This window comes from Streptomyces sp. NPDC045022 (genome assembly GCF_056432605.1).
Window position 1 is genome coordinate 1 of sequence record NZ_JBWKIR010000010.1, and the last position, 114,019, is coordinate 114,019.

Genomic DNA, 114,019 nt, shown 5'->3' on the forward strand with positions numbered 1-114,019 from the left:
GGGCGTCATGGCGGAGCCATGGCAACCGACGACAACGCGGCGAGGTGCGGTGCCAGGCCCCGCGAGCCCGGCATGATCCAAACGAGAGGCCCTAGACCCGGAAGCCAGATGCGAAAGGAAGTTGCGCACATCCATTGGGTCACCGCGTCCTCGCCCCGCTGATGCCGGCCATCGCCCTCGGCGACCTCGGTTTCGTCGGCCCGCTCAACGTCGGTCTTACCCTGCTCGCCGACCGGCGCGGCTGGGGCGCCTCCGGAATGGGCTGGGTGCTCGCCGGTTTCGGCGTCGGCGCGGGCGCCGCCTCACTGCTGCTGACCGTGCGCGGCCGGGTGCTCCGCGCCGGACCGGTCACCGGGTGCGCCTGTGTCGCGGGCTCCGTGGCCCTCGGCGCCCTCGCCTTCGTCCCCGCGCTCGCCGCCGCCGTCGGGGTGGCCCTCGTCGTGGGCCTGCTCGCCGGGCTCAGCGGCGCCCTGTGCGGCGCCCTGCTGCAGACCCGGTCCGACCCGCCTGCCTCGGCCGGGTCACCGCCGTCGCCGGCCTGGTCAGCCTCGGCCTCGTCCCGCTGAGCATGCCGTTCGCGGCCGGCGCGATCGGGGCATGGGGACTCGGCCCCGTCTTCGTGGTCAGCGCCGTCGTCTGCGGCCTCGGCGGGGTCGTCGCCCTCGCCGTCCCGGGCCTGCGCCGCGCGGAACTGCCCGGCTGACCTCACCCCGTCGGCTGAACCAGCTGCACCAGATTGCCGACCGTGTCGTCGAACACCGCCGCGAGGACCGGCCCCTGCTCCCGCGGCTCGTGCGTGAACCGGACACCGAGGCCGCTCAGCCGCTCGTGCTCCGCCCGGAGGTCGTCCACGGAGAAGACGATGCACGGGATGCCCGCCTCGTACAGCGCTCCGCGGTACGGCTCCGCGATGGGGCCCTGCCCGGGCTCCAGCAGCAACTGGAGATCCGGCTGGGCCCCCTGAGCCCCGACGGTGACGAACAGCGTGCCGTCCCCGAGGTCCATGTGGATCCGCGTCTCGAAACCGAGGACCTGCGTGTAGAAGGCGTGCGCCTTCGCCACGTCGTCCACGTACACGCCGGTCATCGCCACCTTGATCATGGGGCGGCCCTCTCAGATGCCGAGCTGCCTGGACTCGTGCAGCGTGTCGATCGCGTCCGCGTCACCCTCCAGGTCCACCTTGGCCGCGTTCTGCCGGCCGTACGCGAACATCAGCAGCTCGGCCGGCTCGCCGGTCACCGTGACCACCGGAGTACCCCGGTGCGCCACCGCCGTCTGACCGTCCGGGCGGCGCAGCACCAGCCCCGTCGGCACGCCCCGGCCCACCAGCCGCGCGGTGCGCTCCAGCCGGGACCACAGCGTGTCCTGGAAGACCGGGTCCAGCTCCCGCGGGCTCCAGTCCGGCTGGGCGCGGCGGACGTCCTCGGTGTGGACGTAGAACTCGACGATGTTGGCCGCCTCGTCGATCTGTTTGAGCTGGAAGGGGGAGAAGCGCGGCGGGCCGGTACGGATCAGCTGGATCAGCTCCTCGTACGGCTTCGCGGTGTACTCGGCCATCACCTTCTCGAGGCGCGGCGCGAGCTGCTTGATCAGCGTGCCCCCGGCCGCGTCCGGGCGGCGTTCGCGCACGACGACGTGCGCGGCGAGGTCCCTGGTCCGCCAGCCCTCGCAGAGGGTCTCGGCGTCCGGCCCCACGGTTTCCAAGAGGTCGGCGAGCAGGAGCCGTTCACGCTTGGCGAAGGTCGACATGGGGTCAGCCTACGACCGCTCGGCGGGTCCGCACAGTGGACACGGACCGTGACCGCCGGTGCCGCGCGGCACAATGGCACCCATGACCAGTACGACCGGTACACCCCGGCCCAGCAGCCTCGACCCGGAGATCGCCGCGCGCCTCAAGCGCAGCACCGACGGACTCCTCCCGGCCATCGCCCAGCAGTACGACACCGGTGAGGTGCTCATGCTGGGCTGGATGGACGACGAGGCGCTGCACCGGACCCTGACCACCGGCCGCTGCACCTACTGGTCGCGCAGCCGCCAGGAGTACTGGGTCAAGGGCGACACCTCCGGCCACTTCCAGTGGGTGAAGTCGGTCGCCCTGGACTGCGACGCCGACACGGTGCTGGTCAAGGTCGACCAGGTGGGCGCCGCCTGCCACACCGGCGCGCGCACCTGCTTCGACGAGGACGTCCTCGTCAAGGACGCCGATTCCGGCGTGTCCCCCTCGGATCAGTAGGGTCAGCGGCCATGGACCTCGAGACCTTCCGCAAGCTGGCCACCGACCGGCGAGTCATCCCGGTCACACGCAAGCTCCTCGCCGACGGCGACACCCCGGTCGCGCTCTACCGCAAGCTCGCCGCCGAGCGCCCGGGCACCTTCCTGCTGGAGTCCGCGGAGAACGGCCGCTCCTGGTCCCGGTACTCGTTCGTGGGCGTCCGCAGCGCCGCCACGCTGACCGCGCGGGACGGACAGGCCCACTGGCTCGGCACCCCGCCCGTCGGCGTCCCCACCGACGGCGACCCGCTCCAGGCACTGCGCGCCACGATCCAGGCCCTGCACACCCCCCACCAGGAGGGCCTGCCGCCCTTCACCGGCGGCATGGTCGGCTATCTCGGCTACGACATCGTCCGCCGCCTGGAGAAGATCGGCCCCGGCGAGCGCGACGACCTCGGGCTGCCCGAGCTGACCATGCTCCTCACCAGCGATCTCGCGGTCATGGACCACTGGGAGGGCTCGGTCCTGCTGATCGCCAACGCGATCAACCACAACGACCTCGACACCGGCGTGGACGAGGCCCACGCCGACGCAGTGGCCCGCCTCGACGCGATGGAGGCCGACCTCACGCGTGCGGTGGCCCAGCCCCCGGCCGTCCTGCCGCCCTCCGAGCTGCCCGAGTACACCGCGCTGTGGGGCGGCCCGGACTTCCGGGCGGCCGTCGAGGACATCAAGGAGCGCATCCGCGCGGGCGAGGCCTTCCAGGTCGTGCCCTCGCAGCGTTTCGAGACCCCGTGCACGGCGAGCGCGCTGGACGTCTACCGGGTCCTCAGGGCGACCAACCCCTCGCCGTACATGTACCTCTTCCGCTTCGACGGGTTCGACGTCGTCGGCTCGTCGCCGGAAGCCCTGGTGAAGGTCGAGGACGGCCGCGCGATGGTGCACCCCATCGCCGGCACCCGGCACCGCGGGGCCACCCCGCGGGAGGACCAGGCCCTCGCCGAGGAACTGCTCGCCGACCCCAAGGAGCGCGCCGAGCACCTGATGCTGGTGGACCTCGGCCGCAACGACCTCGGCCGGGTCTGCGAGCCCGGCTCGGTCGAGGTGGTCGACTTCATGTCCATCGAGCGCTACTCGCACGTGATGCACATCGTCTCCACCGTCACCGGCAAGGTGGCCGCGGGCCGCACGGCCTTCGACGTGCTCACCGCGTGCTTCCCGGCCGGCACCCTCTCCGGCGCCCCCAAGCCGCGCGCGATGCGGATCATCGACGAACTGGAGCCGTCGCGGCGCGGGCTGTACGGCGGTTGCGTCGGCTATCTGGACTTCGCCGGCGACTCCGACACCGCGATCGCCATCCGTACCGCCCTGCTGCGGGACGGGACGGCGTACGTGCAGGCCGGAGCGGGCATCGTCGCCGACTCCGATCCGGTGGCGGAGGACCAGGAGTGCCGCAACAAGGCGGCCGCGGTCCTGCGCGCGGTGCACACCGCCAACCGGCTGGGCAAGTAGGGCGCTTCTCATACGAACCCCGGGTGCCGCTTCGCCCGGGGTTCAGGCGATAGTGGAGTACGTGACTGCTGCACCTGACCCTCGTTCCGAAGCCGCCGCCCCCGTCCGGTCCGGCCGGCGGAGCCTCGCCGTGGCTCTCCTGTGCGGTGCCCTCGGCGCGGCCGTGGCGCTGCTCGCGACCCGGCAGCGCTGGGCGGAGGGCACCGCGACGGTGGCCGGCGGCGCGTTCCCGCTGACCGTGAAGGGCAGCGACGTCACCGGCGTCCCCGCGGCCCTCGCCATAGTGGGCCTCGCCGCGCTCGTCGCCGTCTTCGCCGTCCGCAGGGCCGGCCGCCGTCTGGTCGCCGCCCTGCTCGCGCTCTCCGGGGCCGGCATCGCCGCCGCCGCCCTCGTGGCCGCCTCCGACAGCTCCGCGCTGGACGAGAAGGCGGCCCAGGCGAGCGGCGACACGTCCGCCACGGTCGGCGCGCTCAGCCACACCGGCTGGCCCTACGTCACGGCCGTCGGCGGCGCCCTGATCCTGCTCGCCGGTCTGCTCGCCCTGCGCTACGGCAGCCTGTGGCCCGCCATGTCCGGCCGCTACGAGCGCGGCACCGAGCGCCCGCGCCGCACGACCCGGCCGGCCGACCCGGAGCGCCCCGAGGAGATCTGGAAGGCCCTGGACCGGGGCGAGGACCCGACGGGGGCCTGAACGGAAGCGAACCGGAGCGAACCGGAGCGGGCGCGCCCCCGGCGGGCAGGTCCGGTGGCGCGCGGGCACGCGCCGGATGTGGTGAAACAGACGCCACCCCCGCGTCCGGCACCCGCACGCGTACGGGACAATGGACGGCGAGTGTCCGGCTCGGACAGTGACGGGCGGGCTCGGAACCGTACGGACACGTACTACGACACGTACCAGCAACGAGGAGCAAGTCATGGCGGGCAGCAGCCACGGTCACACCCCGGCCGCCTGGACCGGCGTCATCATCGCCTTCATCGGTTTCTGCGTCTCGGGCGCCTTCATGGTGATGGCCCAGCCGCTCGGCTTCTGGGCCGGCATGGTGATCGTGGTCCTCGGTGGCGTCGTCGGCGTCATCATGCGTGCCATGGGTCTCGGCCAGCCGAAGGAGGAGCGCGCCCTCCCGCACCGGGCCCCCGTCGCGACCCGCGAGCCGGCCGGCGTCGAGGGCTGACCCCCACGGCTTCCCGCGAGGGGCGGCCCGGCACCGGAAGGTGCGGGCCGCCCCTCGTCGTGTGTCCTCGTGCGTCGCCCGGCCGGCCGCTCACCGCGCGCGTGCCGGTCCGGCGAGGCAGAATGCCGCCGTGAACGCCGACAGCCGCACGGCCCCGCCCCCCGCGCCGCCCGCCTCCGTGTGGCGGCGGCTCGCCGTCCCGGCCGGGCTGTTCACGGCGGCCGCCGGAGCCTTCGCCTACGTCGGGGCCGTCGACCCCGGCGAACCCGGTCATTACCCCGTCTGCCCCCTGTACCGGCTCACCGGCCTGTACTGCCCCGGCTGCGGCGGACTGCGCAGCGCGCACGCGTTCGTCCACGGCGACCTCCTGACCGCACTGCAGGACAACGCCATGGCCGTGGCCGGCTACGTGACCTGCGCGGTGCTGTGGACCGTCTGGGTGATCCGCACGGTGCGCGGCAGGCCGGCGCGGTTCGACCCGGGACCGGCGCGGCTGTGGGCGATCGGCGCGCTGCTGCTGGTCTTCACCGTGGTCCGCAACCTTCCGCCCGGCAGCCGGCTGCGTCCTTGACCCGCCGCCGAAATGTCCAGGTAGTGGGACCGCCATCCACCGGATGCGAGGCCCGCGCGCTCCTGCGGATACCATCGCAGTGACTACGGGTTTGCAGAACCCGAGGGAATCACCGCCAGGAAGGGGGCCGCTCGCGTGAGTGTGCTCGACGAGATCATCGACGGAGTCCGTGCCGACCTCGCGGAGCGGCAGGCACGCGTCAGCCTCGACGAGCTCAAGGAGCGCGCGGCCAAGGCCCGGCCCGCCAAGGACGGGGTGGCCGCGCTCAAGGGCGACGGCGTCAAGGTGATCTGCGAGGTCAAGCGCTCCAGCCCCTCCAAGGGCGCGCTCGCCGCGATCGCCGATCCGGCGGGGCTCGCCGCGGACTACGAGGCGGGTGGCGCGGCCGTCATCTCCGTCCTCACCGAACAGCGCCGCTTCGGCGGCTCGCTGGCCGACCTGGAAGCCGTCCGCGCGCGGGTGGACATCCCCGTCCTGCGCAAGGACTTCATCGTCACGTCGTACCAGCTGTGGGAGGCCCGGGCCTACGGCGCCGATCTCGCGCTGCTGATCGTCGCCGCCCTGGACCAGCCGGCTCTGGAGTCGCTGATCGAGCGTGCCGTCTCCATCGGACTCACCCCGCTGGTCGAGGTGCACGACGAGGACGAGGCCGAGCGGGCCGTGGACGCGGGCGCCAAGGTCATCGGCGTCAACGCGCGCAACCTGAAGACGCTGGAGGTCGACCGCGGCACGTTCGAGCGGATCGCCCCGGAGATCCCGGGCAGCATCGTCAAGGTGGCCGAGTCCGGGGTGCGCGGACCGCACGATCTGATCGCCTACGCCAACGCCGGCGCCGACGCGGTGCTGGTCGGCGAGTCCCTCGTCACCGGGCGCGACCCGAAGGCCGCCGTCTCCGACCTGGTCGCCGCGGGCGAACACCCCGCACTGCGGCACGGGCGGAGCTGAGGCTCCCCGGCTGACCTGGCTCACGATGATGCTTCCGATCACCCCGGCGACGCGGGACCCGTATGCCCGCCTCGCCCGTGGCTGCCGGCCCCGTGGCTGCCGTGCCCCCGCGCGACGGGTGCACGGGCGGCGGGTCCGCTATGTGATCGGCGACGAGCCCGGCCAGGTGAACGGCATGCGATGGCGCGGCCCCGCGTGCGCCGGCTGAGCCGGCGTTCCGTTGCGAACGCCGCTTGATCCGAACCCCCGCCACCCACCGGCCGACTCGGTGGGAGAGCACCGTCGGGGGCAGCGCACGCGTACTCGTACCCCAAGTCCAGCGACCCCGGGGCGCACGCCCCTGCGAGGTATCCGTATGCCCAGCGAGTTCTTCATCCCCGACCCCAGCGGTCAAGTTCCCAGCGCCGAGGGCTACTTCGGCGCGTTCGGCGGCAAGTTCATCCCGGAGGCCCTGGTCGCCGCCGTGGACGAGGTCGCCGTCGAGTACGACAAGGCGAAGGCCGACCCCGAGTTCGCCCGCGAGCTCGACGACCTGCTCGTCCACTACACCGGCCGCCCCAGCGCCCTCACCGAGGTGCCGAGGTTCGCCGAACACGCCGGTGGCGCCCGGGTGTTCCTCAAGCGCGAGGACCTCAACCACACCGGCTCCCACAAGATCAACAACGTTCTCGGCCAGGCCCTGCTCACCAGGCGGATGGGCAAGACGCGGGTCATCGCCGAGACCGGCGCCGGCCAGCACGGTGTCGCCACGGCCACCGCCTGCGCGCTCTTCGGCCTCGAATGCACCATCTACATGGGCGAGATCGACACCCAGCGCCAGGCCCTCAACGTGGCCCGCATGCGCATGCTCGGCGCCGAGGTCGTCGCCGTGAAGTCCGGCAGCCGCACCCTGAAGGACGCCATCAACGAGGCGTTCCGCGACTGGGTCGCCAACGTCGACCGCACCCACTACCTGTTCGGCACGGTCGCCGGCCCGCACCCCTTCCCGGCCATGGTCCGCGACTTCCACCGGGTCATCGGCGTCGAGGCCCGCCGCCAGCTGCTGGAGCGCGCCGGCCGCCTCCCCGACGCGGCCGTCGCCTGCGTCGGCGGCGGCTCCAACGCCATCGGCCTCTTCCACGCCTTCATCCCCGACGAGGGCGTCCGGCTCATCGGCTGCGAGCCCGCCGGACACGGCATCGAGACGGGGGAGCACGCCGCGACCCTCACCGCGGGCGAGCCCGGCATCCTGCACGGCTCCCGGTCCTACGTCCTGCAGGACGAGGAGGGCCAGATCACCGAGCCGTACTCGATCTCGGCCGGTCTGGACTACCCGGGCATCGGCCCCGAGCACTCCTACCTGAAGGACTCCGGCCGCGGCGAGTACCGCGCGGTCACCGACGACGCGGCCATGCAGGCCCTGCGTCTGCTGTCGCGCACCGAGGGCATCATCCCGGCCATCGAGAGCGCCCACGCCCTCGCCGGCGCCCTGGAGGTCGGCAGGGAGCTGGGCAAGGACGGCCTGATCGTCGTCAACCTGTCCGGCCGCGGCGACAAGGACATGGACACCGCCGCCCGCTACTTCGGCCTCTACGACACCGACGCCGAGGTGGCCGCCAACGAAGCCGACACCGCCGAGATCGAGGGGGACGCCAAGTGAGCGGGGCTGCATCGACCGGAGGGAACGGCCGGCTGCTGTCGGACACCCTCGCCGCCGCCAAGGCCGAGGGCCGGTCCGCGCTCATCGCCTACCTCCCGGCCGGCTTCCCGACCGTGGACGGCGGCATCGAGGCGATCAAGGCCGTCTTCGACGGCGGGGCGGATGTCGTGGAGGTGGGGCTGCCGCACAGCGACCCCGTCCTGGACGGCCCCGTCATCCAGACCGCCGACGACATCGCCCTGCGCGGCGGCGTCAGGATCGCGGACGTCATGCGCACGGTGCGGGAGGCCCACGCGGCCACCGGCAAGCCCGTCCTGGTCATGACGTACTGGAATCCGGTCGACCGCTACGGCGTCGAGCGCTTCACCGCCGAGCTGGCCGAGGCGGGCGGCGCGGGCTGCATCCTGCCCGACCTGCCGGTCCAGGAGTCGGCCCTGTGGCGGGAGCACGCCGAGAAGCACGGCCTCGCGACCGTCTTCGTCGTGGCGCCGAGCAGCAAGGACGAGCGGCTCGCCCGGATCACCGCGGCGGGCAGCGGCTTCGTCTACGCCGCCTCGCTCATGGGCGTCACCGGCACCCGTGAGTCCGTCGGCGCGCAGGCCCAGGACCTGGTCGAGCGCACCCGCGCCACCGGCACCGAACTGCCCGTCTGTGTCGGGCTCGGCGTCTCCGACGCGCTCCAGGCCGCCGAGGTCGCCGGCTTCGCCGACGGCGTCATCGTGGGCTCGGCGTTCGTCAAGCGGATGCTGGACGCCCCGGACCACGCCCGGGGCCTCGACGCGGTCCGTGAGCTGGCCGGTGAGCTGGCGAAGGGCGTGCGCGGGCAGGCGTAGCCGCCGTAATCGTCCGTAGCCGTTCACAACGGAATATTCGGTCACTCGAACGGGTGGACCTCAGGCCGGGGAGGCGCGCTGCGCCTCCCCGGTTCGTTCTGGGGGTGTGAGCGAGAAGAACCGTGACGGAAAGCGCACGGCCCGGGAGCGGCTGACGGTCGAGCGCGAGAAGCAGAAGGCCGCGGAGAAGCGGCGGCGCACACTGATCGTGGGCGCGAGCGTCGTCTGCGTCCTCGGCCTCGCGGCGGTGATCGGCGTGGTCGCCGCGAACGCGGGCAAGGACAAGGGGAGCAGCGCGGGCCCGGTCGTGGCGCCCTCGGGCGCGCAGGGCAAGGACAGCCTCGCGATCCCGGTCGGCAAGGACGGCGCCAAGTCGACGCTCACCGTCTGGGAGGACTTCCGCTGCCCGGCCTGCCAGGCCTTCGAGACGGCGTACCGGCCGACGCTCCACGAACTGTCCGACGCCGGCAAGCTCAGGATCGAGTACCACCTCGTCCGGCTGATCGACGGCAACCTCGGCGGCAGCGGATCCCTGCACGCGGGCAACGCCGCGGCCTGCGCCCAGGACGCCGGGAAGTTCCGCGAGTACCACGACGTGCTGTACGCCAACCAGCCCAAGGAGACCGACGACGCCTACGCCGGCGACGCCAAGCTGATCGAGCTGGCCGGCAAGGTGAGCGGCCTGGACACGCCCGCCTTCCGGAAGTGCGTGAAGGACGGCACCCACAACACCTGGGTGACCAAGTCCCACAAGGCCTTCCAGTCCGGCGGCTACACCGGCACACCGACGGTCCTGCTGGGCGGCAAGAACCTCTACCAGGACCAGACGATGACCCCGGCCAAGCTCAAGCAGATGGTGGAGGCGCTGAACAAGGCCCCCGTTATGGACCCGTAGCCGGGCTGCTTGCCGTCCCCACGGTCCGGCACGGTAGCGTCGGACCTGCCATGGAACTTGCCTACATTCCCAGCCCGTCGCACGGGGTGCTGTATCTCGGCCCCATCCCGCTGCGCGGCTACGCCTTCTGCATCATCATCGGCGTCTTCGTTGCCGTCTGGCTCGGCAACAAGCGCTGGATCGGCCGCGGCGGACGGCCCGGCACGGTCGCCGACATCGCGGTCTGGGCCGTGCCGTTCGGCCTGGTCGGCGGCCGGCTCTACCACGTGATCACGGACTACGAGCTGTACTTCAGCGAGGGCCGTGACTGGGTCGACGCCTTCAAGGTGTGGGAGGGCGGCCTGGGCATCTGGGGCGCGATCGCGCTCGGTGCGCTGGGCGCGTGGATCGGCGCGCGGCGCCGGGGTATCCCGATGCCCGCGTACGCCGACGCCGTCGCGCCGGGCATCGCGTTCGCGCAGGCCATCGGCCGCTGGGGGAACTGGTTCAACCAGGAGCTGTACGGCCGCGAGACGCATGTTCCGTGGGCACTGCACATCACCTCCGGCGAGGGCGGCCGGGTGCCGGGCTACTACCACCCGACCTTCCTCTACGAGTCCCTGTGGTGCGTCGGCGTCGGCCTCCTCGTCATCTGGGCCGACCGTCGCTTCACGCTGGGCCACGGCCGGGCGTTCGCCCTGTACGTCGCCGCGTACTGCGTGGGCCGCGGCTGGATCGAGTACATGCGGGTGGACGACGCCCACCACATCCTGGGCCTGCGCCTCAACGACTGGACCGCGCTGGTCGTCTTCCTGCTGGCGGTGACGTACATCGTGGTGTCGTCGAAGAAGCGTCCGGGGCGGGAGGCCGTGGTCGAGCCGGTGGCCGCCGAGACGCCGGGTGCCTCCGGCGATGAGGCCGACGGCACGGCGGAGACCGAGGCCGAGGACAAGGCCGAGGCCCACGCCGAAAACCGCGCCGAGGCGGATGCCGTGGAAGCCGCCGAGGACGAGGCGAAGCCGGCGAAAAAGAGCTGACCGGTCGTGGTACGACGCCGAGGGCGCCCGGAATTTCCGGGCGCCCTCGGCGCGTGCGGGCGACTGGCCGGCGTGAGTCCGGCACCGCACGGGTCGCGGCCGTCATCCCCTGCGCGCCAGGGAGAGAGTCCGCTGGGCCATGGCCACCACCGCCGCGTCGATGAAACGGCCGTCGGGAAGGGCCTGGGCGCCCTGCTCCGTTGCCGCTGCCTTGATGATCGTCTCGGCCCGCTCGATCTCCGCCGGGGTGGGCAGATACGCCCGCTCGATGACCGGAAGCTGCCGCGGGTGGATCGCCGCACGGCCCAGGAAGCCGAGCGCGCGGCCGTGGGCGCTGGACGCGGCGAGGCCGTCCAGGTCACGGATGTCGGGGTGGACGGACTGGGGCGGCGGGGCGAGCCCTGCCGCGCGGGCGGCGACGACCACGCGGGAGCGGGGCCAGTCGAGGCCCGCGTCGGCGCGTACGCCCAGGTCGGCCCGGAGGTCGGCCTCGCCCAGGGAGATGCCCCGCAGGGACGGGTGCGCCCCGGCGATCGTGTAGGCGTGCTCGATGCCGAGGGCCGACTCCAGCAGGGCGTACAGGGGCAGGGGCGTGGCCACGGCGACCTGCCTGATCTGGTCGGGCGAGGTCACCTTCGGCAGCCGTAGCCCGGACACGCCCGGCAGCGCGGCCACTGCCGTGAGGTCCGCGGCCGCCCAGGGACCGTCCAGGGCGTTGACGCGGACGTGCACCGGGACCGGCTGGGGCGCGGAGAGGAGGTCGGCCGTGGCCGCGCGGGCGTACTCCTTGCGGTCCGGGGCGACCGCGTCCTCCAAGTCGACCACCACCACGTCGGCGCCCGCGGCCAGTGCCCTGGTCACGACGTGCGGGCGGTCGCCGGGGACGTAGAGCCAGGTCAGCGGGGTCCGGGTCACAGGGCGCCCTCCGCGCGCAGGGCGGCGATGTCGGCCGGGCCGAGGCCCAGCTCGGTGAGCACGGCGTCCGTGTCGGCGCCGTGCGGGCGGCCGGCCCAGCGGATCGCGCCGGGGGTCGAGGAGAGCCGGAAGAGGACGTTCTGCATCCGCAGCGGGCCCAGTTCGGGGTCGGCGAGGGTGGTGACCGTGTCCAGGGCCTGGTACTGGGGGTCCGCCAGGACGTCCCGGACGTCCTGGATCGGGGCCACCGCCGCCTCCGCCTTCTCGAAGGCGGCCAGGACTTCGGTGCGGGCGCGGGCGGCGATCCAGGAGCCGACCGCCTCGTCCAGCACGTCGGCGTGGGCGGCCCGGTCCGCGCCCGTGGCGAACCACGGTTCCTCGATCAGCTCCGGGCGGCCCACCAGGCGCATCACCCGTTCGGCGACCGACTGCGCGGAGGTGGAGACGGCGACCCAGGCACCGTCGGCGGTCCGGTAGATGTTGCGCGGGGCGTTGTTCGGGGACCGGTTGCCGGTGCGTTCCTGCACATAGCCGAGCTGGTCGTACCAGGTGGGCTGCGGGCCGAGGACCGACAGGATCGGCTCGATGATCGCCATGTCGACCACCTGCCCCGCACCCGTGTGCTCCCGCGCGGCCAGCGCGGTCAGCACGGCGTACGCGGTCGCCAGGCCCGCGACCGAGTCCGCGAGACCGAAGGGCGGGAGCGTCGGCGGCGCGTCCGGCTCCCCGGTGATCGCGGCGAAGCCGCTCATCGCCTCGGCGAGGGTGCCGAAGCCGGGGCGGTGCGCGTACGGCCCGAACTGGCCGAAGGCGGTCACCCGGGCCAGGACCAGCCGGGGATTGGCCGCGCACAGTTCGTCCCAGCCGAGGTCCCATTTCTCCAGGGTGCCGGGGCGGAAGTTCTCGATCACCACATCGGCGGTGGCGGCCAGCCGGAGGAGGGTGGCGCGGCCGCCGGGCGTGGACAGGTCGAGGGTCAGGGTCCGCTTGTTGCGGCCGAGCACCTTCCACCACAGGCCGACACCGTGCTTGGCCGGGCCGTGTCCGCGTGAGGGGTCGGGCCGGCGGGGATGCTCGACCTTGATCACCTCGGCGCCGAAGTCACCGAGCAGCGTGGCGGCCATCGGGCCGGCGAACAGGGTCGCGAGGTCCAGGACCCGCAGACCGTCCAGGGCCGGGGGCGTATGTGTCGTCGTACTCATGCGCTGTACTGCGCCTCGATCTCGGGGCGGTACGGCATCGACACCGACGCCCCCGCCCGCTGGACGGAGATCGCCGCCGCGGCGGCCGCCCAGGACAGGGCCTCCCGTACCGGTTTCTCCTCGGCGAGGGCGACCACGAGCGCGCCGGCGAAGGTGTCGCCCGCGCCCGTGGAGTCGACGGCGGTCACCCGGGGCGCGGGCACCACGAGTGGCTCGGTGCCCCGGGCCAGGTACAGGCTGCCGGTCGCGCCCAGGGTGACGACGACCTCAGGGACCAGGTCCAGCAGGGCGGTGGCCGCCTCGCGCGGGTCGGTGCGGCCGGTGAGGGTCACCGCCTCGTACTCGTTGGGCACCAACAGGTCGGTCGCGGCGAGGAGGCCGGGTGGCAGCGTCTGGGCGGGGGACGGGGTGAGGACCGTACGGACACCGTGCCGGCGGGCCGCCTCCGCGCCCGCGACGACGGCCGCGAGCGGGATCTCCAGCTGGAGCAGCAGGGCGTCGGCGGAGGCGATCACTCCCTCGTCGCCGGGGGAGAGGTGGTCGACGGTGCCGTTCGCGCCGGGGATGACGACGATGGAGTTGCCGCCTTCGTCGTCCACGACGATGTGCGCGGTGCCGGAGGGGCCCTCGACGGTGCGCAGGGAGTCGGTGTCCACACCGGAGTGTTCGAGGGTGTCGCGCAGGCGCAAACCGAAGGCGTCGTTGCCGACCGCGCCGATCATCGAGACGGTGGCGCCGGCGCGGGCCGCGGCGATCGCCTGGTTGGCGCCCTTGCCGCCGGGGATCGTACGGAACTCCCGTCCCGTCACGGTCTCGCCGCGCTGCGGGGCCTTGGTGACGTAGGTGACGAGGTCCATGTTCGTGCTGCCGAGGACGGCGATGTGGGTCATGAGCGGGTCGCCTCCAGGTGGGTGAGGTGGGCGAGGGAGTCGAAGCCGGTGCCGTAGAAGTCGGCGACGGTGGTGGCGAGCCGGTTCTTCAGCGGGGCCCGCCAGTGGTCGGGCAGCGCGGAGGGCGCGCCCGCGAGGAGCCCGGCGATGCCGCCGGCCGTGGCGCCGTTGGAATCGGTGTCCCAGCCCCCGGACACCGCACGGCAGACGGAGCCGGTGAAGTCGCCGTCCGCGTGGGTGAGGGCGGCGGCGATCAGGGCCGTGTTGGGAAGGGCGTGCACCCAGTGGTGGGCGGGGGCGTAGGTGGCGTGGAGTTCGTCCACGACCTCGTCGAAGTGCTCCGTCGTCCCGGCCAGCCGGACCGCGTGGTCGATCGCCCTCGCCAGGCGGGAGCGGGGCGGGATCACCGTGCGGCCGGCGCGCAGGCAGGCGTGGACGTCGTGGGTTCCCGTGGCGGCGGTGGCGATGACGGCGGCGCTGAACATCGCCGCGTAGACGCCGTTGGCGGTGTGGGTGAGGACCGCGTCGCGGTGCGCCTGTTCGGCGGCGCCGGCCGGGTCGCCCGGGTTGGTCCAGCCGTGCACGTCGGCGCGGATCAGGGCGCCGATCCACTCACGGAACGGGTTGCGGTGGCGGGCCGTGTGCGGGGGCTCGATGCCGCCCAGGAGGTTGCGGTAGGCGATGCGTTCGGCGGTGAAGGCGCGGCCGGCCGGGAGTTCGTCCAGCCAGAGCCGGGCCACGTCCGTGGTGGTGAAGGACTTGCCGTGGCGCTGGAGGAGAAGGAGGTTCAGGAGCGGGTAGTCGAGGTCGTCGTCCTGGGGCATGCCGTCGATGTTCTCGGCGAGGGAGGTCGGGGCCGAGCGGCGGTTCCAGGGGTAGTGGTCGAGGAGGTCCCGGGGGACGCCCTTGGCGGTGAAGTAGGCGGCGAGGGGCCAGTTGCCGGCGGCTCGGGCCAGGGCGCGGATGCCGTCCAGGGGGAGTTTCTCGACCGGCTTGCCGAGCAGGCAGCCGATGGCCCGGCCCAGCCAGGCGGCTTCCAGTGCGGCCGGGGCGGGCCGGCCGGAGAGCCGTACGGTGGGCCAGTCCGGGCACGCGGCCCTGATCCCGGGCAGGTCCGTCGGCTCGTCATCCGTCCATCTGCCGGGCAGGTCGGCGAGTTCGTCCAGGAGCTCCTCCGCCAGGAGGCGCAGGTAGCGGGCCGCCCGGTGGGGGGAGGCTCCCGCTCGTTCCGGGGCGTCCGGGCCGCCCGCCGCTCGCCATCTCGCCTCGATCGCCGAAGGCTCCCGGCCGTCCAGGCGCGCCTGGCGCAGTTCGTGGCCCAGCAGGTCCTCCGGCTGGACCCAGGTCAGTCGGAGCACGGTCGGCCTCCGAGCGCGGTGAACGCCCGCTCATGGGCGCGTCGGCGGCGTACGTCCCGTGCGAAGATCTCGCGGGTGACCGTGGTGAGCGTGCGGGCCGGCTCCCAGAGGTCCAGACGGCTCGCCTCCGCGACGGTCTTGGACCACTCCTCGGGAACGGGTGAGCCGAGAGCGCCCGCGAGGGCACCGGCCATCGTGGCGATCGAGTCGCAGTCGCGGCCGTAGTTGACCGAGCCGAGGACGGCGTGCCGGTAGTCGCCGCCGGAGACCAGCAGCATGCCCAGGGCGATGGGGAGTTCCTCGATGGAGTGGAGGCGGGAGGGGCGGCGGGCGGCGAGGGAGGGGGCGCGGTAGTCCGGGCCGACCGTGTCGTACGGGGCCACCGCCGCCCGCAGCGGACCGAGCGCCGACTCGAAGTCCCGGTGCCGCGCGGCGACTTCGCAGACCTTCTCGATCGCCGTGCGGGTGCCGTCCTTCGCCAGGGACAGGCAGGCGGTCACGACCGAGTCCGGGGTCGCGCCCGGTACGGTGGCGGCGGCCACGCCCGCGGCGAGTACGCCGGCCGCCTCCCGGCCGTACGACGACTGGTGCGCACCGGCGAGGTCCAGTGCCTCGGCGTAGGCGGCTGCCGGATTGGCGGCGTTGACCAGGCCGACGGGGGCCATGTACATCGCCGCGCCGCAGTTGACGATGTTGCCGGCACCTGCCTCCCGGGGGTCGGCGTGGCCGTAGGCGAGCCGGGCCACCAGCCACTTCTCGGCGAGGAAGACGCGGTGCAGCGGCAGCGTCTCGGTCTCCAGTTCCGGGATCCACCGGGGGTTGGTCATCAGGTCCGGGACCAGGTGGTCGGCGATCGCGTACGCGTCGAGGTGGTCGCGGACGCGGTCGTAGACCCGGACCAGCGCCTGCGTCATCAAGGTGTCGTCGGTGACGTGGCCGTCGCCCTTGTGGTACGGGGCGATGGGGCGGGCGGTGCGCCAGGCGTCGCCGTGCCAGGGGCCGACGATGCCGTGGACTCGGCCGCCGTGACGTTCGGTGATCTGGTCGGGGGAGTAGCCCTCGACCGGGCCGCCGAGGGCGTCGCCGACGGCGGCTCCGACCAGGGCGCCGGTGATCCGTTCGTCGAGACCGTGCGCGAGCGGCTCACCACCCGCTTCTTCCGCGGGTCGTTCCAGCGCTCCGGGTCCGTCAGGCGCTCTGGGCCCTTCAGGCTCTTTGGGTTCTTCGGGCGTCATGTCCCGAATCATCCTCCTGGGTGGGCCGGTTGCGCGGCTTCCAGGAGTCCGGCGAGTTCCACCAGGTCGGTGCCGGTGAGGCGGGGCAGGGCGCAGCCGGACAGGGTGCGGCAGGCGTCCCGCCAGGTCTGCGGGACGGCCGCACCGCCGCCGAGGGCGCCGGTCAGCGCGCCCGCGAGGGCGGGGGCGGAGTCCGCGACCCGGGACAGGCAGGCGGCTGCCGGTACGGCTTCGGCGATGCGGCCGCGGGCGGCGGTGGCCAGGGCGAGGGCGACGGGGACGGTCTCGGCGGCCGCGATGCCGTAGCTGTAGACGTGGTCGACGATCTGGTGTTCGAGCAGCGGGACGAGGGCGAAGGCGGACTCGCTGTCCTCGGCCAGGGCGAGCGCGTGGCGGGTGTTGCGGCCGATCTCCGTGTCCGCGGGGAGTTCGGCGAGCGCGGCGGTCACACAGGTGCCGGTGTCCGCGTCGGCCAGGGCCAGCGCCAGGGCCGCGGCCATCGCACGGGCGCCGTGCACGCCGTCGCCGTCCTGGGTGTAGCGGGCGTCGAACTCGGCGAGGGCCGCGGCGCCTTGCGGGTCGCCGGGGTGGGCGACCGCGAGGACGCAGGCGCGCACGCACGCCGCGTCGTCGAAGTAGTGCGGGTTGTCGTGGCCGGTGGCGGGCGGGCGCAGACCGGCGGCGAGGTTGCCGAGGCCGGCGCGGACGGAGATGCGGGCGCGCAGGGGGAGGACGGCGGACTCGATCTCCGGGGCGCGTTCCGCCGCCGCGGCGACCTCGGAGGCGACGGCGGTCCAGGTGAGGTCGATCGCGGCGCGCATACGGCGCTCCCGGCTGAGGTCGCCGAGTACGTCGTCGTCGCCGGCGCGCAGGACCGCCTCGGCGGCGAAGGCCGCCCACTCGGCGTCGTCGGAAGGGCCGAGGCGGAGGGGCTCGGGGGGCTGGTTGAGGGCGATCGGTACCGGGAGGGTGGTGGTGGCGTTCTGCTCGGCGAACGTGTCCAGTTCCCGGGTCAGGCGGCGGGTCCACTCGGGCATCCGGGCGGCGCGGTGCCGTGCGGCGGGCCAGCCGGCGGCGTCTCCCGCGGCGAGGCCGAGGAGGAGCCCCTCGATGCGGCGCGGTCTCATGGCCGGCCCTCGCTGTCCGGGTGCCCGGAGTTCCCGGCACCCACCAGGGCGCTCCGCTCCCTGGACCCCTGCCCCTCCACCCACCCGCCGTCCGGCTCGGTCGCCTGGGCGCCGGGCGGCAGAGGCGGCAATGGCTCCGTGGGCCGGGAGGCGGCCGGCAGGGGCGGGGGCGGGTCGGTCTCCATCGGCACCTGCCGCAGGGGCTCCGGCAGGACTTCCGGCAGGACGATGTCCGCCCCCCACTTCCCGCCCTCGCCGGGTACCAGCAGCTCCGCCACGTCCAGGATGTGGTGGCCCGCCATGGACGGCAGGCAGCGGCCGCGGGCCGGGCCGATGGCGGCGGCCCAGGCCGGCGGGATCGCGCTGAGGCCCTGGGCCGCGCCGGACAGCGCGCCCGCCACCGCCGCCGTCGTGTCCGCGTCACGGCCCATGTTGACGGCTGTCAGGACCGCCTCGCGGAAGTCGCCGTCGGCCGCCGCGTACGCGCCGAAGGCGAGGGCGACCGCCTCGGGGGCCAGGTCGGTCCAGGGATAGCCGCCGATGACGACCGCGGAGCGCACCGCGCGTTCGCCGCGGTGGGCCACCGCCACCGCGCGGCGCAGCGAGCGGGCCGTCCAGGAGTCGTCCGGGATCACCGCGAGGGCGGAGGCGACCACCACCGGTACCGGCGCTCCCGCCATCGCCGCCGCCACGCCCGCCGCGACCGCCTGGCCGCCGTAGATGCCCTCGCCCTCGTGGCTGATCGAGCCGTCGATCGCCACCAGCCGGGCCGCCTCCCCCGGGCGCCCGGCGGCGAAGACCCCGAAGGGTGCCGCCCGCATCGCCAGCCCGTCGCTCCAGGCGTGGCGGTGCTGGGCCGAGATGGGCGCGGCCAGGCCCCGGCGGAGGTTCTCCAGGGTGCCGCGTTCGCTGAAGCCGGCGCCCCGGAAGGGACCCTCGGCCCGGTCCGCGATCCACTCGTGCCAGGCCGCCTCCGCATGGGCCGGGGTCAGCGCCGAGCCGTGCCGGGCCAGCAGGAGACCCGAGAAGATCGCGTACTCGGTGTCGTCCGTGCCGGAGGGTTTCTCGGCGACGTACCCGGTGATGCGGCCCCAGCGCGCGCGGATCTCGGAGGGCCTGAGGTTCTCCGCCGGCGCGCCCAGCGCGTCACCGACCGCCAGGCCGAGCAGCGCGCCGCGTGCCCGTTCACGGAGTCCGGCGGCGTCCCCGGGCGCCGGGACCGGGGGAGTGCAGGCGATCGATGCCATGGGGCGGCCTCCTTCAGCAGGACCACGGGGACCCTGGGGCGGCCTCGGTGGGCGGGTCCATGGGGCCCTTTGCGGATATGTGCCACGGGAGGTGCCCGCGCGAGCCCCCGGGGGGCCGGAGTCACCCGCACGGCATCTGAGCGTTCTCGCGCGCGAATGAGCGATGGACGGGAAAGCCGCAGCTTAGCTCAGCCTTTCCTTGCTGGCGGGAGAGGGATTATCGGCGTAGGTTCGGGGTCATCAAAAAGTAGAACTCGTCCAAAGTTAGCTTTGGCTAAGCTATCCGGGGGGCCCGCATGGCCATCATCGACACCGAGGCCGCGCTGCACGAGGCGCACCGCGACAACCACACGCACCGCGACGTCAACGGCGGCTGGCTGCGCCCGGCCGTCTTCGGCGCGATGGACGGCCTGGTCTCCAACCTCGCCCTGATGACCGGTGTGGCCGGTGGTTCCGTGAGCCACCAGACGATCGTCATCACCGGGCTCGCCGGTCTCGCCGCCGGTGCCTTCTCCATGGCGGCCGGCGAGTACACCTCCGTCGCCTCCCAGCGGGAGCTGGTCGAGGCCGAACTCGACGTGGAACGCCGTGAGCTGCGCAAGCATCCGCAGGACGAGGAGGACGAGCTGGCGGCACTCTACGTGTCCCGTGGCGTCGAGCCCGAGCTGGCCCGGCAGGTCGCCCGTCAGCTCTCCAGGGACCCCGAGCAGGCCCTGGAGATACACGCCCGGGAGGAGCTGGGCATCGACCCCGGCGATCTGCCCTCGCCGCTGGTCGCCGCCGTCTCCTCGTTCGGCTCGTTCGCACTCGGTGCCCTGCTGCCGCTGCTGCCGTACCTGCTGGGCGCGACCGTCCTGTGGCCCGCCGTGCTCCTCGCCCTCGCCGGGCTCTTCGGCTGCGGTGCCGTCGTGGCCCGGGTGACCGCCCGGACCTGGTGGTACAGCGGTCTGCGGCAGCTCGCGCTCGGCGGTGCGGCGGCCGGTGTGACGTACGCCCTGGGCAGCCTGTTCGGAACGGCCGTAGGATAGCGTGGCCGCTACTTATGCGACATGGCGCATAAGTAGCCGTTACTCGCGGGTTTCGAATGCTTGACCACCGGGCATGAGCCGTAAGCGCTGCGGGCAATGACGCCTGCCGCACCCCTGTGGGGTGGGCCGACGACGCTCCCCCCGCCCCCTCGGGCCGACGGGCAGCGATCCGACCGATCTTGTCCGCAATGGTCCCCCTCATGCGTTCGCCGCCCCGTGCGGCACCCCGCCGCCTCCGCGCGGCACCCCGCCACGGACCCCGTGGTGTCCGCATGCTGGAACGGAGTATCCGGTTCCCGAGAACCGCTCCATCATGTAACCTGCACGAAATTTCACACTCCGCAGAGGGCCAACGTCGTCCCTCGGCACCTGCCACATGCCATATGACGACGACGGGAGAGCCGATGCGTACGCCGCGCCAGCCGTCCCAGCATTCCGCGAATGGCCAGAACTGGTCCTTCATGGATGCTCGCCCTGCTGCGCAGGGTATGTACGACCCCCGCAACGAACGCGACGCCTGCGGCGTCGGTTTCGTCGCCACCCTTACCGGCGAGGCGTCCCACACGCTGGTCGAGCAGGCGCTCACCGTGCTGCGCAACCTCGAGCACCGCGGTGCCACCGGCTCCGAGCCCGACTCGGGCGACGGCGCGGGCATCCTCTCCCAGGTGCCGGACGCCTTCTTCCGCGAGGTGGCCGGATTCGACCTCCCCGCCGCCGGCTCCTACGCCGCCGGTATCGCCTTCCTGCCGGAGGAGGGGACCGAGGACGCCGTCTCACGTATCGAGACGATCGCGGCCGCCGAGGGCCTCACCGTCCTCGGCTGGCGTGAGGTTCCGGTCGCCCCGGAGCTGCTGGGCGCCACCGCCCGCTCCACCATGCCGGTCTTCCGCCAGATCTTCGTCGCCGACGGCGCCAGCGAGGGCATCGCGCTGGACCGCAGGGCGTTCGTGCTGCGCAAGCGCGCCGAGCGGGAGGCCGGGGTCTACTTCCCCTCCCTGTCCGCCCGCACGATCGTCTACAAGGGCATGCTGACCACCGGCCAGCTGGAGCCCTTCTTCCCGGACCTGTCCGACCGCCGCTTCGCCTCCGCGATCGCGCTCGTCCACTCGCGCTTCTCCACGAACACCTTCCCGTCGTGGCCGCTCGCGCACCCCTACCGCTTCGTCGCGCACAACGGTGAGATCAACACCGTCAAGGGCAACCGCAACTGGATGCGCGCCCGTGAGTCGCAGCTCGTCTCCGACGTGTTCGGCTCCGCCGGCGACGAGAAGGCCATCGAGCGCATCTTCCCGGTGTGTACGCCGGACGCCTCCGACTCGGCGTCCTTCGACGAGGTGCTGGAGCTGCTGCACCTCGGCGGCCGCTCGCTGCCGCACTCCGTGCTGATGATGATCCCGGAGGCGTGGGAGAACCACGGCTCCATGGACCCGGCCCGGCGCGCCTTCTACCAGTTCCACTCCACGATGATGGAGCCCTGGGACGGCCCCGCCTGTGTCACCTTCACCGACGGCACCCAGGTCGGCGCCGTCCTCGACCGCAACGGTCTGCGCCCCGGCCGCTACTGGGTCACCGACGACGGCCTGGTCGTCCTCGGCTCCGAGGTCGGCGTCCTCGACATCGACCCGGCCAAGGTCGTCCGCAAGGGCCGCCTGCAGCCCGGCCGGATGTTCCTCGTCGACACCGCCGAGCACCGCATCATCGAGGACGACGAGATCAAGGCGTCCCTCGCCACCGAGAAGCCGTACGCCGAGTGGCTGGAGGCCGGCGAGATCGAGCTGGGCGACCTGCCCGAGCGCGAGCACATCGTCCACACCCACGCCTCGGTCACCCGCCGCCAGCAGACCTTCGGCTACACCGAGGAAGAGCTGCGGGTCATCCTCGCGCCGATGGCCCGTGCCGGCGCCGAGCCGATCGGCTCCATGGGTACGGACTCGCCGATCGCGGCCCTGTCCGAGCGCCCGCGGCTGCTCTTCGACTACTTCACCCAGCTGTTCGCGCAGGTCACCAACCCGCCGCTGGACGCGATCCGCGAGGAACTCGTGACCTCGCTGCGGTCCTCGCTGGGCCCCGAGGGCAACTTGCTGGAGCCGACCGCCGCGTCGTGCCGGAGCGTCACGCTGCCCTTCCCGGTCATCGACAACGACGAGCTGGCCAAGCTCATCCACATCAACGCCGACGGCGACATGCCCGGTTTCAAGGCCGCGACCCTCTCCGGCCTCTACCGGGTGCACGGCGGCGGTGACGCGCTCGCCGCGCGCATCGAGGACATCTGCGCCGAGGCCGACGCGGCCATCGACAACGGCGCCCGCCTGATCGTCCTGTCCGACCGGCACTCCGACGCCGAGCACGCGCCGATCCCGTCGCTGCTGCTCACCTCGGCCGTCCACCACCACCTCATCCGCACCAAGCAGCGCACCCAGGTGGGCCTGCTGGTTGAGGCCGGGGACGTCCGCGAGGTCCACCACGTCGCCCTGCTCATCGGCTTCGGCGCCGCCGCCGTCAACCCGTACCTGGCGATGGAGTCCGTCGAGGACCTGCTGCGCGCGGGCACCTTCCTCAACGGCCTGGAGCCCGAGCAGGCCATCCGGAACCTGATCTACGCCCTCGGCAAGGGCGTCCTGAAGGTCATGTCCAAGATGGGCATCTCCACCGTCGCCTCCTACCGCGGCGCCCAGGTCTTCGAGGCCGTCGGCCTGGACGAGGCCTTCGTCGAGAAGTACTTCAACGGCACGGCCACCAAGATCGGCGGCGTCGGCATCGACGTCATCGCCAAGGAGGTCGCCGCCCGCCACGCCAAGGCCTACCCGGCCTCCGGCATCGCCCCGGCGCACCGCGCGCTGGACATCGGCGGCGAGTACCAGTGGCGCCGCGAGGGCGAGCCGCACCTGTTCGACCCGGAGACGGTCTTCCGTCTCCAGCACTCGACGCGCACGGGCCGCTACGACATCTTCAAGAAGTACACGGACCGTGTGAACGAGCAGTCCGAGCGCCTGATGACGCTGCGCGGCCTGTTCGGCTTCAAGTCCGGCCGGGACCCGATCTCCGTCGACGAGGTCGAGCCGGTGAGCGAGATCGTCAAGCGCTTCTCCACCGGCGCCATGTCGTACGGCTCCATCTCCAAGGAGGCGCACGAGACCCTCGCCATCGCCATGAACCAGCTGGGCGGCAAGTCCAACACCGGTGAGGGCGGCGAGGACCCGGAGCGCCTGTACGACCCGGCGCGCCGCTCGGCGATCAAGCAGGTCGCCTCCGGCCGCTTCGGCGTGACCTCCGAGTACCTGGTCAACGCGGACGACATCCAGATCAAGATGGCCCAGGGCGCCAAGCCCGGCGAGGGCGGCCAGCTGCCCGGCCACAAGGTCTACCCGTGGATCGCGAAGACGCGTCACTCGACGCCGGGCGTGGGCCTCATCTCCCCGCCGCCGCACCACGACATCTACTCCATCGAGGACCTGGCCCAGCTGATCCACGACCTGAAGAACGCGAACCCGCAGGCGCGGATTCACGTCAAGCTGGTCTCCGAGGTCGGCGTCGGCACGGTCGCCGCGGGTGTGTCGAAGGCGCACGCGGACGTGGTCCTGATCTCCGGTCACGACGGTGGTACGGGAGCCTCCCCGCTGACCTCGCTGAAGCACGCGGGCGGCCCCTGGGAGCTGGGCCTCGCCGAGACCCAGCAGACCCTGCTGCTCAACGGCCTGCGCGACCGGATCGTCGTCCAGACCGACGGCCAGCTGAAGACCGGCCGTGACGTGATCATCGCCGCGCTGCTCGGCGCCGAGGAGTTCGGTTTCGCGACCGCGCCGCTCGTCGTCTCCGGCTGCGTCATGATGCGCGTCTGCCACCTGGACACCTGCCCGGTCGGCATCGCCACCCAGAACCCGACCCTGCGCGACCGCTTCGCCGGCAAGGCCGAGCACGTCGTGAACTTCTTCCGGTTCATCGCCGAGGAGGTCCGCGAGCTGCTCGCCGAACTGGGCTTCCGCTCCATCGAGGAGGCCGTCGGCCACGCCGAGGTGCTGGACGTCGAGCGCGCGGTCGACCACTGGAAGGCCCAGGGCCTGAACCTGGAGCCGCTGTTCCACGTGCCGTCGCTGCCCGAGGGCGCGGTCCGCCACCGGGTCATCGCCCAGGACCACGGCCTGGAGAAGGCGCTGGACAACGAGCTGATCAAGCTCGCCGCCGACGCCCTCGCCGCGGGCGACGCGACCGAGGCGCAGCCGGTGCGTGCCCAGGTCGCCATCCGCAACATCAACCGCACGGTCGGCACCATGCTCGGCCACGAGGTGACGAAGAAGTTCGGTGGCGCGGGTCTGCCCGACGACACCATCGACATCACCTTCACCGGCTCCGCCGGCCAGTCCTTCGGCGCGTTCCTGCCGCGCGGCGTCACGCTGCGCCTGGAGGGCGACGCCAACGACTACGTCGGCAAGGGCCTCTCCGGCGGCCGGATCATCGTCCGCCCGGACCGCGCGGCCGACCACCTCGCCGAGTACTCGACCATCGCGGGCAACACCATCGGCTACGGCGCCACCGGCGGCGAGCTGTTCCTGCGCGGCCGTACCGGCGAGCGGTTCTGCGTCCGCAACTCCGGCGCGACGGTCGTCTCCGAGGGCGTGGGCGACCACGGCTGCGAGTACATGACCGGCGGTCACGCGGTCGTCCTCGGCCCGACCGGCCGCAACTTCGCGGCGGGCATGTCCGGCGGCATCGCGTACGTCATCGACCTCGACCGCGACAACGTCAACGTCGGCAACGTCGAGTCGGTCGTGGCGCTGGACGACACGGACAAGCAGTGGCTGCACGACGTGGTGCGCCGCCACGCCGAGGAGACCGGCTCGACGGTCGCCGCGAAGCTGCTCGCCGACTGGGACACGGCCGTGGAGCGGTTCAGCAAGATCATCCCCAGCACGTACAAGGCAGTGCTCGCCGCCAAGGACGCCGCCGAGCGGGCCGGTCTCTCCGAGACCGAGACCACCGAGAAGATGATGGAGGCGGCGATCAATGGCTGACCCGAAGGGCTTCCTGAACCACGGCCGTGAGGTCGCCAAGTCCCGTCCCGTCGAAGAGCGGGTCAAGGACTGGAACGAGGTCTACGTCCCCGGCTCCCTGCTGCCGATCATCAGCAAGCAGGCCAGCCGGTGCATGGACTGCGGCATCCCGTTCTGCCACAACGGCTGTCCGCTGGGGAACCTGATCCCCGAGTGGAACGACTATGCCTACCGCGAGGACTGGGCCGCCGCCCAGGAACGCCTGCACGCGACCAACAACTTCCCGGAGTTCACCGGTCGCCTCTGCCCGGCCCCCTGCGAGTCGGCGTGCGTGCTCGGCATCAACCAGCCGCCGGTCACCATCAAGAACGTCGAGGTCTCGATCATCGACAAGGCGTGGGAGACCGGGGATGTCGCCCCGCAGATCCCCGAGCGCCTGTCCGGCAAGACGGTCGCGGTCATCGGCTCGGGCCCGGCGGGCCTCGCCGCCGCCCAGCAGCTGACCCGGGCCGGCCACACGGTCGCCGTCTACGAGCGCGCGGACCGCATCGGAGGCCTTCTCCGGTACGGCATCCCCGAGTTCAAGATGGAGAAGCGGCACATCAACCGCCGCATCGAGCAGATGCGCGCGGAGGGCACCCGCTTCCGCACCGGCGTCGAGGTCGGCCGCGACATCAACGCCCGCGACCTGAAGAAGCGGTACGACGCGATCGTCATCGCCGCCGGCGCGACGACCGCCCGCGACCTTCCGGTCCCCGGCCGCGAACTCAAGGGCATCTACCAGGCGATGGAGTACCTGCCCCTGGCCAACAAGGTCCAGGAGGGTGACTACGTGGCGCCCCCGATCTCGGCCGAGGGCAAGCACGTCGTCGTCATCGGCGGCGGCGACACCGGCGCGGACTGCGTGGGCACCGCCCACCGCCAGGGCGCGGCCTCCGTCACCCAGCTGGAGATCATGCCCCGCCCGAACGAGGAGCGGCACGCGACCAACCAGCCCTGGCCGACCTTCCCGATCCTCTACAAGGTCACCTCGGCCCACGAGGAGGGCGGCGAGCGGATCTACGCCGCCTCCACCACCCACTTCGAGGGCGACGAGGACGGCAACGTCCAGTGGCTGCACCTGGCCGAGGTCGAGTTCGTCGACGGCAAGCTGACCTCGAAGCCGGGCACCGAGCGCAAGATCCCGGCCCAGCTGGTCACCCTCGCCATGGGCTTCACCGGCACCGACCGGGAGAACGGCCTGGTCGACCAGTTCGGCCTGGAGCTGGACGAACGCGGTAACATCGCCCGCGACGCCGACTTCCAGACCAATGTGCCGGGTGTGTTCGTCGCCGGTGACGCCGGCCGCGGCCAGTCCCTCATCGTCTGGGCGATCGCGGAGGGCCGCTCGGCCGCCCGCGGGGTCGACCGCCACCTGACCGGAGTCAGCGACCTGCCGGCCCCGATCCGCCCGACGGACCGCGCCCTGGCGGTCTGACGGCTCACCCACAGACGTCCCGTACAAAGGCGTACGGAACACCAGACGGCGCCTGCCCACCCTGTCCCCGACCGGACGCTTGGGCAGGCGTCGTTGCATGTCCGCCGGCCGGCCGGTCACGGCACCTGGTACGTCTCCCCGTACACCCGCCACTGCAGCGGCGTGTGCAGGTCCAGGTTGCCGTCGTTGAGGAACACGCGCTGGGCCGTGTCGATGCGGGACGTGTCGAGGCCGGCCTTCTTGCTCTTCATGGCCGTGCGGCGGATGTCCAGGAAGACGTCGAGGTAGTTCTTCTCGCTGCCGCCGTCGGACGGGGTGTCGGCCTCCCGCAGAGCGCGCTCGCGCAGGCCGTGGAAACCGTTCGGGCCGGTGCCGGACCCGTGGAAGACCATCGCGTCGTAGTACACGAACTGGCCCAGCGTGCCCAGCCCGTCGAGCTTGGCGGCTCCTCGAAGGAAGAAAGGACGGGATGAGCCGGTGGGGGCGGCGGCGAACAAGGTATCCGACCGATGCGGCAGCGGCGCCCGGCGGGTTCCTGATCACGTAGGCTCGGCGCCTGGACAGCCAAGGGGGGACCATGGCGGCGATCAGTCTGCGCAAGGTGGAGGAGACCGCACCCGCGCTCGTCGGCGCCTACCGCTCGGCCGGGGTGTCCCTGCGCAAGCACGGCCTGGAGGGGCTCCGGGCCGCCGTCTACCTCGTGCTCGACTACTCCGGTTCGATGAAGCCGTACTACGACGACGGCAGCGTGCAGGCCCTCGCCGACCGGGTGCTGGGCCTGTCGGCGCACCTGGACGACGACGGGCGGGTGCCGGTGGTGTTCTTCTCCACCGACGTCGACGCGGTCACCGACATCGCCCTCGACAGTCACGAGGGCCGCATCGGGCGGATCGCGGCCGGGCTCGGGCACATGGGCAGGACCAGCTACCACGTGGCGATGGACGCCGTCATCGACCACTACCTCGACAGCGGCGCCACCGACCCCGCCCTGGTCGTCTTCCAGACCGACGGCGGCCCGATCAACAAGCTCGCCGCCGAACGCTACCTGTGCAAGGCGGCGAAACTCCCGCTGTTCTGGCAGTTCGTCGGCTTCGGCGACCCGGGCAGCCGGCAGTTCGAGTTCCTGCGCAGACTGGACGAGCTGGCGGTGCCCGGCAAGCGGATCGTGGACAACGCCGGCTTCTTCCACGCCGGCCGGGACCCGCGGCGGGTCACCGACGCCGAGCTGTACGACCGTCTCGTCGGCGAGTTCCCCAGCTGGCTGACGGCGGCACGGGCCGCGGGGGTCGCAGGGGTCAGCCAGGTCTGAGGGCCGCCGCGAGGAACAGGTCCCGGCATTCCTCGGGTGTGCCCCACGCCGTGCGCAGCGCGCGGGCCTTGGCCAGCCACAGGGAGAGGTCGTACTCCGCCGTGTACCCGATCGCGCCGTGCAGCTGCAGCGCCGCACGGGCGGTGCTGTACGCCGCCTCGCAGGCCTTGAGCTTGGCGGCGGCCACGTCCGCCGGGCGCAACGACAGGGCCGCCCCGAAGAGCAGGGGGCGGGCGAACTCCAGGGCGGTCTTCGCGTCGGCCAGGCGGTGCTTGACCGCCTGGAAGGAGCCGATGGGGACACCGAACTGGGTGCGCTGACCGACGTGGGCGACGGTCCGGTCGAGGAGCGCGAGTCCGACGCCGAGGGCCTGGGCGGCGGTGGCCAGCCGGGTCCAGGTGAGCGCGGGGGTGAGGGACGGGGCGGGGGTGAGGAGTTCACCGCCCGGGGTGAGCCGGACCAGACGGCGGGCGGGATCCAGGGAGTGGCGCACGGGGCCCGGGGCCGCTGCCGACAGGTACAGGCCCTCGGGCGCCGGGAGCAGGTGGAGGGAGGCGGCGTCGGCGTCGAGGGCGTGTCCGAGGGGCGCCGCCACGGTCGCGATGTCGGTGCCGGCCGCGAGTCCGGGCAGGAAGCGCTCGGCCAGCGGGGGTTTGCCCAGGAGCACGGCCGCCGCGACCGTCTCCACCAGCGGGCCCGGTACCGCGTGGCGTCCCAACTCGACGAAGGCCACGGCCAGCTCCACCGGACGGGGCCCCATCCCCCCGTACTCCTGCGGCACCGCGAGTCCGAACACCCCCGCCTCCGCGATCCGTGACCACAGCGCGCGCCCGCTCGCGTGGTCGCCGCGGCTCCAGTCCCGGACCACCGCCGCAGTGCCCGCGGCCGTCAGCATCGCGTGCAGCGAGCCGGCGAAGGCGCGCTGCTCGGCGTCGAGGAGGAAGCGCATCAGCGGCGTCCCTTCGGCAGACCGAGCAACCGCTCGGCGATGATGTCCCGCTGGATCTCGTTCGTCCCCGCGTAGATCGGACCGGCCAGCGCGAAGACATACCCCTCGGACCAGGGGGAATCCGCCGACTCGCCCTCCGCTCCCAGCAGGTCGAGCGCCGTCTCGTGCAGCGCCAGGTCCAGTTCGGACCAGAACACCTTGTTCATGCTGGACTCCGGGCCGAGCCGGGCGCCGTCGAGGAAGCGGGAGGCGGCCGCGTAGGTGAACAGCTGGTAGGCGTGGGCGTCGATCAGGGCGTCGGCCACCCGGGCTCGGGCGTGCTCCGGACGGCCCCGCGCCCCCCACAGCCGCTCCAGGCGGGCGGCGGAGGCGAGGAAGCGGCCCGGGGAGCGCAGGGTCAGCCCGCGTTCGTTGCCCGCCGTGGACATCGCGATCCGCCAGCCCTGCCCGGGCTCGCCGATCACGTCCTCGTCCGGCACGAACACCTCGTCCAGGAACAGCTCCGCGAAGGCCGGTTTCCCGTCGAGGCGGCCGATCGGGCGGACGGTGACGCCGGGTGCCCGCAGGTCGAACATCAGATACGTGAGCCCCTGGTGCGGTCTCCCCGCCACGGGGTCGCTGCGGAACAGCCCGAAGGCCCGGTCCGCGAAGGCCGCCCGCGAGGACCACGTCTTCTGTCCGCTCACCCGCCAGCCGCCGTCCGTCCGTACCGCCCTGGAGGTGAGCGAGGCCAGGTCCGAGCCCGCGTCCGGCTCCGACCAGGCCTGCGCCCAGATCACCTCGCCGGAGGCCATCGGCGGGAGCACGCGCGCGCGTTGCTCCTCGGTGCCGTGGTCGAAGAGCGCCGGCGCGAGCAGACCGATGCCGTTCTGGCCGACCCGGCCCGGCGCGTCCGCCGCCCAGTACTCCTCCTCGAAGACCAGCCACCGCAGCAGCCCGGCGTCCCGGCCGCCGTACCTCTGCGGCCACGACACCACCGACCAGCGGCCGGCGGCCAGTTCGGCCTCCCACGCGCGGTGTGCGGCGAAGCCCTCCGCCGTCTCCAGGGACGGCAGCGGTGTGCGCGGCACGTGCGCCTCCAGCCAGGTCCGGGCCTCGGCGCGGAAGTCCTCGTCGGCCGCGGAGTGGGTCAGGTCCACGATCGCCGTCACCGTCCTTCCCTAACAAGTGTTTGGTAGGTTAGCGTGGCCCTATGACAGGCGTCGAGAGCCCGGCTTACGTACCCGGGCACGGACTTCTGCGGGGACGCACCGCCGTCCTCACCGCCGCGGCCGGTGCCGGTATCGGCGCAGCGACCGCGCGCCGGTTCCTGGAGGAGGGCGCGCGGGTGGTCATCAGCGACGCCCACGCACGCCGGCTGAAGGAGCACGAAGCCGAACTGGCCCGGGAGTTTCCGGGCGCGGTGGCCGCCGTGCCGTGCGACGTCACCGACGAAGCGCAGGTGCGGGCGCTGTTCGACGCGGCCGTGGCCGAGCACGGACGGCTGGACGTCGTCGTCAACAACGCGGGTCTCGGCGGCACTTCGGCGCTCGTCGACATGACCGACGAGCAGTGGACCCGCGTCCTGGACGTCACCCTCAACGGCACCTTCCGGTGCACGCGTGCGGCCCTGCGCGCCATGCGGGAGACCGGCAGCGGGGTGATCGTCAACAACGCCTCCGTCATCGGCTGGCGCGCCCAGGCCGGTCAGGCACATTACGCCGCCGCCAAGGCCGGGGTGATGGCGCTGACCCGATGCGCGGCGATCGAGGCCGCCGCGTACGGCGTGCGGGTCAACGCGGTCGCGCCCAGCCTCGCCATGCACCCGCACCTGGTGAAGGTCACCTCCGCCGAACTGCTCGGGGAACTCACCGCGCGGGAGGCCTTCGGGCGGTACGCGGAGCCCTGGGAGGTGGCCAACGTGATCGTGTTCCTGGCGTCCGGCTACTCCTCGTACATGACCGGCGAGGTCGTCGCCGTCAGCAGCCGGCATCCCTGACGACCGGGGCAGACCACAATGGGTGCGTGTCGACCAAGAAGAAGCCCCAGGTGACCGCGGCAGCGGTCCGGCGCGGCGAACTCCTCAGCACCGCTGCCGAGGTCTTCGCCGAGCACGGCTACAACGCCACCACCGTCCGCAAGATCGCCGACCACGCCGGGATGCTCGCGGGCAGCCTCTATTACCACTTCGACTCCAAGGAGTCGATGCTCGAGGAGATCCTGCGGACCTTCCTCGACGAGCTGTGGGACGGCTACGACACCGTCCTCGCCTCCGAACTCGGCCCCCGCGAGATGCTTGAGGCCCTGGTCACCGAGTCCTTCCGGGAGATCGACCGGCACCGCGCCGCAGTCGCGATCTACCAGAAGGAGAGCAGGCAGCTCGTCGACCAGGACCGGTTCGCGTTCCTCGCCGAGTCCCAGCGCCGGTTCGAGAAGGCATGGCTGTCCACGCTGGAACGCGGCGTGGCCGAACGGGTCTTCCGCGCCGACCTGGACGTGCGGCTCACCTACCGGTTCGTGCGCGACACCGTGTGGGTCGCCGCCTCCTGGTACCGGCCGGGCGGACAGCACAGCCCCGAGGAGATCGCCCGCCAGTACCTGTCCATGGTGCTGGACGGGATCGCCGTACGCGAACAACACCCGTAACAGCCGAGGGAGTCCCCATGGCCGAGGCCTACATAGTCGAAGCGGTCCGTACGCCCGTCGGGCGGCGCGGGGGAGGGCTCGGCGCGGTCCACCCGGCCGACCTGGGCGCACATGTGCTCACCGCGCTGGTGGAGCGGGCCCGGATCGACCCGGCCGCCGTGGACGACGTGGTGCTCGGCTGTCTGGACACGGTGGGGCCGCAGGCCGGGGACATCGCCCGCACCTGCTGGCTGGCCGCCGGACTGCCCGAGGAGGTGCCGGGCGTGACCGTCGACCGGCAGTGCGGTTCCTCGCAGCAGGCCGTGCACTTCGCCGCGCAGGCCGTGCTCTCCGGCACCCAGGATCTGGTGATCGCGGGCGGGGTGCAGAACATGTCGCAGATCCCCATCGCCTTCGCCGCCCGGCAGGCCGCCGCCCCCCTCGGCCTGACCGACGGCCCCTTCCTCGGCAGCGCCGGCTGGCGCGCCCGCTACGGCGACCAGCCCGTCAGCCAGTTCGCCGGCGCCGAGATGATCGCCGCCCGGTGGGCCATCAACCGGGAGGACCAGGAGGAGTTCGCCCTGCGCTCGCACCGGCGCGCGATCTGGGCGATCGACACCGGCCGCTTCGTACGCGAGACCGTCCCCTACGGCGAGGTCACCGTGGACGAAGGCCCGCGCCGGGACACCTCCCCGGAGAAGATGGCCGCCCTGCGCCCCGTCCTCGACGGCGGCACCGTCACGGCCGCCTGCTCCTCCCAGGTCTCCGACGGGGCCGCCGCCATGCTGCTCGCCTCGGAGCGGGCGGTACGGGACCACGGGCTGCGCCCGCGCGCCCGCGTCCACCACCTCTCCGTGCGCGGTGAGGACCCCATCCGCATGCTCTCCGCCCCCATCCCGGCGACCGAACACGCCCTGCGCAAGACCGGTCTGACCATCGACGCCCTCGACCTCGTGGAGATCAACGAGGCCTTCGCGCCGGTCGTCCTCGCCTGGCTGAAGGAGACCGGCGCCGACCCCGACAAGGTCAACGTCAACGGCGGCGCGATCGCCCTGGGCCACCCGCTCGGCGCCACCGGCGTCCGGCTGATGACGACATTGCTGCACGAACTGGAGCGCACCGGCGGCCGCTACGGCCTCCAGACCATGTGCGAGGGTGGCGGCCAGGCCAACGTGACGATCATCGAGCGGCTCTGAGTCCTCTCAGTGCCGCCAGCACCTCCTCCGCCTCCCGCACGATCCGCTCCACCAGCTCCGCGCACGACGGCAGATCGTCGATCACCCCGGCGACCTGCCCGGCCGCCATCACCCCGAGGTCCGTCCGCCCGTCCACCATCGCCGACCTGAGCAGCATCGGCGTGTTCGCGGCCAGCAGCACCTGGCCCCAGGACAGCTCCCTGCCGTGCTTGAGCGCGAGACCGTCGCGGACCAGCTGCCGCCGGGTGAGCCCCGACAGCCGCCGGAAACCGGCCGCTTCCCGGACCGCGCGGCCGAAGGACCGTATGCGGCCCGACCGCTCCAGCGCGTCCACCAGCTCCGTGCGCAGCATCCGGTGCGGCAGGCCGTCCACCGCCCGGGTCACCGTGACGTCCCGGACCGTCGCGCACAGATACCTGGCCTTCACCCCGTCCGGCACCGGCGAGTCGGAGGTGAGCAGGAACCGCGTACCCATCGCCATCCCGGCCGCCCCGTACGCCAGCGCCGCCACCAGCCCCCGCCCGTCGAAGAAGCCGCCCGCCGCCACCACCGGTATCCGCACCGCGTCCACCACCTGCGGCAGCAGTACGGTCGTCGCCACCTCGCCGGTGTGCCCGCCGCCCTCACCACCCTGCACGATCACCGCGTCCGCGCCCCACGCCGCCACCTTCTCGGCGTGCCGCCGCGCCCCCACGGACGGGATGACCACCACACCCGCCTCCTTGCACCGGGTGATCAGCTCGCGCGAGGGAGCCAGCGCGAAGGAGGCCACCCGGACACCCTCCTCCAGCATGATCCGCACCCGTTCGTCCGCATCGCCCGCGTCGGCCCGGAGATTCACCCCGAACGGCGCGTCGGTACGGGAACGGACCTCCCGGATCGCGTCGCGCAGCTGGTCGAGCGTCATCGTCGCGGAGGCCAGGATGCCGAGGGCGCCCGCGTTCGCCGCCGCCGAGACCAGGCGCGGCCCGGCCACCCAGCCCATCCCGGTCTGCACGAGCGGATGGCGGACCCCGACCAGCCGGGTGAGCGCGGTCTCCATCAGCCCGTCACCCCCTCCGGCACTTCGCGCGCGCGTGTCCCGCCCGGGTCCAGCACCTCACGGATCAGCCGCAGCTCCTCGGCCTCGGGATCCCGGGTGTACGGCACCTCGTCCGGCAGGTCGAGCGCGAACCCCGTAGCCTCCCGCACCTGCGCCACGCTCACCCCCGGATGCAGCGAGGCCGCCCGCATCGAGCGGTCCGGCGTCGCGAAGTCGAACACGCCGAGGTCGGAGACGACCCGGACGATGTGGTGGAAGCGGGCCGCGCCGCCAAGTCCCGCCGCTCGGTCGTACCCCACCCCGCACACCATGTCCACCCGCTCCACGAACACCCGCCGCGAGTGCCTGGGGACCCAGTAACTCGTCGGATTGTTCAGCGTGTTGAGGGGGGCCCCGCGCACCCCGAGCAGCTGCCGGCGAGGCCGCGCCCAGTCGCCGACGCAGGAGATGTTCTGGTTGCCGTACCGGTCGATCTGGCTCGCGCCCATCATCACGTGCCGGCGCCCGCCCGCCACCAGCGCCAGATGCTGCCGGTACGGCAGCCAGCCCTCGGGCGTCCCGTCCGGGCGGACCAGCAGTGCCTCGCCGTCGGTCAGCAGCAGGTCCGGCGCGAAGGTGAGCCGGGCCAGCCGCGCGCCCAGTGAGGGGATCAGGCCCATCGGGCTCGCCAGGACCTCGCCGGCACCCCGCCAGGCCTCGGCGCAGGCGACGACGCAGTACTCGGCCCGGGTGACGCTCATCGCCCCTGCTCCTTCCGCCAGTCCCGTACCGCCGCCTGGTACGCGCCCTCGTCCCGGCCGAGAAACCGCTCGGCGAACTCCGGCCACGGCGTGGACGCGTAGAACCGCTGGAACTCCTCGTCCCTGCCGTGGTCCGGCGCGCAGGACGTGAAGTGCGCGCCGTTCGGGGCCTCCACCACACCGGTCACGGCGAGCCGCTTGAGGAGCAGCGACTGCGGGGCCGCCTCCTTGGACAACTCGGCCGTGTCCACGATCCGTTCACAGGAGACATAGGCCGCGTCCGCCGCCGCGCAGAACAGGTCGTCGAAGTACGGGTCCGGGCCCAGACACTGGCCGTTGCCCAGCCGGTCGGCACGGTTGACGTGCACCAGGGCCGCGTCCATCCGCAGGGCCGGCATGGCCACGAACGTCTCCCCGTCCGCGTACGGCGACGTCACCGTCCTGAGGTCCGGGTTGACCCGCATGACGTCCGAGCCGACCCCGGCCCGCACCGGCAGGAAGGGCAGCCGGTGCGCCGCCGCCTGCAGGCCCCACAGGAACATGCCCTCGTCGACCTCCGCCAGCTCGAGGCCGCCGCGCTCGCGCGCCGCCCGGTAGTGCGGTTCCAGCGGGATCGAGTCGAGCGTGACGAAGGCCGTCACCAGCTTGCGGATCCGGCCGGCCGCGGCCAGCATGCCGACGTCCGGGCCGCCGCACGAGACGACCGTGAGGTCACCGATCCCCGAGCGCAGCAGTGCCCGGACCAGAGCCATGGGCTTGCGGCGGGACCCCCAGCCGCCGACGCCGAGCGTCATGCCGCTCTCCAGCCGTGCGACCACCTCGTCGGCGGTCATCGTCTTGTCGCCCACCTACGCCCCCTCCTTCCCGAACGTGTCGCGGACCCGGCCGGCCAGCCCGCCGAGATCGGCCTCGAACGTGAAGCCCTGCTCGAAGCGGTAACTACGGCGCACGTCGACCGGATCGATCCCGTTGATGGCGGCCTTGGCCATGCGGAGCAGCCGCCCGTCCTTCGCGGCGATCTCCCGGGCCAGCTCCAGCGCCGCCGCCCGCAGACCCGTGCGCGGCACCACGCGCCAGACCGAGCCGTGCCGGTGCAGCTCGGCGGCGCTCACCGTGCGCCCCGTGTAGTACAGGACCCGCATCAGGTGCTGCGGGACCAGCCGCGCCAGATGGGTCGCGGCACCTAGCGCGCCCCGGTCCAGCTCGGGCAGCCCGAAGGTCGCGTCCTCGCTCGCCACCACCGCGTCCGCGTTGCCCACCAGGCCTATCCCGCCGCCCAGACAGAAACCCTGCACCGCCGCGACGACGGGCGTCGCGCACTCGTAGACCGCGGCGAACGCCTCGGCACAGCCCTGGTTGGCGCCGATCAGTGCCCGTCGGCCGTCCGCCTGTATCTCCTTGATGTCCACGCCCGCGTTGAACCCGCGCCCCTCGGCGGCCAGCACCACGCACCGGACCTCCGGTGCGCGGCCCGCCGCCCGCACGGCCTCGGCCAGCGCGAACCATCCGGCCACCGGCAGCGCGTTCACCGGCGGGAAGTCGATCGTGACGAGCGAAATCCCCTTTTCCGGGGACGAGGTGGAGACACCCATGGACGCATCAGCTACCTTCGCACTCAACGCCTTTCCACCAAACATTTGTTAGGTGTGACGCTTCGAAGCTAGCAGTCGGCGAAGACGAGCGGGAGAGCCTGTGGACAACTCGACGGCGCACCCTGTGGACAACTCCCTGTACGGCCGGACCGTCGTCGTCACCGGCGGCACCCGGGGGGTCGGCGCCGGGATCGCGCGGGCCTTCGCCGAGGCCGGCGCCCGGGTTCTGACCTGCGCCCGCAGACCCCCCGAACAGCCACTGGAGGGCGCCGAGTTCACCCCGCTCGACCTGCGTGACCCGTCCGCCGTCCGCGCTTTCTTCGCCGCCCTGCCCCGCCTCGACGTGCTCGTCAACAACGCCGGCGGCACGCCGTACCGGCTGCTGGCCGACGCCGGGCCCGAACAGCACGCGAAGGTCGTCGAGTTGAATCTGATCGCGCCGCTGACCGCGTCCCTCGCCGCGTACGAGCACCTGCGGCGCAGCCACGGCTCGATCGTGATGGTCGGCAGCGTCAGCGGCGGCCGTCCCTCGCCCGGTTCGGCCGCCTACGGCGCGGCCAAGGCGGGCCTCGCGAACCTGGCCGCCTCCATGGCCGTGGAATGGGGGCCGGAGGTCCGCGTCAACACGCTGGTGGCCGGCATGGTCCGCACCGAACAGGCTCGCCTGCACTACGGCGGTCCCGACGGCCTCGCCGCCGTCTCCCGCACCGTCCCGCTCGGCCGGCTGGCGGCCCCCGCCGACATCGGCGCCGCCGCCGTCTTCCTCGCCTCCGACGCGGCCGGCTACATCAGCGGGGCGAGTCTGCAGGTGCACGGGGGCGGGGAGCGGCCGGCGTTCCTGGACGCCGCGACAGCCGGCGGGGACATGCCGACGGACCGCCCGGACGCGGCTGCGGCGTGCCCGGACGCGGCTGCCGCGGGCGAGGGTATTCGCTGTGCCGCGACGGCCGACCGGGATGTTCCGGGTGCCTTCACCGCTGACGGCCCTGGGTGTGGCGCGGGCGCCGGCCCGGATCTTCCGGGTTCCTCCAGCGGCGCGGGCCTTGAGCCTGCCGCGATCCCCGACCGGGAATCGCCGGGTGCCTCCCCCGACGAGGACCAGCGTGCCGGGACCGCCGACCGGGAATGGCCGGGTGCCTCAACCAGTCACGAGGAGGGATGGGATGAGCGGAATCTGTGACGGCCGGGTCGTCGTCGTCACCGGGGCCGGCCGCGGGCTCGGCCGTGCCCATGCCCTCGCCTTCGCGGCCGAGGGGGCACGGGTCGTCGTCAACGATCTCGGTGTCGGACTGGACGGCGCGCCGGGCGCGGAGAACCCGGCGGACGCCGTCGTGGCGGAGATCCGGGCCGCGGGCGGGGAGGCGGTCGCGCACGGCGGTGACATAGCCGCCGGTGCGGGTGCCGCGTCCCTGATCCGGGCCGCCGTGCAGACGTACGGCCGGCTCGACACCCTCGTCAGCAACGCCGGCTTCCTGCGCGACCGGATGCTGGTCAACCTCGACGAGCGCGACTGGGACGCCGTGATCCGCGTCCATCTCAAGGGGCACTTCCTGCCCCTGAAGCACGCCGCCGCGCACTGGCGGGCCGAGGCCAAGGCGGGGCGCACCCCGGTGGCCCGGGTCGTCCACACCAGCAGCGGGGCGGGTCTGCTGGGCTCGGTCGGGCAGGGCAACTACAGCGCGGCCAAGGCCGGGATCGCCGGTCTCACCCTGGTCGCCGCGGCCGAACTGGCCCGCTACGGCGTCCAGGTCAACGCCGTCGCCCCCGCCGCGCGCACGCGCATGACGGAACGTACCTTCGCCGAGACGATGGCGGTACCGGCCGCCGGATTCGACGCCATGGCACCGGAGAACGTCTCCCCGCTCGTGGTCTGGCTCGGCTCGGCCGCCAGCGCGGGCGTGACCGGCCGGGTGTTCGAGGCGGAGGGCGGCCGGATCACCGTCATGGAGGGCTGGCGGCCCGGCCCCACCGCCGACAAGGGAGCGCGGTGGACGCCGGCCGAGGCGGGGGAGGCGGCACGCGGACTGCTGACGGCCGCGGAGCCACCGGGGGCGGTCTACGGGGCCTAGTGCCTCTCGTTTGGGTCATGCCGGGCTCGCGGGGCCTGGCACCGCACCTCGCCGCGTTGTCGTCGGTTGCCATGGCTCCGCCATGACGCCCTCCTCCGCCTTGCGATGCACGGCGCCAGGCCCCGCTCCCCGATCCGGCATGACCCAAACGAAAGGCCGTAGTCGCAGGGGAGTTCGGACGGTCCGACGGCCGGCTGCCGGGAAACCGTAGGTACGGGTACTCATGCGCGAGCCGTGGCCACCGCTTACCGTCGCCGGATGCCCACGAGTCCGCCACAGCGGTCCGCATCCGTCCGCAAGAGCGGCTGGTGCGGCTGCGTGCTGTTCGCCGCACTGCCCGTCGCCTGGCCCATCGCCTCGGTCTTCCTGCCGGAGCGACTGGCCTGGTTCCCCTACTGGCTGGCAGCCGTGCTCTGGAACGGAACCGATGGGCAGGGCGGGCTCAGTCACTTGCTCGGCTAGCGGCCAAGACGCCTGCCCGGTGGTTCAGCCGGTGAGGCGGGCCGCTGCCGCGCGCTGCCGCTCGCTCATCACCGACAGGAACCGGACCACGGTCTCCAGCTCCCGGGTGCTGAACTCCTCGCAGGCCTCGACGATGTCCCGCGCCCAGTCCTCGAAGAACTCTGCCAGCTCGCCGAGCTTCTCCTGGTTCAGTTCGACCACGACCCGGCGCTTGTCCGTCGGGTGCTTGACCCTGCGGACGAAGCCCTTGGTCTCCAGCCGGTCGAGCAGGCCGGTGACGGAGGCGGGGGCGAGGGCGGTCAGCTCGGCGAGGTCCTTGGCGGTGAGCGGACCCTTGCGCTGGAGGTAGTCGAGGGTCTTCTCCTCCGTCGCGTTCAGCCCCTGCTTGGCGGCGACGGCCGAGTGGAACATCACCGTCACGGCGCTGTGGGCCCGCCCCACGTCCATGAGCTGTCCCAGGACCTCGGCGCGCGCCGCCTCGTCCCGCTTCTCGTCTCCCTTGGTCATGGGTCCAGGCTAACAAATATTTCGTTCGCTCGAACTAAAGACTTGCCATCGGTGCGGTGCCGGTGCAAGTCTTTCGTTAGGTCGAACGAAATAAATCCGAGCCGAGGGAGAACCCATGTCCACGACCGCCACCGCAAGCCCGCCGTCCCTCGCGGAACCCCACCCGCGCCGCTGGGCCGCCGCCGTCGTGATGATGATCGCGGCGCTGATGGATCTGCTGGACGGCACGATCGTCAATGTGGCGGTCCCGTCCATCAGCCGGGACCTGCACGCCTCCGCGAGCGATCTGCAATGGGTCGTCTCCGCCTACCTGCTCGGCTTCGCCGCCGCGCTGATCGTCTCCGGCCACCTCGGCGACCGCATCGGCCGCCGCCCTCTTTTCCTCACCGGCACCGTGGGCTTCGGGCTGGCCAGTCTGGCCTGCGGAATCGCCCAGTCACCGGGGCAGCTGACAGCCGCCCGCGCGGTCCAGGGCATCGTGGCGGGCGTGCTGGTGCCCCAGGTGATCGGCTCGTTCCGCACCCTCTTCCACGGCAAGGAACGCGGGGCCGCCTTCGGGATGTACGGCGCCGTCGCCGGGTTCGCCTCCGCGATCGGGCTGCTGCTCGGCGGGGTGCTCACCGACGCCGACCTGTTCGGCTGGGGCTGGCGTTCGGTCTTCCTCGTGAACGTGCCGGTCGCGGTCGCGACGTTCGTGGGCGGCCTGCTGCTGGTGCCGGCCACGCACGAACGGTCGGCGGGCCGGCCGGACGTGCTGGGCAGCCTGGTGCTGGCCGGCGGACTGGTCGCGATCGTGCTGCCGCTGGTGCAGGGGCGGCAGAACGGCTGGCCGGTGTGGGGCTGGGTGTGCCTCGCGGCGGGCACGGTGGCCGTGGTCGGCCTCGGGGTGTACGAGGCCCGGCGGCACCGGCCCGGGACGCTGCCGCTGCTGCCGGCGCGCGCCTTCGGGCTCCCGGCGTTCTCGGTGGGTGTGCTGGTCCAGCTGCTGTTCTCCCTCGGTATGCAGGGCTTCTTCCTGGTCTTCGCGGTCTGGCTGCAGAGCGGCGAGGGGTACACGCCGATGCAGGCCGGAGTGGTGACGGTCGCCTTCTCGGTCGGCGGTTTCCTCACCGCGCCAGCCGCGGACGGGCTCGCCGTCAGGTACGGGCGGCTGGTGCTCGGCGCCGGGGCGTTGATGATGGCGGGCGGCTTCGGCTGGGTGTGGGCCGTGGTCGACGGTGCGTCCGCCGTGCACACGGGGGCGTGGCCGTTGGTGCCGGGGCTGCTGATCGCCGGGGCCGGGCTCGGGTTCCTGGTGGTGCCGCTGGTGAACGTGGTGCTGTCCGCCGTACCGGGGGAGTTGGCGGGTGGCGCGTCCGGGATCTTCTCCACGGCCCAGCAGTTCGGGGGAGCGCTCGGGGCGGCGGTGGTCGGCACGGTGTTCTTCGGGGCCGTGGGGGAGGGGCTGAGCGGGGCGCTGGCCGACGCCATGCCGTGGGTCGTGGGGGCGTTCGCGGTGTGCGGGGTGTTGTGTGCGGCGCTCCCTCGGCGGGCGGTCGCGGAACACCTCGGCTGATCCACCGGCCCAGGGGCCCCGGTCCCCCTGGGCCTTCCGGCCGGCCGAGTCGGGTACCGGACGGGCGAGGGCCGGGGGCGAGCCCGGCATGATCCAAACGAGAGGCCCGAGGTGCCGCGCGCCTACGTGTCGCACTCCAGTACCGTCCGGCACAATCCGCACCGCGCGCGGACGCGCCCCCGTACCGGCACCCTGATCCGCTGGTGGCAGGTCGGGCAGGGGAAGGAGACGCGGAGGTGGCCGGAGGGATCGGGGGTGAAGGCGTAGGGGGCCGTCGGCGGGACGCCCGAGGCGTGCCGGCGGTCGTGGGCGTACCGGCGCCGCCCCGCCCAGCCGGCCCCGGTCAGCGGTGGCTGCTGCTCGTCCTGGCGGGCCCGGGCCATGCCCTTGACGTAGGCGGTGTAGGCCTGCGGGCTGGTGAACCACACGGAGGGGTCCTCGTGGAAGAGCAGCGCCCGCTTGGCCAGGACGTAGCCGAACTCCTCCGGCGTGAGGTAGCCCAGCTTCTGGGACGAGACCCCGTCCTCACGGAAGGCGTCCAGCAGCAGCCAGCCCGCGCCCAGGTAGGTCGTCACCGTGTCCGTGAGGATCTCGTTCTCCGCCGTGGTGGGGAAGGCCAGGTCCAGGCGGTGCAGGTAGACGTGGGCGACCTCGTGGGCGAGCGCCGCGCCGATGTCCCCGCGATGGGTGCGGAAGCGGTCGTTCAGTTCCACGAAGTACTCGGGTCCCGCGGTCAGTTCGACGTTCGCCGCATGCGTCATCTCCCGGAAGCCGACGATCAGCCGGGCATCCGGCAGCCGGAAGTGCCGCACGATCTCGCGGGCCACGCGCTGCGCGCCCAGATGAAGGTCGTCGGTGTCGCAGAAGGTCACGTCTGCGGGGGCCACACTGGTCGAGAACGTCCGGACGGTGTCGTCGGACAGCCGCTTGTAGAGCGCCGTGACGGCGGCCCGCACCGTTTCCAGATGCGGGTAGCCGTGCTCGACGGGTCCGCCGTTCGCCACGTCCACACCCCCAAAGACGCCGGAACTCCTCTCCACTGTAGGCGGGGCACGCGGCCGGCGAACGCGGGCGGGCGGCCGGTCACACGGGCAGCAGGCGGGGCGCCGACAGGTCCGGTCCGGTGCCGTGCAACTCCAGCAGCCACAGCTCGTTCTCGCCCTCCCGCAGCACCGGCCCCGGCACGTACAGGAACCGCTGGGGGCCGGCCGACCAGTAGCGGCCGAGGTTGAAACCGTTGATCCAGACGAAGCCGCGCGTCCAGCCGGGCAGCGCGAGCCGGGCGTCCCCCGCCCCGCGGACGGTGAGCGTGCCCCGGTACAGCCCCGGGGCGCCCTCCTCGGGCAGCGCACGGAACGGCACCGGGTCGACACCGTCGGCGAAGGCGTCCAGATCCAGCCCGCGCGCGCGTACCCCGTGCAGGTACTGCCGCTCGTGCAGGATGCCGCCGGTGATGCCCTTCGCCTCGCCGGAGCGGGGCCCGTAGTTCACCCTCCCCAGGGACTCCGTCCACAGCTCCACGCGCGCGGGGCCGGCGACCGGCTCCGTCAGCCGCGGCTCCTCCTCGGTGAGCACTCCGGCCCGCTCACCGTCCACGTACACCGTCGCGAGATCCCGCAGCCCGCGCACGGTCAGCGGGTACGGCTGCCGCGGCCCCGGCACGTCCACCGTGTAGCGCACGAGGCCCCGGGTGATCCCGAGATCCTCGAAGTCCGGCGGTGTCGGGGCCACGGTCTCCGCACCGCCCAGCGCCTCCATTACGTCACCCAGCGGCGCCCATCCGGTGAACGCGGCCTCGGCCGCAGCGACCAAGGGGGCGGGCTGGGGCGGCGGTTCGGGCAGCGGGCCGGTGCGGTACCCGGCCAGCACCTCGCGGAAGCGCCAGAACTTCTCCGTCGGGCGGCCGTACTCGTCCACCGGCGCGTCGTAGTCGTACGACGTCACGTCCGGCTCCAGCGGGCCCTCGTGCAGCTCGCCGCCGCGGTTGGCTCCCGCCCAGCCCGCGAAGCTCGTGCCACCGTGCGCCATGTAGAGGTTCACCGAAGCCCCGCACTCCAGGATCTCCCGCAGCGCCTCGGCGGCCTCACCGGGGTCCCGTACGACGTGCTCACCGGCCCAGTGGTCGAACCAGCCGCACCAGAACTCCATGCACATCAGCGGACCCTCGGGGTGGTGACGGCGCAGTGCCCCGAAGGCCACGCGCGCGTGGGAGCCGAAGTTCACCGTGGCGAGCACGCCGGGCAGCGAGCCGCCGGTCAGCATGTGGTCCTCGGGACCGTCCGAGGTGAACAACGGGACCGTGACCCCCTCGGCCCGCAGCAGCCCGGCCAGCTCCGCAAGATAGCCGGTGTCGCTGCCGTAGCTGCCGTACTCGTTCTCGACCTGCACCATGAGCACCGGGCCGCCGCGGTCGATCTGCCGGGGCACGATCTCGCGCAGCAGATGGCAAAACCAGTTCCGCACATGGAACAGGTAGCGCTCGTCCCGGGTACGCGCGCGTGCGCCCAGCTCGCCCGTCAGCCACGCCGGCAGTCCGCCGTTCTCCCACTCGGCGCAGATGTAGGGGCCCGGCCGCACGATCGCCCACAGGCCGGCCTCCCGGACCGCGTCCAGGAACCGGCTGACCGCCCGCACGTCCCGGTAGCGCCCCGGGCCCGGCTGGTGCAGGTTCCACGGAACGTACGTCTCCACGCAGTTCAGGCCCATCGCCCGCAGCATCGCCAGCCGGTGCCGCCACTGCGCCTCGTGCACCCGGAAGTAGTGCAGTGCCCCCGACAGCAGCCTTACCGGCCGCCCGTCCAGCAGGAAGTCCGACTCACCCACCGCGAACTCACTCACGCGCCCACCCCACCCCGCCCTCGCTCCCGCCCACGGCCTCACTCCTGCGCCGGCCCACTGCCCCCGGCCGCGCTCATGCGTCCCAGCCTCACCCCTGGCGGTGCCGCCGCGCCATGGACGAAGATCGGCGCTGCTTGGACAAAAGTCCGTCGCCGCCGACGCCGGGAGGAGCGCCGATGTACCAGACCTGGATGCGGTTCTTCAGCCCGGGCCCCGCCCACCACCGCCTCGGCCTGGTCTGTCTCGGCGTCGGCCTCCAGCACGGCGCGCTGCCCACGGTCGGCCCGCGCACCCTCGGGCACCACGTGGCCGTCGTGATCAGCTCGGGCGGCGGCTGGTATCGGGGCGCCGACGGCCGCCGCACGACCGTCACCGCGCCCGCCCTGCTGTGGCTCACCCCCGGCGTGCCCCACCACTACGCGCCCGATCCCGACACCGGCTGGGACGAGGGCTTCGTGGATTTCGCCGGGCCCGCCACCCCCACCTACACCGAACTCGGCTACATCGAACCGGAGCGGCCCGTCGTCCCGCTCTCCGACGCCTCCGCCCCGCGCGCGGTCATCGCCCGTATCGCCCGCGCCGCCCGCCGCGGCAACCCCCTGCTGGAGGTGGAGACCGGCGCCGCCGTGCACGAACTCCTCGTCGCCCTGCGCCGCGCCCGCGCCGACCTCGCCCCCGACGGCCAGCACGTCCTCGAGGCCCTGGCCCGGGACGCCTGCGCACCGATGAGCGTCGCCGACCACGCCGCCCGGCACGGGATGACCACCGCGGAGCTGCGCGGCGCGGTCCGCCGGGCCGCCGGGTGCAGCCCCAAGGACTACCTCCTCGGCATCCGCCTGGGCCGTGCCAAGGAGCTGCTCGCCGCCACGGAACTGCCCGTCGCGGCCGTCGCCCGCCGCGTCGGCTACGACGACCCCGCCTACTTCTCCCGGCTGTTCACCCGCCGCGTCGGCCTCGCCCCCGTCCGCTTCCGCGCCCAGCAGGGCCGCAGCGTCCCCGGCGGCTGGAGCGACCGCGTCCCCGACCCCGACGATCCGCCGATGATCCAGTCTCCGGACACCCCGTGGGCGAGGCCCGGTGACCGCATAGGGTGGGCGCCCATGACCACCAGCAACACCGGTAGCGGTGACGTGGACCCCGAGATCCGCCAGGAACTGGAGCGGCTGCGCGACAGCATCGACAACATCGACGCGGCCGTCGTCCACATGCTCGCCGAGCGCTTCAAGGCCACCCAGCAGGTCGGCAGGCTCAAGGCGGTGCACCAGCTGCCGCCCGCCGACCCGGCGCGCGAGGCCCGGCAGATCGAGCGGCTGCGCAGCCTCGCCGAGAGCGCCAAGCTCGACCCGGCCTTCGCCGAGAAGTTCCTGAACTTCATCATCGCCGAGGTCATCCGCCACCACGAGCGCATCGCCGAGGACACCAACGGGCGCTGAGCCCCGCCCGGCTCCCCGGGGGCAGGAGGCGCGGACCGGATATATGCCGTGTACCGGTCCGCCCCTGTGCGCTGTCGGTCCCATCGGGCAGCATGGCGTGCATGTCCGTACTCACGCGCGATGAGGCGCAGCTCCGAGCACAGTTCCTCGACGTCCACCGCTACACGGTCGAACTGGACCTCACCACCGGTGAGGAGACCTTCGACTCCCGCACCGCGATCCGGTTCACCGCACGGTCCGACGGGGACACGTTCGTCGAGCTGAAGCCCGCCGAGCTGCGCGGAGTCACGCTCGACGGGCAGCCTCTCGACCCGGAGACGCTGCACGCGGACCGGCTGCCGCTGAAGAACCTCACCGCCGGCGAGCACGAACTGCGCGTCGACGCGGTCATGCGCTACTCCCGTACCGGCGAGGGCATGCACCGCTTCACCGACCCGAGCGACGGCCAGACGTACGTCTACACGCAGATGTTCATGGACGACGTCCAGCGCATCTTCGCCGCCTTCGACCAGCCCGACCTGAAGGCCGTCTTCGAGGTCTCCGTGAAGGCGCCCGAGGGCTGGACCGTCCTCGCCAACGGCATCACCGAGCAGCGCGGCGACGGTGTCTGGCAGGCCGCGCCCACCCCGCTGATCTCCACCTACCTCGCCGCCGTCGCCGCGGGCCCCTGGCACTCGGTACGCACCGAGCACCGCGGACTGCCCTTCGGCATCCACTGCCGCCGCTCCCTCGCGCCGTATCTCGACGCCGACGCCGACGAGATCCTCGACGTCACACGCGCGTGCTTCGACCGCTACCACGAGAAGTTCGACGAGCCGTACCCCTTCGACTCCTACGACCAGGCGTTCGTCCCCGAGTTCAACGCGGGCGCCATGGAGAACCCGGGTCTGGTCACCTTCCGCGACGACTTCGTCTACCGCTCCGCCGTCACCGACACCGAGCGGCAGACCCGCGCCATGGTCATCGCGCACGAGATGGCCCACATGTGGTTCGGCGACCTCGTCACCCTCAAGTGGTGGGACGACATCTGGCTGAACGAGTCCTTCGCCGAGTACATGGGCTACCAGACCACTGCCGAGGCCACCCGGTTCACCGACCCCTGGACCGAGTTCGGCGTCACCCGCAAGGCGTGGGGCTACGACGCCGACCAGCGGCCCACCACCCACCCGGTCGCCCCCGAGAACGTCGACGACACCGCCTCCGCGCTGCTCAACTTCGACGGCATCTCCTACGCCAAGGGCGCCTCCGCGCTGCGCCAGCTGGCCGCCTGGCTCGGCGAGAAGGACTTCCTCGCCGGCATCAACGCCCACTTCGCCCGGCACAAGTTCGGCAACGCCACCCTCGCCGACTTCATCGACTCCCTCGCCTCGGCCACCGACCGTGACGTGCCCGGCTGGGCCGACAGCTGGCTGCGCACCACCGGCGTCGACACCCTCAGCCCCCGGGTGAGCGCCGACAACGGCGACGTGCACCTCGCCATCCGGCACCTGGGCAGCCCCGGCGTCGGGTCCGCACCCGACCCGGTACCGGACCGGGACGGCCCGCGGGAGCGCACCACCCTCGCCGCGCCCGGCAGCAGCCGCCCGCACCGCATCACCATCGGCATCTACGACCACGACCTCCACGACGAACGCCGCCTGATCCTGCGCAAGCGCGTGGAAGCCGACATCCCCGCCAGCGACGACCTCGACCTGAGCACCCCGGGCTCACGGCCCGCCCTCGTCCTCCTCAACGACGGCGACCTCACCTACGCCAAGGTCCGCTTCGACGACGGCTCCTTCGAGACGCTGCGCAGCAGCCTGTCCGGTCTGCCGGACCCGCTCACCCGCGCGGTCGTCTGGAACGCCCTCAGGGACGCGGTGCGCGACGGCGAACTCGCGCCCGCCGCCTACCTGGAGACGGCCCGCGCCCACCTCCCGCGCGAGACCGACCTGGCCGTCGCCCAGGGCGTCCTCGCCTTCGCCTCCGGGCAGATCGCCGACCAGTACCTGCCGGCCGCGGAGCGCCCGGCCGCCCTGGCCACGCTCACCTCCCTCTGCCGTGACCTGCTGCGGCGCACCGAGGACGGCGACAACCCGGGCCTGCGCCTGATCGCCGTACGGCATCTGATCGGCGTGGCCGCCCACCCGGACGCCATCGCCGCCTGGCTCGCCGACGGCACGGTGCCCGGCGGCCCGGAACTCGACCCCGAGCTGCGCTGGCGCATCCTCGGCCGGCTCGCCGTGCTCGGCGCCACCGACGAGGCCGCCATCGCCGCCGAGCTGGAGCGCGACCCGAGCGCCACCGGCCAGGAGGGCGCCGCCCGCTGCCGTGCCGCCCTGCCCGAACCGGAGGCGAAGCGCGCGGCCTGGGCGGCGATGTTCACCGGCGAAGACCTGTCCAACTATCTCTTCACGGCCACCGCGCAGGGCTTCTGGCAGCCCGAACAGGCCGAGCTGGTACGGGAGTACGTGCCGCGCTTCTACGAGGACGCCGTCGCGGTCGCCGGCCGCCGCGGCCCCGCCATCGCCGTCGCCGCCGGCCGCTGGGCCTTCCCGGCGCACGCCGTGGACGCGGAGAACCTGCGCCTCGGCGAGGCCTGCCTGCGTGACGCCGACCTCACCCCGGCGCTGCGCCGCACCCTCGCAGACCGCCTCGACGACCTCGCCCGCGCCCTCCGCGTGCGCGGACAGCAGGGCGAGCAGGGGGAGAAGACGCGGGAAGGGGAGGTATCCGGGGCGTAGTTCCCGCGCCCCGGGCTGCGGCTGACCTCTACCGAGGGCCAGCCGCGCCCGCCCGGCGCCGCCTGGCCGAGGACCAGCCTCGCCCTCCCGGCGCCGCGTGGCCGAGGACCAGCCTCGCCCTCCCGGCGCCGCCTCACATCAGCACACCCGTTATATCCAGCCTCCGGCGCCCCACCGACGGCTCCCCGCCCCGGCCTCCGGCGGGCAGCGGTACGGCCCGCTGTCCGAGTCACGCCGAGCCAGTCTCCAGCGGCCCCGCGGTACCGTCGGCTGCCTGAGCCGGCCTTCGGCGGCTCGCGGTACGGCCGCTGCCAAGCCACGCCGAGCCGGCCTTCGGCGCCCCGCGGTACCGCCCGCTGTCCGAGTCAGCCCCGGCTAGCCTTCGGCGGGACGCAGGGCCGGCCGCTGTCCGGGCCGGTCTTCCGCGGGGCGGAGCACCGCGCGCCGTACCCCTGCCGCGCGCGGACCCGGCCGCCCGTCGGCGTCGCCGGACCGTGCCGGTGCGTCGGTGTCCAGGGTGAAACCCAGCCGGCGCAGGAAGAGTTCGCCGGAGTGCCAGCCGGGCGGGACCGTGGCCGTCACCACCGAGGCGTCCTCGGCGCGGGCCAGCAGGGAGGCGGCCAGGGCCCGGCCGAGGCCCCGCCCGCGCGCCCAGGGCGCCAGCAGGAAGAGTCCCACCGCCACCGCCCCGGGCTCCGGATGGTTCCGCACGGCGTCCACCACGCCCGCCACCACCCCGTCCCGCTCCAGCACCAGCAGCACCTTGTCGCCGGGGTCCGCGCCCTCCGGCAGCGCGTAGAACAGGCTCTGCACGTCACCCGGTCCCGACGGCAGCCCCGTCGCCGCCACGAACCAGTCCTCGCACTCCCCGAACAGCGTGAGCAGCGGCCCCTCGTCCGCCGGGCCGAGTTCGCGCACCAGCACCCGCTCACCGGGCACGTCGATCATCCACGCGTCAACCATCCGACCGACGTTAGCGCGCGCGGGCACCTCCCCACACGCTTTCCCCCCGCACGGCAGTACCCACTTTCGGGTACTGATCCCCAGGCTTTCGGGACGCGCGGCGCTCTTCCCGTACAAGCTGGAAGTCCCCGGGCGGAAACGTCCGTACAGAAGCCTCCGAACCCCGTCCCCGCGCCCCGGAGGAAAGCCCATGAGCACGCCGCCTCCCCTCGCCTCAGGACCCGACGGCCCCGCCGCCCTGCGGCCGCTCCTCCGCACCGTCCTCGACGCTCTCGCGGCCGGTGGCCGGGCACGCGGCGGACCGCTGCCCGCCGGCGGGCCGGAGGCCGTCGCCGCGCGGGTCGCCGACACCGTCGGGGACGTCCTGCCGGACGACGGCGACCCCGACGCCCTGCGGGCCCTCGTGCATGTCCTCGCCGAGGGCGCCGCCGACCCCGCCGACCCGCTGTGCGCGGCCCATCTGCACTGCCCGCCGCTCGCCGTGGCCGCCGCCGCAGACCTGGCCGCCAGTGCCCTGAACCCCTCCTTGGACTCGTGGGACCAGGCCCCGGCCGCCTCCGCCCTGGAAGCCGCGGTCACCCGAGCCCTCGCCCACGCGGCCGGTCTCGCCGACGCACTGGTCACCACCGGCGGTACCGAGTCCAACCAGCTCGCCCTGCTGCTCGCCCGCGAGGCCTACGGCGGCGGCGTCCGACTGGTCTGCGGTGCCAACGCCCACCACTCCCTGCCGCGCGCCGCCTGGCTGCTCGGCCTGCCCGACCCGGTCGTCGTGCCGGCGCCGCGCGGCATCCTCGACCCGGCCGCCCTGCACGAGACCCTCACCGCTCTGCCCGGCCCGCTGCTGGTCGCCGCCACCGCCGGCACCACCGACGCCGGCCTCATCGACCCGCTGCCCGAGATCGCCGGCCTGTGCACCGCTCACGGCGCCCGTCTGCACGTCGACGCCGCCTACGGCGCAGGCCTCCTCTTCAGCGACCGGCACCACGACAAGCTCGCCGGGCTCGAAGCCGCCCACACGGTCACCCTCGACCTGCACAAGCTCGGCTGGCAGCCGGTCGCCGCGGGTCTCCTCGCCGTCGCCCGCCCCCGTGAACTGGCCGCACTCCACCAGCGCGTCGACTACCTGAACGCCGGCGACGACACCGAGGCCGGACTCCCCGATCTGCTGGGCCGCTCCCTGCGCACCAGCCGCCGCCCCGACATCCTCAAGACCGCGGTCACGCTGAAGACCCTCGGGCGCACCGGACTCGGCGCCCTGGTCGACCAGGTGTGCGCCCGCGCCCGCGAGTTCGCCGCGCTCGTCCAGGAGCACCCGGGCTTCGAGCTGTACGACCGGCCGGTCATCAGCACGGTCCTGTTCCGGCCCGCCGAGGCCGGCGACGACGCCGTGGCCGCCGTACGCCGCAGGCTGCTGCACGAGGGCCGAGCCGTCCTCGGCCGCGCCCGGCTCGACGGCCGCCTCTGGCTCAAGGCCACCCTGCTCAACCCCCACACCCGGCCGGACGAACTGGCCCAGCTCCTGAAACTCGCAGAAGGAACGACCCCCACATGACCATCCCCCCACGCCACGAGCCCGCATCCGCCCGCGATCTGGTCGGTATCGGCATCGGACCGTGCAACCTCTCGCTCGCCGCCCTCGCCCACCCGCTCGCCGAACTCGACTCAGTCTTCTACGAGCAGCGCCCCGGTTTCGACTGGCACCCCGGCCTGCTCATCGACGGCGCCACCATCCAAGTGCCCTACCTGGCCGACCTGGTGACCCTCGCCGACCCCACCAGCCCCTGGAGCTTCCTGAACTACCTCAGGAGCCGCGAGCGGATCTTCCCCTTCTACTTCGCCGAGCGCTTCCACATCCAGCGCGCCGAGTACGACGCCTACTGCCGCTGGGTCGCGCAGAGCCTGCCCGGGCTGCGCTTCCGCCACCAGGTCGACGCCGTCCGCTGGAACCCGGAACGGGACGCGTTCGAGGTCGACTTCACCCAGCTCGACACCGACGGCGAGGCCGAGGCCCTGGGCCGCACCTACACCCGCAACATCGTCCTCGGTGTCGGCACCGTCCCCTATGTGCCCGACCCCCTCAAGCCCCTGGTGGACACGCCCTCCGCCCCCGTCGTCCACGCCGCCGACTACCTCGGCCACCGCGCCGCCGTCCTCGCCGCCGAGCACGTCACCGTCGTCGGCTCCGGACAGTCCGGCGCCGAGGTCTTCCTCGATCTGCTGCGGCACCGCCCCGCCGGCCGCGAGAAGCTGCACTGGATCGGCCGTACCGAGGCGTTCGCGCCGATGGAGTACTCCAAGCTCGGCCTGGAGCACTTCACACCCGACTACACCCGCTACTTCCACGCCCTCACCGAGCCGGTCCGCGACCGGCTGGTCGCCGCCCAGTGGCAGCTGCACAAGGGCATCGACGCCGGCACGCTCGCCGCCATCCACGAGGAGCTGTACCGGCGGACCCTGGACGGCGGCTGGCCCGATGCCGTCCTCACCCCGGGCGTCCGGGTCCGCACGGCCGGCCGGATCGCCACCGCGAAGATCGAACTCCATCTGGAGCACCTCCAGCAGGGCAGCCGCTCCCGCCTCACCACCGACGCGGTCGTCCTCGCCACCGGCTACCGCGAACGCCCCCTCGGCCGCATCCTCGCCGGGCTCGACCCCTATCTGCGCCGCGACAGCAGCGAACGCCTGCGTGTCGACGAGGAGTTCCGGCTCGTCCTCGACCCCTCGGTCACCGGCTCGGTGTACGTCCAGAACGCCGAACTGCACACCCACGGCGTCGGCGCCCCCGACCTCGGCCTCGCCGCCTGGCGCAGCGCCACCATCCTCAACTCGCTCACCGGAAAGGATCCGTATCCGCTGCCGACCCGAACGGCCTTCACCACCTTCGGGCTCGAGGAGGTCCCGTCCCGGGTGCCGGAGGCCAGGCGGGTGAAGCAGCTGACCCCGCTCGTCGAGGGCAGGTGACGAGCGGGGTCATGACCGATCCGCGGCAGCTCTAGAACACCGGCGTGCCGTTCCGGGTGAGCTTCCAGTCCACCGAAGCGAAGTCCTTGGGGTCGAGTACGCCCTTCGCGGTGACCCACTCCGCGATCCTGGTGCGGATCTCCGTCGACTCCGACCACAGCTCCTTGGCCGTGGCGACATACGGGAACGCACCGCCGCCGTTGGCCCGGTAGTTGTTCACCGCGAGCACGAACTGCCGGGTGTCGTCCAGCGGGGCCCCGTCGAAGGTCAGGTTCTTGATCCGTGACCCGGCCGGCTGGGCGATGTCGATGTCGTACGAGAGGCCCGAGACGTAGTCGTAGTTGTAGTCCGGGCGGCCACCGGCGTTGGTCAGCTTCTCGACGTCCACCGTGGCGTCGGCGGCCGTCTGCGCGTAGTACTCCGCGGAGTACTCCAGGTAGGCGCGCACCTGAGCGCCCGTCAGCAGCTTGGCGACCAGCGTGTTGTCGTAGACGTACAGGCTCGACAGGTCACGGATCGTCACGTCGCCGGCCGGGATCTCGGAGGTCCGGGAGAACGGCGAGGCCTGCGCGATCACCGGCAGGGAGGCGTACTCGGTGCCCGCGAGCGCCGCCTTGACCACGTCCTCCTGGACCTTGGTGATCAGGTCGATGATCGGGGCGTCCTTGTAGCGCGCCTCGACGGTGGTCAGCGTCTCGGTCGCCCGGCCCACGACCTGGTTGACGTACGCGACGACCTTCCGGTGCTCGTCCTCGAGCAGCTTGGTGATCTTCGGGTCGTCGGCGACCGTGTTGGAGTTGCGCAGCGACGCGGAGACCGACTCGACCTCCCACTTCCCCTTGCTGAACACCAGCTCGATGTCGAAGAGGGTGAGCCGCTCGGCGTAGCACAGCGGCTCGGAGAGCACGACGGTCCTGCCGGTCTGCTCGTTGACGACCTTCAGCTCGGGGATCTCCACGTGCGCGTGGCCGACCAGGATCGCGTCGATGCCCGGCACCCGCTTGGCCACCTCGGCGGCCGCGTTCTCCAGGTACGGCACCTGGTCACCGTACGACGACGTGCCCGACGTACCCGAGTGCGCGGAGACCACGACCACGTCCGCGCCCAGCGACCTGAGCCTCGGCACCCACTTCGCGGCCTGTTCCTCCAGGCCCTCGAACTTCAGCTTGCCCTGCACATAGGCCTTGTCCCAGATGGCGATGCCCGGGTTGGTCAGGCCGAGCACGGCGACCTTGACCGGCTTGGCACCGGGCACGTGGAACTTCTTGACGAAGTAGGGCGGGAAGGCCGGCTTGAGCGTCTTGGCGTCGACCGCGTTGGCGCCGAGCAGCGGGAAGTCCAGCTGGTCCTCGAACCTGCGCAGGGTCTCGATGCCGTAGTTGAACTCGTGGTTGCCGAGCGCCGCCGCGTCGTACCCGATCGCGTTCATCGCCTGCGCCATCGGGTGCACCGGGCCGCCCTTGGCGGTGATCGGGTCGACCTTGGCGTAGTAGTACGTCAGCGGGGTGCCCTGGATGGTGTCACCGGCGTCCAGCAGCAGCGTGTTGCGGCAGCCTTTCTCCTCGCGCACCTGGTCGACCAGGGTCGAGATCCGGGCCAGGCCCATGGCGTTGCCGGCCTTGTCGGCGTACTCGGCGTCCTTGTAGTAGTCCCAGTTGAAAACGTGGCCGTGCAGGTCGGTGGTGCCCATGACCGTCAGGGAGTACCGCTTCACGGGGTGCCCGGGCCCGGTCCGCTCCGCCGCCTCGGCCGCCGGAGCCGCCGCCGCACCGGCGATCGCCACTCCCGCCCCGGTGGCGGCGGACTTCTTCAGGAACTTCCGGCGGTTCAACGGCATGTCTCGGTCTCCTCGGCCTTGATCAACGACGCGCGTAGATTCTGACCTGAGCATGACCTACGGCAACAGGTCCTGGAGGTTGCGATCTGATGACCCTGCCGGAAATCGCTCATAGGAGCGAGTCGTCGCACAATTCAACAGTTGTCAACGTCCCTTTACCCAGAGTGTGTTGAGTGGTCATACGGCGCCAATTCTCTACCCGTGGGTAAGGCATAGGCTCGACTCATGCGCCGAGCAAAGATCGTCTGCACCCTGGGGCCCGCCACCGACTCGTACGACCAGATCAAGGCACTGGTCGAGGCCGGAATGGACGTCGCCCGCTTCAACCTCAGCCACGGCACCCACGCCGAACACGAGGAGCGATATCAGCGGGTGCGAAAGGCGGCCGATGAAACCGGACGCAGCGTCGGAATCCTCGGCGACCTTCAAGGTCCGAAGATCCGGCTCGGCCGCTTCGGCGAGGGGCCGGTACTGCTTGAACGCGGCGACACCTTCACCATCACCGTGGAGGAGGGCGTAGAGGGCGACCGTCACCGGTGCGGCACCAGCTACGCCGGTCTCGCCGCCGACGTCGGCCCTGGCGAGCGCGTCCTCGTGGACGACGGCAAGGTCTGCCTGGAGGTGACCGCCGTCGACGGCCCCCGGGTCCGCACCCGGGTGGTCGAGGGGGGCGTGATCTCCGACCACAAGGGCCTGAACCTCCCCGGCGTCGCCGTCTCCGTCCCCGCCCTCTCGAAGAAGGACGAGGACGACCTGCGCTGGGCGCTGCGCACCGGCTTCGACGTCATCGCCCTCTCCTTCGTCCGCAGTGGCAGGGACGTCCAGGACGTCCACCGCATCATGGACGAGGAGGGCCGGCGCCTCCCGGTGATCGCCAAGGTCGAGAAGCCGCAGGCCGTCGAGAACATCGACGACATCGTGGCCGCCTTCGACGGCATCATGGTCGCGCGCGGCGACCTGGGCGTGGAGATGCCGCTGGAACAGGTCCCGATCGTCCAGAAGCGCGCCGCCAAGCTCGCCCAGCGCAACGCCAAGCCGGTCATCGTCGCCACCCAGATGCTGGACTCGATGATCGACAACTCCCGGCCGACCCGCGCCGAGGCCTCCGACGTGGCCAACGCGGTCCTCGACGGGGCGGACGCGGTGATGCTCTCCGGCGAGACCAGTGTCGGCAAGCACCCGATCGAGACCGTGCGGACCATGGCGAAGATCGTCGCGGCGGCCGAGGAGACCATGCTCGCCAAGGGCCTGCCGCCGCTGACCGAGCAGAACAAGCCGCGCACCCAGGGCGGCGCGGTCGCCCGGGCCGCCGCCGAGATGGGCGACTTCCTCGGCGCGAAGTTCCTGGTGGCGTTCACCCAGTCGGGAGACACGGCCCGCCGCCTGTCCCGCTACCGCTCGCCGATCCCGGTGCTGGCCTTCACCCCGGAGCCGGCCACCCGCTCCCAGCTCAGCCTCAGCTGGGGCGTGGAGACCTTCATCGGCCCGCACGTCGACTCCACCGACGCCATGGTCGACCAGGTGGACGAGCTGCTCCTGAAGTACGGCCGCTGCCGGCAGGGCGACATCGTGGTGATCACGGCCGGCTCCCCGCCCGGGGTCTCCGGCTCGACCAACATGGTCCGCGTCCACCACATCGGCGAGGACGACAGCCCGAAAGCATGAGAAAGGGCCCCTCACCCGGAGGGGCCCGACAATGCTGACCTTGGAATCCAAGGAAAAGTGCCCCGAGTCGGACTCGAACCGACACTGTACGGGTTTTGAATCCGTTGCCTACTGCCAATTGGGCTACCGGGGCTCGCAGAATCCAAGGTTACCTTTGACCCTCCGCGCGTCCACCATACCGTAGCTAGGTAGGCTCTTGTCAGCAGTACCCCTGTCCTGAACGAGGAGCTTCTGTGGCCGCCGAGTCGCCCCAGCCCGTAGACGTGCCCGACGACGACAAGTCGCACGTACCTCCGCTGACGACCCGTGTCGTCATCGCCGAGGACGAGGCCCTGATCCGGCTCGACCTGAAAGAAATGCTGGAGGAGGAGGGGTACACCGTCGTCGGCGAGGCCGGGGACGGTGAGCAGGCCGTCGAGCTGGCCCGCGAGCACAAGCCGGACCTGGTCATCCTGGACGTGAAGATGCCCAAGCTCGACGGCATCTCCGCGGCCGAGAAGATCGCCGAGGAGTCCATCGCGCCGGTCCTGATGCTCACCGCCTTCTCGCAGCGCGACCTCGTGGAGCGGGCCCGGGACGCCGGTGCCATGGCCTACCTGGTGAAGCCGTTCAGCAAGAGCGACGTCGTCCCGGCCATCGAGATGGCCGTCTCCCGCTTCACCGAGCTGAGGCAGCTGGAGCAGGAGGTCGCCGACCTCACCCAGCGGCTGGAGACCCGCAAGCTGGTCGACCGGGCGAAGTCCATCCTGCAGACCGAGTACGGCCTGACCGAGCCGGCCGCCTTCCGCTGGATCCAGAAGACCTCCATGGACCGCCGTCTGTCGATGCAGCAGGTAGCCGAGGCGGTCATCGCCGACAGCGAGGAGAAGAAGGCCAAGAAGGCCTGAGTCGTCTGAGTGGTACGACAGAGGCCCGCGCCCCGGAGAAGGGGGCGCGGGCCTGTCGTGTATCAGGCGGTCAGTCCTCGCCGAGATAGGCCTTGCGCACGGACTCGTCGTGCAGCAGGTCCTGACCGCTGCCCGACAGGACGATGTTGCCGACCTCCATGACATGGCCCTGATCGGCGAGCGAGAGTGCCGCCTGGGCGTTCTGCTCGACCAGCAGGATCGTCGTGCCCTGGGACTTCAGCTCGACGATCGTCGCCATGATCTTCTGCATCATGATCGGCGACAGGCCCATGGACGGCTCGTCCAGCATCAGCAGCTTGGGCTGGGACATCAGCGCCCGGCCCATCGCCAGCATCTGCTGCTCACCGCCCGAGAGGGTGCCCGCGGCCTGCTTCCTGCGCTCCCCGAGGATGGGGAAGAGGTCGTAGGCGCGCTGGATGTCCTTCTCGATGCCCTCCTTGTCCTTCCGGAGGAAGGCGCCGAGCTGGAGGTTCTCGGCGATGGTCAGCCGCGGGAAGATGTGCCGGCCCTCGGGGGAGTGGGCGAGTCCGAGAGAGACGATCTTGTGCGCCGGGACGCCGGTGAGCGGCTTGCCGTCGAAGACGATCTTCCCGGAGGCGGGCTTCAGCAGACCCGAGAGCGTGCGCAGGGTCGTCGTCTTGCCGGCGCCGTTGGTGCCGATGAGGGTGACGACCTGGCCGGCCTCGACGCTGAACGAGATGCCCTTGACGGCCTCGATCTTGCCGTAGGCGACCCTGAGGTCCTCGACCTCCAGCAGTGCGGTCACTGGGCCTCTCCCTTGGTGGTGCTGGTGCTCTCCGCGCCGGTGGTCTCCGCGCCGGCGGGCTCGGCTTCGGCTTCGGCGGATCCGGCTTCGGCGGCGGCCTCTGCGGCCTCCGCCTCTGCGGCCTCGACCTCTGCGACCTCCGCCTCGCCGGGGTCGCCCTCGAAGGGCTCGCCCAGGTAGGCGGCGACGACCCGCTCGTCGGCCTGCACGACGTCGGAGGTGCCCTCGACGAGCTTCTCGCCCTGGACGAGGACCGCGACGCGGTCGCACAGGTTGAAGATGAAGCGCATGTCGTGCTCGATGACGAGCACGGCGATGCCCTTGTCCCGGATGGCGAAGACCAGTTCCTCGGTGGTCCGGGTCTCCTGCGGGTTCATGCCGGCCGTCGGCTCGTCGAGCAGCAGCAGACCCGGCTCACTGGCCAGCGCCCGTGCGATCTCCAGCTTGCGCTGCTCGCCGTAGGGCAGGTTGCGGGCCAGGTGGTCCCGCTTGGCGGCGAGTCCGACGAACTCCAGGAGTTCCATGGCCTTCGCCTCGGACTCCTTCTCGGCCTTGCGGAAACCGGGGCCGCGCAGCAGCGCGGACCACAGACCCTCCTTGGTCCGCGTGTGGCGGCCCACGAGGACGTTCTCCAGGACGGTCATGTTGGCGAAGAGCCGGATGTTCTGGAAGGTACGGGCGATGCCCGCCTGCGTCACCAGGTGCGGCTTGGGCGGCAGCACCCGCCCCTGGTACGCGACCGTGCCCTCGGTGGGGACGTACAGACCGGTGAGGCAGTTGAAGAAGGTGGTCTTGCCGGCTCCGTTCGGGCCGATCAGGCCGACGATCTCGCCGCTGTTGACCGTGAAGTCCACCGAGCGGACGGCGGTCAGACCACCGAAGCGCATCGTGACGTCACGGGCTTCGAGTACAGGTGTCGTCATAATTCTTCACGCCCCTGCTTTGCTGACGGCCGGTTCGTCGGTCAGCGTCGTCTGCTCTGGTACGTCGAGTTGGCCGGTCTCGTGGAACTCCAGCTGGCGGCGGCGGTTGGCGATGATGCCCTCCGGCCGGAAGCGCATCAGCAGGATCAGCGCGATACCGAAGGCGAACAGCTCGTAGTTCTGCAGGAACTGGAGCTTCTCGGGGACCAGGTACAGGACGCTCGCGCCGAGCAGCGGACCGCTGACGGTCCCCATGCCGCCGAGGACGACGGCGGCCAGCAGGAAGGCCGAGTTGGGCGGGGCGGCGCCGGCGAACTGGTACGGCTGCGGGTTCACGCTGTAGTTGACGTGCGCCATCACGGTGCCGGCGAGACCCGCGAGGGAGGCGCCGAGCGCGAAGGCGACCAGCTTGACCCGGAAGCCGTTGATGCCCATGGCGGTCGCGGCGGTCTCGTCCTCGCGGATGGCGATCCAGGAGCGGCCGATGCGGGAGTCGGCGGCGCGGGTGAAGACGAGCACGACGATCGCCGTGACGATGAGCATCAGGAACAGGTAGTTGGCGAACCGGCCGAGCGTGAATCCGCCGATGTCATGGGCCGCGCCCAGGTTGAACCCGAAGATGTCCAGGTCCGGGATCTGGGTGATGCCGTTGGGGCCGCGGGTGATGTCCGGACCGGAGTCGCCGTCCAGGTTGTTGACGGTGATACGGAAGATCTCACCGAAGCCGAGCGTCACGATGGCCAGGTAGTCGCCGCGCAGCCGCAGGGTCGGCGCGCCGATCAGCACACCGAAGACCAGCGAGGCGGCCATGCCGGTCAGGGCGGCGGCCCAGAACGGGAACTGGACGCCGGAGAACCGGGAGTACTCGGAGCCGGAGACCAGGGCGGCCGCGTAGGCGCCGACGCCGAGGAACGCGACGTAACCGAGGTCGAGCAGACCGGTGAGGCCGACGACGATGTTCAGGCCGAGGGCGACGGTGGCGAAGATCAGGATGTTCACGCCGACGTTGGCGTTGTGGTCGTCGCTCTGGGTGAACGGGAAGATCACCGCGGCGACGAAGGCGAGCGTCGAGGCGAACGCCTTGTGCCGAGCGGAGATCGTCGCGTAGCGGTCGACGAGGCCGGTGTGGATCAGGGCCCAGGCGCCGAAGACGACGAGGAGCAGGAACCCGATGAAGGTCTCGCTCGCGTCGTTGTCGATACCGATGCCGTAGGTGAAGGCCACCAGGGCGATCGCGGTGCCGGCGGTGATGACGCCGCGCTCGGCGAGCGGGGACAGCTTGCCGGGGCGGGGCTGCTGGGGCTTGGCGAGGTAACCGCGGAAGCCGGTGCCCGGAGCCGGGTGCGGCAGGGCGAGGGCGCCGATGACGGGAAGCGCGGAGGCCACCATCGCCACGTAGGCGCCGGGGTCGAGGTTGACCAGGCCGCCGAGGTCGACGGCGATGGCGATGCCGGTGAACCAGCAGACGGCGAACGCCGACAGGGCCGCCAGGAGGACGGGGGAGGTGGCGTTCGCGGGGTTCAGCCGGCGCAGTCCCGGCACGTTCCACAGGGTGAGCCCGAACAGCAGGCAGAGAGCGCCGGCCACGAGCGCGAGGACCTGCAGGCCCGCCGGGTAGCCGTAGACGGTCAGGTCGCCGGGGAACTCGGGCGTCCAGGTCCAGCTGAGGAAGGTGCTGGCGATGGTGCCGACGGCACCGGCCGTGATGAGCAGGCGGGCGACGGCGGAGCCGAGCGGGACGGGCCCGCGCCCGGTCGCTGCCGGGGACTTGGTGGTGGTGTCGGTCATGCTGCTCACGCCCTGTCCGCGACGCGTTCGCCCAACAGGCCCTGTGGCCTGAACAGGAGTACGAGGATGAGGAGGACGAAGGCCCACACCGCGGCCCAGCCACCTCCGCCCAGCTGCTGCATGCCGGGGATGTCGGCGATGTAGGCGGTGGCCATGGCCTCGGCCAGGCCGAGGACGAGGCCGCCGAGCATGGCGCCGTAGATGTTGCCGATGCCGCCGAGGACGGCCGCGGTGAACGCCTTCAGACCGGCGATGAAGCCCATGTCGTACGAGACGGAGCCGTACTTGAGTCCGTACGACAGACCGGCGACGGCCGCGAAGAAGCCGCCGATGGCGAAGGCGACGACGATGATGCGGTTGGTGTCGATGCCCATCAGCTGGGCGGTGTCCGGGTCCTGGGCGGTGGCCTGCATGGCGCGGCCGGTGCGGGAGAGACGGACGAAGAAGGCGAGGACCGCCATGCACAGCGGGGCGGCGATGATCAGGAAGACATCACCGCTCTGCACGGTGACGGAGCCGAGGTGCAGCGGGCCGAACGGCAACTGCGGGAAGACCCGGGCCGACTTGGCCTCGGGGTACCAGTTGAAGACCGCCTGCTGCAGGGCGAGCGACAGGCCGATCGCGGTGATCAACGGGGCGAGGCGTGGTGCGCCGCGCAGCGGACGGTAGGCGAAGCGCTCGGCGCCGACGGCGATGAGCACGGCGACCAGGGCACCGCCGATGAGCATCGCCGGCAGGGCTATCCACATGGATATGCCGTCCGGCAGGGCGAGGTAGACCGTGAGAGCGCCGAAGCCTCCGGTCATGAAGATCTCGCCGTGGGCGAAGTTGATGAGCTGGACGATGCCGTACACCATCGTGTAGCCGATGGCGATCAGCCCGTACATCGAGCCGAGGAACAGCCCGTTGGCCAGCTGCTGCGGCAGGGTGTTCACCGCATGGCCTCCATGTGGTGGGGAGAGTCAAGGGGGGCGGTAGAAGTCGGGCCGCGCGGTGACGGTGGTCTGCGCCGCGCGGCCCTGGTGGTGCGAGGTGTTCGGGGGGTTACTTCGGGTTGGCGGTGCCGCTCTTGACGGACTTCCACTCGCCCTTGGTGACCTGGTAGACGGTCAGCTGCTTGTTCGTGGTGTCGCCGTACTGGTCGAACGCGATCTTGCCGGAGATGCCGTCGAAGGAGCTGTTCTGGACGGCGTCGACGACCTTGGCGCGGGCGTCGGAGGGCACCTTGCCGTCCTTCACGACCTGGCCGACGGCCTTGATGATCGCGGTGGTGGCGTCGTAGGCGTACGAGCCGTAGGTGCCGTAGTCGCCGGGGTACTTCTTGGCCTTGTAGGTGGCCACGAACTCCTTGGCGGCCGGCAGGGTGTCGACCGGGACGCCGATCGAGGTCACCAGGTCGCCCTCGGCGGCCTTGCCTCCGGTCTTGATGTAGGTCGGGGTGAACATGCCGTCGCCGCCGAACAGCGGGATCTTGGCGCCGGCGTCCTTGAGCTGCTTGGTCAGCACCTGGGACTCGTCGTACTGGCCGCCGTAGTAGAGGATGTCGGCGCCCGAGTTCTTGATCTTGGTGACGAGGGTGGAGAAGTCGCGGTCACCGGTGTTGACGTGGTCGGTGCCGATGACCTTGCCGCCCTGCTTCGCGAACTGCTCCTTGAAGATCTTGGAGAGACCCGCACCGTAGGTCTGCTTGTCGTCGACGACGAAGGCCTTCTTCTTCTTGAGGCCGTTGTGGGCGTAGTCGGCGGCGAAGGCGCCCTGGAGGGCGTCGGTGGTGGCGGTGCGGAAGTAGGACTTGAACGGGCGGGACTTGCTGTTCTGCCAGTTCTTGCCCTGGGTCAGCTCGGGCGCGGTGTTGGAGGGGGAGATCTCCACCAGGTTCGCCGACGCGAGGGTCTGCTGCATCTGGGTGGCCACACCGGAGTTGAGGGGGCCGACGACGCCGAGGACGTCCTTGTCGGCGACCAACTGGGAGGCGTTCTGCTGGCCGGTGGCGGGGATCGCCTTGTCGTCCAGTGCCTTGATCTTGAAGGTGACGCCGGGGACGGTCTTGTTCTTGTTGGCGTCGTCGACGGCGATCTGGGCACCGTACTGAATGCCGAGACCCGTCGCGGAGTTCTGACCGGTCAGCGGGGCGTCGACGCCGATCGTGACCGTCACGTTGCCGCTGTCGCCACCCTTGCTGTCGTCGTCGCGGGAGCCGCAGGCGGTGAGAGTCAGAGCTCCGGTGGTCAGCACGGAGGTAAGAATCACCAGAGAACGCTGTCGCACAATCGATCCTTTCCGCAGGCACGGCCGTCCCCTTCTGGGGACGACGGATGCCGCGCCGGTACCGAACTCCCGATGGAGCGGTGACTGGCCGTGACTCTAAGCGTGTGTGGGGAACGTGGAGGAGAGCTTGACCAAGGCTGTGACTCTCTTGTTATGACACGAGGTAATGCAGAGCGGTACAGCGTGGGGGGAAAACAGGAATTCAGGCCGATTCGCCCCGTCCACAATGTGAGAACCCGCAGGACTCACCCGGATCAGTTCAGGCGTCTCCGGGGTTTTGGTGATTACACGACACTGTTGCCGCAGGTGACTTCCGGGGGCGCCGGGAGGTGCCGCGCGCGGTACGGGCCGAGGGGGAAACCGGGAAAACGTATTGCGCGCGCATTACGCAGAGTTACAACGGAGAAAGGTTCGGCGACTTCGGCGCTTTTCCGTATTTCGTCGCGGGCGGGCCCGTGGCACCCGGGATTTCCTGCCTGGTGTGGTCCGCCGCCGCAGGCCTGACGGTTCATCAACTCGCCGGTGACCGGCGGTCGCTGGGCGTCGGAGCGGGCGGTCTGTCGCTGGGCGCCGGTGACCGGCGCTCTCCAGGGGCGCTCTTCGGGCCGCGCCGCGTGCCGATGCCCGGCGGGGCTCGACGGCCCCGCCGGGACGCTGTCAGGCGCCCGTGTCCCGGGCCTGCGCCTCGTCGCCCGGCTGGACGTCCCGCAGCAGACAGGTCAGCCGGGCGGTGCACACCCGCCGGCCCTCCTCGTCGCTGATCACGATCTCGTACGTCGCCGTCGACCGGCCCCGGTGCACGGGCGTGGCCACGCCGGTCACCAGGCCCGAGCGGACCCCGCGGTGGTGGGTGCAGTTCAGGTCCACGCCGACCGCGATCTTCGTGCTGCCGCCGTGCAGCATGGAGCCGACCGAGCCGAGGGTCTCCGCCAGCACCGCGGAGGCGCCGCCGTGCAGCAGGCCGTACGGCTGGGTGTTGCCCTCCACCGGCATGGTCGCGACGACCTTCTCCGGTGATGCCTCCAGGATCTGCACACCCATCCGCGTGCCGAGGTGGCCGGCCGAGAACAGGGCGGGCAGGTCCACACCGAGCGCCGCGTACTCGTCGATGATCTCCTGCGGGAACTTCACTTGCTGCTGCTCGCCCATCGGCCGGCTCCGTTCGTCGTACACCTGTCTGTCGGCTGAGCAAACGCTCAGTCGGTCGCCGATTGTTCCAGACAGCGCTCCGCCCGGTCCTCGGCGCGGTCCTCCGCCGGATCCTCGGTACGGTCCTCCGCCCGGTACTCGACGTGGTCCTCCAGACGTACGACGACGGACTTGCTGGCGGGGGTGTTGCTGGTGTCGGCGGTGGCGTCCAGCGGGACGAGCACGTTCGTCTCCGGGTAGTAGGCCGCCGCACAGCCCCGGGCCGTCGGATAGAGCACCACCCGGAAACCGGGCGCCCGCCGCTCCACCCCGTCCTTCCACTCGCTCACCAGATCCACGTACGACCCCTCGGCGACCCCGAGCCTCCGCGCGTCCTCGGGGTGCACCAGCACCACCCGGCGCCCGCCCGTGATGCCCCGGTACCGGTCGTCGAGCCCGTAGATCGTGGTGTTGTACTGGTCGTGCGAGCGCAGCGTCTGCAGCAGCAGCCGGCCCTCGGGCAGTTCGGGGTACTCCACGGGCGCCGCGGTGAAGTTGGCCTTGCCGGTGGCGGTCGGGAAGCGCCGCTCGTCGCGCGGGGCGTGCGGCAGCGCGAAACCGCCGGGCCTGGCCACGCGCGCGTTGAAGTCCTCGAACCCCGGGATCACGCGCGCGATGCGGTCACGGATGGTCGCGTAGTCCTTCTCGAACTCCTCCCACGGCACGACGCTGTTCTCGCCGAGCACCCGGCGCGCCATCCGGCACACGATCGCCGGCTCGGACAGCAGCCGCGGGCTCGCCGGCGCGAGACGGCCACGCGAGGCGTGCACCATGCCCATGGAGTCCTCGACCGTCACGAACTGCTCACCGCTGCTCTGCGGATCGCGTTCCGTCCGCCCCAGCGTGGGCAGGATCAGCGCCCGCGCGCCCGTGACCGCGTGCGAGCGGTTGAGCTTGGTCGACACGTGCACGGTCAGCCGCGCGCGCCGCATCGCCGCCTCGGTCACCTCCGTGTCGGGAGAAGCCGAGACGAAGTTGCCGCCCATGGCGAAGAACACCTTCGCCTCGCCGTCGCGCAGCGCGCGGATGGCCCGGACGACGTCGAAGCCGTGCTCGCGCGGCGGCGCAAACCCGAACTCCTTCTCCAGCGCGTCCAGAAAGGCCGGTGCGGGCCGCTCGAAGATGCCCATCGTGCGGTCGCCCTGCACGTTGGAATGGCCGCGCACCGGGCACACACCCGCGCCCGGACGGCCGATGTTGCCGCGCAGCAGCAGGAAGTTGACCACCTCGCGGATGGTCGGCACCGCGTGCTTGTGCTGGGTGAGCCCCATGGCCCAGCAGACGATGGTGCGCTTCGAGGCGAGCACCATCCTCAGGGCTTCCTCGATCTGCTCCCGGGAAAGTCCGGTCGCCGACAACGTCTCGTCCCAGTCGGCGGCACGCGCGGTCGCGGCGAACTCCTCGAACCCATGGGTGTGTTCGCGCACGAACTCCTCGTCGACCGCGCCGTCCGTCTCCAGGATCAGCCTGTTGAGGAGCCGGAACAGCGCCTGGTCGCCGCCGATCCGGATCTGCAGGAACAGATCGGTGAGGGCGGCGCCCTTGAGCATGCCCTTCGCGGTCTGCGGGTTCTTGAAGCGCTCCAGGCCCGCCTCGGGCAGCGGGTTGACGCTGATGATCCGTGCGCCGTTCGCCTTGGCCTTCTCCAGCGCGGACAGCATGCGCGGGTGGTTCGTGCCCGGGTTCTGTCCGGCGACGATGATCAGGTCGGCCCGGTACAGGTCCTCCAGCAGGACGCTGCCCTTGCCGACGCCGATGGTCTCGGAGAGCGCCGAACCCGACGACTCGTGGCACATGTTCGAGCAGTCCGGCAGGTTGTTCGTGCCCAGCTCGCGCGCGAAGAGCTGGTACAGGAACGCCGCCTCGTTGCTGGTGCGGCCCGAGGTGTAGAAGACGGCCTCGTCGGGGGAGCCGAGGGCGGCGATCTCCTCGGCGATGATGTCGAAGGCGCGCTCCCAGCCCACCGGCTCGTAGTGCTCTCCCCCTTCGGGGAGATACATGGGGTGGGTGAGCCGCCCCTGCTGTCCCAGCCAGTAACCGCTCCTGGTGGCCAGGTCCGCGACGGAGTGCGCGGCGAAGAACTCGGGCGTGACCCGGCGCAGCGTGGCCTCCTCGGCCACCGCCTTCGCGCCGTTCTCGCAGAACTCCGCCCTGTGCCGGTGGTCCGGCTCGGGCCAGGCACAGCCCGGGCAGTCGAAGCCGTCCTTCTGGTTCATGCGCAGCAGGGTCAGCGCGGTACGCCGCACACCCATCTGTTGCTGGGCCATGCGCAGGGTGTGCCCGATGGCCGGCAGACCCGCGGCCGCGTGCTTCGGCTCCGCGACCTGCGGTGCGTCCTGAACCGGATCACCCTTGGGCGGCTTCGTCGCCATCGCACGCTCCCCTTCGACTGCGTGTGACAAGTACGCCGACGATCCTCCCACGCGCCACCGACAACGGTTGCGGGTGGGCGGACCGGGTGTGGGAGCAGTGCTTGCGCGAACCTCCCGCCCCACCCCGCCACCACGAGTGACCGGAGGACGACCCTCCGCACACCCGAGGGAACCGGCCGGTCGGGACTGTCAGTGGGGCGTGGCAGGATCGGGGACGTGGCAGAGACAGCATCGAAGCAGACCGACAAGACCCCCGGCGGCACCCGTCCCCGGCTGATGCTCATGGACGGGCACTCGCTGGCCTACCGCGCGTTCTTCGCGCTGCCCGCGGAGAACTTCACGACCGCGACGGGCCAGCCGACGAACGCGATCTACGGCTTCGCGTCGATGCTGGCCAACACCCTGCGTGACGAGGCGCCCACGCACTTCGCGGTGGCCTTCGACGTCTCCCGCAAGACCTGGCGCTCCGAGCAGTTCACGGAGTACAAGGCGAACCGCTCCAAGACCCCGGACGAGTTCAAGGGCCAGGTCGAGCTGATCGGCGAGCTGCTCGACGCGATGCACGCGCACCGCTTCGCCGTGGACGGCTTCGAGGCGGACGACGTCATCGCCACGCTCGCCACCCAGGCCGAAGCCGCGGGCTTCGAGGTGCTGATCGTCACCGGTGACCGCGACTCCTTCCAGCTGGTCACCGAGAACACCACCGTGCTCTACCCGACGAAGGGCGTCTCGGAGCTGACCCGGTTCACCCCGGAGAAGGTCTTCGAGAAGTACGGGTTGACGCCCGCGCAGTACCCGGACTTCGCGGCCCTGCGCGGCGACCCGTCCGACAACCTCCCCGGCATCCCCGGCGTCGGCGAGAAGACCGCCGCGAAGTGGATCAACCAGTTCGGCTCGTTCGCGGAGCTGGTCCAGCGTGTCGAGGAGGTCAAGGGCAAGGCCGGGCAGAACCTCCGGGACCACCTGGAGTCGGTCAAGCTCAACCGCGTCCTCACCGAGCTGGAGCGCCAGGTCGAGCTGCCGAGGACGGTCGCCGACCTGGAGCGGGCCCCGTACGACCGCAAGGCCGTCGCGATGATCCTGGACACCCTGGAGATCCGCAACCCGTCCCTGCGCGAGCGCCTCTTCGCCGTGGACCCCGGCACGGAGGAGGTCGAGGCCACCCCGATCGCCACGGACGGCGTGGAACTCGACGGCACCGTCCTGCGCACCGGCGAGCTGGCCCCCTGGCTGGCCGAGCACGGCGCCGAGACCCTGGGCGTCGCCACCGTCGGCACCTGGGCGCTGGGCACCGGCTCGGTCGCCGAGGTGGCCCTCGCCGCGGCCGGGGGAGCGGCCGCCTGGTTCGACCCCGCCGAGCTGGACGAGGCCGACGAGAACGCGTTCACGGACTGGCTGGCCGACGCCGGCCGCCCCAAGGTGTTCCACAACGCCAAGGGCGCCATGCGCGTCTTCGCCGAGCACGGCTGGAGCGTCGAGGGTGTGCGCATGGACACCGCGCTCGCCGCCTACCTGGTCAAGCCGGGCCGCCGCTCCTTCGACCTGGACGCGCTGTCGCTGGAGTACCTGCACCGCGAGCTGGCCCCCGCCGCCACGGCCGACGGCCAGCTGGCCTTCGGTGCGGACGACGGCGCCGAGGCCGAGGCGCTGATGATCCAGGCCCGCGCCGTCCTCGATCTGGGCGAGGCCTTCGAAGGCCGCCTCCAGGAGGTCGGCGCGGCCGACCTGCTCCGGGACATGGAGCTGCCCACCTCCGCCCTGCTCGCCCGCATGGAGCGCCACGGCATCGCGGCCGACCGCGCGCACCTCGAAGCGATGGAGCAGATGTTCGCGGGTGCCGTGCAGCAGGCAGTGAAGGAGGCCCACGCCGCCGCCGGCCACGAGTTCAACCTGGGCTCGCCCAAGCAGCTCCAGGAGGTCCTCTTCGGCGAGCTGGCCCTGCCCAGGACCAAGAAGACCAAGACCGGCTACACCACCGACGCCGACGCCCTGGCCTGGCTCGCCACCCAGACCGACAACGAACTGCCGGTGATCATGCTCCGGCACCGTGAGCAGGCGAAGCTGCGCGTCACCGTCGAGGGCCTGATCAAGACCATCGCGGGCGACGGCCGTATCCACACCACCTTCAACCAGACGGTGGCCGCGACCGGCCGCCTGTCCTCCACGGACCCGAACCTGCAGAACATCCCGGTCCGCACGGACGAGGGACGGGCGATCCGGCGCGGCTTCGTCGTCGGCGAGGGCTTCGAGTCCCTGATGACCGCGGACTACAGCCAGATCGAGCTGCGCGTGATGGCCCACCTCTCCGAGGACGACGGTCTGATCCGGGCGTTCACCTCCGGTGAGGACCTGCACACCACGGCCGCCTCCCAGGTGTTCGGCGTCGAGCCCACCGCGGTGGACGCGGAGATGCGCCGCAAGATCAAGGCGATGTCGTACGGCCTCGCGTACGGTCTGTCGGCGTTCGGTCTGTCCCAGCAGCTGAACATCGAGGCGGCGGAGGCGCGCGCCCTGATGGACGCGTACTTCGAGCGCTTCGGCGGGGTCCGGGACTACCTGCGCCGAGCGGTCGACGAGGCGCGGGCGACGGGCTACACGGCGACGCTCTTCGGGCGCCGCCGCTACCTCCCCGATCTCAACAGCGACAACCGCCAGCGCCGCGAGGCGGCCGAGCGCATGGCCCTCAACGCGCCCATCCAGGGCACGGCGGCGGACATCGTCAAGTTCGCCATGCTCAAGGTGGACAGCGCGCTGCGGACGGCGGGCCTCAAGTCCCGCATGCTCCTGCAGGTGCACGACGAAATCGTCCTGGAGATCGCCCCCGGCGAGCGGGCGGCCGCGGAGGAGATCGTTCGCCGCGAAATGGCGAACGCCGTCCAGCTCCGGGCCCCCCTGGACGTCTCCGTGGGCGTGGGCCCGGACTGGGAATCGGCAGCCCACTAGCCTGCGGCGCTTCGGCGGGGGGCTTCGAGCCTGCGGTGCCGGGGGAGAGGGCGTGAGTCTGCGCGGCCCCTCGGCGGACGGGGCGCTGAGCCTGGGGCGCTTCGGCGGGGGGCGAGTCCGCGGCGCCGGGGAAGGGGCGTCGAGTCCGCGGTCCCGGGCCGGAGCGGACTCGCTGCCCAGCCGTACCCCGGCATCGCAAGCACCTCCCAGCACCCCCAGCCCCCCCGCACCCCGCCCCACCAGCGCAACGGACCGCCCCCGGCGGGGCGAAGTCGGCCGAACCCCCGGAGGGACCGTCACTCACGTGGCCCCCGCCAAAACGCCGCCCACCCCCCGCAGCCGCAAAACTGCGGGCATGGGTATACGCATGCTTCACCGCCGGACGCCCGAGGCAGTCACCAGGGTCTGGGCGGACACCGCCTCCGTGCAGGCCATGCCCGCTTCGCCGGTCCCGGCCCTCGCGGCCGACGCAAGCACCGCCCGTCTCCCGGCCGACCTGGCCACGACCGCACGCAGGGCCGCCGCCGGCCTCCGGCACAGACTCGCCGGCCTGACCGCCCGCACGGACCGCGCCCCGGACTGGCGCCCGTGGGCCGACCTGGCCCGCGGCTATCTCGCCCTGGCGCTCACCGTGCTCCCGAGATCCCGACGCCCCCGGCACACGCTCACGGTCTTCGTCGCGTCCCTCACCGAGAGACCGGCCGCTCCCGGGCCGCACCGACCGTCCCCTCGGGACTCCGGGCGGCCTCAGGGCCGTCCGGAACCGGAACCGGACCCGGACGCCACACCCTGACCCCGACGGCGTACAGCAGCAGCCCCAGGACCACCCCGGTGCCCACCCCGAAGCACAGGGTGGGCACCAGCTCCCACGGCCGCGCCGGCGCACCCCGGTGCTCCCACCACCCCGCCGCCCGCTGCACCGCCCCGGTCAGCGCACAGCCGCCGATCACCACCAGCGCCCACCACCGGTCGCGCACGGACAGCGCCGGCACCCCCACCGGCTCCCCGCCGGGCGCCCGCCGCAGCGCTCCTACCAGGACGACCGCGATCAGCACGGCACCCGCCGCGGACGAGCCGTACTGCAGCCACATGTACAGCGGCATGCCCGCCGGGCGTTCCCGCCCGATGGCCGGAATCAGCCGCGTCCCCCACCGGTCGTGGTGGGTGAACGCGTCCCACACCACGTGGGTCAGCGCGCCCAGCACCGCGGAGACGTACCACCACACCACCGAGACGCCTCGCACGCGCGCGCGTGGCGTACCGCAGCGCAGCAGACCGGCCGGCCGTCCCTGCCGGGCCCGTGGCAGCAGCGCGACCAACGGCTCCCGCACGAACAGCCACAGCCCCGTCAGCGCCCAGGTGATGAGCACGTCCACCGTGGCAACCCCGGTGAACGAGTGGGTGACCGCGCCGAATTCCATGGCGCCCGGCAGGAGACTCGCGGCGTAGAAGGTCAGATCGGGCGCGAAGGAGCCGGCGACGAGCACCGCCGGCACCAGCCGGCCCCGGCCGGTCCCGTCCCGGCGGATCGCGGGCAGCACGGCCACCGCATGGCTGAGCGTGAACGGCAACAGGGCCCCCTCGTACGGTCGTCGGCCGTGGCACCGGGCCGGTGATCGGGCCCGTCCAGTATGCGGGGCCGCTGTCCCGCGGTCGCAGGACGACGATTGTTGGCCAACCGGTGAAAAACGGTCGCGCACAGTGCCCACGCAAAGCAAGTTGTCGTAGGGTCACCTGCGTCGTGGTGCCGGGCGCACGGTCGAACGCATGTCGCACACATGTAAAGGCGGAACAGGGGCAACCACAGCACCGGGTCGGCCGTCACACCAGAGCGAGGCAGACAGACGGAGACGGACGCAGCGGCGTCCAGGGGAGGGTTTCACTCTATGGCGGCGCATTTCGGCAGGCGGCTGCGCAAGGGGGCGGCGACCACCGCCGTGGCCGCGGCAGCGGTCGCGGCTCTCTCCGCGTCCCAGGCTCCGGGAGCGACCGGCGAGGACCACGGGAGACAGTCGGCTGCCGGCGCCTCCACGCCCGTACCCGACGCGGCCACCGACGGTGACGCCACGGGCAACTCGCCCTATTACACGGACCTGCCGCCGCTGAAGAGCCCCAACCCCAGCCCTTCGCCGAACATCGGCACCCCTGTCTCCCGGGGCGAGGCGGAGGCCGGCATCCCCGCGACGGTCCTCGCCGCCTACAAGAAGGCCGAGGCCGAACTGCGCGCCTCCAAGCCGGGCTGCAACGTGCCCTGGCAGCTGCTCGCCGCGATCGGCAAGGTCGAGTCGGGCCAGGCCCGCGGCGGCCGGGTCGACGCCGACGGCACCACACTGGGCCGCATCCTCGGCCCGCAGCTCGACGGCAACGGCTTCGCGCTGATCCCGGACACCGACCACGGCGCGTACGACGGCAACAGCCAGTACGACCAGGCCGTCGGCCCCATGCAGTTCATCCCGTCCACCTGGGCGTGGGCGGGCCGCGACGGCAACGGCGACGGCAAGAAGGACCCCAACAACGTCTACGACGCCGCCCTCGCCGCCGGCCACTACCTCTGCCGCAACGGCTGGGACCTCTCGCGTGAGGCCGACCTGCACAGCGCGATCCTCAGCTACAACAACTCGCAGGACTACCTGAACCTCGTCCTGACCTGGCTGCGGTACTACGGCAAGGGCACCCACGCTGTGCCCGACGGCAGCGGCCCCGTGCCGTCCCACCGCAGCGACGACAGCGACCACAGCGAGCACAGGACCCCGCCCAGCCGGTCGCCGAAGCCCTCCGACCCGCCGAAGCCCAAGCCGCACCCGAAGCCGCACCAGCCCGGCGGCGGCAACGAGAGCCCCCGCCCCACCCCGCCGAGTCCGCCGACCCCGCCCGTCCCGCCGACGCCCCCGCCGACCCACACCGACACGGTGGACCACCTGGAGGACGCGGGCACGGCCAAGCTCACCGCGATGGCCGGCGACGCCTTCACCGAGCCGATCGGCACCCGTGCGGAGACCAAGGCCGGGAAGGTGGTCGGGAAGGTCAGGATCAGGTTCACCATCACCGGGGACACCGACGCCACCTTCACCGGCGGTGAGACCGTGGCCACCGTCGCCACGGACGCCAAGGGTGTCGCTCTCGCCCCGGCGCTCCAGGCGGGCGAGAAGACCGGCGACTTCAAGGTCACCGCGGCCGTCGTGGGCCGTTCGGTCAAGGGCGTCGACTACACGGCCACCGTCACCGAGCGCGCCGCCGACACCTTGGCCCGCACCAGCGACACGCCGCTGACCTGCACTCCGGGCGGCGAGTTCGCCGACCAGGTCCAGGTGAAGGCGACGTACAAGGACGCGGTCGCGGACAAGGTCGCGGCCACCGCCACCCTGGTCAAGTCCGCGACCGACGCCACCGAGAACGACAAGGGCCCCTACTTCAAGGGCGCCGACGGCAAGCCCCTGCGCACCCTCACGGCCCTCCAGACGGGCGACAAGGGGCTGCTCACGCTGCCGAAGCTGTACGCGGACGACACCACCGGCACCTTCCTGCTCCGGATCACCACCACGGGCGGGGCGACGCTCACCGTGGAGCTGACGGTGGCCGCCGCCGACTCGGCGGAGAGCCCGTCCCCGAGCCCGTCCGCCTCTTCCTGAGGCCACGCACGGCGACAGGGCGCCCTCCCCGCTCCAGCGGGGAGGGCGCCCTCGTTCGTGCCTGCGCCACTGTTCTCATCTCGACCGCCCGTTGCTACGGTGCCGAACCTGACGATCCATCAGGAGCCAGTCAGGACACCGACGTCCGCCGGGAGGCCCCGCATGCGCGCTCTGCTCGCCGCCGCGACCGGTCTCGTCCTCGCGCTCGCCCTGGTCCTCACGATCAGCGCGACGGGCTCACCGTCGGGCCGGACGTCCCCCAAGCCGCTGCTGACGACGGTGCCCTCGCACCCGTAGCCGCATCCGTCCGGGAGGGAGGCCGGAATGCGCCGCAAGGCAAGCCTGGCCCTGCTCGCCTGCGCCGTGTTCTGCGCGGCGCTGTCCCCGCTGCTGCGCTGGTACGCCTTCCCGCGCCTGGCCAGGATCCCCGCGAACCAGTACCAGGACATGGTCCTGGAGGCCAAGGACGCCACCCTCCTCGACTACGGCACCATGCGCGCGAGAAAGGTCTCCGAGGTCACCATCGTGCAGACCCTCAAGGGCGACGTGGAGGCCGCGAAGAGGATCGAGCGGACCGCGGGGCGGCCGGTGGTTGTCTGGGACGGCCTCTCCTACGTCCAGGGCCCCGACGGCGAGATGGTCTCCCGCATCCCGGAGCGCTACATCTTCGACGCCCACAGCCAGGACCCCGTCCACGCGACCGGTGAGACGGTCGACGGCGACCCGGTCGAGCGGGACGGCATCGAGTTCAAGTGGCCCTTCCTGACCCAGCGACGGGACTACGAGTACTTCGACGCGCAGACCCGCACCACCAGCCCCATCCACTACAAGGGCACCCGCACCTTCCGCGGCCTGAAGGTCTACTACTTCGAACAGGCCATCCCCTGGACCAAGGTCCCGATGCCCAAGACCATGCCCGTCCAGGGCGTCACCCCCCAGTCGGTCGCCAGGACGGGCACCACCCGCTGGTACACCACCGTCCGCGCGTTCTGGGTCGAACCGGTCACCGGGGCGCCCGTCTACGGCGAGGAGATCCACCGGGAGGAACTGCGCGGAGGGACTCTGCTCGGTGGCCGTGCCAAGGTCACCGCCTTCGCCGGGCACGTGAGGATGCGCGAGGACTACATCGAGCACACGGTCGCCCTCGTCAAGCACAACCGCACCCTGGTGCTGATGCTCACCTCGTACGTCCCCCGGGGCTCCCTGACGCTCGGCCTCCTGCTCCTCGTGCTCTCCCTCCACCTGGAGGCCCGCGCCCGCCGCCCACAGGACCCCGCGCGCTCGCGGACGGAGGAGCCCGAACCGGTCAGCGCCTGAGCCGCGCGTTGGTGTGCCGCGTGGGCTCGGCGGTCGCCGGGTCCTCGGGCCAGGGATGCTTCGGGTAGCGCCCGCGCAGCTCCGCTCGTACGCCCTTGTAGCCGTCCGCCCAGAAGGAGGCGAGGTCGGCCGTGACGGCCGCGGGCCGGCCCGCGGGGGAGAGCAGGTGCACGAGCACCGGCACTCCCGCCACGGCCGGCGTCTCCCGCAGCCCGAACATCTCCTGCAGCTTGACGGCGAGCACCGGCCGCTCAGGATCCCGGTAGTCGATCCGAATCCTGGACCCACTCGGCACGGTCACCCGTTCGGGCGCCAGCTCCTCCAGCCGTGCGGCATCTCCGCTCGCCCAGGGCAGCAGCCGCGTGAGCGCCTGACCGGCGTCGATCCGGGCGAGATCGGCCCGCCGCCGGGCCCTGCTCAGCTCCGGCTCCAGCCACTCGTCCACACGCGCGTGGAGCACATCGTCCGACACGTCCGGCCACGGCTCCCCCAGGTGCGCGCGCAGGAAGGCGAGCCGCTGCCGCAGCCCTTCCGCATCCGGCGACCAGCGCAGCAGCCCGAGCCCTTCCCGCCGCAGGCCGTCGAGCAGGGCGGCACGTACGAGGGCCGGGTCGGGATCCTTCAGGGGCCGCACGGCCAGCTCGATCGCGCCCAGCCGCTCCACATGCCGGGACACGACCTCCCCGTCGGCCCAGTGCACCTCGTCCCGGGCCTCCAGGAGAGCCTCGGCCGCGGCGCGCGCCACGTCCTCCGGCACGGCGGCCCCGAGCCGCACGCGCGCGTGCCCCTTTCCCGCGGGCCGGTCGGCAACGGCGACCACGATCCAGGGCGCCCCCCGCAGCGCCGACACGTCCGCCACCTCGACCCGGGTCCCGGACGCCATGAGGTACGACCCACCGTCGAACCCGGCCACCCGCTCCGGAAAGGCGAGGGCGGCGACACTCCCGGCGAACCCGTCGTCTCCGGCAGGAGCGGTGACGGGGACGTCGAGCTTGTCGCCCCCGGTACCTGGTCCGGCCTCGAGGGCCGCTTCTGACCGACGGTGACGGGTGGGCCCCTGGGAAAACTCCGCCGAGACGGCCCGGAGCCGCCGTACCTCCGCCGCCCACCGCCCGGCGTAGGCGTCACCCCCACGCCGGGCACGCCGCAACGCAAAGGAAAGATCATCCCCGTAGTCCCGCGGCACCTCCTCGGAGAGCAGAGCCACCACCTCGGCGCCCTCACCGGACGTGTCCAGCAGCGCGCGCCCCAGCCGAGGATGCACACCCAGCCGGGCCAACCGCCGCCCGACCTCCGTCGCCCGCCCGGCGGAGTCCACCGCTCCCACGGCCGACAAGACATCCCGCGCCGCCGCCATCGCGCCGGCCGGCGGCGGATCGAGCAACGCCAGCCCCGACGCGTCCGGATCGCCCCAGCAGGCCGCCTGAAGGGCGAACGCGGTCAGGTCGGCCACCTTGATCTCCGGCGCCGGGAACGCCGGCAGGCGGACATCCTCGGCCTCGGACCAGCACCGGTACACCGCCCCCGGAGCCTCACGCCCGGCCCGCCCCGCCCGCTGCCGCCCGGCCGCCCGCGACGCCCGCACGGTCGTCAGACCGCTCAGCCCGCGCGCGTGATCCACCCGAGGCTCACGCGCCAGGCCCGCGTCCACCACCACCCGCACCCCGGGCACCGTCAGCGACGACTCCGCCACGGACGTGGCCAGCACCACCCGGCGCCGCGCCGCGGGCGCCAGCACCGCGTCCTGAACGGCGGCCGGCGCCCGCCCGTGCACCTGGAGGACGTCGACATCACCGAGATCCCCGAGCTGACCGCCCACGCGCGCGATCTCGCCCACGCCGGGCAGGAAACACAGGACATCCCCGTGCCGCTCGGCCAGCGCCCGCCGCACCACCGACGCCACATGCGCCAGCAGCGCCGGATCGACGCGCATCCCGTGCGGCGGGCGTACCGGGCGCGCCGGAGGAGCCCACACCACCTCCACGGGATGCGCGACACCCGCGGCCTCCACCACCGGCGCGCCGCCCAGCAGCCGCGCCCACCCCTCCGCGTCCGTGGTCGCCGACGCGGCCACCAGCCACAGCTCCGGCCGCAGTGCCTGCCGTACGTCCCACAGGAACGCGGCCACCGTGTCGGCGTCCAGATGCCGCTCGTGGCATTCGTCGAGGACGACGACATCGAGGCCGGCCAGCTCCTGGTCGCGCTGCAGCCGCTGCAGCAGCACACCGGTCGTCACGACCTCCACGCGCGTGTGCCGCCCCACGGCGCGCTCGCCACGCACCGTGAATCCCACGCTCTGACCGGGCTTCTCACCCAGCAGCCAGGCCATCCGCCGGGCCGCCGCCCGCGCCGCGATCCGCCGCGGCTCGGCTACCACGACCCGTCGCGCGGGACCACCCCCGACAAGCCCCGCCAGCACGAGCGGCACCAGCGTCGTCTTGCCGGTGCCGGGCGGCGCCACGAGTACGGCGGTGCCGTCTCCCTCCAGGGCGTCGGTCAGGGCGGGCAGCGCGGAGCGCACGGGCAGCGCGTCCAGGGCGTCGTAACGGATCACGCCTCCAGTGTCGTACGACGGCGAAGACGACTCCTACGCGCGCGTGCCCACGCGTACACAGGCACGCGTGGGCACGGGTGGAGGGGGTACGCGCGTGCGCCCGCGGGCCACGGCTGGTTCAGTCCCGCTCGCACACGAAGATCGCCGTCCCCGGGATCAGGTTCCCGCGCAGGGGGGACCAGCCGCCCCACTCCGAGGTGTTCCAGGAGGGCCACTCCGGCTCCACCAGGTCCACCAGCCGGAAGCCCGAGGCCACGATGTCCCGGACCCGGTCGCCGACCGTCCTGTGGTGCTCCACGTAGACCGCGCGGCCCTCCTCGTCCTGCTCGACGTAGGGCGTGCGGTCGAAGTAGGAGGAGGACACCGACAGGCCCTCGGGGCCCGGCTCGTCGGGGAAGGCCCAGCGGATGGGATGCGTGACCGAGAAGACGAACCGGCCGCCCGGCCGCAGTACCCGGCGCACCTCGCGCAGCACCAGCCGCGGGTCGGCCACGAACGGCAGCGCACCGTAAGCGGAGCACGCCACGTCGAAGGAGCCGTCCGTGAAGGGCAGCGCGCCGGCGTCGGCACAGACAAGGGGAAACGATCCGCCGATCCGCAGCGAGTGCTGCAGCTGGCGGTGCGAGAGGTCCAGGGCCACCGGGCGGGCGCCCTTGGCGGCCAGCCAGCGCGAGCACTGCGCCGCACCCGCGCCGATCTCCAGCACGTCCTTGCCCGTCAGGTCCTCCGGCGGCCCCAGCAGCTCCGCCTCCACCTCGTCCAGGCCCTCCGGGCCCCACACGAAGCGGTCGTCACCGAGGAAGGTGCCGTGCTCGATCTGGTACTCGTCCGCGTTGCGGTCCCACCAGCCCCGGTTGGCCCGTGCGCTCTCCGCGACGTCGGCGTCACGCCGGGTGGCTTCCGGTTCGGATCCCTCGGGCCCTTCGGGTTCGTACGTTTCCGGCTCTTGGATGATGGGCTCCCTCGTCGTACTCTTCCGTCCAACCAGCCGGGGGCGGTCACGGAAGCGATCCCGCAGGCCTGTGTGGCCCCCTGGGACGTTTCTTCTGCCGGAAATGCGGCGATCCGCCCCGGGTGTGCGCCTTCGCGCATTGACCCTGTCCGGCTGCCCCCGTATGCTACAAGTTGCGCTGCGGGCCTGCGCACCTCAGACGTAGCAGGCTGCGCTCGCATCTGTTGTATGTCCCCTCGGTTGTCGAGGCGCCATCACCAGTTCATTGGTGGGGCGCTTCCTTGGCTGTCCGGCTTCTGCAGAGCGAAACGGGCTCCCGGCGTAAGCAGTACCTACGACTTCAATGTCCGTACCGGAGCCCTTTCCCACATGACGAGCAGCACCGAGACCACCGCCACCACCCCGCAGGTTGCGGTCAACGACATCGGTAACGAGGAAGCTTTCCTCGCCGCGATCGACGAGACGATCAAGTACTTCAACGACGGCGACATCGTCGACGGCGTCATCGTGAAGGTCGACCGGGACGAGGTCCTGCTCGACATCGGTTACAAGACCGAAGGTGTCATCCCGAGCCGTGAGCTCTCGATCAAGCACGACGTCGACCCGAACGAGGTCGTCAAGGTCGGCGACGAGATCGAGGCCCTTGTTCTCCAGAAGGAGGACAAGGAAGGCCGCCTGATCCTCTCGAAGAAGCGCGCCCAGTACGAGCGTGCCTGGGGCACCATCGAGAAGATCAAGGAAGAGGACGGGATCGTCACCGGTACCGTCATCGAGGTCGTCAAGGGTGGTCTCATCCTCGACATCGGCCTCCGCGGCTTCCTCCCGGCCTCCCTGGTCGAGATGCGCCGTGTCCGCGACCTCCAGCCCTACGTGGGCAAGGAGCTCGAGGCCAAGATCATCGAGCTGGACAAGAACCGCAACAACGTGGTCCTGTCCCGCCGTGCCTGGCTGGAGCAGACGCAGTCCGAGGTCCGCCAGACGTTCCTCACGACCCTTCAGAAGGGTCAGGTCCGTTCCGGTGTGGTCTCCTCGATCGTCAACTTCGGTGCCTTCGTGGACCTGGGTGGCGTCGACGGCCTGGTCCACGTCTCCGAGCTGTCCTGGAAGCACATCGACCACCCGTCCGAGGTTGTCGAGGTCGGCCAGGAGGTCACCGTCGAGGTTCTCGACGTCGACATGGACCGCGAGCGTGTCTCCCTGTCGCTGAAGGCGACCCAGGAAGACCCGTGGCAGCAGTTCGCCCGCACCCACCAGATCGGCCAGGTCGTGCCCGGTAAGGTCACGAAGCTGGTTCCGTTCGGTGCGTTCGTCCGCGTGGACGAGGGCATCGAGGGTCTGGTCCACATCTCCGAGCTGGCCGAGCGCCACGTGGAGATCCCGGAGCAGGTCGTCCAGGTCAACGACGAGATCTTCGTCAAGGTCATCGACATCGACCTCGAGCGTCGTCGCATCAGCCTCTCGCTGAAGCAGGCCAACGAGTCGTTCGGTTCCGACCCGGCCTCGGTCGAGTTCGACCCGACCCTGTACGGCATGGCCGCGTCCTACGACGACCAGGGCAACTACATCTACCCCGAGGGCTTCGACCCCGAGACCAACGACTGGCTCGAGGGTTACGAGAAGCAGCGCGAGGAGTGGGAGCGCCAGTACGCCGAGGCGCAGTCCCGCTTCGAGCAGCACCAGCAGCAGGTCATCAAGTCCCGCGAGGCCGACGAGGCTGCTGCGGCCGAGGGTGGCGAGGCTGCGGCTCCGGCCGCGTCCGCCGGCGGCGGCGGCGGTTCGTACTCCTCCGAGGGCGCGGACACCTCTGGTGCCCTGGCCTCGGACGAGGCGCTGGCCGCGCTTCGCGAGAAGCTGGCCGGTGGTCAGAGCTGAACACTGCCGCTGAGGCTTAGCCGATAGCGACAGTGCTGAGGGGCCGTACCTTTCGGGGTGCGGCCCCTCAGAGTTTTCGGGAACTGAACGTCGTCCCTGGTCAGGAAGTCACCGGGATGTTCGTCAGGCCCCTGCCGCCCGTCACCGTGTTGCTGCCGTAGACCGTCGTCCTGCACCCGGCGCTGTAGTTGGTGACGTTGATCGCCAGACGAGTCGAGCCGGTCGCGCTCGTCAAAGTTGACGTGTTGCCCTTGAAGACCGTGCCGCAGCCCCAGCCGGACTGCTGGGTGTGGGTCTGGTAGCCGTCGTTCGTGGTGTTCCCGCCGATGTTGTCCTGGACGAGGACGTCGTTGCCCTTCACGTCGACCCACGAGTCGTCGTAGTTGGCGCCGGTCAGCCCGCTGCCGTCAAAGGTGTTCCCGACGATCCGCGCGCCGGTCGTGCCCTCCTTGATGTCGACGTTCTCGCCGCCCACGTCCGGGCCGATCGTGTTGTTCAGGATCTGGATGCGGTCGCTCTTGTCGGACAGCGTGTTCGCGGTCCCCACGTAGACGCCCTCGCCCATGCCTCTGCCGTCGTTCCCGGTGTCGTAGATCCGCGAGTTCCTGATCACGCCGTCCGTGCTGGAGTTGCGGAAGTGCACGCCCTCCATGTCCAGGCCGTGCACCGTGACCCCGTCCACGACCACACCCCCGGCCGCGTCGATCATGATGCCCTTCTGTCCGCCGGTCACGGTCAGCCCGCTGACCGTCCAGTAGGAGGCGCCGCTCAGCTGGAGGCCGTAGCCGCCGCTTGCGGTGAGGACGGCCTTCGGGGAGCCGGTGAGGGTGATGCGGGCGGTGGCGCCGGCCGGTGCGGTCGCCTTGAAGTTGCCGGCGTACGTGCCGTCCGCCAGGTGGATCGTGTCGCCGGGCTTCGCACTGGCGAGCGCGGTCTTCAGCTGGGCGGCGGTGCCGACCTCGATGGACGAGGCCGCAGGGGCGGGGCCCGCGGAGAGGAGCAGGCCGCCGGTGGCGGTGGTCACGGCGAGCAGGGAGGTGAGCAGCGTGCGCGTGCGCATGGGGGGGTGCCTTCCTGTCGTACGAATGCGAATGAATGCGATCTCATGTGTGAACAGTGATCCAGTACATGAACACCCTTGTCGTGAAGGTACGGACCAGTTGACGGGCCGTCAAGGCTCCCTGCACGAGATGCCTGATCAGCGACGTGGTCCGGGAATGTCCACGCTCCAGGGCACGTTGTCCATGAGGAACACGAGGAGGAGCGGTCACAGTGCTTGATCCGCAGGGTTTGTACGCATGGGAGCCGAAGGGCCTCGCCGTTGTCGACATGGCGCTCGCCCAGGAGTCGGCCGGCCTTGTCATGCTCTACCACTTCGACGGATACATCGACGCGGGTGAGACCGGCGACCAGATCGTCGACCGGCTGCTCGATTCACTGCCCCACCAGGTCGTGGCCCGTTTCGACCACGACCGGCTCGTCGACTACCGGGCCCGCAGGCCCCTGCTGACCTTCAAGCGGGACCGCTGGGACGACTACGAGGTCCCGGCCATCGAGGTCCGCCTCGTCCAGGACGCCACGGGCGCCCCCTTCCTGCTGCTGTCCGGTCCCGAACCGGACGTGGAGTGGGAGCGGTTCGCGGCCGCCATACGGCAGATCGTGGAGCGGCTGGGCGTGCGCCTGTCCGTGAACTTCCACGGCATCCCCATGGGCGTCCCGCACACCCGCCCCGTGGGACTGACCCCGCACGGCAACCGCACCGATCTCGTCCCCGGTCACCGCAGCCCCTTCGAGGAGGCCCAGGTGCCCGGCAGCGCCGAGTCGCTGGTCGAGTACCGCCTCATGGAGGCCGGGCACGACGTCCTGGGTGTCGCCGCGCACGTCCCGCACTACATCGCGCGTTCCCCGTACCCGGACGCCGCCCTGACCGTCCTGGAGGCCATCACGGGCGCCACCGGACTGGTCCTGCCCGGTGTCGCGCACTCCCTGCGCACGGACGCGCACCGCACGCAGACGGAGATCGACCGGCAGATCCAGGAGGGCGACGAGGAACTGACCGCACTCGTCCAGGGTCTCGAGCATCAGTACGACGCAGCGGCGGGCGCCGAGACCCGCGGCAACATGCTCGCCGAGCCCGTGGAGATCCCGTCGGCCGACGAGATCGGGCAGGAGTTCGAGCGGTTCCTGGCGGAACGCGAAGGGGACAACTAGCGACGCGTCCCGTGCGGGGGCGGGGCGAGTTACCTGTGGAGGCTGAGGGCGGTGGCCCGGATGCCGGGGGTGCTGTCGGCGTGTCCGGGGCCGGGGGCGGTAATGGCCGGGGGCGGGGTGTCCGGAGCCGGGGGCGGTAATGCCCGGGGGCGGGGTGGTCCTGTCAGTGGCGGGGCCTAAGCTTCCGCTCATGCTGAAAGTGGGCCTGACCGGTGGCATCGGTGCCGGCAAGAGCGAGGTGTCGCGGCTGCTCGTCGAGCACGGGGCCGTGCTGATCGACGCGGACCGCATCGCGCGCGAGGTCGTGGCGCCCGGCACCCCCGGCCTCGCCGCCGTGGCCGAGGCCTTCGGCGAGGACGTCCTCGCCGCCGACGGCACCCTGGACCGGCCCCGGCTCGGTTCGATCGTCTTCGCCGACCCCGGCAAGCTCGCCGTCCTCAACTCGATCGTCCATCCCCTGGTGGGCGCCCGCTCCCGCGAACTGGAGACCGCCGCGGCCGACGACGCCGTGGTGATCCACGACGTCCCGCTCCTCACCGAGAACGGCCTCGCGCCGCTCTACGATCTCGTGGTCGTCGTGGACGCGAGCCCCGAGACCCAGCTCGACCGGCTGGTCCGGCTCCGCGGGATGACCGAGGAGGACGCACGCGCGCGCATGGCCGCACAGGCGACGCGCGAGCAGCGCCGCGAGATCGCGGACATCCTGATCGACAACGACGTACCGCTGGACGCGCTGAGAAAACGCGTGGCCGAGGTGTGGGGCGACCTCGTGCGACGGGCACGCGAAGGCGGGGAGCAGCCCGGCGGCGGACGGCCGTAAGACGGCGGCGCGGAATAACGGGCCTGGCCGCGGGCGTTGAACCGCCGTAGTGAGGGAAGGACTTTGCCGTGCCCGAGACCAACGGTTCCGCCGGACGTACTCCGGAGACGCATGTCATCGACTTCCGTGCCGCCGAGCACCTGCTCAATGCGCGGGACCCGCAGGGCGCGGTGAAGCTGCTCGACGGAGTCATCGCCGCGTACCCGGAGAACACCGCCGCGCGTCTGCTCCGCGCGCGTGCCTTCTTCGCCGCCGCTCAACTGCGGCCCGCCGAGCTGGAGTTCACCATCGTGCTGGAGCGCGAGCCGGACAACGCGTTCGCGCACTTCGCGCTCGCCCGCACCTATGAGCGTCAGGGCCGCCCGGACCAGGCCAAGCGCCACTTCCGGCTGGCGGCCGCGCTCGACCCCAACCCGCAGTATCTGAAGGCGGCCCACTTCGACGACTGAGCGTCGTCACGCACCGTTGGCCGGGTGACGTCGCCCTGTCCTTGACCGAGCCGTCGCGGTGCCTTTGATCGAGCCCTGCCAAACTTCGCCGGCCGGGCAGTCTTGGCTGCGGTCCACGCCCTCGTCACGGATGCCGGTGCCTGGACGGGTAGGGCGGTCCGTCGTCCGGCGGCCGGTAGGGCGGTACGTCGTGGCCCGGCTGGTAGTGCGGGCCCTGTCGGATGTGCCTGAGGATCATGGTCATGTCGACGGTGACCACCAGCCACAGCACCCCGCAGGCGGCCGCCCAGCCGGGGCGCCCGGCGAGCGCGAACGCCGCCGTGCCGAAGACCGCCCAGACCATCCCCCACACGCTCAGCCAGAAGCGCGCCCGCAGCGCACTGCGCGCGGTCCCCGGTTCACTGCCCGTACGCATCGGATCACCACTCCTCCTTGCAACGTACTCTTCGGGGACTGCATGCATCAACGCTCGACGGCGACGTGCGTCGGTGCTGCATGCCGATGGGTGTCAGTCTCGATCCCGAAGGACGTCAGGGCGCGATGCCGACGCGCGTCAGGGCGCGATGTCAGCGGAGCCAGTGCCCTGGTGCTGATGTCGGTGGCGTCGGTCCCGGATGCCGTGCCGTTCGTCGAAGGGACCCACTGTGCTGCCGGACGCCGACGACCTGCCCGAACTGCTCCTCGACCTGTCCGTGCCGCACGAGGACATCAACGCGCTGGTGGCCCTGCGCGGCAGGGTGGCCGGTGACCCGGGCACGGTGAGGCTCCTGGAGGCGTGCGTGGAGGAACTGTTCCGGGATCCGGGGCACCTGGGCCGCACCCCCGGCCTCGGTGACCTCTTCGCCTCGGCACCGGCCGGACTCACCGACGCCTTCGCCGTGTACGTCTTCCTCGCCGCGCTCCCGCACACCCGTGCCCAGTACCGGGCACGCGGGATCCCGGCCGGGGTTACCCGGCGCACCCTGGCCGACCTGGGCCGCCACATGGCGGAGCACCGCCGGCGGCACGGCAGGGTAGGGGTCCGGTCACGGCGCTGGCTGGTCCGTCACTTCCGCGGCGAGCTGTACCAGTTGGGGCGGCTGCAGTTCGAGCGGGCCCGGATCGGACAGCGCACGGCGCCGGTGCTCGCGGCCGCCGGACTGGACTGGGTGCCGGGCACGCCCTGCCTGAAGCTGCACATCCCCGACTTCCACGGACCGCTGACCCCGTCGGCCTGCGACCGCTCCCTGACACTGGCCGTGGAGCGGGCGGTGGCGGACCACCTGCGATCGGGCGGCAACTGGTACGTCGGGCACGGGTGGTTCCCTTTCCTGGCCGAATAACTCGAACGGGTGAACCGTGATCGAACGGGAACGGCCTTGCTGCGATGGGCCGTTGTTCGGGCATGACGGTCGAAATGCGTGAGGGATACGAGGGCACGGGTCCCGGTGCGATCACCCCGGACGGCTGCGCGGTCGAGCTGTACGAGCGGCTGCCGGTGGGCGACGAGCCGGACATCATCGCCGCGGCGGTACCGGCCGGGGCGCACATCCTGGAGCTGGGCAGTGGAGTGGGCCGGGTGACCCGTGCCCTGCTGGAACGCGGCTTCACGGTCACGGCGGTGGACGAGTCCGCCGACATGCTGGCCCGGGTGCGTGGGGCGCGCACGATACGCAGCTCCATCGAGGACCTGGATCTGGGTGAGAAGTTCGACGTGGTGATGCTCGCGTCGTTCCTGGTGCACACCGGTGACGAGGAGGTGCGCAGGGGCCTGCTGCGCACCAGTGCCCAGCACGTCGCGAAGGGCGGCTGCGTGGTCATCCAGCGGGAGGGCGAGGACTATCACACGAAAGTCCCCAGAGAACGAGTCGACCCGAGCGGCTTCACCGTTCGGATCGTGTCGGCGGAGCCCGTCGGAGACGGGGTGAACTCGGTACGAGCCGAGTATGTGTTCCCGGACGCGGTCTGGACGCAGACCTTCCTGTCCCGGCCCCTGACGAAGGAGCAGTTCGAGTCGGCGCTGGCGAAGGCGGGACTGGAGGTGGACACCTATCTGACACCGGACGGGATATGGGTGAGGGCGATACCGGCGGCATAGACGACCGGCGACAAAGACGCAGCGCAGAGGCGGGACCATCGCCGGCATCGAGGCGTCGGGGCTTGCGGCGATGAGTTCACGGACCGCGGCCGGTCTACCTCGGTGACAGCAATCGGAATCGCTTCACCAGGAGACCCTCATGCCCGAGACCACCGCTCCCGTCAGCTCCAGCACAGCCGCAGCGTCCACGGTGTCCGCGACGGCTTCGGCGCCCTCCGCCGGGTCGACCACCGGCCGGGCGCGGTGGGCCCGGACAGCGCTGCGCTCCGTGCAGGTGCTGCTCGCCCTCTTCTACGGCATCGCGAGCGCGCTGCCCAAGCTCATCGCGCACCCCTCGGCGGTCGAGGCCTTCGACCGGATCGGGTGGGGCAGCGGGGCGATGTACTCCATCGGCGCGCTCGAACTCGCCGGAGCGGTAGCGCTGTTGGTCCCTGTCCTGCAGTCCGTCGCGGCGACGGCACTCGGCGCGCTCATGGTGGGGGCGTTCATCGTCCAGCTCACCGCGTTCGACGGCCAGAACGCGGCGACCCCGCTCATCCTGATCGTGCCGCTCGCACTGATCGCCTGGGCCCGGCGCGGGCACAACAGGGAACTGCTGCGCCTGGTCCGGCGGCGGTGACCCCGCCCGGCGACCACCGGCGCCCCCGGCCGGCGGCACGTCGTTTGGTGAACGGTGCCGGCTGATGTGCGGCAGCCGCTGTCGCTGGGGGCCTCCTGCCGACCTGGGGCAGCGGGCGTTGCGCTCGGGTGTCGGGTGTCGGACTGAGGCCTCGGGGCCGGGGCGTCGGACCGGGGCGTGATGACCCGGCGTCGGAGCGGGACGTCGGGCGTAGGAACGGGGCGTCGGAGCGGGACGTCGGGCGCGTAGGAACGGGGCGTCGGGCGTAGGTACTGGATCACCGCCCCCCGGATCGTCCACCGGATCCACGGGAGCTACCCGGCCCACCGGATCGACGGGGCCCACCGGATCCACGGGGCCCACCGGATCCACGGGAGCCACGTGGCCCACCCGGTCCGCCCGGTCCGCTCGGTCCACCGAGTCCCGCGAAGCCGAATCCGCCGGGGCCGGCCGGGTCGGGGAGACCACGGAGACGTTCCATTTCACGGCGGTCGCGCTTGGTGGGGCGCCCGGCACCTGGGTCGCGGAGACCGGCGGGGGCGATGGCCTCGCGGGGCGGGGGCGGAGGGGAGTTGTCGATGTAGCACTGGGCGGCCACGGGCGCACCGACCCGCTTGCGGATCAGGCGCTTGACGATCACGACCCGTTCCCGGCCCTCTTGCCGCAGGCGCACCTCATCCCCGACGCGCACGGAGTAAGCGGGCTTCACCCGCTCACCGTTCACGTGCACGTGCCCGCCACGGCATGCGGTGGCGCCCAGGGAACGCGTCTTGATCAGACGTACGGCCCAGATCCAGCTGTCGATCCGGACCGTCTCGCCGTTGGCAGGCCCCGCGGCCTCGGCGGCGGCCACCGCGGCGGCGATCTTCGGATCGAGCGGCTGGTCGGCGGAGGTGTCGGAGCCGCCGGCCTCCTGGGCGGTATTCGTTCCGCCCGGCCCGCCGGTCCCACGGTTCACGTTCTCGTCCGCATCCTCGGAAGCCATGCTTCGACCCTAACTCCCGAGGCGGGACAGCCGGACGCATTTTTTCGGCGCCGCAGACAGCGCCCCTCCGCAGACCAGCACCCTCGGAGGCCGGCACCCTGACACCACCGGCACCGGCACCGGCACCGGCACCGGCACCGGCACCCCCGGGACCGCCGGGCCCCCCGGACCGCCGGCACCCCCGGGACCGGGACCCCCGGGCCCCCGGCACCCCCGGGACCGGGACCCCCGGGCCCCCGGCACCCCCGGGACCGGGACCCCCGGGCCCCCGGCACCCCCGGGACCGGAACCCCCGGGCCCCCGGCACCCCCGGGACCGGAACCCCCGGGCCCCCGGCACCCCCGGGACCGGAACCCCCGGGCCCCCGGCACTCGCAGCACCCCTCGCGCCCAGACGCCCCGCCATCCCACCCTCGCGCGCCTCCGGCCACCCCTGCGCCTGCCTCCCTGCACCTTCCCCAGGCACCGTCCCTGCATCTGTCCCCCCGCGCCTGCCCCCCGGCAGCACCCGCATCCCCTCGCCCCCACCCACCTCGTCCACCCACCTGGTCCACCCACCCCGCCCCCGTGTCTCCCCTCGCCCTGGGACGCTCATGGGTCGGTCGCACGCGGGACGCATCGGCCCGCGGCGCCGGGGCATACGGTGGCGGTATGGACGACAGCAGCGCACTCGCCCGGCTCGATGGGCGCGTCGCGGACTGCCGGGCCTGTCCGCGGCTGGTCGACTGGCGTGAGGAGGTGGCCCGGACCAAGCGGGCCGCGTTCGCCGACTGGACGTACTGGGGGCGGCCGGTGCCCGGCTTCGGCCCGGCCGATGCCCGGCTGGTGATCGTCGGGCTGGCCCCGGCCGCGCACGGCGGCAACCGCACCGGACGGATGTTCACCGGTGACCGCTCCGGGGACGTGCTCTACCAGGCGTTGTACGACGTGGGGCTCGCCTCGCAGCCCACCTCGGTCAGCATCGACGACGGTCTGGAGCTGTACGGCGTCCGCGTCACCGCGCCCGTGCACTGCGCTCCCCCCGCCAACAAACCGACCCCCGGCGAACGCGACACCTGCCGGGCCTGGCTGATCCAGGAGCTGAAGCTGCTGCGCCCGACGCTGAAGGCCGCGGTCGTCCTCGGCGCCTTCGGCTGGCAGGCCGCGCTGCCCGCGTTCACCGAGGCGGGCTGGACCGTGCCCCGCCCCCGCCCGCCCTTCGCCCACGGCACCCGGGTCGCCCTGGACGGCCTGGACCTCTTCGGCTGCTTCCACGTCAGCCAGCGCAACACGTTCACCGGCCGGCTCACCGCCGAGATGCTGCGTGAGGTGCTGCGCACGGCGGCGGACGCGGCCGGACTGCCGTAGACCGCCGCCGAAGCGGTCCCTCGGTCGGCGGTGGACGCGGCGAGCTGCCGAAGCCGTACCTGAGTCGGCCGCGGACATGGACGGCTACCGTAGGCGTCCCTCAGCCGGTGTCCGCGGGCCCGGTCCGGGTCGCCGGAGGCGATCGCCTCACGCACGTTGCCGTGTTCGGTGAGGAGTTGAGGCCACTCCTCGTTCCGCCGGGCAAGCCCGCTACGGCGTCGTCCCCACCCTCGGCCGTTCCCGCGCGGCGTCGCCGATGCCCTCAGGGTCGCCAGACGTAGCGCACATCCGGTTCCCGCTCCTCGTTGCCGCTGCCGTCGGTGAACTCGACGGCGGCGAAACCGTGCCGCTCGTAGAAGCGGTGGGCGGGCTTGTTGACCTGGAAGGTCCACAGGGCCAGCCCGCCGGGGCTGCGCTCCTTGGCCAGTGCGACGAACCGGTCCCCGAGGCCCCGCCCCCGCCACTCGGGGTCCAGATACAGCTGGGACAGCCACTCCCCGTCGAGAATCATCAGGCCGACGATCCCCGCCCCGGCCGCCTCCGCCACCCAGGTCTCCCGCAACGGCACCACGACGTCCCGGATGTACTCCCGTACGTCGTCGTCGGTGCGTGGCCGGACGACCGTGGGCAGCGCGGCGGCGAACGACCGCAGCCAGACGTCGGCGGCGGCACGTGCGTCGGCGGCCACGGCCCGGCGCAGTTGGACCGTGGCCGTCACCGGTCGCCGTCGTCCCGCTCCGGCACCACGGCCGTCGCCGTGATCTCCACGAGTTGCCCGGTGTACCCGAGGCAGGCGACGCCGAGCAGCGTGGAGGAGTGCGGCCCCTTGCTCAGACCCGAGGACTCCACGACTTCCCACACCGCGGACAGCACTGCGGGCTCGCCGCTCACGACGTACACGTCCGTCGCGACCACGTGCTCCAAGTCGCTGCCCACCGCGTGCAGTTGCTCCCGCAGGTTGGTGATCACCCGCTCGGCCTGTCGCACGGGGTCCCCCGGAGAGACGATGTCCCCCTTCTCGTCGAGCGGCACGGCCCCGGCGAGGAACGCGAGTTTCGTGCCCGCCTCGACGACGGAGACGTGGGAGTACGTGGGCGGCGGGAAGAGTCCGGGCGCGGTCACTCGCCGGATCATGGCGGCTCCATGGGGTCGGAGGTCGGGGCATCAACCTGCCGATCATCCGTGGCCCGCACGGCCTCGCGCATCCCGATTTCCGGCCCTGCGGTGCGCAGCGCCCCTGGAGCGGGCCGGGCTGCGAGGGATTGACGCCGTGATGGGGTGCCCCGCGGGCCACGCCGAGGCATTGCGTTCATAAAGAAACCGGCCGCCCGGACACCTTTCACCTCCCTGAAACGTGATCGTCCAGTTTGCTCGGGGAACGTGTCCTACCGTGGGAACGGATCCACCGGCACCACCGTGGGAATCGCATCCCCTCGGCATCACTGTGGGAACACAGCCCGGCCACCGTCGTCCGAAGGCCCTCCCCGCCCTCGTATGAACAGGAGCCCCGTGTCCCGGCCCGCCGCACCTCCCTGGCTCGCTCACGCCCTCCGTGCCCAGCGCGGTCCCGTTCCCTGGAGCGCGATGACCCGCGGTGCGCTCGCCGCCGGGCCGCTGCTGCTCGCCGGCGTGCTCGGCGGGCGGACGTCCGTCGGGGTGCTCGCCGCCATCGCCGCGATGCTCGCCGGGATCAACGACCGGCCCGGCAGCCGGCGCGCCTCCGTCAAGCGGCTCGGGGTGCCCGCGCTCGCCGGGTCCCTCGGGCTGCTCGTGGGCAGCTACGCCGGGCAGGGGATGGCCGCCGTGCCGCTGGCCCTGGCGCTCACCGTGCTCGGGCTGGTCGCCGGCGGCATCAGTGCCGTCGGGCCTGTCGCCTCCGCCGCCGGCACGCAACTGCTCGTCGCCGCCGCCATCGGAGCCGGGATGCCGGCGGCCGAGAACGGCTGGCAGCGGGCCCTCGCCTTCCTCGCCGGCGCCGGCTGGCTGATCCTGCTGCGGCTCGCCCTGCCCACGCCCGGTTCGCCCGGTGACTTCCGGTTCGACGGGGAGCGGGAGGCGGTGGCCGACGTGTACGACGCGATCGCCGGGCTCCTCGACGCCGTGGGCGGTGCGCACGCCACCGCCCGGCGGGCCGCGCTCACCGCCGCCCTCGACCATGCGCAGGACGCCCTCGCCGGGCCCCGGCTGCGCCGGTACGCCAGTTCCGCCGCCGAGCGCCGGCTGCACGCCCGGTACGCGGCCGCGCTGCCCCTCGCCGAGGCCGCCACCGCCCTGTACTGGGCGGGGGAGCCCGTCACCGCGCGGGCGGCGGAAGGGTCCCGGCGGCTCGCCGCCGCCGTCCGCGGCAACACCGGCACCGGCCCGCTGCCCGCCCCGCAGCGGTCCGCCCCCGCGCTGCGCGCCCTCGACGACGCCCTGCTGCGCGCCGCCGAGGCCTTCGACCGGGCCGAGGGCGCCCACCACCGGCTGCTCGCCCGGCGCCGGAGCGTCCAGGACGCGGCGCGGGCCGCGTTCGGCTCCGGCGGACGCGAGTACGGGCTGCGGGTCGCGCTCTGCTTCGGCGGCAGCGCGGCCATCGCCCAGGCGCTGCACCACGCCCGCTGGTACGGCCAGCACCAGCACTGGTACTGGCTGCCCGCCACCGCCGTCTTCCTCGTCAAGCCCGACCTCGGGCCGCTCGCCAGCCGGGTGCTGTGCCGGGCCGCCGGAACCGTGCTGGGCGCCTTGGTCTTCGCGGGTTTCGCCGCGCTGCTGCCCCGCCCGGCGGGGCTGATCGCGCTGGTCGCGGTGTGCGGGGCGCTCGTCCCGGTCGCCACCCGGCACTTCGCCGCCCTGACCGCCGTCGTCACGGTCCTCGTGCTCGCCCTGGTCATGGCCGGCGGGGAACCACAGGCTTCCGTCAGCCGGATCGGCGAGACGCTGCTGGCCTGCGCGCTCGTGCTGGTCGTCGGGCATCTGCCGATGCCGGGGCAGCGCGGCGGCGGGGTACGGGCCCGGCTCGCCGCGGCCGAAAACGCCGCCCACGCCTATCTCCTGCACGTCCTCGGCGAGTCCGGCGACCGCGCCGAGCGGTGGGCGCTGCGCCGCGAGGCCTACCGCACCCTCGCCGAGGCCCGTACCGCCATCGCGCTCGCCGCCGCCGAACTTCCCGCGCTCGCCCGGCACACCGAGGGCACGGGCGCCGTCGCGGACGCCCTGGAACGACTCGTGGACACGACCACGGCCTGCGCCGTCCACCTCGACGACACCGGACGGCTCACGCCCCGGCATCTCAGTCGACTGCGCGAGCCGTTGCGGGAGCTGGAACTGCCGGGAGTGCGGGTGCCGTTGCCCGCAGCGGCATAGCCGCGCCTGGCACCCAGCCCGTCCATCATCTCGCCGCCACCCCCGTGCGCGGCGTCCGCTTCACCGGCGTCCGCACCACCAGGGCAGGGACGGCCGCGTGCTGATGCGGCCACCGGAAGCGAGCCGGACCGCCAGGGGATCTCCCGCCACGCGACTCCCCGATGCCGGAAAAAGTGTCGGAAAAAATTCTGCGTCCGCAGCGATGAGTTCCGTATCCGACGACGGTCACCACCCCGAAACCGATCGTCGTACAGGAGGGCCCATGTCGCTTCCGGAGATCGTCTCGCGCGAGCAGTGGCGCGCGGCGCGCGAGGAATTGCTGCGCAAGGAGGAGGCGGTCAGACGGGCGCGCGAGGTACTGGGCGCCGAGCGCCGGAGGCTGCCCATGGTCGAGGTCGACCCGGCGTACGTCTTCGAGGGCGGCGACGGCAAGGCCACCCTTCTCGACCTGTTCGAGGGACGGGGCCAGCTCGTCGTCCACCATTTCATGTTCGCGCCGGATTGGGAGACGGGCTGCCCCTGCTGCGCGGCCTTCCTGGACCAGGTCGGCCACCTCGCCCACCTGCGCGCCCGGAGCACCTCGTTCGCGGCCGTGTCCCGGGCACCGTTCACCCGCATCCTGCCGTTCAAGGCGCGGATGGGCTGGGTGGTGCCCTGGTACTCCTCGGATGACAGCGACTTCAACCCCGACTTCGAGGCCACCGTCGAATCCGGCGGGAAACTGGTCGAGCGGCCGGGCCTCAGCTGCTTCCTGCGCGACCACGACCGGGTCTTCCACACCTACTCGGTGTACGACGACGCGCTCGACGGACTCGGCACCATCGCCGGCCTCCTCGACCTGACCGCGCTCGGCCGCAGTCCCGCGGGGAGCGACCATCTCCGCCTTCACGATGAGTACGAATACTGACACGGACGGTGCCATTCGTGTCACGAAGTGAACGGATCCTCACGGTCCGCGCCGAACGGGTGTCGACAATGTCTCAGTCCCGTCACTGAGCGAGGCTTTTCCCTCCTCCAGGGCGTTAACTCCTACAAGCACGACGCTTTCTGGAGGTGCGAGATGGTGAACGGGCGAACAGTGCTCGAACGCTTTCCCGCCGGTGGTCCGCGGGGATCCCGGCCCGCGGAGGAGTTCGCGCACGCGCGGCGTCTGGAAGGCCTGCCCGCCGAGGTCGTCATGGACCTCGCGTCGGACACGTTCCTGGTGATCGTGCGCGGGGGCGACGCCGTCGAGTGAGGCGGCCGGCGCCGCCGAGCCGGCTCAGGCCGGCTTCGGCGCCGGGATCCTCGCGGTGAACTGCTGCGCCTGGAGCGCGTACAGCTCCGCGTAGACACCGCCCCTCGCCAGCAGCTCCTCCGGGGCGCCGGACTCCACCAGCCGCCCTTGCTCCAGCACGTGCACCAGGTCCGCGTGCCGGACCGACGCCAGCCGGTGGGTGATCAGGACCACCGTCTGCCCGCTGCCGGCCAGCGCCCGGATCTTCTCGAACACCTCCAGCTCGGCCCGCGCGTCCAGCGCCGCGGTCGGCTCGTCCACGATCAGGATGTGCCCGCGGCGGTACGCGGCCCGGGCGATGCCGAGCCGCTGCCACTGGCCGCCCGACAGCTCGTGCCCGCCGCTGAAGACGCGGGCCAGCAGCGTGTCCAGACCGCGCGGCAGGTCCGCCACCACCTCCTCGGCCCCCGCGTCGGCGATCGACGACGCCAGCCGCTCCTCGGTCATCGGCGCGGCGGAGCGGCCGACGGTCACGTTCACCCGGGCGGTGAACGGCCATCTCTTGAAGTCCTGCGCCACCATCGCGACGCGCTCGGCGAGCAGCCTTCGGTCGGCCCGCCCGGCGTCGACCCCGTCCCACAGGATCCGGCCCCGGTCCGGTATGTACAGGCCCGCGAGCAGCTTGACCAGCGTGGTCTTGCCCGAGCCGTTCTCACCGACGAGCGCGATGATCCGGCCCAGGGGAAGCGTCAGGGTGACATCGTCGAGGGCCGGCCGGGTCGCGTCGCCCGGATAGCTGAACGTGACGTTCTCGAACCGGATCTCCTTCGGATTCTCCGGAAGGGCCTCCCCGCCCGCCGGGATGGCCCGTGCGGCCGCCTCGACGTACAGCCGTTCCAGGTCCCCCACGAACAGGGCTTCCTCGTGCAACTGGTTGATCTGCAGCACGAGCGTGTCCAGGCTCGCGGCGCCCGTACGGATCGCGAGCACCGCCGTACCGGCCACGGGCAGGGCCATCGCGCCGGCCAGCAGCAGCGCGCCCAGCGTGGCGTACGTCCCGAGCGTGGCGAGGCCCGTCCAGGCCGCCGCGATCAGGCCGGTGCGAGCGGCCAGCCGGGACAGCCGGGCCTGTTCCGCCTCCGCCGTCTCCGACATGGCCCGGAAATGCCGCAGCAGGAACGGGCCCATCCCGTGCACCCGGATCTCCGGGGCCGCGCCCGGCTCGGTGAGCAGGCTGCTGAGCAGTTGCCCGGCGCGGGCGTGCTGCACCCAGGTGTGGAAGGACTCGTAGTGGCGCCGGGCGTTGGTCAGCGCGCTCCAGGCGCTGGGCAGGGTCATGGTGACCAGCAGCGGCAGCAGCGCCGGGTGCAGCACGGTCAGCACGCCCGCCGCCGCGACCAGCGAGATCATCGCGTTGATCACCTGGGTGCCGAACCCGATCATGCGCCGGGCGGACCGGGCGCCGTACTGCGCCGTGTCCAGCAGCTTGTGGAAGGCGTGGTCCTCGATCGCGGCCAGTTCCACGTTCGCCGCGCGCTCCAGATACAGCTCGGTCGCCACCCGTTCCACCTTGGGTTCCAGCCGCCCGGTGGCGTACACGGAGGCGGCCCGCAGCAGCGCGGCCACCAGCGTGACGGCGGCCACGACGACCAGGGCGGGCGCGGCCGTGTGCAGCCGTTGCGCGATGTCCGGGCCGGTGAGCAGCTTTCCGAGCGCGCTGTTCACGGCCAGCAGGCTCACCGCCTGGGCCGCGCCCCGGCCCACCTCGGCGACCAGCACGATCCATGCGGCCCGCGGGTCGGCCTGCCGGGCCAGCCGGAGGCTGGACGCCAGCATGCCGGGCAACCGGACCAGCATCGCGCGGAAGTTCAGCTGCAGAAAGGCGTCCGCGTGCTTGTTCCAGCCCGTGTCGTACCGCAGCGGACCCCCGAACAGCAGCCGCTCCGACTCCGACAGCGCGGGCTCGGCCGCCCCCCGCCTCTTCCTCACTTGACCTCCCGAATCGTGACGGAACGGCCACTATCCCGGGCACGCGCAGCACCTGGACAGGGCGCGAGAGGCCGTAATGAGGGGCGCGGAGGGGGCGCGGGTCGCGGGAGGTGGGGGCGACGGGGCGCGGCTCGGAGGGTGGGGCTGACGGGGCTCGGGAGGTGGCGGGAGGACACCGGCCGGTCGGTAGCCCTTCGCGAGCCCTCACCTCCCCAAGGCTCCCGTCCGGCGGTGGTTCACCACGCGGCCGAGCGGGACTCTCGGCGCCTGAACGGCAGCTGCGACCGGCCCCTGCCGGAGCACCGCCAGGGTCCCGCGGCCGAGGGTGCAACACGGCCGAGGCAGGCGCAGTCGTTACGCCGGCACGGCCCTCGACCAGTCCGGGCTCGTCCCCGTCACCCGGCACAGGGCCAGATACAGCGGGATCGGCGGGGTGTACGGGACCGTGCCCTCCGCGCGGTGGATGAGCCGGGCGGTGCCGGTGACCAGGGCGCCGGAGACGTAGTGGGCCGGGGACGGCCAGCGCAGGGCGTAGTCCGAGTCCGCCGGAACGATCAACCACCAGTGGGTTCCGTCGGCGTACACACAGCCCAGCCGGGGCAGCAGCGTGACGACGAGGGGACCGAGGTGGTCGGGTACGGCCACGGCGTCACAACCGAGCGGGACGGTCATGCCGTCCGGCACGGGAAGCCGGCGGGCCGCTTCCGGAGCCGGTCGGCGGCGCTGCAGACGTACCAGGGTGTCCAGACCGATCGGCCCCTCGGCGCCGGCGGACCGCCCCTGGCCGGAACCGGCCGTCTCATAGGGAGAGGAGCCGGTGCCGCCGTGCCGGTCGGGGCGGGGCGCGGCACATCGGTCGGAGCCGGTGGCGCCGTGCCGGTCGGGGCCGGTCCCGCCGTACCGGTCGGAGCCGCTGGTGCCGGTCACGGCCGCTCCCCGGCGGGGTGCTGCTCCGGGACCGGGTGCAGGGGCTGGGCCGGGGTGCGATGCATGGGCCGGGGCTGGGCGGCGGCGCGGTGCCGGTGTTGCTCCGGGGGCCGGCGGTGGGCCTCGGTCGGGTCGTCGCCGGAGTCGTCCGGGCGGCCCGGCTTGGGGCGGGCGCCCCAACCCAGGTCGTTGCGCGGCCCGGCGGTGTCGTGGGCCGCGTCCGCCTCGCGGGCCAGCTCGGCCCAGACCAGCAACCCCGGGCCGTGCTCCTGCGCACCCCAGGACCGGCACAGGGCGTCGACGAGAAGCAATCCCCTCCCGTGCTCCTCATCGGGCCGCTGCGGGGACGGGTGGGGTTCGCCGGGCGCACAGCCCTCGTCACGTACGGCTATGCGCACCGTGTCGTCGTGGTCGTGCAGCTCGCACACGACGCGACCGCTCGCGGTGTGCACGATCGCGTTGGTGACCAGCTCGGATATGACCAGGGCCGCGCTGTCGCAGGTGTCCGCGCACACCGCCCAGCCGGTCAGCCGGGCATGCGCCAGGCGTCTCGCCCGGGCGACGGAACCCGGATGTGCGGCCAGCTCGAAACGGAACCGGCGCTGGGCGGCAGCCGCCTGAGGGGTCGCTCCCTCCGCCACTCCCGACCGTGCTCGAGCGGCGGGAACCCCACCGGCACCGAGACCGGAACGGTCTGCGGCGGCGTCTGTTCCTAAGGGCGCGGACGGAATCACGCTTGCCACTATCTCCCCGCCATGAACACTTGGCAAGTGTCACTCTGAAAAATGCAGAGTGCTGTGTGACTCGGTCGGAGGGCGTGGCACACTGCTCGCAACAGCACCTCGAGCGGCGCCAATTGGGGTCATCGGAGATCCGACTCGGTCTTCGAATGAGTCTTCGAATGGCGCCGCAGGGCTGTCAGGAAACTTTCGGGGAGCTTTCGGTGGAGGTGGGAGCGTGAGCGAACCGCGGTCCGCGCCGACCGTGGGCCAGGTCGTCCTCGGCCGGCGCCTGCTGGACCTGCGGGAACGCGCCGGACTCAAGCGCGAGGAGGCCGCCCGCGTCCTCCGCGTCGCCCCCGCCACCATCCGCCGCATGGAGATGGCCGAGGTCGCCCTCAAAATCCCGTACCTGCAACTGCTGCTGGCGGCCTACGGCGTCCCCGTCGACGAGGCCGAGGTCTTCGTCCAACTGGCCGAGGAGGCCAACAGGCCCGGCTGGTGGCAGCGGTTCCACGACATCCTGCCGGGCTGGTTCTCGATGTACGTCAGCCTGGAGGGCGCGGCCGGCCTCATCCGCTCCTATGAGCCGCACTTCGTCCCCGGCCTGCTGCAGACCGAGGACTACGCGCGCGGGGTGCTCAAGTCCGGTGCCATCGGCCAGACGAGCCCGGACGAGATCGAGCGCCACGTTGCGCTGCGCATGCAACGCCAGAAACTGCTCACGCGTCCCGATGCCCCCCGCTTCTGGGCGGTGATGGACGAGACCGCCCTGCGCCGCCCCGTCGGCGGCCCGGAGGTGATGCGCGCGCAGATCGACAAGTTGCTCGAGGCCACGAAGCTGCCCCATGTGACGCTCCAGGTCGCCCCGTTCGCCAACGGGCCGCACCCGGGGACGTACGGGCCCTTCGTTCTGTTCCGATTTGCCATGTCAGAACTGCCGGACATGGTCTACAGCGAGTACCTGACCGGCGCCGTCTACCTGGACGCGCGCGCCGAGGTGGCGACCCACCTGGAGGTCATGGACCGCATGGCGGCACAGGCCGCTACGGCACAACGCACGAAGGAGATCCTCCAGGATCTCCGCGAGGAGCTGTGAATGGATGGCATCAAGCCGCGCGGACACGTCTACAACGGCATGCCCGCGCGGGAGTTGGGCAGCGAGGGGTGGCACAAGCCCTGGAGCGGCGGCAACGGGGGCAACTGCCTGGAGGCGATGAAGCTGGCCGACGGCCGGATAGCCGTACGCCAGTCGACCGACCCGGACGGGCCGGCGCTGATCTACACCGCGGACGAGATCACCGCGTTCATCGAGGGCGCGAAGGCGGGGGAGGCCGACTTCCTGCTGTCCTGAACCGGCGACGGTGGCACCGCCCAACTGCTCCCCTCTCGCCGCTTTCTCCCTTCCCGCCGCCCGTGCCGTCCCGCTGCTATCACCGTCCCGTTACTCCCGCAGTCCCGCTGCTCCCGTGGTCCCGCAGTCCCGCAGTCCCGCCGTCCCGCCGCCTACGTCGTCACTCGGGCGGCAGCACCCCGCACAGCGCCTCCAACGCTGCCTCATAGGCGTGTTCGGCGGCGGCCGCGTATCCCACCACCAGGCCCTCGTCCGCGGTCGTGGGCGACTGTGGATGCCGGAACGCGGCGAGACCGTCGAGGGCGATGCCCTGCCAGGCGGCGGCCTTCACCGTGGACCGCTCGGTGCCGGGCGGCAGCCGCAGCACCGCGTGCAGCCCGGCCGCGATCCCCGTCACCTCCATATGCGGCGCGTGCGTGGCGAGCGCGGCGACGAGCCGGTCACGGCGACGCCGGTACCGCTGCCGCATGCGCCGCACATGACGGTCGTACGACCCCGAGACCACGAAGTCCGCGAGCGCGAGCTGGTCCGGCACGCTCACCCATGCCTCCCGCTCGCCCTTCGCCGCGAGCACGGGCCCGACGTACCGCTCCGGCAGGACCATCCAGCCCAGCCGCAGCGCCGGTGACAGGCTTTTGCTCACCGAGCCGATGTGGATCACCCGCTCCGGATCGAGGCCCTGGAGCGCGCCGACGGGCCGGCGGTCGTACCGGAACTCGCCGTCGTAGTCGTCCTCCAGCACCACCGCGCCCCGCGCGCGGGCCCAGTCGATCACCGCAGCGCGGCGCTCCGGGTGCAGCGGGCCGCCGGTCGGGAACTGGTGCGCCGGTGTGAGCAGCACCGCCCGCTCCCGCCCGAGCGCCGCCACCCGCGCGCCGTGCTCGTCCAGCGGCAGCGGCACCGTCCGCGCGCCGGCCGCCGCGAGCAGCCCCCGGTGGAAGTCCAGCCCGTACGCCTCCACGCCCAGCGGACCGCGCAGCACGCCGCCCGCACCCTCGCCGAACAGCAGCCGCAGCGCGTGCGCGAACCCTGAGCAGACGACGATCCGGTCCGGCTCGGTACGCACTCCACGCGCGCGTGCCAGGTAATCCGTCAGCGCCTCGCGCAACTCCCGGCGACCGGCCGGATCCCCCGGCCCGAACGCCTCGCTCGGCGCCGCCTGCAGCGCCCGCCGGTACGAGGCCGACCAGGCCGCACGCGGGAACGCCGACGCGTCCGGCGCACCCTGCCGCAGATCGTGCCGCGGCCCACGCGCGCGTGGAGGTGCTTTCACCGGCGTCCGTACGGTGCGCCGCAGCGGCTCGGCCCGCTCCGCGACCCGTGTCCCCGAGCCCTGACGAGCGGTCAGCCAGCCCTCCGCGACCAGTTCCGCGTACGCGTCGGCCACCGTGTTGCGGGCCACGCCCAGGTCGGCCGCGAGCGACCGGTACGGCGGCAGCCGGGTGCCCGGGGCCAGGCGTCCGCCGCGCACGGCCTCCCGCAGCGCCCGGGTCAGCGCCGCCCGCCGCCCGCCCGGCCCGGACAGCTCCAGGTGCAGATCCGCACCGATCCGCTCCGCGGAATTGACCCACGATTCCGTCATGGAAGTGCACCCTACAGCCGGTCTTTGCGCACCCTAGATTGAAGACATGACGACGAACACGAATGCAACTCTCCCGAACGCCACGACCGTTGACACCGCCTCCGGAATCGCCGCGGCAGAGGGCGCCCGCACCCGCGTGGACTTCGCGAAGACCGCTCCCAAGGCCTTCCGCGCCCTCATCGGCTTCGACGCCGCCGCCCGCACGGGCCTCGACCCCGCGCTGGTCGAACTGATCCAGATCCGCGCCTCGCACCTCAACCACTGCGCCTACTGCCTGCACATGCACACCAACGACGCCCGCAAGGCCGGTGAGAGCGAGGACCGGCTCCACCTGGTCGCCGTCTGGCGGGAGGCCCGGCACTTCTTCACGCCGAAGGAGCAGGCGGCCCTCGCGCTGACCGAGGCGGTGACCCTGGTCGCCGACGCGGGCGTCCCCGACGCCGTCTACGCCCAGGCCGCCGCCCACTTCGAGGAGGAGGAACTGGCCCACGTCCTCGCCCTGATCCTGGCCATCAACACCTGGAACCGGGTGGCCCTGGCGACGGGGAAGGTGGCCGGGACGGACGAGCGGCGCGGCTGACCTCGCACCCTACCGACGTGGCTCGCGCCCTCCCGGCGCGGGTCACCTGCTCGCCGGTCATGCGATCCGGCGGTGTCCGATCCGGCCTGGCGGTGGCCCTGGTACCGCTCTCACACCCGCATCGGCCGATCCCGCGGAGACACCGGCGCCGGCAGTCGTGAACTCCCCGTGAGATACCGGTCGACGGCCGCGGCCACCGCCCGTCCCTCCGCGATCGCCCACACGATGAGCGACTGTCCGCGCGCCGCGTCCCCGGCGGCGAAAACCCCGGGAACGTTGGTCGCGAAGCCGTCGTCCCGGGCGATCGTGCCGCGCGGCTGGAGCGCCAGCCCCAACTGCTCGACCAGCCCGTCCTCCTGATCGGGCCCGGAGAACCCGAGCGCGAGCAGCACCAGGTCGGCGGGGAGCATCCGCTCGGTGCCCGGCACCGGCAGTCGCCGGGCGTCGACCTCCACGAGATGCAGGGAGCGTACGTGCCCGCTGTCGTCCCCGGTGAAGCGGAGCGTGGACGCCGCGAACAGCCGCGCGTCCGCGTCCGCCGCCGGCGCCGTACGCAGGTCGCGCGCCTCCTCGTGCGCGGCCGACAAGCGGTAGATCTTCGGGTACGTCGGCCACGGCTCGGTGTCCTCGTCGCGCTCGGCATCCGGCTGGGCGTAGATGTCCAGCTGGCTCACGGACGCGGCTCCCTCGCGCACCGCCGTCCCGAGACAGTCCGCCCCGGTGTCCCCGCCGCCGATGATCACGACGTGCCGGCCGGCCGCGGACAGCGGTGAGACCTCCAGATCTCCCGCACACACCCGATTGGACAGCGGCAGATACTCCATCGCCTGGTGTATCCCGTTCAACTCCCGACCCGGCACCGGAAGTTCCCGCCACGCCGTCGCCCCCGTGGCGATCACCACCGCGTCGTACCGCGCCCGCAGCTCCGCCGCCGGAACGTCCCGCCCGACGGCCGTCGACGGACGGAACTTCGTCCCCTCCGCCCGCATCTGCTCGATCCGGCGCTCCAGATGCCGCTTCTCCATCTTGAACTCGGGGATCCCATACCGCATCAGCCCACCGATCCGGTCGTCCTTCTCGAACACGGCGACCGTGTGCCCCGCCCGGGTCAGCTGCTGGGCCGCCGCGAGCCCGGTGGGCCCCGAGCCGATGACGGCGATCGTCTTCCCCGACAGCCGCTCGGGAGACCGCGCGGGGGTGAAACCCTCCTCCCACGCCCGGTCGGCGATCGCGCACTCGACGTTCTTGATCGTGACGGCCGGCTGGTTGATCGCCAGCACGCACCCCGCCTCGCACGGCGCCGGGCACAGCCGCCCGGTGAACTCGGGGAAGTTGTTGGTGGCGTGCAGCCGGTCGCTCGCGGCGCGCCAGTCCTCCCGCGAGACCAGGTCGTTCCATTCCGGGATGAGATTGCCCAGCGGGCAGGCGTCATGGCAGAACGGGACACCGCAGTCCATGCAACGGTCGGCCTGCTTGCTGATGATGGGCAGCAGCGCTCCCGGGACGTACACCTCGTCCCAGTCCCGCACCCGCTCCTCGACGGGCCGCCGCGGCCACTCCTGGCGCGGTGTGGTCATGAACCCCTTGGGATCGGCCATGGTCGTCTTCCTCGCGTACGGGTACCGGAGGCACCGGTGTACGACGGGCCGTGCGTCATCGGGCGGCACTCTTGCGGCCACGATACGTCTCCGCCGACAGCCGCGCAGAGTGGCGGACAGCGCTTTCTGCCGGGATCAGGGCAGGCTCCGGGGGGAGGAGGAGGGCGGGTCAGGGCAGGACCCGGAGGGGGGCAGGAGGGTGGCGGAACAGGGGGCTGGACGACCAGGCCGGTCGAGGGGGGAATCAGGTGAGCGCCAGCAGGTAGACGAGGGCGGCCGCTGCGGAGGCGACGGTACGGACGTGGTTCCAGAACGTCCACTCGCGCACGTACGCCGGCCAGTACACGGCCGCCTCCGAAGCGCCCGCGGTCAGCCGGGCCAGTCTGTCGTTGCGGGGCACGTTCGCCGCCAGCGTCAGCCCGAACGAGCCGAACAGGTACAGCGCGCTGCCCAGCAGCAGCTCCACCTTCCCGTCGTCCGGCCACACCACGAACGTCACCACCGCGATCAGTGCGCTCAGCACCGCCGAACCGGTGAACACGGCCATGAAGGCAGGGCGCACCGCGGCCACGTTGATCGCGTTCATCGCCGCGACGCCCTGCGCGGGCGGCAGTGCGGCCAGGCCCCGCATCACGAACGTCGAGAACCCGCAGAAGACCCCGGCCACCAGCCCGGTCCCGAGAATCCCCAGCATCACCACGACGAAGAACGGCCCGTCGATCATCTCCACGCCCTCTTCTCGTTCCACCCGGGCCAGGACCCGGCCTCCACCTCACGTCCAGTGAATGCCCGGGACGGCCGCCCGGCCATGGCCGAGGGACGCGACGGCATACGCGAGCGTCCAGGGAGGGCAGCCGGCGCTTCCCGCGAGCTCTTCTCACGAGGGCTTCCCACGGACGCTGCCTACAGGAAACCGGCATACCTCCCCGGCGTCCCTCCCCTGATCTTCACCCCGCCCCGTCAGCCCACGTCCTCTCCTACCCCCTGCCATGCCCGCAGCACGCTCTCCACGGCCGGGGCGATCCGGCGCCGTGCGTCGGAGCGCGACACGCCGCTCATCAGCAGCTGGTCGTACGGCGTGTCCACATGCCGTACGGCCGCCACGACCGCCGGAATCACCGCCCGCTCGGACAGCGCCCGCCCGGCCGCGCTGCGTCCGACCCGGCCGCTGCCCCGCACGGAAGCGTGCGCGGCGACGACCCGCGCCCGTTCAGCCGGGCAGCCGGGAAAAAGCCGGAGGATTTCCGCGGCGAACGCGGCCACGAACTGCTCGTCCTCCACCGCCCGGCGCCGCGCGTCCCGCGCCCGCCGCCGGCGCCGGGCCTCCGCGTCCGCCAGGCAGCGTTCCTCGGCCCGGCCCAGCGCCGCCTCCTCGACGAGGACGCCTTGCCGTTCGTAGCGGCTCTTGCGCCGGTTGAACCGGACGACCACCACCGACAGCGTGCTCTCCTCCCGCGATCTGCGGGTCAGCGCCGTGTCGCCGCGCGGCAGGAGGACCAGGTGTCCGAGATCGGCGCAGTCCAGGCAGTACGGCACCCCGTCCTCCAGCACGAGCAACGACAGCGGACCGCGTCGGCAACCGGCACACCGCTTGTGCTTCAGAGGCTGGATGGCCACAAGCCGACCGGGGGAGTGGGGAGTTGTGGGAAACGCCATACGCGGTACTTTCCCCGTCACCACCCGCGCCTCCCACCCCGGCCCACACCATCCCCTCCCAGCCGGGGGCCCGCCCCCAACCCTCTCTCGCAGCAGGCACCGGCCGTTCGGTCCACCCGGCATCATGGGCCCTGTGCGACTCGAAGCGATCACCTGGGACCGGCTCGCCGAACTGCTCGCCGACCGGATGACCGGCCTGGAGCCGGCCGACGGAGGCACCTGGCCGCGCGTCGGCTTCGACGGAGCGCCGGCCGCCCGTCCCGGAGACCTCGCCGAGCGGGTCGGGGAAGCGCTGCGTGTGCGCGGCCGCCCCTCCCTCGTGGTCGGCGCCGAGGGTTTCCTGCGGCCCGCCTCGCTGCGCCTGGAACACGGGCGGCGGGACGCGGAGTCGTACTACAGCGGATGGTTCGACACCGGCGCCCTGTGGCGCGAGGTCTTCGGGCCGCTCGACCCCGGGGGCAGCGGCCGGATCCTGCCCGACCTGTGGGACCCGGCCACCGACCGGGCCACCCGCAGCCCCTACGCCCACCTCCCGCCCGGCGGATTCCTGCTGCTCCATGGCCCCCTCCTGCTGCGCCATTGGTTCCCGTTCGACCTGACCGTGCACGTCCTCCTCTCCCCGGGCGCCCTGCGCCGCCGGACCCCCGAGGCCGACCACTGGACGCTCCCTGCCTTCGAGCGCTACGAGTCCGAGACGGACCCGGCCCGGTCGGCGGACGTCCTGGTGCGCGCCGACGACCCGCGTCATCCGGCCTGGGGTGGCTGATGGGGTCGGGCAGGAGATCCGGCAAAGCCCCACTTTCCGTTACCTCCGACGACGCGCTCCGCGCCCACTGGACACAAGTGCCTCGGGATCGACCCGCCGGCGGAAGCGGCGAGGACCGGCGAACGGAACGGCGTGCCCGTCAGAGCCAGCCGTTGCGCCGGAAGCCCCGGTACAACGCCAGGCACGCCCCCGCCATCACGGCCATGACCAGCGGATAGCCGAACCGCCAGCGCAACTCCGGCATGTGGTCGAAATTCATGCCGTACACACCGCACACCATCGTCGGCACGGCGACCACCGCGGCCCAGGCCGTGATCTTCCGCATGTCCTCGTTCTGCGCGACGGTCACCTGCGCGAGGTGGGCCTGCAGGATGGAGTTGAGCAGCTCGTCGAACGCGGCGATCTGTTCCTTGGCCCGTATCAGGTGGTCGAGCACGTCGCGGAAGTAGGCCTGTATCTCCGGGGCCACGACTCGTATGGGCCGGGTGGCCAGGTCCTCCACCGGGCGGCCCAGCGGCACCACCGCCCGCTTGAGTTCCAGCAGTTCACGCTTCATCTGGTAGATGCGGCCCGGGTCGAGCCGTGCGCCGGCCTCCGAGAACACCTCCGTCTCGACCTGGTCGATGTCGGCCTGCACCGCGTCCGTGACGTTCAGGTAGTCGTCGACGACGTGGTCGGCGATCGCGTGCAGCACCGCCGCCGGACCCTTGGCGAGCTGCCCCGGTTCCCCCTCCAGCTCCTCGCGCAGCGGCCCCAGCGAGCCGTGCCGGCCATGGCGCACCGTGATGACGAAGTCCTCACCGACGAACGCCATGATCTCGCCGGTGTTCACCACCTCGCTGGTCGCCGTCAGCCGTTCGTGCTCCACGTAGCAGACGGTCTTGAACACCGCGAAGAGCGTGTCCCCGTAGTGCTCCAGCTTCGGGCGCTGGTGCGCCTCGACCGCGTCCTCCACCGCCAGCGGATGCAGGGCGAACAGCTCGGCGATGCCCGCGAACTCGCGGTCCGTCGGCTCGTGCAGCCCCAGCCAGACGAACCCCTCACCGCTCTTGCGTACCTGCCGCACGGCATCGACCAGATCGGCGCACTCCGGTACGCGGACGCCGTCCTGGTACATCACGCAGTTCACCACCGACGAGCCCAGCGGTGACCTGGCGGGATGACTCAGGTCCACCCGCGGCCGCCGCCGGGCCAGCCGCGCCACCTTGCGCAGGCCGCCGACCCTGCCCAGCCCCGTGACCTTCCGCAGATTCCCTGCCATGGACATCTGGATCTCCTCGCGTGGATCTCCTCGCACAACGCTTTCGCGCCTTGCCGGGCAAGTCTGCCAGTCGAGCGGCACAGTGCGGGGAAGCCTGTGGGAACAGGGAGTTCCGCTTGGTTCCCCCCTGTGGACGCGGCGTCGATCCGGCGCTCACCTCGGCCCCGCCCGCGAACGGAGGGTCGGCCGATCCGGGCAAGCCGGGTGACTGGGAGGATCACGGAATGACGCAATCCGACGGGTATCTCCTGGGCAACCGGCAGAGCGAGGCGGGCCGGCGCTTCGACGCCTTCGCCACCCTCTTCGATCCCACGACCTTCCGGCACATCGAGGGGTTGGGCATCGGACCCGGCTGGCGCTGCTGGGAGGTGGGGGCGGGCGGCACCTCCGTGGTGTCCTGGCTCGCGGCGAAGGTGGGCCCCACCGGCATGGTCGTCGCCACCGACATCGACACCTCGCGGCTCGCCCCCGTGGCCGGTCCGCCGGTGGACGTCCGCGTCCATGACGTGGGCGCCGGACAACCTCCGGGAGAGGGCTTCGACCTGGTCCACGCCCGGCTCGTCCTGGTCCACGTCCCGGACCGGGACCGAGCGTTGCGGTGCATGATCGAGGCCCTGCGGCCGGGCGGGCGGCTGCTGATCGAGGACGCCGACCCCGCTCTGCAGCCCCTGATCTGTCCCGACGAGTACGGCCCCGAGCAGCGGCTCGCCAACCGGCTTCGCCAGGGGTTTCGCACACTGCTCGCCGAACGCGGCGCCGATCTGTCGTACGGCCGTAAGCTCCCGCGGCTGCTCCGCGAGGCCGGGCTGCACGAGGTGGAGGCCGACGCGTACTTCCCCATGACCTCACCCGCCTGCACCGAGCTGGAGGCCGCGACGGTCCGTCAGATCCGTGACCGGCTCGTCGCCGCGGGGCTGGCCACCGACGAGGAGATCGACCGGCACCTGGCCAACGTCGAGGCCGGTCACATGGACCTGACCACCGCCCCTCTGATCTCTGCGTGGGGCAGAAAGGCGTAGACAGCGGTCATCCGCCCGCTCAGCTGTCTCGGTCCGGGCGTTCGTGCCGGCCGCCTGCGCCCGCGTGCCCGCCGCCCCCCTCTAGCCACCAGCCCCCGGGTGCGGCGGTCTTCCGCCCACCCGTCGCACCGCCTCCGCCCCCGCCCGGCACCCGCGTGCCGCCGCCTCCTCCGGGTCCGCGCCCGAGACCAGGGCGGCGAGGAACGCGCCGGTGAAGGCGTCACCGGCGCCGGTGGTGTCCCGAGGAGTCGCCGTCGCAGCCGGAATCCGGGCCCCGACGGCGCCGGCACGGGCCACCAGCGCCCCGTCCGCTCCCGCCTTGGCCACCACCAGCGGCACGAGACGGCTCAACTTGGCCGCCGCGTCGGCCGGGTCCGCCAGCCCCGTCAGCAGACACGCCTCGTCCCGGCTGGGCAGCAGCACGTCCAGCCCCTGCGCGAACGCCAGGAAACGGTTTACGCCCAGCTCCACCAGGAAGCCCGCCGACGCCGGATCCAGGCTGACCGGCACACCACGCACACGTGCCGCCGCGAGCGCCACCTCGGCGAGAGCCCGGCTGGACTCCGTGAACAGCAGATAGCCCGACAGGTGCAACCGGGCGACCCCGTCCAGCAACGCGTCCGACCAGTCGGCGGGCTCGAGTCGCAAAGACGCCCCGCTGTCCGTCAGGAACGTGCGCTCGGCCGACGCCGCCGTGTCGACGAGGCAGAGCACCGTCCCGGTCGCCGCTTCCGGATCGACCACCAGCCGGGGCCGCACCCCGGCCGCCACCAGTTCCCGCTCGTGCCACGCGGCCGCGTCCGCGCCCACCCGCCCCAGCAGCCGCACCTCCGCACAGCCCGCGTAGGCGGCCCAGCAGGCCACGTTGGCACCCGCGCCGCCCGGCAGCGTCCGGATCACGGCGGCCGTGTCGGTGCCGGCCGCGAGCGGCCCCCGGTGCCGGGCGACCACATCCGTCACCACGTCCCCGACGACCAGCAGCGCCCCCCTCCGGCGTCCCGCGGTCATCCCCTGGTCCACGCCGCGGCGATCCGTGCCGCCAGCCGTACGTTCCCGCGTACGGCCGCCAGATTGGCGTTCAGGGAGGCGCCGTCCGTGTGCCGGACCAGGTGGTCCAGCAGGAACGGGGTCACCGCCTGTCCGGTGACGCCCTGCTCCGCACAGGCGGCGAGCGCGTCGGCGAGCACGCGTGCGTGCAGCTCGGGATCGAGCTGTTCCGCCTCCGGTACCGGATTGGCGACGATCAGCGCCGACTCCGGCGCGCCGAGCGCGTCCTGGGCCCGCATGACGTCGGCGACCTCATCCGGACTGCTCAGCGTCCAGTCGACCGCATGGCCCGAGTCGGACAGGTAGAAGCCGGGGAAGCGGTCCGTGCCGTACCCGGCGACGGCCACGCCCAGCGTCTCCAGCCGCTGCAGGGTCGCCGGCACGTCCAGGATCGACTTCACGCCCGCGCACACCACCGTCATCCGCGTGCGCGCCAGCAGCCCGAGGTCGGCCGACTCGTCCTGCGTCACCGTCCACTCCCGGTGCACACCGCCCAGACCACCCGTCGCGAACACCCTGACACCCGCCAGGGCGGCCAGCTGCGCCGTCGCCGACACCGTGGTCGCCCCGCTCACCCCCGCCGCCACGGCGAGGGGCAGGTCCCGGTGGCCCAGCTTTCGGATGGCCTCCTCGTTCGCGACCCGCTCCAGCTGCTCCTTGTCCAGGCCGACCCGCGGACGCCCGTCGAGCACGGCGACGGTCGCCGGGACGGCGCCCTCCCGCCGCAGCACGTCCTCCAGCTCCAGCGCCACCCGCAGATTGCGCGGACGCGGCAGGCCGTGCGCGATGATCGTGGACTCCAGGGCCACCACCGGCCGCCGCGCGTAGATCGCCTCCCGGACTTCTTCCGACACCACCAGTACCACGCGCGCCTCCTGTCCGTCGGTCCTTCCTCATCTCTGGCGGGCGCCGGCCCCCGCTAAACGCTTGCGGCCTGTGGGGGACGCCACCAGCCTGGTGGCATGAAGAGCAAGAGCGCGCGCCTCGACCATGTGGTCCTGTGGGTGGCCGATCCGGTCGCCGCCGCCGGCTTCTACGAGGAGGCCGTCGGTCTGGAACCCATGAGGGTCGCCGAGTTCGCCGAGGGGAAGGTGACGTTTCCCTCCGTGCGCGTCAACGAGGAGACGATTCTGGACCTCGCGCCGCACAGCGTCGCGGACCGCATGAGGATGCTGCCCGGCTCGGCCGACAGCGCGGGCCACCCCGTCAACCATGTCTGCCTGTCCCTGCCGGCCGAAGCCTTCGACGCCCTGCGGACCCGCCTGCGGGAACACGGCGTGCCCCTGAGCGACATCGGTCACGACGCCTTCGGCGCCCGCGGCAAGGCCACGCGCAACTTCTACTTCAGGGACCCCGACGGCAACGTCTTCGAGGTCCGGCACTACGGCGTGTAGCCGGCTCCGGGCCGGTCAGAACAGCGGCTCGGGCAGCACGCCCTCCAGCGCGAGCAGCTTCCGCTTGGTCTCCAGCCCGCCCCCGAACCCGCCGATACCGCCGTCGCTCTCCACCACCCGGTGGCACGGCACGACCACCGGCAGCGGGTTGGCTCCCATCGCCGCGCCGACCGCCTGCGCCCCGCCGGGCTGCCCGACCCGGCCGGCCAGATCGCCGTACCCCACCACGCTGCCGTACGGCACACCGGACGCCAGCTCACGCAGTACCTGCCGGTTGAACCCGGAGATCAGCGACCAGTCCAGCGGCAGGTCGAAGTCGTGCCGCTCGCCCGCGAAGTACGCCCGCAGCTGGCCTGTCGCCTCGGCGAGCAGCGGCGCGTCCGGGGCCTCCACGGGCTCGCCGCCCAGCCGGGCCGCCAGCCGCTCCACGGCCCGGTCGCGCACCGCGTCCGTGGCGTGGAAGACGACGTTGACCAGGCCGTCACGGGTCGCCGCCAGCATCAGTGGGCCGATGTCACTGCCGACGACGGCCCACACGACCCGCTGCTCGTCCTGCCCAAGGCTGTCCATGCGCCCACGGTACGACCCGCCACTGACAACGCCCGCCCGGCTCAGTCCGAGCGCACCGCCGACCGCACCACGTCGGGCTTGTTGCTGATGATCCCGTCGACGCCGTACCCGGCGACCTTGCGGGCGGCGGCCGCGTCGTCCACCGTCCAGGCGAACACGCCGAGCGGCCTGTCGTGCGGCCCGTCCAAGGCGTGCGCGGCCGAGACGTACCTTAGGGAGAGCTTCCCGTACGAGGGATTGATCAGATCGGCGAACCGGGCGTACTGATGCAGCTGAGCCGTTGCGGGCATACCGAGGTAGCCGGTGGTGACCGCGGGCTTCAGCTCATGGACCGTCCGCACACTGCCGGCGCTGAAGCTCTGCACGATGAGCCGCCCGAGGTGGCCGTGGTCCAGCCAGCCCTCGCGGCCGAGCAGCTTGAGGGTCTGCTGCTCGATGCCCGGGTACAGCTCCGGGTTCTTGATCTCCAGGAGGAGTTTCTCGCGGTTGTGCTCGACCCGGCGCATGTACTGCTTGAGAGTCGGCACACGCGTGCCCGCGTACGCGGGGGAGAACCAGCTGCCCGCGTCCAGCCGGGCGATCTCGGCGGCGGTGAAGTCCTTCACCTTCCACGGTGCCCGGCCCGGGAAAAGCTCCTCGACGTTCGTGGTGCGCCGCAGGCTGTCGTCGTGGACGACGACCAGCTCTCCGTCCTTCGTCCGCTGGACGTCGTTCTCGACCCAGGAGAAGCCCAGCTTCGCCGCCTTGTCGATCGAGGCGAGCGTGTTCTCGGGAGCGTAGGCCGAGGCCCCCCGGTGGGCGATCACCGTGGGGGCGCCGACCGCGCTGACCGCTCCCACCTCGGTGACCTCGCCGGCCAGGGCGCCGGAGGGGGGGCCCAGCAGGGCCGCCGCCGTCCCCAGGACCGCGGTGGCCGCGGTGGCCAGTACGCGCGCGTGCATGCAGACTCCTCGCGTCGAGCGAATACGGACAGCACCAGACTGACAGCACAGAGTCAACGGCACGCGGGCGCACGATGGCCACACATTGAACGGAGAGGTCCAAGTCCGCTCACCGGTGCCGCACAAGTGCGGCAAGGCCGTGTTTCTTTGCCGGAAAATCGTTCGACCATTCCGGTGGGGGTCATACTCTCTGCGACAACCCTGACCGCCCGAGCGGTCCTGGGACGGGGGCACATCGCAGACATTTCCGGGACGCAAGAAGGCGGAAGGGCAGCCGCGGATGCAAGGCACGGTCGACGGATTCAGTTATGGGGCCGTCACCCCATTGGTGGCCTATGTGATGGCCTGCCTCGGCAGTGCCCTCGGCCTGCGCTGCACCACCCGTTCCCTGCTGGTCACGCACTCCTGGCGCCCCGCCTGGCTGGCCGCCGGCGCCGCAGCGATCGGCTCCGGCATATGGACGATGCACTTCGTCGCGATGATGGGCTTCACCATCGAGGAGACGTCGATCCACTACGACAAGCCGATCACCTATGCGAGCCTCGCCCTCGCCATCGTCATGGTCGGCGTCGGGATCTTCATCGTCGGCTACCGGGGCGCCACCGGCACCGCCCTCTTCACCGGAGGCACGATCACCGGTCTGGGCGTCGCCTCGATGCACTACCTCGGCATGGCCGGCATGCACTTCCACGGCCGGTTCACGTACAACACGTTCACCGTCGCCGCCTCCGTCGTCATAGCGGTCGTGGCGGCCACCGCCGCCCTCTGGGCCGCCGGACGCGTCCGGGGCCTCCTGTGGAGCGTGGGGGCGAGCCTCGTCATGGGACTCGCGGTCAGCGGCATGCACTACACCGGCATGGCCGCCCTCGACGTCCAGCTCGACGGCACCTCCCACACCGGCGGGGGCGGCCCGGCCGCGTCCGTGCTCGCGCCGATGCTGATCGGCCCGCTCGCCTTCCTGCTCCTCGCGGGCCTGGTCGTGGTCTTCGATCCGCTGATGCTCATGGGCCGGCCGGCCCGCACGCCCGTCGAGCAGAAACCGGGTGTCCCGGCCCCCGCCGTCGCCGCCCTCCCCGACCGCCACCCCGCCCCCCAGGAGGACCGCGGGCCGGTCCGCCGGCCCGAGCACCACGGCTCCCGGACGCCGCAGAACCGCTGATCCGGGCCCGTTGTCAGTGCGGGGTCGTACGGTGGATGCCATGCGGCCCGTTTCCCACATCGAACGCACGGTGGCGCCCTTCGAGGTCGTCAGCCCCTACCAGCCCAGCGGCGACCAGCCGGCGGCCATCGCCGACCTGGCCAAGCGCATCGAGGCCGGTGAGAAGGACGTCGTCCTGCTCGGCGCGACCGGCACCGGCAAATCCGCCACCACGGCGTGGATGATCGAGAAGCTCCAGCGCCCCACCCTCGTGATGGCGCCGAACAAGACGCTGGCCGCCCAGCTGGCCAACGAGTTCCGCGAGCTCCTGCCCAACAACGCGGTCGAGTACTTCGTCTCGTACTACGACTACTACCAGCCCGAGGCCTACGTCCCGCAGTCGGACACCTACATCGAGAAGGACTCCTCGATCAACGAGGAGGTCGAGCGCCTGCGCCACTCGGCGACGAACTCGCTGCTCACCCGCCGCGACGTCATCGTCGTCGCCTCGGTGTCCTGCATCTACGGCCTCGGTACTCCGCAGGAGTACGTCGACCGGATGGTCCCCCTCCGGGTCGGCGACGAGATCGACCGCGACGAGCTGCTGCGCCGCTTCGTCGACATCCAGTACACACGCAACGACATGGCCTTCAGCCGGGGCACCTTCCGGGTCCGCGGCGACACCATCGAGATCTTCCCGGTCTACGAGGAGCTGGCCGTCCGCATCGAGATGTTCGGCGACGAGATCGAGGCGCTGTCGACACTGCACCCGCTCACCGGCGAGATCATCAGCGACGACCAGCACCTGTACGTCTTCCCCGCCTCCCACTACGTCGCCGGTCCCGAGCGCATGGAGCGGGCCGTCAACGACATAGAGAAGGAGCTGGGCGAGCGCCTGGCCGAGCTGGAGAAGCAGGGCAAGCTCCTGGAGGCCCAGCGCCTGAGGATGCGCACCACGTACGACCTCGAGATGCTCCGCCAGATCGGCACCTGCTCCGGCGTGGAGAACTACTCGATGCACTTCGACGGCCGCTCGCCCGGCTCCCCGCCCAACACCCTGCTGGACTACTTCCCGGACGACTTCCTGCTCGTCATCGACGAGTCGCACGTCACGGTCCCGCAGATCGGCGCCATGTACGAGGGCGACGCCTCCCGCAAGCGCACCCTGGTCGACCACGGCTTCCGGCTGCCCTCGGCCCTGGACAACCGTCCGCTGAAGTGGGAGGAGTTCCAGGAGCGCATCGGGCAGACCGTCTACCTGTCGGCGACCCCGGGCACCTACGAACTGTCCCGTGGCGACGGCGTCGTGGAGCAGATCATCCGTCCGACGGGCCTGGTCGACCCGGAGGTCGTGGTCAAACCGACCGAGGGCCAGATCGACGACCTGGTGCACGAGATCCGCAAGCGCACCGAGAAGGACGAGCGCGTCCTGGTCACCACGCTCACCAAGAAGATGGCCGAGGACCTCACCGACTACTTCCTGGAACTCGGCATCCAGGTGCGCTACCTGCACAGCGATGTCGACACCCTGCGCCGCGTCGAGCTGCTGCGCGAGCTGCGCTCCGGAGAGTTCGACGTCCTGGTCGGCATCAACCTGCTGCGCGAGGGTCTCGACCTCCCCGAGGTGTCCCTGGTGGCCATCCTCGACGCCGACAAGGAGGGCTTCCTGCGCTCCGGAACCTCGCTGATCCAGACCATCGGCCGAGCGGCGCGCAACGTCTCCGGCCAGGTCCACATGTACGCCGACAAGATCACCCCGGCGATGGAGAAGGCCATCGAGGAGACCAACCGCCGCCGGGAGAAGCAGGTCGCGTACAACAAGGCCCGCGGCATCGACCCGCAGCCGCTGCGCAAGAAGATCAACGACATCGTCGCGCAGATCGCCCGGGAAGAGGTCGACACCGAGCAGCTGCTCGGCTCCGGCTACCGCAAGCTCAAGGACGGGAAGGGCGCCAAGGCTCCCGTACCGTCGCTCGGCGACAAGGCGGCCAAGGGGGCGAAGGCCGGAAAAGCCGCCAAGTCCGCCAAGGGCAAGGCGGGGGCCACGGTGCCCACGGACCGCCCGGCGGCCGAACTCGCCGAGCAGATCGAGGAGATGACCGAACGCATGCGCGCCGCCGCCGCCGAGCTGCAGTTCGAGATCGCCGCCCGGCTGCGCGACGAGGTCTCCGAGATGAAGAAGGAACTGCGCCAGATGCGCGAGGCAGGCATCGCCTGAGTCCGCCGCCACCGTGCCGGACCTCGGCATATGCGCCAAGTGTTGCAACACCGACACAAAGCGCGGGCCGGGGTTCGGCACTGTCGGTGCCCCTGCGTAGGGTTCTGGACAACCGCGCGATGCGCGGCAACAGGGGACGTCGAGAGGGGAACCAGCCGTGTCCGTCAACTTGACCAAGGGTCAGGCCATCAGTCTGGAGAAGAACGACGGGGCAACCCTGACCGCGGTCCGCATGGGGCTCGGCTGGCAGGCGGCGAAGCGGCGCGGCCTGTTCGGTTCCCGCACGCGTGAGATCGACCTGGACGCCTCGGCGGTCCTCTTCGCCGAGAAGCAGCCGGTCGACGTGGTCTTCTTCCGCCACTTGGTGAGCGATGACGGTTCCGTGCGCCACACCGGCGACAACCTCGTGGGTGGTGTCGGCCAGGGCGGGGACGACGAGGCGATCCTGGTGGACCTGCAGCGCGTTCCGGTCCACATCGACCAGATCGTCTTCACCGTGAACTCCTTCACGGGCCAGACCTTCCAAGAGGTGGAGAACGCGTTCTGCCGCCTCGTGGACGAGACCAACGGCCAGGAACTCGCCCGCTACACGCTGGCCGGCGGCGGCCAGTACACCGCCCAGATCATGGCCAAGGTGCACCGGTCGGGCGCCAGTTGGACGATGACCGCCCTGGGCACCCCGGCAAACGGCCGCACCTTCCAGGACCTGATGCCGGCGATCCTGCCGCATCTGTAGGCCGGGACCCGGACCGCCCGCACCCACGGGCGGGTGCACGACAACACGACACAGGGGGCGACGGCGATGACGGCCGAGCTGGTGAGGGGGCAGAACCACCCGCTGTCCCAGGTCCGGCTGACGATCCGGATCTCGGCCGGAGTGCCGGTCCTCGCCGGAGCCGCACTCGGCGACGAGAACGGCACGGTGCACGGCCCACAGTGGGTGGCCCACCCCGGTGCGCCCGCGCTGCCCGGCGTCGAGGTGGCCCGGCAGGCCGCCGCCGAACATCGCCTGGCCGTCGACCTGACCGCCCTGCCCGAGGCCGTGCACCGCGTCGGTGTGTTCCTCGTCCTGCCCGCCGGGACCGCGGGACCGCTCCGGTTCGGTGCCGTGCCCGCCCCGCACACCTCGGTAGAGGGTCCTGACGGCACCGAACTGGCCTGCTACACCCTCACCGGACTGGACGCCGAGGCCGCCGTCATCGCCCTGGAGCTCTACCGCCGCCAGGGCGCCTGGAAGCTGCGCGCGATGGGCCAGGGCTACGCGGACGGTCTCCCCGCGCTCCTGGCCGACCAGGGGCTGCGCGAGGCCGGTGAGCTCGCGGCCGCCGTCCAGGAGGCGGCGGCCCAGAGCCTGGCCCGCGTGATCCCCGCCCCGTCCTCCACGCCCGCGCCTCAGGACGTCTCCGCCCCGCCGCGTGAGGTCTCCGCGCCTCAGGACGCCTCCGTGTCAGGGACGACAGAGGCGACGCCCTCGTACGATCCCCGGCACACGTCCCACGACGGCCGGAACCCGTACGAGGTCCAGGCCCCCGGAGCCGGACCCCGACCGCTGGGCCTCGGCGGCCCGGTCGACTACACGCACTCCCGCCGCCACAGCGCCACTCCGCCGCCAACGCCCTCCGCGGCCCCGGCGACCGACGGTCAGCCCGCGCAGCCCGTCGCCGGTGACGCCGTGGGCTGGTCGATGGAGGAACGGCTGTACAACCAGGTCTGGGGCATGTTCGAGGACCTGGCCCGGACCACGGCCGCCTATCGCAGCGCCGTCGACTTCGCCGATTCCCGCATGGAGAGGGAAGTCGACCAGGCCCTCGCCGACCCTCGGGGCCGGCTCGGCACATCTGGAGAGACCGCGCGGGAGACCGCGCACGCCCGTCGGGCCCACCTGGTCGACCAGGCGCGCGCGGCCCTCGACCGCGACCTCGCCCAGCTCACCGCAGAGGCGGAGGTGGTCGAGCCCGCGCTCCCGCCCGCGTACGCCGGCTGGGACAGCCCTGTCTGGCACGGCT

General features: G+C 72.1%; 99 protein-coding genes, 1 tRNA gene and 5 pseudogenes (1 of these 105 cut by a window edge). 55 read left to right on the forward strand and 50 right to left on the reverse strand.

The window, feature by feature from the left end; genetic code table 11:
• Positions 1-140: 140 nt before the first annotated feature.
• A pseudogene (locus tag AC07C1_RS19200) lies at positions 141-703 on the forward strand (MFS transporter); the annotation flags it as partial.
• 2 nt (positions 704-705) lie between these two features.
• Here the strand turns inward: AC07C1_RS19200 and AC07C1_RS19205 are convergent.
• Complete coding sequence (locus tag AC07C1_RS19205; protein WP_478940437.1) at positions 706-1,101, reverse strand: VOC family protein; 396 nt, start codon at positions 1,099-1,101, stop codon at positions 706-708.
• Between the two features lie 12 nt (positions 1,102-1,113).
• Positions 1,114-1,749, reverse strand: a complete 636-nt coding sequence (locus AC07C1_RS19210; protein ID WP_478940439.1) for a TIGR03085 family metal-binding protein — start codon at positions 1,747-1,749, stop codon at positions 1,114-1,116.
• An 82-nt stretch (positions 1,750-1,831) separates the two neighbouring features.
• Between AC07C1_RS19210 and hisI the strand changes: the two genes are divergently transcribed.
• From hisI to lgt, 11 genes are all read left to right on the forward strand, one after another.
• Positions 1,832-2,233: a phosphoribosyl-AMP cyclohydrolase gene (gene hisI, locus AC07C1_RS19215; protein ID WP_478940441.1), complete on the forward strand. Its 402-nt coding sequence runs from the start codon at positions 1,832-1,834 to the stop codon at positions 2,231-2,233.
• Between the two features lie 11 nt (positions 2,234-2,244).
• Complete coding sequence (locus tag AC07C1_RS19220; protein ID WP_478940443.1) at positions 2,245-3,723, forward strand: anthranilate synthase component I; 1,479 nt, start codon at positions 2,245-2,247, stop codon at positions 3,721-3,723.
• Positions 3,724-3,775: 52 nt separating this feature from the next.
• Complete coding sequence (locus tag AC07C1_RS19225; RefSeq protein ID WP_478940445.1) at positions 3,776-4,414, forward strand: TIGR02234 family membrane protein; 639 nt, start codon at positions 3,776-3,778, stop codon at positions 4,412-4,414.
• Positions 4,415-4,637: 223 nt separating this feature from the next.
• Positions 4,638-4,895, forward strand: coding sequence for an HGxxPAAW family protein (locus AC07C1_RS19230; RefSeq protein WP_478940447.1), 258 nt, complete (start codon positions 4,638-4,640; stop codon positions 4,893-4,895).
• A 130-nt stretch (positions 4,896-5,025) separates the two neighbouring features.
• Positions 5,026-5,466: a DUF2752 domain-containing protein gene (locus AC07C1_RS19235; protein ID WP_478940449.1), complete on the forward strand. Its 441-nt coding sequence runs from the start codon at positions 5,026-5,028 to the stop codon at positions 5,464-5,466.
• A gap of 135 nt (positions 5,467-5,601) precedes the next feature.
• A complete protein-coding gene (gene trpC / locus AC07C1_RS19240) occupies positions 5,602-6,411 on the forward strand; it encodes an indole-3-glycerol phosphate synthase TrpC (RefSeq protein ID WP_478940451.1) in 810 nt (269 codons plus the stop codon).
• Between the two features lie 28 nt (positions 6,412-6,439).
• Positions 6,440-6,619, forward strand: coding sequence for a tryptophan biosynthesis modulator TrpM (gene trpM / locus AC07C1_RS19245; RefSeq protein WP_478940856.1), 180 nt, complete (start codon positions 6,440-6,442; stop codon positions 6,617-6,619).
• 147 nt (positions 6,620-6,766) lie between these two features.
• Positions 6,767-8,050 carry a tryptophan synthase subunit beta gene (trpB, locus tag AC07C1_RS19250; protein ID WP_478940453.1) on the forward strand — a complete coding sequence of 428 codons (1,284 nt, stop codon included), beginning with the start codon at positions 6,767-6,769 and terminating at the stop codon, positions 8,048-8,050.
• Positions 8,047-8,883 (forward strand): tryptophan synthase subunit alpha, encoded by an 837-nt coding sequence (gene trpA, locus AC07C1_RS19255; RefSeq protein ID WP_478940454.1) that lies wholly within the window; start codon positions 8,047-8,049, stop codon positions 8,881-8,883. Before trpB ends, trpA begins: the two co-directional genes overlap by 4 nt.
• Positions 8,884-8,989: 106 nt before the next feature.
• Positions 8,990-9,778 carry a DsbA family protein gene (locus tag AC07C1_RS19260; protein ID WP_478940456.1) on the forward strand — a complete coding sequence of 263 codons (789 nt, stop codon included), beginning with the start codon at positions 8,990-8,992 and terminating at the stop codon, positions 9,776-9,778.
• A 50-nt stretch (positions 9,779-9,828) separates the two neighbouring features.
• Positions 9,829-10,794 carry a prolipoprotein diacylglyceryl transferase gene (lgt, locus tag AC07C1_RS19265; RefSeq protein ID WP_478940458.1) on the forward strand — a complete coding sequence of 322 codons (966 nt, stop codon included), beginning with the start codon at positions 9,829-9,831 and terminating at the stop codon, positions 10,792-10,794.
• A 102-nt stretch (positions 10,795-10,896) separates the two neighbouring features.
• On the opposite strand, the gene AC07C1_RS19270 is transcribed toward lgt, so the two are convergent.
• The 7 genes from AC07C1_RS19270 to AC07C1_RS19300 are packed head-to-tail and all read right to left on the reverse strand — an operon-like array spanning position 10,897 to position 18,768.
• Entirely contained in the window at positions 10,897-11,709 is an 813-nt protein-coding gene (locus AC07C1_RS19270) for an HpcH/HpaI aldolase/citrate lyase family protein (protein ID WP_478940460.1), read from the reverse strand.
• A complete protein-coding gene (locus AC07C1_RS19275; protein ID WP_478940462.1) occupies positions 11,706-12,911 on the reverse strand; it encodes a CaiB/BaiF CoA transferase family protein in 1,206 nt (401 codons plus the stop codon). Before AC07C1_RS19275 ends, AC07C1_RS19270 begins: the two co-directional genes overlap by 4 nt.
• Positions 12,908-13,801 carry a ribokinase gene (gene rbsK, locus AC07C1_RS19280; protein ID WP_478940463.1) on the reverse strand — a complete coding sequence of 298 codons (894 nt, stop codon included), beginning with the start codon at positions 13,799-13,801 and terminating at the stop codon, positions 12,908-12,910. Before rbsK ends, AC07C1_RS19275 begins: the two co-directional genes overlap by 4 nt.
• Positions 13,798-15,159: an ADP-ribosylglycohydrolase family protein gene (locus tag AC07C1_RS19285; RefSeq protein ID WP_478940464.1), complete on the reverse strand. Its 1,362-nt coding sequence runs from the start codon at positions 15,157-15,159 to the stop codon at positions 13,798-13,800. Before AC07C1_RS19285 ends, rbsK begins: the two co-directional genes overlap by 4 nt.
• Positions 15,147-16,394, reverse strand: coding sequence for an ADP-ribosylglycohydrolase family protein (locus tag AC07C1_RS19290; protein ID WP_478940466.1), 1,248 nt, complete (start codon positions 16,392-16,394; stop codon positions 15,147-15,149). Before AC07C1_RS19290 ends, AC07C1_RS19285 begins: the two co-directional genes overlap by 13 nt.
• A gap of 8 nt (positions 16,395-16,402) precedes the next feature.
• Positions 16,403-17,605 (reverse strand): ADP-ribosylglycohydrolase family protein, encoded by a 1,203-nt coding sequence (locus tag AC07C1_RS19295; RefSeq protein ID WP_478940468.1) that lies wholly within the window; start codon positions 17,603-17,605, stop codon positions 16,403-16,405.
• Positions 17,518-18,768, reverse strand: a complete 1,251-nt coding sequence (locus AC07C1_RS19300) for an ADP-ribosylglycohydrolase family protein (protein ID WP_478940469.1) — start codon at positions 18,766-18,768, stop codon at positions 17,518-17,520. Before AC07C1_RS19300 ends, AC07C1_RS19295 begins: the two co-directional genes overlap by 88 nt.
• A 296-nt stretch (positions 18,769-19,064) precedes the next feature.
• Between AC07C1_RS19300 and AC07C1_RS19305 the strand changes: the two genes are divergently transcribed.
• From AC07C1_RS19305 to AC07C1_RS19315, 3 genes are all read left to right on the forward strand, one after another.
• Positions 19,065-19,796, forward strand: a complete 732-nt coding sequence (locus tag AC07C1_RS19305; protein WP_478940471.1) for a VIT1/CCC1 transporter family protein — start codon at positions 19,065-19,067, stop codon at positions 19,794-19,796.
• 404 nt (positions 19,797-20,200) lie between these two features.
• The gene (gene gltB, locus AC07C1_RS19310; RefSeq protein ID WP_478940473.1) at positions 20,201-24,805 is read left to right on the forward strand and encodes a glutamate synthase large subunit; all 4,605 of its coding nucleotides are present in this window, start codon (positions 20,201-20,203) and stop codon (positions 24,803-24,805) included.
• On the forward strand, positions 24,798-26,261 hold the full coding sequence (locus AC07C1_RS19315; RefSeq protein WP_478940475.1) for a glutamate synthase subunit beta: 1,464 nt from the start codon (positions 24,798-24,800) through the stop codon (positions 26,259-26,261). The genes gltB and AC07C1_RS19315 overlap by 8 nt, the downstream gene beginning before the upstream one ends.
• 116 nt (positions 26,262-26,377) lie before the next feature.
• Here AC07C1_RS19315 and AC07C1_RS19320 read toward each other — a convergent pair.
• Positions 26,378-26,704: pseudogene (locus AC07C1_RS19320) on the reverse strand (chitosanase); the annotation flags it as partial.
• Positions 26,705-26,838: 134 nt separating this feature from the next.
• Here AC07C1_RS19320 and AC07C1_RS19325 point away from each other — a divergent pair.
• Entirely contained in the window at positions 26,839-27,570 is a 732-nt protein-coding gene (locus AC07C1_RS19325) for a VWA domain-containing protein (protein WP_478940476.1), read from the forward strand.
• Here AC07C1_RS19325 and AC07C1_RS19330 read toward each other — a convergent pair.
• Together AC07C1_RS19330 and AC07C1_RS19335 are read right to left on the reverse strand one after the other, a co-directional pair.
• Complete coding sequence (locus AC07C1_RS19330) at positions 27,557-28,519, reverse strand: acyl-CoA dehydrogenase family protein (RefSeq protein WP_478940478.1); 963 nt, start codon at positions 28,517-28,519, stop codon at positions 27,557-27,559. The genes AC07C1_RS19325 and AC07C1_RS19330 overlap by 14 nt on opposite strands.
• Positions 28,519-29,658 carry an acyl-CoA dehydrogenase family protein gene (locus AC07C1_RS19335; RefSeq protein ID WP_478940858.1) on the reverse strand — a complete coding sequence of 380 codons (1,140 nt, stop codon included), beginning with the start codon at positions 29,656-29,658 and terminating at the stop codon, positions 28,519-28,521. Before AC07C1_RS19335 ends, AC07C1_RS19330 begins: the two co-directional genes overlap by 1 nt.
• A 53-nt stretch (positions 29,659-29,711) precedes the next feature.
• Between AC07C1_RS19335 and AC07C1_RS19340 the strand changes: the two genes are divergently transcribed.
• The 3 genes from AC07C1_RS19340 to AC07C1_RS19350 are packed head-to-tail and all read left to right on the forward strand — an operon-like array spanning position 29,712 to position 32,319.
• A complete protein-coding gene (locus AC07C1_RS19340) occupies positions 29,712-30,497 on the forward strand; it encodes an SDR family oxidoreductase (RefSeq protein ID WP_478940480.1) in 786 nt (261 codons plus the stop codon).
• Positions 30,498-30,523: 26 nt separating this feature from the next.
• Complete coding sequence (locus AC07C1_RS19345) at positions 30,524-31,144, forward strand: TetR/AcrR family transcriptional regulator (protein ID WP_478940482.1); 621 nt, start codon at positions 30,524-30,526, stop codon at positions 31,142-31,144.
• Positions 31,145-31,161: 17 nt separating this feature from the next.
• A complete protein-coding gene (locus AC07C1_RS19350; RefSeq protein WP_478940483.1) occupies positions 31,162-32,319 on the forward strand; it encodes an acetyl-CoA C-acetyltransferase in 1,158 nt (385 codons plus the stop codon).
• Here AC07C1_RS19350 and AC07C1_RS19355 read toward each other — a convergent pair.
• From AC07C1_RS19355 to AC07C1_RS19370, 4 genes are read right to left on the reverse strand one after another with little or no spacing between them, the layout of a single operon-like run.
• Positions 32,303-33,361 carry an NAD(P)H-dependent flavin oxidoreductase gene (locus AC07C1_RS19355; protein ID WP_478940484.1) on the reverse strand — a complete coding sequence of 353 codons (1,059 nt, stop codon included), beginning with the start codon at positions 33,359-33,361 and terminating at the stop codon, positions 32,303-32,305. The genes AC07C1_RS19350 and AC07C1_RS19355 overlap by 17 nt on opposite strands.
• Complete coding sequence (locus tag AC07C1_RS19360) at positions 33,361-34,101, reverse strand: CoA-transferase subunit beta (protein WP_478940486.1); 741 nt, start codon at positions 34,099-34,101, stop codon at positions 33,361-33,363. Before AC07C1_RS19360 ends, AC07C1_RS19355 begins: the two co-directional genes overlap by 1 nt.
• Positions 34,098-34,949: a CoA transferase subunit A gene (locus tag AC07C1_RS19365; protein WP_478940487.1), complete on the reverse strand. Its 852-nt coding sequence runs from the start codon at positions 34,947-34,949 to the stop codon at positions 34,098-34,100. Before AC07C1_RS19365 ends, AC07C1_RS19360 begins: the two co-directional genes overlap by 4 nt.
• On the reverse strand, positions 34,950-35,693 hold the full coding sequence (locus AC07C1_RS19370; protein WP_478940489.1) for an enoyl-CoA hydratase family protein: 744 nt from the start codon (positions 35,691-35,693) through the stop codon (positions 34,950-34,952).
• 124 nt (positions 35,694-35,817) lie between these two features.
• On the opposite strand from AC07C1_RS19370, the pseudogene AC07C1_RS19375 reads away from it, so the two are divergent.
• The 3 genes and pseudogenes from AC07C1_RS19375 to AC07C1_RS19385 form a co-directional block, all read left to right on the forward strand.
• A pseudogene (locus tag AC07C1_RS19375) lies at positions 35,818-36,549 on the forward strand (SDR family oxidoreductase); the annotation flags it as partial.
• A gap of 307 nt (positions 36,550-36,856) precedes the next feature.
• Complete coding sequence (locus AC07C1_RS19380; protein WP_478940491.1) at positions 36,857-37,762, forward strand: SDR family oxidoreductase; 906 nt, start codon at positions 36,857-36,859, stop codon at positions 37,760-37,762.
• Between the two features lie 258 nt (positions 37,763-38,020).
• A complete protein-coding gene (locus AC07C1_RS19385; protein ID WP_478940493.1) occupies positions 38,021-38,224 on the forward strand; it encodes a hypothetical protein in 204 nt (67 codons plus the stop codon).
• A 24-nt stretch (positions 38,225-38,248) separates the two neighbouring features.
• Here the strand turns inward: AC07C1_RS19385 and AC07C1_RS19390 are convergent, their stop codons facing one another.
• A complete protein-coding gene (locus tag AC07C1_RS19390) occupies positions 38,249-38,731 on the reverse strand; it encodes a MarR family winged helix-turn-helix transcriptional regulator (RefSeq protein ID WP_478940495.1) in 483 nt (160 codons plus the stop codon).
• Positions 38,732-38,846: 115 nt separating this feature from the next.
• Between AC07C1_RS19390 and AC07C1_RS19395 the strand changes: the two genes are divergently transcribed.
• Positions 38,847-40,286 carry an MFS transporter gene (locus AC07C1_RS19395; protein WP_478940496.1) on the forward strand — a complete coding sequence of 480 codons (1,440 nt, stop codon included), beginning with the start codon at positions 38,847-38,849 and terminating at the stop codon, positions 40,284-40,286.
• A 122-nt stretch (positions 40,287-40,408) separates the two neighbouring features.
• On the opposite strand, the gene AC07C1_RS19400 is transcribed toward AC07C1_RS19395, so the two are convergent.
• Positions 40,409-41,290 (reverse strand): hypothetical protein, encoded by an 882-nt coding sequence (locus AC07C1_RS19400; RefSeq protein ID WP_478940497.1) that lies wholly within the window; start codon positions 41,288-41,290, stop codon positions 40,409-40,411.
• A 79-nt stretch (positions 41,291-41,369) separates the two neighbouring features.
• Positions 41,370-43,124, reverse strand: coding sequence for a glycoside hydrolase family 35 protein (locus AC07C1_RS19405; RefSeq protein WP_478940499.1), 1,755 nt, complete (start codon positions 43,122-43,124; stop codon positions 41,370-41,372).
• A gap of 176 nt (positions 43,125-43,300) precedes the next feature.
• Here AC07C1_RS19405 and AC07C1_RS19410 point away from each other — a divergent pair.
• The 3 genes and pseudogenes from AC07C1_RS19410 to pepN all read left to right on the forward strand — a co-directional run.
• Positions 43,301-44,179: pseudogene (locus AC07C1_RS19410) on the forward strand (helix-turn-helix domain-containing protein); the annotation flags it as partial.
• 45 nt (positions 44,180-44,224) lie between these two features.
• The gene (locus tag AC07C1_RS19415; RefSeq protein ID WP_478940860.1) at positions 44,225-44,557 is read left to right on the forward strand and encodes a chorismate mutase; all 333 of its coding nucleotides are present in this window, start codon (positions 44,225-44,227) and stop codon (positions 44,555-44,557) included.
• 92 nt (positions 44,558-44,649) lie between these two features.
• Positions 44,650-47,280 carry an aminopeptidase N gene (pepN, locus tag AC07C1_RS19420; protein ID WP_478940500.1) on the forward strand — a complete coding sequence of 877 codons (2,631 nt, stop codon included), beginning with the start codon at positions 44,650-44,652 and terminating at the stop codon, positions 47,278-47,280.
• Positions 47,281-47,655: 375 nt separating this feature from the next.
• On the opposite strand, the gene AC07C1_RS19425 is transcribed toward pepN, so the two are convergent.
• Complete coding sequence (locus tag AC07C1_RS19425) at positions 47,656-48,243, reverse strand: GNAT family N-acetyltransferase (RefSeq protein ID WP_478940502.1); 588 nt, start codon at positions 48,241-48,243, stop codon at positions 47,656-47,658.
• A gap of 190 nt (positions 48,244-48,433) precedes the next feature.
• On the opposite strand from AC07C1_RS19425, the gene AC07C1_RS19430 reads away from it, so the two are divergent.
• Positions 48,434-49,795 (forward strand): pyridoxal phosphate-dependent decarboxylase family protein, encoded by a 1,362-nt coding sequence (locus AC07C1_RS19430; RefSeq protein ID WP_478940504.1) that lies wholly within the window; start codon positions 48,434-48,436, stop codon positions 49,793-49,795.
• On the forward strand, positions 49,792-51,204 hold the full coding sequence (locus AC07C1_RS19435) for a lysine N(6)-hydroxylase/L-ornithine N(5)-oxygenase family protein (protein ID WP_478940506.1): 1,413 nt from the start codon (positions 49,792-49,794) through the stop codon (positions 51,202-51,204). Before AC07C1_RS19430 ends, AC07C1_RS19435 begins: the two co-directional genes overlap by 4 nt.
• 31 nt (positions 51,205-51,235) lie before the next feature.
• On the opposite strand, the gene AC07C1_RS19440 is transcribed toward AC07C1_RS19435, so the two are convergent.
• Positions 51,236-53,041 carry a bifunctional metallophosphatase/5'-nucleotidase gene (locus tag AC07C1_RS19440; protein WP_478940508.1) on the reverse strand — a complete coding sequence of 602 codons (1,806 nt, stop codon included), beginning with the start codon at positions 53,039-53,041 and terminating at the stop codon, positions 51,236-51,238.
• Positions 53,042-53,266: 225 nt separating this feature from the next.
• On the opposite strand from AC07C1_RS19440, the gene pyk reads away from it, so the two are divergent.
• Positions 53,267-54,706 carry a pyruvate kinase gene (pyk, locus tag AC07C1_RS19445; RefSeq protein WP_478940510.1) on the forward strand — a complete coding sequence of 480 codons (1,440 nt, stop codon included), beginning with the start codon at positions 53,267-53,269 and terminating at the stop codon, positions 54,704-54,706.
• Positions 54,707-54,764: 58 nt separating this feature from the next.
• On the opposite strand, the gene AC07C1_RS19450 is transcribed toward pyk, so the two are convergent.
• Positions 54,765-54,839 (reverse strand) — tRNA-Leu (locus tag AC07C1_RS19450).
• A gap of 100 nt (positions 54,840-54,939) precedes the next feature.
• Between AC07C1_RS19450 and AC07C1_RS19455 the strand changes: the two genes are divergently transcribed.
• Entirely contained in the window at positions 54,940-55,593 is a 654-nt protein-coding gene (locus tag AC07C1_RS19455) for an ANTAR domain-containing response regulator (protein ID WP_478940512.1), read from the forward strand.
• 70 nt (positions 55,594-55,663) lie between these two features.
• On the opposite strand, the gene AC07C1_RS19460 is transcribed toward AC07C1_RS19455, so the two are convergent.
• The 7 genes from AC07C1_RS19460 to AC07C1_RS19490 form a co-directional block, all read right to left on the reverse strand.
• The gene (locus tag AC07C1_RS19460; protein WP_478940514.1) at positions 55,664-56,380 is read right to left on the reverse strand and encodes an ABC transporter ATP-binding protein; all 717 of its coding nucleotides are present in this window, start codon (positions 56,378-56,380) and stop codon (positions 55,664-55,666) included.
• Positions 56,377-57,303 carry an ABC transporter ATP-binding protein gene (locus AC07C1_RS19465; RefSeq protein ID WP_478940516.1) on the reverse strand — a complete coding sequence of 309 codons (927 nt, stop codon included), beginning with the start codon at positions 57,301-57,303 and terminating at the stop codon, positions 56,377-56,379. Before AC07C1_RS19465 ends, AC07C1_RS19460 begins: the two co-directional genes overlap by 4 nt.
• A gap of 6 nt (positions 57,304-57,309) precedes the next feature.
• Positions 57,310-59,091, reverse strand: a complete 1,782-nt coding sequence (locus tag AC07C1_RS19470; RefSeq protein WP_478940517.1) for a branched-chain amino acid ABC transporter permease — start codon at positions 59,089-59,091, stop codon at positions 57,310-57,312.
• Positions 59,092-59,096: 5 nt separating this feature from the next.
• A complete protein-coding gene (locus AC07C1_RS19475; RefSeq protein WP_478940519.1) occupies positions 59,097-60,026 on the reverse strand; it encodes a branched-chain amino acid ABC transporter permease in 930 nt (309 codons plus the stop codon).
• 109 nt (positions 60,027-60,135) lie between these two features.
• Positions 60,136-61,344: a branched-chain amino acid ABC transporter substrate-binding protein gene (locus AC07C1_RS19480; protein ID WP_478940862.1), complete on the reverse strand. Its 1,209-nt coding sequence runs from the start codon at positions 61,342-61,344 to the stop codon at positions 60,136-60,138.
• Between the two features lie 672 nt (positions 61,345-62,016).
• Complete coding sequence (locus tag AC07C1_RS19485) at positions 62,017-62,508, reverse strand: hotdog fold thioesterase (protein ID WP_478940521.1); 492 nt, start codon at positions 62,506-62,508, stop codon at positions 62,017-62,019.
• Positions 62,509-62,555: 47 nt separating this feature from the next.
• Entirely contained in the window at positions 62,556-64,919 is a 2,364-nt protein-coding gene (locus AC07C1_RS19490) for an FdhF/YdeP family oxidoreductase (RefSeq protein ID WP_478940523.1), read from the reverse strand.
• A 216-nt stretch (positions 64,920-65,135) separates the two neighbouring features.
• Between AC07C1_RS19490 and polA the strand changes: the two genes are divergently transcribed.
• Positions 65,136-67,862 (forward strand): DNA polymerase I, encoded by a 2,727-nt coding sequence (gene polA / locus AC07C1_RS19495; protein ID WP_478940525.1) that lies wholly within the window; start codon positions 65,136-65,138, stop codon positions 67,860-67,862.
• Positions 67,863-68,548: 686 nt separating this feature from the next.
• Here polA and AC07C1_RS19500 read toward each other — a convergent pair.
• Positions 68,549-69,433, reverse strand: coding sequence for a DUF4184 family protein (locus AC07C1_RS19500; protein ID WP_478940527.1), 885 nt, complete (start codon positions 69,431-69,433; stop codon positions 68,549-68,551).
• Between the two features lie 315 nt (positions 69,434-69,748).
• Here AC07C1_RS19500 and AC07C1_RS19505 point away from each other — a divergent pair, with 315 nt between their 5' ends.
• The 3 genes from AC07C1_RS19505 (at position 69,749) to pgfA (ending at position 72,808) form a co-directional block, all read left to right on the forward strand.
• Positions 69,749-71,491, forward strand: coding sequence for a lytic transglycosylase domain-containing protein (locus AC07C1_RS19505; RefSeq protein WP_478940529.1), 1,743 nt, complete (start codon positions 69,749-69,751; stop codon positions 71,489-71,491).
• Positions 71,492-71,653: 162 nt separating this feature from the next.
• The gene (locus tag AC07C1_RS19510; RefSeq protein WP_478940531.1) at positions 71,654-71,788 is read left to right on the forward strand and encodes an SPW_0924 family protein; all 135 of its coding nucleotides are present in this window, start codon (positions 71,654-71,656) and stop codon (positions 71,786-71,788) included.
• 27 nt (positions 71,789-71,815) lie between these two features.
• On the forward strand, positions 71,816-72,808 hold the full coding sequence (pgfA, locus tag AC07C1_RS19515; protein WP_478940532.1) for a cell envelope lipid trafficking protein PgfA: 993 nt from the start codon (positions 71,816-71,818) through the stop codon (positions 72,806-72,808).
• Here the strand turns inward: pgfA and hrpB are convergent.
• Positions 72,798-75,362, reverse strand: coding sequence for an ATP-dependent helicase HrpB (gene hrpB / locus AC07C1_RS19520; RefSeq protein WP_478940534.1), 2,565 nt, complete (start codon positions 75,360-75,362; stop codon positions 72,798-72,800). The two genes, pgfA and hrpB, sit on opposite strands and share 11 nt — an antisense overlap.
• Positions 75,363-75,480: 118 nt before the next feature.
• Positions 75,481-76,350, reverse strand: coding sequence for a class I SAM-dependent methyltransferase (locus tag AC07C1_RS19525; protein WP_478940864.1), 870 nt, complete (start codon positions 76,348-76,350; stop codon positions 75,481-75,483).
• Positions 76,351-76,683: 333 nt separating this feature from the next.
• On the opposite strand from AC07C1_RS19525, the gene rpsA reads away from it, so the two are divergent.
• Positions 76,684-78,186: a 30S ribosomal protein S1 gene (rpsA, locus tag AC07C1_RS19530; RefSeq protein WP_478940536.1), complete on the forward strand. Its 1,503-nt coding sequence runs from the start codon at positions 76,684-76,686 to the stop codon at positions 78,184-78,186.
• A 100-nt stretch (positions 78,187-78,286) separates the two neighbouring features.
• On the opposite strand, the gene AC07C1_RS19535 is transcribed toward rpsA, so the two are convergent.
• Complete coding sequence (locus tag AC07C1_RS19535; RefSeq protein WP_478940537.1) at positions 78,287-79,246, reverse strand: right-handed parallel beta-helix repeat-containing protein; 960 nt, start codon at positions 79,244-79,246, stop codon at positions 78,287-78,289.
• Between the two features lie 212 nt (positions 79,247-79,458).
• On the opposite strand from AC07C1_RS19535, the gene AC07C1_RS19540 reads away from it, so the two are divergent.
• The 3 genes from AC07C1_RS19540 to AC07C1_RS19550 all read left to right on the forward strand — a co-directional run bounded on the left by AC07C1_RS19540 (position 79,459) and on the right by AC07C1_RS19550 (position 81,666).
• Positions 79,459-80,397, forward strand: coding sequence for a PAC2 family protein (locus AC07C1_RS19540; protein WP_478940539.1), 939 nt, complete (start codon positions 79,459-79,461; stop codon positions 80,395-80,397).
• A 190-nt stretch (positions 80,398-80,587) separates the two neighbouring features.
• Positions 80,588-81,217, forward strand: a complete 630-nt coding sequence (gene coaE / locus AC07C1_RS19545; protein ID WP_478940541.1) for a dephospho-CoA kinase — start codon at positions 80,588-80,590, stop codon at positions 81,215-81,217.
• Between the two features lie 68 nt (positions 81,218-81,285).
• Positions 81,286-81,666, forward strand: a complete 381-nt coding sequence (locus AC07C1_RS19550; RefSeq protein WP_478940543.1) for a tetratricopeptide repeat protein — start codon at positions 81,286-81,288, stop codon at positions 81,664-81,666.
• 124 nt (positions 81,667-81,790) lie between these two features.
• Here the strand turns inward: AC07C1_RS19550 and AC07C1_RS19555 are convergent, their stop codons facing one another.
• Positions 81,791-82,081 (reverse strand): DUF6343 family protein, encoded by a 291-nt coding sequence (locus AC07C1_RS19555; protein ID WP_478940545.1) that lies wholly within the window; start codon positions 82,079-82,081, stop codon positions 81,791-81,793.
• A gap of 229 nt (positions 82,082-82,310) precedes the next feature.
• Between AC07C1_RS19555 and AC07C1_RS19560 the strand changes: the two genes are divergently transcribed.
• The 3 genes from AC07C1_RS19560 to AC07C1_RS19570 all read left to right on the forward strand — a co-directional run bounded on the left by AC07C1_RS19560 (position 82,311) and on the right by AC07C1_RS19570 (position 84,362).
• Positions 82,311-82,988 carry an acyltransferase domain-containing protein gene (locus AC07C1_RS19560; RefSeq protein ID WP_478940547.1) on the forward strand — a complete coding sequence of 226 codons (678 nt, stop codon included), beginning with the start codon at positions 82,311-82,313 and terminating at the stop codon, positions 82,986-82,988.
• A gap of 74 nt (positions 82,989-83,062) precedes the next feature.
• Positions 83,063-83,743, forward strand: a complete 681-nt coding sequence (locus AC07C1_RS19565) for a class I SAM-dependent methyltransferase (RefSeq protein WP_478940866.1) — start codon at positions 83,063-83,065, stop codon at positions 83,741-83,743.
• Positions 83,744-83,882: 139 nt separating this feature from the next.
• Positions 83,883-84,362: a DoxX family protein gene (locus tag AC07C1_RS19570; RefSeq protein WP_478940549.1), complete on the forward strand. Its 480-nt coding sequence runs from the start codon at positions 83,883-83,885 to the stop codon at positions 84,360-84,362.
• 277 nt (positions 84,363-84,639) lie between these two features.
• Here AC07C1_RS19570 and AC07C1_RS19575 read toward each other — a convergent pair whose 3' ends face one another.
• Positions 84,640-85,347 (reverse strand): RNA-binding S4 domain-containing protein, encoded by a 708-nt coding sequence (locus AC07C1_RS19575; RefSeq protein ID WP_478940551.1) that lies wholly within the window; start codon positions 85,345-85,347, stop codon positions 84,640-84,642.
• A 650-nt stretch (positions 85,348-85,997) separates the two neighbouring features.
• On the opposite strand from AC07C1_RS19575, the gene AC07C1_RS19580 reads away from it, so the two are divergent.
• Positions 85,998-86,693, forward strand: a complete 696-nt coding sequence (locus AC07C1_RS19580; protein WP_478940553.1) for a uracil-DNA glycosylase — start codon at positions 85,998-86,000, stop codon at positions 86,691-86,693.
• Between the two features lie 101 nt (positions 86,694-86,794).
• Here AC07C1_RS19580 and AC07C1_RS19585 read toward each other — a convergent pair.
• The 3 genes and pseudogenes from AC07C1_RS19585 to AC07C1_RS19595 form a co-directional block, all read right to left on the reverse strand.
• A pseudogene (locus AC07C1_RS19585) lies at positions 86,795-86,899 on the reverse strand (GntR family transcriptional regulator); the annotation flags it as partial.
• A gap of 56 nt (positions 86,900-86,955) precedes the next feature.
• On the reverse strand, positions 86,956-87,411 hold the full coding sequence (locus AC07C1_RS19590; RefSeq protein WP_478940555.1) for a GNAT family N-acetyltransferase: 456 nt from the start codon (positions 87,409-87,411) through the stop codon (positions 86,956-86,958).
• Positions 87,408-87,827: a RidA family protein gene (locus AC07C1_RS19595; RefSeq protein WP_478940556.1), complete on the reverse strand. Its 420-nt coding sequence runs from the start codon at positions 87,825-87,827 to the stop codon at positions 87,408-87,410. Before AC07C1_RS19595 ends, AC07C1_RS19590 begins: the two co-directional genes overlap by 4 nt.
• Before the next feature lie 360 nt (positions 87,828-88,187).
• Here AC07C1_RS19595 and AC07C1_RS19600 point away from each other — a divergent pair, with 360 nt between their 5' ends.
• The 3 genes from AC07C1_RS19600 to AC07C1_RS19610 all read left to right on the forward strand — a co-directional run bounded on the left by AC07C1_RS19600 (position 88,188) and on the right by AC07C1_RS19610 (position 91,275).
• Positions 88,188-90,038: an FUSC family protein gene (locus tag AC07C1_RS19600; RefSeq protein ID WP_478940558.1), complete on the forward strand. Its 1,851-nt coding sequence runs from the start codon at positions 88,188-88,190 to the stop codon at positions 90,036-90,038.
• A 262-nt stretch (positions 90,039-90,300) separates the two neighbouring features.
• Positions 90,301-90,945: a DUF899 domain-containing protein gene (locus tag AC07C1_RS19605; RefSeq protein ID WP_478940560.1), complete on the forward strand. Its 645-nt coding sequence runs from the start codon at positions 90,301-90,303 to the stop codon at positions 90,943-90,945.
• Between the two features lie 156 nt (positions 90,946-91,101).
• Positions 91,102-91,275 (forward strand): hypothetical protein, encoded by a 174-nt coding sequence (locus tag AC07C1_RS19610; RefSeq protein ID WP_478940885.1) that lies wholly within the window; start codon positions 91,102-91,104, stop codon positions 91,273-91,275.
• Between the two features lie 24 nt (positions 91,276-91,299).
• Here the strand turns inward: AC07C1_RS19610 and AC07C1_RS19615 are convergent, their stop codons facing one another.
• The 3 genes from AC07C1_RS19615 to AC07C1_RS19625 form a co-directional block, all read right to left on the reverse strand.
• Positions 91,300-93,243, reverse strand: a complete 1,944-nt coding sequence (locus AC07C1_RS19615) for an ABC transporter ATP-binding protein (RefSeq protein WP_478940562.1) — start codon at positions 93,241-93,243, stop codon at positions 91,300-91,302.
• Between the two features lie 354 nt (positions 93,244-93,597).
• Complete coding sequence (locus AC07C1_RS19620; RefSeq protein ID WP_478940868.1) at positions 93,598-93,996, reverse strand: hypothetical protein; 399 nt, start codon at positions 93,994-93,996, stop codon at positions 93,598-93,600.
• 170 nt (positions 93,997-94,166) lie between these two features.
• Positions 94,167-94,940 carry an ATP-binding protein gene (locus tag AC07C1_RS19625; protein WP_478940564.1) on the reverse strand — a complete coding sequence of 258 codons (774 nt, stop codon included), beginning with the start codon at positions 94,938-94,940 and terminating at the stop codon, positions 94,167-94,169.
• Positions 94,941-95,127: 187 nt separating this feature from the next.
• Here AC07C1_RS19625 and AC07C1_RS19630 point away from each other — a divergent pair, with 187 nt between their 5' ends.
• Both AC07C1_RS19630 and AC07C1_RS19635 read left to right on the forward strand, forming a co-directional pair.
• Positions 95,128-95,988, forward strand: a complete 861-nt coding sequence (locus AC07C1_RS19630; RefSeq protein ID WP_478940566.1) for a helix-turn-helix domain-containing protein — start codon at positions 95,128-95,130, stop codon at positions 95,986-95,988.
• Positions 95,989-96,243: a DUF397 domain-containing protein gene (locus AC07C1_RS19635; RefSeq protein WP_478940567.1), complete on the forward strand. Its 255-nt coding sequence runs from the start codon at positions 95,989-95,991 to the stop codon at positions 96,241-96,243.
• A gap of 160 nt (positions 96,244-96,403) precedes the next feature.
• On the opposite strand, the gene pdxR is transcribed toward AC07C1_RS19635, so the two are convergent.
• Positions 96,404-97,825 (reverse strand): MocR-like pyridoxine biosynthesis transcription factor PdxR, encoded by a 1,422-nt coding sequence (gene pdxR, locus AC07C1_RS19640; RefSeq protein ID WP_478940569.1) that lies wholly within the window; start codon positions 97,823-97,825, stop codon positions 96,404-96,406.
• A gap of 46 nt (positions 97,826-97,871) precedes the next feature.
• On the opposite strand from pdxR, the gene AC07C1_RS19645 reads away from it, so the two are divergent.
• Positions 97,872-98,405 (forward strand): carboxymuconolactone decarboxylase family protein, encoded by a 534-nt coding sequence (locus AC07C1_RS19645; RefSeq protein ID WP_478940571.1) that lies wholly within the window; start codon positions 97,872-97,874, stop codon positions 98,403-98,405.
• Between the two features lie 110 nt (positions 98,406-98,515).
• Here the strand turns inward: AC07C1_RS19645 and AC07C1_RS19650 are convergent, their stop codons facing one another.
• The 3 genes from AC07C1_RS19650 to AC07C1_RS19660 all read right to left on the reverse strand — a co-directional run bounded on the left by AC07C1_RS19650 (position 98,516) and on the right by AC07C1_RS19660 (position 101,659).
• On the reverse strand, positions 98,516-100,003 hold the full coding sequence (locus AC07C1_RS19650; RefSeq protein WP_478940572.1) for a glutamate synthase subunit beta: 1,488 nt from the start codon (positions 100,001-100,003) through the stop codon (positions 98,516-98,518).
• A 244-nt stretch (positions 100,004-100,247) separates the two neighbouring features.
• A complete protein-coding gene (locus AC07C1_RS19655; RefSeq protein WP_478940870.1) occupies positions 100,248-100,727 on the reverse strand; it encodes an anthrone oxygenase family protein in 480 nt (159 codons plus the stop codon).
• Between the two features lie 236 nt (positions 100,728-100,963).
• The gene (locus AC07C1_RS19660; RefSeq protein ID WP_478940574.1) at positions 100,964-101,659 is read right to left on the reverse strand and encodes a DUF2293 domain-containing protein; all 696 of its coding nucleotides are present in this window, start codon (positions 101,657-101,659) and stop codon (positions 100,964-100,966) included.
• 133 nt (positions 101,660-101,792) lie between these two features.
• On the opposite strand from AC07C1_RS19660, the gene AC07C1_RS19665 reads away from it, so the two are divergent.
• Positions 101,793-102,425, forward strand: coding sequence for a nucleoside/nucleotide kinase family protein (locus tag AC07C1_RS19665; protein WP_478940576.1), 633 nt, complete (start codon positions 101,793-101,795; stop codon positions 102,423-102,425).
• Positions 102,426-102,564: 139 nt separating this feature from the next.
• On the opposite strand, the gene AC07C1_RS19670 is transcribed toward AC07C1_RS19665, so the two are convergent.
• A complete protein-coding gene (locus AC07C1_RS19670) occupies positions 102,565-103,692 on the reverse strand; it encodes a magnesium and cobalt transport protein CorA (protein WP_478940577.1) in 1,128 nt (375 codons plus the stop codon).
• 218 nt (positions 103,693-103,910) lie between these two features.
• Between AC07C1_RS19670 and AC07C1_RS19675 the strand changes: the two genes are divergently transcribed.
• Positions 103,911-104,705: a methyltransferase gene (locus AC07C1_RS19675; protein ID WP_478940579.1), complete on the forward strand. Its 795-nt coding sequence runs from the start codon at positions 103,911-103,913 to the stop codon at positions 104,703-104,705.
• Positions 104,706-104,786: 81 nt separating this feature from the next.
• Here the strand turns inward: AC07C1_RS19675 and AC07C1_RS19680 are convergent, their stop codons facing one another.
• Positions 104,787-105,713, reverse strand: a complete 927-nt coding sequence (locus tag AC07C1_RS19680; protein WP_478940581.1) for a carbohydrate kinase family protein — start codon at positions 105,711-105,713, stop codon at positions 104,787-104,789.
• Positions 105,710-106,618, reverse strand: coding sequence for a pseudouridine-5'-phosphate glycosidase (locus tag AC07C1_RS19685; RefSeq protein WP_478940583.1), 909 nt, complete (start codon positions 106,616-106,618; stop codon positions 105,710-105,712). Before AC07C1_RS19685 ends, AC07C1_RS19680 begins: the two co-directional genes overlap by 4 nt.
• 96 nt (positions 106,619-106,714) lie before the next feature.
• On the opposite strand from AC07C1_RS19685, the gene AC07C1_RS19690 reads away from it, so the two are divergent.
• On the forward strand, positions 106,715-107,146 hold the full coding sequence (locus AC07C1_RS19690; RefSeq protein WP_478940585.1) for a VOC family protein: 432 nt from the start codon (positions 106,715-106,717) through the stop codon (positions 107,144-107,146).
• A gap of 15 nt (positions 107,147-107,161) precedes the next feature.
• On the opposite strand, the gene AC07C1_RS19695 is transcribed toward AC07C1_RS19690, so the two are convergent.
• Both AC07C1_RS19695 and AC07C1_RS19700 read right to left on the reverse strand, forming a co-directional pair.
• On the reverse strand, positions 107,162-107,716 hold the full coding sequence (locus AC07C1_RS19695) for a methylated-DNA--[protein]-cysteine S-methyltransferase (protein ID WP_478940586.1): 555 nt from the start codon (positions 107,714-107,716) through the stop codon (positions 107,162-107,164).
• Between the two features lie 41 nt (positions 107,717-107,757).
• On the reverse strand, positions 107,758-108,657 hold the full coding sequence (locus tag AC07C1_RS19700; RefSeq protein WP_478940588.1) for a glycerophosphodiester phosphodiesterase: 900 nt from the start codon (positions 108,655-108,657) through the stop codon (positions 107,758-107,760).
• A gap of 280 nt (positions 108,658-108,937) precedes the next feature.
• Between AC07C1_RS19700 and AC07C1_RS19705 the strand changes: the two genes are divergently transcribed.
• From AC07C1_RS19705 to AC07C1_RS19720, 4 genes are all read left to right on the forward strand, one after another.
• Entirely contained in the window at positions 108,938-109,816 is an 879-nt protein-coding gene (locus tag AC07C1_RS19705) for an MHYT domain-containing protein (protein WP_478940590.1), read from the forward strand.
• A gap of 40 nt (positions 109,817-109,856) precedes the next feature.
• Positions 109,857-112,013 carry an excinuclease ABC subunit UvrB gene (gene uvrB, locus AC07C1_RS19710; RefSeq protein WP_478940591.1) on the forward strand — a complete coding sequence of 719 codons (2,157 nt, stop codon included), beginning with the start codon at positions 109,857-109,859 and terminating at the stop codon, positions 112,011-112,013.
• 157 nt (positions 112,014-112,170) lie between these two features.
• Entirely contained in the window at positions 112,171-112,749 is a 579-nt protein-coding gene (locus AC07C1_RS19715) for a TerD family protein (RefSeq protein ID WP_478940593.1), read from the forward strand.
• A gap of 66 nt (positions 112,750-112,815) precedes the next feature.
• Positions 112,816-114,019, forward strand: the 5' portion of a protein-coding gene (locus AC07C1_RS19720) for a TerD family protein (RefSeq protein WP_478940872.1). Its footprint extends 773 nt past the window's final position; 1,204 of the gene's 1,977 nt are visible here — the first part of the coding sequence; its start codon is at positions 112,816-112,818; its stop codon lies off the right edge, out of view.

Coding starts and splice junctions, on each gene's coding strand:
- AC07C1_RS19205 (WP_478940437.1), bottom strand. CDS start 1,101: ATGATCAAGGTGGCGATGACCGGCGTGTACGTGGACGACGTGGCGAAG.
- AC07C1_RS19210 (WP_478940439.1), bottom strand. CDS start 1,749: ATGTCGACCTTCGCCAAGCGTGAACGGCTCCTGCTCGCCGACCTCTTG.
- hisI (WP_478940441.1), top strand. CDS start 1,832: ATGACCAGTACGACCGGTACACCCCGGCCCAGCAGCCTCGACCCGGAG.
- AC07C1_RS19220 (WP_478940443.1), top strand. CDS start 2,245: ATGGACCTCGAGACCTTCCGCAAGCTGGCCACCGACCGGCGAGTCATC.
- AC07C1_RS19230 (WP_478940447.1), top strand. CDS start 4,638: ATGGCGGGCAGCAGCCACGGTCACACCCCGGCCGCCTGGACCGGCGTC.
- trpM (WP_478940856.1), top strand. CDS start 6,440: ATGCTTCCGATCACCCCGGCGACGCGGGACCCGTATGCCCGCCTCGCC.
- trpB (WP_478940453.1), top strand. CDS start 6,767: ATGCCCAGCGAGTTCTTCATCCCCGACCCCAGCGGTCAAGTTCCCAGC.
- lgt (WP_478940458.1), top strand. CDS start 9,829: ATGGAACTTGCCTACATTCCCAGCCCGTCGCACGGGGTGCTGTATCTC.
- AC07C1_RS19275 (WP_478940462.1), bottom strand. CDS start 12,911: ATGAGTACGACGACACATACGCCCCCGGCCCTGGACGGTCTGCGGGTC.
- rbsK (WP_478940463.1), bottom strand. CDS start 13,801: ATGACCCACATCGCCGTCCTCGGCAGCACGAACATGGACCTCGTCACC.
- AC07C1_RS19290 (WP_478940466.1), bottom strand. CDS start 16,394: ATGACGCCCGAAGAACCCAAAGAGCCTGAAGGGCCCAGAGCGCCTGAC.
- AC07C1_RS19300 (WP_478940469.1), bottom strand. CDS start 18,768: ATGGCATCGATCGCCTGCACTCCCCCGGTCCCGGCGCCCGGGGACGCC.
- AC07C1_RS19305 (WP_478940471.1), top strand. CDS start 19,065: ATGGCCATCATCGACACCGAGGCCGCGCTGCACGAGGCGCACCGCGAC.
- gltB (WP_478940473.1), top strand. CDS start 20,201: ATGCGTACGCCGCGCCAGCCGTCCCAGCATTCCGCGAATGGCCAGAAC.
- AC07C1_RS19315 (WP_478940475.1), top strand. CDS start 24,798: ATGGCTGACCCGAAGGGCTTCCTGAACCACGGCCGTGAGGTCGCCAAG.
- AC07C1_RS19325 (WP_478940476.1), top strand. CDS start 26,839: ATGGCGGCGATCAGTCTGCGCAAGGTGGAGGAGACCGCACCCGCGCTC.
- AC07C1_RS19330 (WP_478940478.1), bottom strand. CDS start 28,519: ATGCGCTTCCTCCTCGACGCCGAGCAGCGCGCCTTCGCCGGCTCGCTG.
- AC07C1_RS19340 (WP_478940480.1), top strand. CDS start 29,712: ATGACAGGCGTCGAGAGCCCGGCTTACGTACCCGGGCACGGACTTCTG.
- AC07C1_RS19350 (WP_478940483.1), top strand. CDS start 31,162: ATGGCCGAGGCCTACATAGTCGAAGCGGTCCGTACGCCCGTCGGGCGG.
- AC07C1_RS19355 (WP_478940484.1), bottom strand. CDS start 33,361: ATGGAGACCGCGCTCACCCGGCTGGTCGGGGTCCGCCATCCGCTCGTG.
- AC07C1_RS19360 (WP_478940486.1), bottom strand. CDS start 34,101: ATGAGCGTCACCCGGGCCGAGTACTGCGTCGTCGCCTGCGCCGAGGCC.
- AC07C1_RS19370 (WP_478940489.1), bottom strand. CDS start 35,693: ATGGGTGTCTCCACCTCGTCCCCGGAAAAGGGGATTTCGCTCGTCACG.
- AC07C1_RS19380 (WP_478940491.1), top strand. CDS start 36,857: ATGAGCGGAATCTGTGACGGCCGGGTCGTCGTCGTCACCGGGGCCGGC.
- AC07C1_RS19385 (WP_478940493.1), top strand. CDS start 38,021: ATGCCCACGAGTCCGCCACAGCGGTCCGCATCCGTCCGCAAGAGCGGC.
- AC07C1_RS19390 (WP_478940495.1), bottom strand. CDS start 38,731: ATGACCAAGGGAGACGAGAAGCGGGACGAGGCGGCGCGCGCCGAGGTC.
- AC07C1_RS19395 (WP_478940496.1), top strand. CDS start 38,847: ATGTCCACGACCGCCACCGCAAGCCCGCCGTCCCTCGCGGAACCCCAC.
- AC07C1_RS19415 (WP_478940860.1), top strand. CDS start 44,225: ATGACCACCAGCAACACCGGTAGCGGTGACGTGGACCCCGAGATCCGC.
- pepN (WP_478940500.1), top strand. CDS start 44,650: ATGGCGTGCATGTCCGTACTCACGCGCGATGAGGCGCAGCTCCGAGCA.
- AC07C1_RS19425 (WP_478940502.1), bottom strand. CDS start 48,243: ATGGTTGACGCGTGGATGATCGACGTGCCCGGTGAGCGGGTGCTGGTG.
- AC07C1_RS19430 (WP_478940504.1), top strand. CDS start 48,434: ATGAGCACGCCGCCTCCCCTCGCCTCAGGACCCGACGGCCCCGCCGCC.
- AC07C1_RS19435 (WP_478940506.1), top strand. CDS start 49,792: ATGACCATCCCCCCACGCCACGAGCCCGCATCCGCCCGCGATCTGGTC.
- AC07C1_RS19440 (WP_478940508.1), bottom strand. CDS start 53,041: ATGCCGTTGAACCGCCGGAAGTTCCTGAAGAAGTCCGCCGCCACCGGG.
- pyk (WP_478940510.1), top strand. CDS start 53,267: ATGCGCCGAGCAAAGATCGTCTGCACCCTGGGGCCCGCCACCGACTCG.
- AC07C1_RS19465 (WP_478940516.1), bottom strand. CDS start 57,303: ATGACGACACCTGTACTCGAAGCCCGTGACGTCACGATGCGCTTCGGT.
- AC07C1_RS19470 (WP_478940517.1), bottom strand. CDS start 59,091: ATGACCGACACCACCACCAAGTCCCCGGCAGCGACCGGGCGCGGGCCC.
- AC07C1_RS19485 (WP_478940521.1), bottom strand. CDS start 62,508: ATGGGCGAGCAGCAGCAAGTGAAGTTCCCGCAGGAGATCATCGACGAG.
- AC07C1_RS19490 (WP_478940523.1), bottom strand. CDS start 64,919: ATGGCGACGAAGCCGCCCAAGGGTGATCCGGTTCAGGACGCACCGCAG.
- AC07C1_RS19505 (WP_478940529.1), top strand. CDS start 69,749: ATGGCGGCGCATTTCGGCAGGCGGCTGCGCAAGGGGGCGGCGACCACC.
- AC07C1_RS19510 (WP_478940531.1), top strand. CDS start 71,654: ATGCGCGCTCTGCTCGCCGCCGCGACCGGTCTCGTCCTCGCGCTCGCC.
- pgfA (WP_478940532.1), top strand. CDS start 71,816: ATGCGCCGCAAGGCAAGCCTGGCCCTGCTCGCCTGCGCCGTGTTCTGC.
- rpsA (WP_478940536.1), top strand. CDS start 76,684: ATGACGAGCAGCACCGAGACCACCGCCACCACCCCGCAGGTTGCGGTC.
- AC07C1_RS19535 (WP_478940537.1), bottom strand. CDS start 79,246: ATGCGCACGCGCACGCTGCTCACCTCCCTGCTCGCCGTGACCACCGCC.
- coaE (WP_478940541.1), top strand. CDS start 80,588: ATGCTGAAAGTGGGCCTGACCGGTGGCATCGGTGCCGGCAAGAGCGAG.
- AC07C1_RS19555 (WP_478940545.1), bottom strand. CDS start 82,081: ATGCGTACGGGCAGTGAACCGGGGACCGCGCGCAGTGCGCTGCGGGCG.
- AC07C1_RS19565 (WP_478940866.1), top strand. CDS start 83,063: ATGCGTGAGGGATACGAGGGCACGGGTCCCGGTGCGATCACCCCGGAC.
- AC07C1_RS19570 (WP_478940549.1), top strand. CDS start 83,883: ATGCCCGAGACCACCGCTCCCGTCAGCTCCAGCACAGCCGCAGCGTCC.
- AC07C1_RS19575 (WP_478940551.1), bottom strand. CDS start 85,347: ATGGCTTCCGAGGATGCGGACGAGAACGTGAACCGTGGGACCGGCGGG.
- AC07C1_RS19580 (WP_478940553.1), top strand. CDS start 85,998: ATGGACGACAGCAGCGCACTCGCCCGGCTCGATGGGCGCGTCGCGGAC.
- AC07C1_RS19595 (WP_478940556.1), bottom strand. CDS start 87,827: ATGATCCGGCGAGTGACCGCGCCCGGACTCTTCCCGCCGCCCACGTAC.
- AC07C1_RS19600 (WP_478940558.1), top strand. CDS start 88,188: ATGAACAGGAGCCCCGTGTCCCGGCCCGCCGCACCTCCCTGGCTCGCT.
- AC07C1_RS19605 (WP_478940560.1), top strand. CDS start 90,301: ATGTCGCTTCCGGAGATCGTCTCGCGCGAGCAGTGGCGCGCGGCGCGC.
- AC07C1_RS19635 (WP_478940567.1), top strand. CDS start 95,989: ATGGATGGCATCAAGCCGCGCGGACACGTCTACAACGGCATGCCCGCG.
- pdxR (WP_478940569.1), bottom strand. CDS start 97,825: ATGACGGAATCGTGGGTCAATTCCGCGGAGCGGATCGGTGCGGATCTG.
- AC07C1_RS19645 (WP_478940571.1), top strand. CDS start 97,872: ATGACGACGAACACGAATGCAACTCTCCCGAACGCCACGACCGTTGAC.
- AC07C1_RS19650 (WP_478940572.1), bottom strand. CDS start 100,003: ATGGCCGATCCCAAGGGGTTCATGACCACACCGCGCCAGGAGTGGCCG.
- AC07C1_RS19655 (WP_478940870.1), bottom strand. CDS start 100,727: ATGATCGACGGGCCGTTCTTCGTCGTGGTGATGCTGGGGATTCTCGGG.
- AC07C1_RS19660 (WP_478940574.1), bottom strand. CDS start 101,659: ATGGCGTTTCCCACAACTCCCCACTCCCCCGGTCGGCTTGTGGCCATC.
- AC07C1_RS19670 (WP_478940577.1), bottom strand. CDS start 103,692: ATGTCCATGGCAGGGAATCTGCGGAAGGTCACGGGGCTGGGCAGGGTC.
- AC07C1_RS19675 (WP_478940579.1), top strand. CDS start 103,911: ATGACGCAATCCGACGGGTATCTCCTGGGCAACCGGCAGAGCGAGGCG.
- AC07C1_RS19680 (WP_478940581.1), bottom strand. CDS start 105,713: ATGACCGCGGGACGCCGGAGGGGGGCGCTGCTGGTCGTCGGGGACGTG.
- AC07C1_RS19690 (WP_478940585.1), top strand. CDS start 106,715: ATGAAGAGCAAGAGCGCGCGCCTCGACCATGTGGTCCTGTGGGTGGCC.
- AC07C1_RS19695 (WP_478940586.1), bottom strand. CDS start 107,716: ATGGACAGCCTTGGGCAGGACGAGCAGCGGGTCGTGTGGGCCGTCGTC.
- AC07C1_RS19700 (WP_478940588.1), bottom strand. CDS start 108,657: ATGCACGCGCGCGTACTGGCCACCGCGGCCACCGCGGTCCTGGGGACG.
- AC07C1_RS19705 (WP_478940590.1), top strand. CDS start 108,938: ATGCAAGGCACGGTCGACGGATTCAGTTATGGGGCCGTCACCCCATTG.
- uvrB (WP_478940591.1), top strand. CDS start 109,857: ATGCGGCCCGTTTCCCACATCGAACGCACGGTGGCGCCCTTCGAGGTC.